The sequence below is a fragment of the Mesorhizobium sp. M0029 genome, from assembly GCF_040323735.1.
Lineage (GTDB): Bacteria > Pseudomonadota > Alphaproteobacteria > Rhizobiales > Rhizobiaceae > Mesorhizobium.
Window position 1 is genome coordinate 227759 of sequence record NZ_JAMYVF010000001.1, and the last position, 112620, is coordinate 340378.

Sequence of the window (112620 nt, forward strand, 5' to 3'; positions counted from 1 at the left end):
TATGCATATCGAGCAAAAGTGATCCGGTCTTGCGATACGACATGCATGAAAGAAATACTAAGCTCTTGTCTTTACGCAATTCCGGACGGAAAGCCGCGCACCCTTTCCTGGAATTGCTGTAGGCGGAACGCTTCAGGTGAAGCGGCCGCCGATCAACTGGCTCCACTGCTCGCCCGCAAGCCCGTTCAGAAAGACCTGCGCGTTCTTCATGGCATCGAGAAGCTCGGGATCGCGTGAATGCACGACGGTCGAGGCGACCGGTATGAAGGCTATGCGTCTTACAAGCATGGCGTCCAGAAGCGCGGGCTGGACGCGGCCGCGCAAGCCGGAGACACCGCGCCGGGCGGCATGCTCGACCAGGCAATCGATCACCGGCCCGGCCTGGCCGGGAAGAGCGAGGACCTGCAGCACGCGGCCGATCCCGTCCGGTCGCGCGTAATAGGCGAAAGCGCCGACATTGGCGCCGTTCGGCGATGCCACCGACACGTAGACAAGCTCTCCGAAATCCGGCTTTTGCGCCGCATCGCCCAGAATATGGTTGAGCTGACCTTCCGCCCACTGCGGACGTAGCGGAAATTGGGCGCAAAGCGGCTCCAGCAGCCCCGCAAAGCTGCCGCTGTCGATCTCGGAGGTCCGAAATGCCCCCCGGCTCGATGCGTTGGCGACGACGCCGGTCCAGCGTCGTTGACTGCCCTTCATTTTGCGAAGGTAGAGCCGGTCGACGATCCGGGCGAGCGGGTTGAACATCCAGGCAAGCTTCATGTGATTGGCAAAAAGGCTGAGCATGAAGGTCGCCGGCCGCATCACGCGAACCCAGTCAAGGCTGTATTGCGGCAGCACAACGCCGCGAAGCCGCGTCCACAGTTTCACGGACGTATCATTGGCGGTTTCGCTGAAGGAGATGTCCTGCGGACCATCGAGGAAGGCCTTCAACAGGCGGGCACCGGCCATCGGATCGGTCTCGTGATCCTCGACCATCAGCGAGCTGCAGATGGCAGCGTAGAGCTGCCGGCCGTTGAATTTCATTGGCAGCGCATGAACGCCGACGAACCCGGAAACCTGGCCGGCGTCATTGACATGGACAAGCGAACGGAGCCCGCTGCCCCAGTCGGGTGCGTCCAGATAAAACCGCCTCATGTAATCGACGAGGGAGGCCGGCGCTGGCCCCCGCTTCTTGCGCAGCATGCGTTGAAACATGCCCGCGACGGCCGCAAGGTCGGCCTGATCGAGGGCGCGGACGACGCTCACGCCGGGCTCCCGGTTGCGGGAACCCGGCCACCATGTTTGCGCGCCATGGCGACACGGGGCTGGCCGTCGGCCGTCACGGCAAAGGTTGGGGTTTCGTAGGATTTCGTTCTCGATAAAAGGGTTGCTATCTGCCGATCTTGACCTTCGCCGAACTCAAATAGCAGCCATCCGCCTGGCTTGAGGAAAGCTGCGGCATCCCGGACCAGCCTTTGGAGGATCGAAATACCGTAAGGGCCGCCGTCGAAAGCTTCCCGAGGTTCGTTCTCCAACAGATGCGCGCTTTCGCTATCGAGACGGGATGAGGAAATATAGGGCGGGTTGCACACAACCATGTCGGCAGCGCCGCGGAGGCCGTCACCCTCGATCGCGGCAAATAGGTCGCCTTGCCGGACCTTGATCCTGTCCTGCCGGGCGAGGCGCACAACATTGCGGCGGGCAAGCGAAACCGTGCTGTCGGTCAGGTCCGCCGCCCATGCCCGAGCCCGAGGACATCCGCTGACGATGCCCACGGCAAGATTGCCGCTGCCGCAGCACATGTCGATCAGGATCGTTTCGTGCGCCTGTTCGCCAAGAATGGCCGCGGCCGTCCGGCCAAGCAGTTCCGTTTCGGCTCGCGGCACCAGGACGTCAGGCGCGAGTTCCAGCTCAACCCGCATGAAGCGGTGCAATCGCGGCCAATTGCGATCGTTTGCACGGCCGGCAGGAAGGCTGTGATGCTGCGGCAAGGAAAATCCCTATCCTGAGGATAAAACGCGGGTCCCTGTTGTTACCAACTCCGGGTAAATTGATGTTAAAGATCATGATTGGATTGGGAGTAACCGGCCTATGTTGGCGGCGTCCTGTCCCATCAATGGCGAATTCCTGTGCCGCCGCAAGCCGATCCATGCGCTAATTCAGAGCAACGCCTCGTACCGGTCTCCGATCTTTTCAATTTCGAAATCCGCCGCCCTGCTTTTCAGGATCGCGGCGGTTGTCGGCTGGTCGAGCATTCTGGCCATCGCCACTGCCAGAGCCGCTGCATCGCCGACCGGCACCAGGGCGCCGAAGCGGCCGTCATCAAGTATTTCGCGCGGGCCGTGCGGCGCGTCCGTGGAGACCACCGGAATCCCCGCTGCCATGGCCTCGACCAGAACATTGCCGAAGCCCTCGCTGGTCGATGATAGGACGAACAAGTCAGCTACGGCGTAGCAGGCCGCCGGATCATTGACATAGCCCGCAAACAGAACGTCTGCGCCGATACCGGATTCTTTGGCATAGGCGCGCAACTCGTCGGCCAGCGGACCCTCGCCGAAGATGACAAGCCGGGCCCGGCGGCCGGCGCGCAGCACAGCGAAGGCCCGCAGCAACGTCCAATGATCCTTAACGGGCACCAGGCGTCCGGCGGTGATGATGATGGGGCCGTCGCCCATCGCCGCGAGCTCTGCCTGCCAGGCGTAGGAGCGTTGCTGGGATGCCGCAGCCGGCGGCAGCGGGTTGTTGATGACCACGACCTTGGATTTCGGGAAGCCTCGGGCCACAAGATCGCCGCCGACACCCTCAGAAACCGCGATGGCCCTGGTGGCGCGGGCCGCAACCAGGGCCGAAAGCCAGACCGCCATTTTCGCGCCAAGGCTGCCGGAAGGCAGTGAGGCGGCGGCGTGGAAACTCGGGAAGAACCGCGCCCTGCTTCGCGCGAGGGAAAGCGCCAGCGCCACGACCAGATTGGCGAATTCCGGGGCGCTGTAGATCGCGTCGGGAGAAAGGCGGCCAAGCAGGCCCGCGCTTCGCACGATGCCTTTCAATGTCGCCCACTTGCCATAACCCTCGCCGCGAATGGGGAGGCCGAAATCGACCAGATGCACGGCAGGCGAAAGCAGGGCGGCATTGGGCCCCTGCGCGTTCCAGGTAAAAAGCGTGACGTTGTGGCCGCGCGATGCCAGTTCGTTCGCCATCAGGACGAACACGCGCTCGGCGCCGCCGCCCCTGAGGCTGGCAATGTGAAAGACAATCCGCTTCGCCATTTCAGGCGCGGCTGGCAATGACGTCCGGGCGGTTCGGCGGAAGACGCATGTCGCGCACGATACCCAGGGTAATGGCGAGCAACATGCCAAGGATCATGCCGCCAATGGCCCCCAGGCCGATCATCACGACCGTGCGCGGGGGCCATGAACGGCCCTTTGGCGGCACTGCGGTGGAAATCACCTGCACATTGGTGCTGTCGATCTGTTCGCGCTCGGTTATCTGGCGTGCCCGCGACAGGAAGCTCTCATAGATAGCCGTCTTCGACGCGGCGTCACGTTCAAGTTCACGCAAGGCGACCTCGGAATCGCTATCCGAGAACACGTTGCCCTTCAAGTCATTCATCTTGGCATTGAGGGAGGCCGACGAGGTTTTGGCGGCATCGAGATTGACCTTCGCCAGGCGCAGGGTGCGCGCGTATTCGGCGCTGAGTTGCGCGCTGACCGTGTTGTACTCCGTCTTCAGCCTGACGATCGACGGATGACGGGGGCCAAAGGTCATCGACTGCGAATCGATCTGCTGGCGCAGGCCGTTGGCCGTTGCGCGCAGCGCCACAAGCGCCTCCGACGTGGCGGGACCGGAATTGGTGCCGTTTGCGCCGGCGGCAAGCAGGGCGTCGTAACTTGCCTGCGCGGCGATGACGCGCGATTGCGTCTCCACGATCTGGCCGTTGAGCTGGGTCATGGTTTGCGAGGAAACAAGCTGCCCATTGCTGGTGGCCAGATTGTGGCTGCGCCTATAGGCCTCGACCTTCTCTTCGGCCGCCTGCACATCGCTCTTGAGCTGGCCCAGCCGCCCGTCCAGCGCGGCCGCGGCACGGCTGGCGCCGGAAGCCTCGGCGCTGGCCAGCTCTTCCTGGAAAGTCTTGACGATATCCTGCGAAATCAGGATCGCCTTAGCGGGGGTTTCCGCCGATACCATCAAGGTCGTGACAAACGACTTTTCATCCGCGATGCTGCTAACCCGTTCCGCCAGGTTCTTCAGGGCGGTAAGCTTTGGGTCGGGTTTGGCGCCGTCCGTCCCTGTGCGGCTTCGGTCCGCGTCGAAGAACTCCGGGTCACTGGCCAGGTCAAGATCGTCTACAACACGTGAAAGCACGCTGCCCGAGGTCAAGATGCGCTCTTTGCTGCGCGCGCTGAGCAACTGTCCATCGACCTGGGCCGATTGCGGGTAAAGATCGTTCGGAACAACCTGAAGATTGGCGGGATTGATGAGGATGTCCGTGGTCACGGTGTAGCGCTGCTTGCTCAGCAGAGCGTAGGCACCGCCGATGATCCCGCCGGCTATTGCCAGCAGGCATACCAGAGCGAGGCCGGCGCGCAGCCAGACAAACAGACGCCCGAAATCGAGTTCGAGAAAGGTTCCGATCTTGTTGAGCGTCACCGTCGTGACGGGCTCGGCTACAGGCGGCGCCACGGGTGCAGGCGACACAGGGGCCGACGTTACAGGGGCCGACGTTACAGCGGGTGCCGCCGCATGTGCCATGATCGGCGCGGTTTGTTGCGGCTTTGGCCTGCTGGCGCGCCGCGCATTTTCGATCCGTTCATAGGGGCTAATGCCGGCGGCGGCCGCGGCTGGAGGAGGACCGGAAGCGGCGGACATCATGCTAACCCTTTAATATTCAATACGCACAGCCTGCTTTACGGAAACATCGTTAACATTTCATTTTCCAGGCGTGTCAGGCGCGTTCCGGAACAGCGATCTATCCACCCTTGGTCGGTATTCTGCCACGCCCGTCGGTAGCCTGGCAAAGCGTGCAGGCGTTTCAAATGGAAATACAAGAGGTCGTCGCGAGGGCACCCGCAAGGAGCGGGCTTGGCGTCATGTCGCTGTTGATGCTGGTTGGCCTTGAAGGGGCGTGCCGGTTTGGCGCCCATCCGGCTTTCGATAAGCGAGCAACAAGATGACGAGCAGCATGATATCCGGCGCCTTCGAAGAAAGGGCATTGTTTGACAATGCCGCGAGAATGGACGCGGCCGCTGCGATATGGGCGGCCCGAGGCGTATTGCGCAGGAGCTTGAAAAGGAACCGGAAGAAAGCAAACGCGAAGAGCAAGGCGATCGGCAGGCCAAACAAAAGCGTAAGAACGACCGGCGTGCTTTCGATGAAGGGGAGGTTGAGCTTTTCGTTGACGATCTTCAACAACTCGTTGGGATTCATGCCAAGCAGGATGTCCCTCCATTCAACGAACTTGAATACATCGTAGATCTTGACGCGCGCATCGTAATTTTGATCAAAGAGCGTATTGCTGAAGCGGTTCAGCAGCCCCGCCGAAAAGAGTATCGCAATCAGTATGGCGCCACCGGCCAGCGTCAGCATCAGCACCAGGAGTTTGGCCTGGCGTTGATGTCTGGGTGACAAGTCCGGCCAAGGCAGGAACACGAGCAGGAACAGGATCTCGCCGCAAGCGAGCAGCAGGGCGGTGCGCGCGCCCGAAGCGGCCGTGCCGATGAAGAGAATGAAGATGCAAAGCGCGCACACCCAGATACGCCACCGCGTCAATGCAACGAAACCTATGGCGGTGGTGCAAAGCGCGCCCAGCGCCAGCGGATGGGCCGACAGTCCGATCGGCCGAAAGTCCAGCTCAACGAGGGGATAGGGCAGGAATCGATGCTGGGTGACGGCCTCGATCGTTCCGATGATGGCGCTGAGGACAATCATGCCGACGATGACATTGCCAAGCGCCCTGCGCACATGGTCACCCAGGGCAAGCATGATCATCGCCGCGGCACAAGAGACCAGATAGGAATCGATTATGAAGCCGGCCGAGCCGGCACGGCCTATCACGAAGAGATAAGGCACCAGCCACAACAGCAGCAGCGAATATAACAATGTCGCCTTGAACAGCCTGACTTCATCGCCTTCGAGCCGAATTGGCCGGGTCGTGGCGATGACGACAAGCAGCAGAAAGATGGCATAGGTCCCGATATGCAGCTTTTCGGGAAACGACCCCCCCTCCGTCGAATAGGACATCACCATATTCATCAATTGCGGAGAGATGGTCGAGCGGAGCAGGAAAGCGAAGGCCGCGAGGAGAAAGAACAGGAGTGTGAGGGCGTCTTGGCGGCTGGCCTGCGCGGTCACGAACTGTTGCTCTGTGGGGGTGACACTCACGATTATCTGACCAGCGTTGCGGCTTGCGATTGAGATGGCAGGGGACGAACGCACCCCCGGGTACATTTTCCTGCAAGAACGTAAAGGAATATGGATAACCCGATCTTAACAGTGGCGATGCCCGGCATGGGCTATTTCATGAAGTCGGTTACCCACACTTAATTGGCCGGTCGTATTGATGGCGATGCTTTGCACGGCGCCCGACGCGCTGCCTGTGGACGGCACAATGGCAACAGGCGCCGGCAAAGCGCAGGAGATCAAGGTGAAGAAGTTCTATTCGATTCAGTATCTTCGCGCCTGCGCCGCCTTGCTGGTTCTGTTCGCACACGCCTTTTCCTATCAGATTGGCGTGGACAATCTGATTATTGTGACGGCGGGCCGCCTGGGCGTCGTTCTGTTCTTTGTCATCAGCGGTTTCATAATGGTCCATATTACGGGAGATGGTCCGTTTTCCGCTGCCACCTTCCTGAAACGCCGAGCAATCCGGATCATCCCCCTTTACTGGCTTTTCACCAGCCTCGCCGCGGTTCTGGCGGCGCTCGCGCCAAGTCTCTTCCAGAAGACCGTCTTTACGTGGCCCCACTATCTTCAGTCGCTCCTCTTCATTGTTCACGAAGCGCCTGGACGGGATAGCGCCAGTCCAATCCTCTCACTCGGCTGGACGCTCAATTACGAGGTATTTTTCTATATCGCTTTTGCGGTGTTCGCATTCCTGTCCGTGACCTCGCGCGTATTTGTGCTGACGGTCTTTTTCATTGCGATGTGGATAGCCGGGCTGTGGCTGGCTCCCACCAACCCTGTTATCCAGTTCTATCTCAACCCTTCTCCGGTGGCATTCGTCATCGGTATGTGGATAGGGCGGCGCTATTTGGACGGTGATTTCACTTCCGACATACGCCATGCTTGGATATTCGGCGTAATGACCGCTGCGGGCGGGGTGCTTTCATTCGTCGATGACGGTACGCCGCTCTTGGGTCAGATCAGCTTCGCGGGACAAGCAATGTGGGCGGCGGGCCTACTTCATCTCAGCCTCATTCTGGAGCCGAAACTCAAGCACTGGAGCCTTCTCGAGCAGTTGGGCGACGCTTCCTACGCGCTTTATCTGTCGCATATCTTCGTGATCGGCGCTGTGGCGTACCTGGCCAGACGCACCGTCGGATACGAGCATCCGACAACGGTATTGTTGGTGTCGGTGGTCAGCATCGTGGCAGCGTGCCTCGTCAGTCTGGTGATTTACCAGATGATCGAGAAGCCGATTCTTCAGACCCTGAACGGCAAAAGGAAGACGAGAAACACACCGCTTCCTCATATTGCCACGGAGAAAAAATAAGCAGGCCAAGCAACGGGACGGTCACGGCTTTCAGCGCTTCAGTCAGCCCGCGCTGTCCACGACCTCGACATTGCCGGCGCGGTTAAGCGTATGGATGCCCGTGCGTGCCCATGCCGGACCCGCGCCGATCGGCCGGGGCGAGGCGAAGCGGACATCGGACGCGTCGAGTCGCTCAAGCTGCATCAGCCCCAGACCACCGCCATAGGCCCTCGATCCGTTCTGCACCGGCAGCACCAGGGCATCGTCCTGGCGGATAAAGGCGCCGCCCGGCCGGGTGGCCGAATGATCGACGGCAATGGGATTGAGCGGATGGGCGACCCATGGCCCGCGCAGCGAGGGCGCGCAATAAACCGCCATCGTGTCCGACGCGCTGCCGTAGCCGAACCGCTCCGTTCCAACCAGCCAGAAGCGACCGTCGGATTCGAGCAGCGTCGCGTCGTTGAAATCCCTGTCCGTCATCAGCACCGTGTCGCGGACCCAGCGGTCGGGAAACTGCGCCGCGCGATAGAGCACAAGTTCGCGAGCCGAACCACTTTCGGGGATCATGAAAATCTCGCCATCGTGTGCGAACACCTGCGGATACGACAGGTGGTGCGCTTCCTCCAATACAACCCTTGGAACACCGAAAGTGCCATCGTCACCGAGCTCGGCGACGGAAATCACGCCGCGACTCGTCGCGTAGGGGAATTCCTCGACAAACAGATGATGGCGGCGGTCGGCCTCGAAGACGAACGGGTCGGCATAGAAGCGTTGGCCATCGTCCGGCAGGACTGTGAACGGTTTGCCGTCGAGTTGCCCGGTTTCGGCGATGCCTGGTCCGTCGATCACCCGATAGGCAACCTGCCAATAGAAGGGGCGTCGTCCCCGCCTGATTTTTTGCACGGCGCGATCGATCAAAGCCCTGCCAAAAAAGGGCACATAGTGTCGAACAAAACTGTCGTTCTTCAGGATCGGCACCGGGTTGTCGCTTACCGGCACAAGCTTGCCCGCAAAGAAGCGGGCGACGGTTTGCATGATCAGCGACATGGCGCCGGCGAGCAGGTCGTTGCAGCTTCGAGATAACCAGAGCCTGTCTGCCAGCATCGGTCTAGCCTGGGCCACGACAACGCCATCGAGGCGAGCGCCAAGTTCAGGCAATTGTCCGCTCGCCAACATTGCGGCAACGCCGGCTGGAAAGCTGTTGCGACCGCAAAATTCGAGCCTCAGGACTGGCGCGTCTTGCCCCGTTGCGCTGGCAGTGAGATCTATGACGAGGTCCGGAGGGCCGCGATCGATGGGCGGCAACGGCTCGGACCGGCCCGCCAGCGAGGGACCGAAACGCCGGCTCTCGATCGCCAAGACAGTGTCCAGCCCCCGAGCGGTTGGCGCCGGCGCCGGCGCGTGGCAACTCGAGACCACGTAACCTGCCGCACCCAACCGCATAAAAAGCTCATTTTCCCAGCGCCGGGATCCGACGGCGTGGCCGATGATTAAAATATTAGTCAACCCAAGTTATTCTCGTTAAAGCAAAAAATGGCTTGCTCTGGTATCTTTCCCCACAGTTCCTGGCAAGGGTTGCCCAAGGGGGGCTGCGGACTCTAGCGTTAATCATACGTTAATTTTTTTGAATACGAAGGCGGTTCAGGGCGCTATTGTTAGGCTGAAAGCACGTGTCAGCCGGGCGCCCACGCTTTCGGTGACCAGGGTCAACCATGAACGCCGTTTCACATCCGAGATTGCCCTCAAGGCGAAAACTGCTGATCGTGTTCGGCACGAGGCCGGAGGCGCTCAAATGTTTTCCGGTGGCGCGCGCCGCGCTCGCCCATCCAGGCTTTACCACGGAAATATGTGTGACGGGCCAGCATCGCGAGATGGTCGATCAGGTCATTGAATTGACGGGCCTGCCGGTGCACTACGATCTCAACATCATGCAGCCAGGTCAGACGTTGTTCGACGTGACCTCGCGCGTGCTCCTCGGAATGGCGGGGGTGCTGGAGAAGGCGAAGCCGGACATCGTCGTCGTCCAGGGCGACACAACCACCGCGATGACCGCGGCTCTAGCTGCCTTCTACAAGCACATTCCGGTTGCCCATATCGAGGCGGGATTGCGCAGCCACAACATCAACTCTCCCTTTCCGGAGGAACTGAACCGCAAGATTGCCGGCAACATCGCCACCTGGCATTTTGCGCCGACCACCGAGGCGCGCGACAATCTCATCGCCGAAGGAAAGGCTGCGAACACCATCTTCGTAACCGGCAATACCGTGATCGACACGCTGCTGCATTTCTCCAGCGAGATCGATGCCGACAAGTTGATGAACGCCAAGCTCGCCGCTCGTTTCCCCTTCATCGATCCGACCAAGAAAATGATACTCGTCACCGGTCATCGCCGTGAGAATTTCGAAGGCGGCATCCAGAGAATCTGCACCGCGCTGAAGGCATTGTCGGCGCGCAGGGATGTGCAGATCATCTACCCGGTCCATCCCAACCCGAATGTGCGCTCCGTGGTCGAGGCCGAAATCGGGACGGTGCCGAACATCCACCTGATCGACCCGCAGGACTATTTGCCGTTCCTGTACCTGCAGAAACAGAGCTACCTGGTGTTGACCGACAGCGGCGGCGTGCAGGAAGAGGCGCCTTCACTCGGCAAGCCGGTGCTGGTGATGCGGGAAAACACGGAGCGACCCGAAGGGATCGCCGCTGGTACTGCCCGGCTGGTCGGCACCGATATCGAAAAAATTCTGGCCAATGCCAATAGCCTGCTCGATGATGAGAGCGTCTATCGCGGCATGGCGGAGAGGCACAATCCATACGGCAATGGCCAAGCTGCGAGCCGGATCGTTGAGGAATTGCTGAATCATGGCTGAAATCAAAACCGTTTCCGTTATCGGCATGGGCTATATCGGCCTGCCGACCTGTGCCATTTTTGCCAGCCGCGGACTCGATGTCATCGGTGTCGATATCAACGAGGCGGTGGTCGCGAAGGTCAACCGCGGCGAAATCCACATCATCGAACCGGACCTGGATGGTTTGATCCAGAAAGTTGTCGCCAATGGCAAGCTCAAGGCATTCAGCACGCCTCAGCCGGCCGATGCCTATATTATCGCCGTTCCAACTCCGATCACCCCGGACCGCAAGCCGGATGTCAGCTACGTGCTTGCGGCAGCGCGAAGCATCGCTCCGGTGCTAAAACGGGACGACCTGGTGGTGCTGGAATCAACATCGCCGGTCGGTACGACGCGTGTCATGACAGCGCTGCTCGCGGAACTGCGACCCGATCTCAAATTTCCCGTTGCGCATGGCGAGGAAGCTGACGTCCTGGTCGCCTACTCTCCCGAGCGCGTGCTGCCGGGAAAGGTGCTGACCGAGCTGATCAACAATGATCGCTCGATCGGCGGACTGTCCCGAAAGTCTTCGGAGCGGACAGCGGCACTCTATTCAAGCTTCGTCGCCGGCGACCTGTTCATAACCCAGGCCGAAAGCGCGGAACTGGTTAAGCTGACTGAAAATGCGTTCCGCGATGTCAATATCGCCTTCGCCAATGAGCTTGCGGCGGTGTGCCAGGATCTGTCGCTCAACGTCTGGGAGGTAATCGATCTCGCCAACCGGCATCCTCGCGTGAACATCCTGCAGCCGAGCCCGGGCGTGGGCGGCCACTGCATTGCGATCGATCCGTATTTTATCATCGACGCCGCACCGAACAATACGCGGCTGATCAGTTCGGCACGGCGCATCAATTCCGAGCGACCCTTGTCGGTGGTCAGGGACATCGAGGCATTGCTCGACCCGACCCGCAAGCAGACGATCGCCTGTCTTGGCCTCAGCTTCAAACCCAATATCGACGATATGCGCGAGAGCCCGGCTGTCGAGGTTGTTAAGCTTCTGTCCAAGATTCCCAATATCAAGATCGTCGCTGCCGAGCCCAATGCGCGTCAGTTGCCACACGAGCTCGAGGGCAGCGGCGTCATGTTCACCGATGCACTTTCCGCTATTGACCAATCCGATATCGTCGTCCTGCTGGTCGACCATCGACAATTCAATCTGATCGATCCCGAAGCGCTCAAGGACAAGAAGCTCGTCGACACACGGGGCCTGTGGACCTGGCGCAAGGCGCGCAAGCCCGACGCCCGCATCGAAGGCAAGAAATCCGAAATGGAACGCTCGCAGTCTCTCGCTCGCACCGGAGAAGCGGCATGAACTCGCATGACCCGGCATGGGCGCAACACTCTCTATTGGCATCACGCCGCCGCGAGTTTCTCGGTGCGACCATCCATGCGCTGACCATGGCCGAGACGCTGGCCATCGCAGACGAGGCGATGGCGACGCGGCGACCGCTTCATCATGTTGTCGTGAACGTCGCCAAGCTTGTGAACATGCGCAAGAATGCCGAACTGCGCGAGGATGTCGTCGGGGCGGATATGGTCAATGTCGACGGCAAAGGCGTGCTTTGGGGCGCGCGGCTCTGCGGCGTCGAGTTGCCGGAGCGTGTGACCGGCGTCGACGTCATGATCAACCTGCTTGCGCTGTGCGCCAAGCGTGGCTATCGCCCCTACCTTTTGGGCGCTGAACAGCACATTCTCGACGCAGTTGAAAGCCGACTTGCCAGAGATCATCCGAGCCTGGCCATTGCCGGCCGGCGCAATGGGTATTTCAAGGCGGAGGAAGAGGCCGCGATCGTCGAGGCCATCAACGCTTCAGGTGCCGACTGCCTGTTTGTGGCGATGCCGACGCCGAGCAAGGAGCGCTTTCTCAAGCGCTATCGCGACGTACTCGCTCCGAGTTTCGTCATGGGCGTGGGCGGCAGCTTCGACGTCTATGGTGGAAAGGTCGCCCGGGCACCGAAACTGGTTCAGGCGGCCGGCCTGGAGTGGCTGTTCCGCGTGGCGCAGGAGCCGCGACGCTTGTGGCGCCGCTACTACGATACCAACACCGCCTATGCACTGCTGCTGTGGCGTGAGTTCTGGTCTCGCCGGGGACGCCGAAACGTCAATCCGTAAGCTCGCGACTTTCAGACAAGCATGCCTCATAGCGCGGGATTTATGCGATCCGGAGCCGTGCCCTTAGCTTGCCGATGAACTGCGTCACGGCCGCGGGGTGAAACAACCAGGTCAGTCCCAGGAAAGCCGCAGCGCCGGCGACGCCGCCCGCCGCGAGCGGAAAGATCGCCGGCATATAGCCCAGCGCAGTGCTGGCGAGGCTGGCGGCCAATCCGGTGCAGATAGAAATTATGATTGAGACAGCGATGTCGCGCCAGGGCACCGGCACCGGCGTGAGCCTCTCGGCGATGACGATGCAGGCTGCAAGACCTGCCAGCGATCCGCCCGCCAACGCCAACGCCGCGCCAACCTCCGCCATGGTGGGAATCAACAGAAAAGACAGTGAAATCGTTGCCACCGAGCCGAAGGAATTGGCGATGATCAGCAACCACGGCCGCTTATGTGCGTGCACCACGACGCCATAAACGAAGCTTGTGAGATTGGCACAAAGAACGCTGAAGGCGATGATCGGGAACAGCAGGCCGAAGCGACCATGATATTCCGCGGGCAGCAGGAGTCGCGTGATGTCGCCGCTGAGCGCGATAAGCATTGCTGCGACCGGCAGGCAAAGGCGTATCATCAAGGCCATGAGTTGCGACAACAACCGCCCGGACGCCTCGGATCCCTCTTCGTCGAAGCGGCTGACCACTTCTGGAAATGCGCCCATGTTGATTGCGTTGGCGACCATATCGATCGGCTGCCGAGCCAATGCGTAGGCGGCTGCGAAGACGGCCACCGCGCCGGCATCGTAGTAGAGCTTGAGGAAGACGCGTTCAGCGCTGTTGAGACCGAAACCGACCAGCGCCATGATGACCAGGGGCACGCCGAGGGCAAAAAACTCCTTGTGGGTGAAGCGCGGCGGGCCGCCAATAACGCGCCCGGATGCCACCACGCACGCCACGATGCCGGCAATCAGCACGGCGAGGCTCGAGCCGAGCGATACCGTCAGAAAAGAGCGTTGGAAGATAAGGATGGCGGCGATCGGCAAGGCGAGTTGCAGCAGGCCGCGCAGATATTCAAGCATCGAATAGAGGGAATGACGCTGCTGCATTTGCAGCACCGTCAACGCGAACCGGCTGATGGAGCCGGCAATCAGATAGCTGCAGACGGCGATTGCAAATTCGATCCAGCGCTCCGGCACGATCACCGCCGAGGCGATCACGGATATGATCAGGGCCAGCACCGTGGTGACAAGCAATACCTGTCCGGCAAGCATCAGGCTGCCACGGCTGACGTCGCCTTTTCCGCCAAGCCGCAGCAAGGCAATGCGCAGCCAGTTGGTAACGGCAACATCCGTCATTTCGCCCACGGTGACCACCAGGGTCAGCAGGCCATACTCGGTCTGGTCGATCAGCCGCGTCATGACGACCAGCAGGAGCAGAGCGGAAACCCGCGTCAGCAGAATAGCTGGGCCATAGATGAGCGTGGAACGGAGCAGCAAAGGGTTGTTCCCGGAAAATTTGCCGTCGATTAATCGTTGACCGACGGGAATTCCAGCATGATGACGGCAAAGGGTGAACGGATACAGTTTGAACCAAAAGATTTGTCGTAAACCTTTTTTGGAACGTTTGCTTTAGGGTCACCCGGCATCCGCAATCCAAATGGTGTCATGTTGCAGCGTCTCGCCCACAATAGAAAAATACATGTCTTGGTCGCAACGCCCTCGGGCGTTTCGGGACAAGGCGGCATCGACCGGATCATGGGGGCGCTGAAGCAGGAGTTCGAACGGCAAGAGATCGCCGACATCGATCTGCGCTTTCTTTCCAGCCGTGGCCCGGGACATGTCGGGCTTTCGATCTTCTACATGCTTGGTTTTTGCGCGCGGATGCTTGCGGCCCGCCTCGACAGACGCGCCGACGTCATTCACATCAATATATCGGTCTCCGGCAGCACCTATCGCAAGATGATGATCGCCGCCTGCGCCAGGCTGTTGTCGATACCATATGTCCTTCATCTGCATGGGGCGCAGTATCAGACATTCTGGAAAGATGATCATAGTTTCATGAGCCGCCGTATCAGGGCTCTGTTCGAGCATGCCGGCCGGGTGATTGTCCTGGGGGGGCTTTGGCGCGATTTCGTCGCCAGCCGGGCACCGGCGAACGGCGGCAATATTGTCATCGTTCCCAACGCCACGGCAGTTCCTTCCCTGGCGCATGTCGGCGGAGGCGATCACGTGCACATCCTGTTCCTCGGCCGCATCGGCGAGCGAAAGGGCGTGCCGCAGTTGGGCGAGGCGCTGGAGCGGATGAAACATCTCAGGGGTTGGCGTGCCACGATCGCCGGCGATGGTGAGGTCGAGCCGGCACGAGCGAGGTCGGTCGCTCTAGGGATTGCCGACCGTATTGCTTTTCCGGGCTGGGTGGGACCTGACGAGGTCGCATCACTGATCGCTTCGGCCGATATTCTGGTGCTCCCCTCGTTCGCCGAAAATCTGCCAATGTCGGTGATCGAAGGCATGGCGGCCGGCCTGGCTGTCGTGGCCACCCCGGTGGGCGCGGTCGAGGACATCATCACCCATGAACAATCCGGTCTGTTGGTGCCGCCCGGCGATGTGGCGGCGTTGACCGAGGCGTTAACTCGGCTGGTCGAGGATACGGCGCTGCGCGCGCGGCTTGGCGCCGCCGCCATGGCGGTGCACCGGGAAAGGCTTGAGCTTGCACCGTTTGTCGACGCGATCTGCGATGTCTGGAGATCGGTCGCGTCCGAGGCGCGATCGGTCAAGCGCTGACGCTGTCCTTCATTGTCGTCACTGCGGCGGGCCAAGCGCGAATTCGCGGTGGAATATCTCCAGGTTCAAAAGCGCCCATATCAGTTTTTCGTGGTCCGCGGCGCGCTCGGCGTGCTCCCTGACAATCTGGTCCAGCTTCTTGGCGCTCAAATAGCTACGGATGACCGAATGGGACGAACACAGATGGTCCCGTACATAATCGCTCATCGGCCCGCGGAACCATTCGGCGACGGGCACCTTGAAGCCGATCTTTGGGCGGTTGAGGACCTCGTCGGGAACCATGCCGGCCATGCAGTCGCGCAGGATCTGTTTGCTGTGCAGGAGGCCCAGCCTGTAACGATCGGGCAGTTGGCTGACGAAGGAAACCAGATCGCGATCAAGGAATGGCATTCGCCCCTCGATTGAACCGGCCATCATCACTCGGTCGCCCCGTTCCAAGAGGTTGTCGGGCAACCACGATGTCTGATCAAAAAACAACACACGGCGCAGATGAGATTCCGTCACACTCGAAGAGAACGGGAAATCGTTGCAGTCATGGCCGCAAGTGGCCAACCCACCGAGGAGCGAATCGCGTTCCCGCGCCGTCATGGCTCCAAACCAGGAGATCATCCGGGTGGCAAAGTCCCGTTCACCCGCGCTTCGGGCAAATGTATCGAACTTGGCCGATGGGCCGGGCAATGCGCGCATCAAAGGGGCGAGGAGATTGTTGTGAAGCGACGCTGGAACAAGTGACCGGTAGACACCCGCCAGAGACTCTGCGCGATGTTTGGGGTAGCCGCCGAGAATCTCGTCCGCACCTTCGCCCGTAAGCACCATCTTGACGTCCCGCGAGGCTCGAACCGACATCAGGTAAATTGGAATGTCCGTACTTTGTGAAACAGGTGCCCCCCGATGGCGGACCATCTTGGGCAGATGATTCATCAGGTCATCCGCCTGGATGACGATTTCGCAATGATCGGTCTTGAAATGATCGGCGACGCGCCGGGCGAATGGAAGCTCGCTGTAAGCCTGTTCGCTGAAACCGACCGAAAACGTACGAATGGGGTTGTCGCTGTGCCTGGTCATCAGGGCAACGATTGCCGACGAGTCGAGGCCCCCGGACAGAAAGGCGCCAAACGGCGCATCACTGCGCATCCTGATCTCGACAGAACGGTCGAGCAATTCCAGAAATCGCCGCTTGGCGGTTCCTGGATCGATATCCGCTGTCAGATCGGTCTGATCCGGGGGCGCATAGTAGCGCGTTTCCGTTACTTCCCCTTGCGACCACACAGCGTAGCTTCCCGGGTTGAGCTTGCGGATCTGTTTGAAAAGCGTCCGCGGTCCAGGCACGTAACGCCAGGTCAGATACTCGCGCACTCCATCCAGATCGAGCTGCTGGCCATCTGGCTGCGCAGACAACAACGCGCTGATCTCCGAGGCAAACGACAGCAAATTTCTGCCTTGCATGAGGTAAAGGGGTTTTTTTCCAAAGGGGTCGCGAGCGAGGATCAATTCGCGCCGTTGAGCGTCCCACAGCGCAAAAGCGAACATCCCGCTCAATCGGTCGAACATGGCCAGGCGCCACTGGTCATAAGCCCTGAGCAGCACTTCCGTGTCGGAGCGTGTGCGAAAACGGTGACCGAGACCGATCAACTCCTCACGCAGCTCGATGTAGTTGTATATTTCGCCGTTGAAAATAATCCGGAGCCGTCCGTCCTCGGTCTGCATCGGCTGATTTGAATCGGCGTTTAAGTCAATAATCGCCAGGCGGCGATGCACCAATGCCAACTGGTCCTCGCCTGTATTCAGGTCCAGGAGTTCGATGCCTTCGGCATCGGGACCACGATGCTGCAAGGCATTCGACATCCCGGCGGCCCGATCTTGTGGCTTCTCGACCCTGCGCCCAATCCAGCCGGCAATTCCGCACATTCTTTCCCTTGGCCCTCTTTCCCTTGTTTGCGTCTGATTGAGGACACCAATCTACAGCGAATATATTAAATAGCTGCTCGGTGGAGTGATTTTAAAACTGAGCCTGATTTGGTTCGATCAGGCCCTCTCGGCTGCAACTGGAGGCGACAGTCCTTGGGTTTCACGCGATTGATCGCCAGCAACCAGGCAGACCGCTCGAACCGATCCTGACCCGATGACGAGTCATGGCAGGCCCAGTGCCCGCAACATATCCCAGTCCGGGATCGCAGGCCCCTTGGGTTGGATAACACTCATTCCGTAAGGATTGGAGAATTCCCAGGCCGACCACGGCATCGCGAAGCGTTCCGCCTCTCTGCGCACTGCCATGAGATAGCGCAGGCGATCAGCATCGAAAGCTCCCATGCGGCCATCCGCAGACATCAAGATAACGCCGAATTCGCCCACGAACAGGCGTCGGCTCGCTATGCCATGGGCTTCAGCCCAGTCGACCGCCTGACGGAAACCCGCTTCGAGCTGGCTCTGCCCCCAATTCTGCTCAAAGTATCGGGCGATCGTTTCACGCGCCGAGGCCATGTTCATGACCTCTTCGATCTGGCTCAAGCCGGCGGCGTCCATCTGCGCCTTGAGGGTTTCGGCGACCACTTCGGGCGTGCTGGCGTCGGCAGGCCAGGGAAGGCCGGAGGAGAAAGCGTTCTTGTCATCGGCCCGCTGGTGCGTGAAGCTGTGCGGATCATACATGTGGAAGCTGTAATAGACGTTGAGGTCGTCGAAGTTGGGGTCCAGGTTGACCAGTCCGGCGATGCTCCCGCCGCAGGCGCCGGTCGCGACGATGGTGAGTTCGCTGCTGAGGGCGCGAATATCGCGAACCGTGCCTGCCATGATCCGCTGCCAGTCATCGCTGCCGCTTGAATCGCAAGGGTAGTAGGCGGGCTCGTTATAGGGCTCGAGGGCGACCTTGTCGGCGCCAATTTTGATCAGCATGGTAGCCACCGCCACTACCATTTTGCGATAGCGGGCAACACCCTCGCTGTCGGCCCCGCCATAGATCATTTCCATGCTGTAGGCCGGAACGTGGCTGACGCCATGCAGATCGAAAACCACCTTGAGCCCGCTTGAAACGACCCGCTGCACCGCAGCGGCAAGCATGTCCAGCGCCTGTTGTCGTTTGGCGCCCTCGCTGGCAAGCAGAGGGCCAGGGTCGACACTCAGCCGGACAAAGTCGAAGCCCATGGATCGAATGCGATCAAACTGGTCGCCGTCCGGCCAATCGGTGAGCGGCCTGCCGCCCGCAAGCCATTCCTTCTCGCTGCGATAGGGCGGCCATTTGTAGGAACCATCTTTCTCCACCGGCGACCAGTTGAGCCATTCATGGACGCCGACGCCGCGCTCAAGCGGGATCGGCGCCGCCTCGGCTGACATAGCCATGCCAAGCGCGCACGCTATGACGTAGACAACTTTTCTCATCGCAAAACTCCGCGTCATGGTCGAAGATATTAACCGCGGGAACGGAAAAGAGGATGCCGCCACACGCTTTTTCGACGGGATGGTGTATGAGGATCAAAATCTTGGCGGAGCGCGGATGAGGGTCGGGTGGTATTTCAACCGATTGCGCAGCATGGAGTTGGCCGAGATATTGCATCGGTTGGACGAGCAGCGCCGGAGGACCGTTTCGCGCCGCCGCGACGACGGCTGGCAGCGCTATGCGTCGCCGCAGTTGCACCCGGTGCTGCACGGATTGCGGAATGCTGTGCCGGCCGCTGCGACACCAGCCCAGCGGCAAGCTATTGAGGCGGCTGCGCAAAACACTCTTCGGGGCCAGTTTTCAGCACTTGGGCAGACCTGGCCACAGCGAGACCCCTATACTCTCTTTCCACCCGAGCTCTGGCGCCTTGATCCGGTGACCGGCCGGCTTTGGCCGGGCCCCGAGACCCATACTTTCGATATAGATTTTCGCCATGCCACCGACCGTGGCGATGTAAAATATGTTTGGGAAATGAACCGGCTGCAGCAACTGCCGCCACTGGCTGCCCATCTGCTTCTCACCGGCGATGATCAATCCCGTGCGGCCATCGAGGCGGCGATCGAGAGCTGGCATTTCGCCAACCCACCATTTCGGGGCGTTGGCTGGGCCTCGGGCATCGAGGTCGCGCTACGAGCCATCAGCCTGATTGTCACGCTCGACCTCGTCGGCGACCGGCTTGGCGCGGCGACACGAGAAAAAGTCGGTGAAATACTGGCGGCAAGCGCCTATTGGCTGCCGCGGTTTCCCTCCCGGTTTTCGTCCGCCAACAACCATCTCGTCGCGGAACTGGCTGGCGAATATCTGATCGGTCTGGCTTTCGGGGACGAGGTAGCTCGCGAGTCGCTCCTGGCCGAGGTGCTCAAACAGATCCTGGCCGATGGCGCCGGGGCCGAGCAGACCCCGACCTACGCCGCCTTCAGTGCCGAGCTTTTCCTGCTGTGCGCTGCGGCGGCGCGCCAGGCCGGACTGCCTTTTCCCCAGCCCGTCGAAGCGCGTTTGGCCGCTTTCGCCAATTTCGCAGGCTGGCTCCCGCCGAAAACCAACGGCTTCGGCGACAATGATGAAGGCCGCGTGATCACGCTGGGGGGCGAAACCGATTATGTCGGATCGGTCGCGGCCGCCATCCGTGGTTTTCTACGGATGCCGGGCAGCGCACCGGAGCCTGGCGATTTTCGTGCGCTTTTCTTCGGCGCGCCACCGCGGCCGGCGCCGGTGCCGAATGGATTGCATACATTCACGCAAGGCGGGCTCTCCGTCTGGCGCGGCGAGATGAATGGTCGCAACGTCCATCTGACATACGACCACGGCCCGCTGGGCTACCTTTCGATAGCGGCGCACGGTCATGCCGACGCGCTGTCGCTCACCCTGTGCATTGACGGCGATCCGGTGCTGGTCGACCCCGGCACATGGCTCTATGGTTCGGGGGGAGGCTGGCGCGACTGGTTCCGCTCGACGCCGGCGCACAACACGCTGAACCTAGAGGGTAAAAGCCAAAGCATCATCTCCGGGGCGTTCAACTGGTCGCACAAGGCGGTTGCGACATTGGTGGAGAGCGAGCCGGGGCCGCACTGGAGGCTGTGTGCCCGACATGACGGGTACAAAGGCCGCTTCGGCGTTGTGCATCAACGCGCCGTGACACGCGATGGCGACGGCATCCTCGTGACCGACCAACTGCTCGGCGGCAGCCGCGTCGCTGAGATCGTCTTCCAACTCGCCGCCGACCTCCACGCCAACAGGGATGGAAACATTGTCACGATATTGCGCGGCGCTGAACCTTTGATGACTATCCACTTTCCAGACGCAGCGATCCACATCCGTTCCGGCGGCGACACACCGGGCCAGGGCGGCTGGGTTTCGCCGCGTTTTGGTGCAAGGCAGCCAGCCGAACGCCTCGCATGGCGTGGCCAAGTAGGCGAAAAGGGAGTAGTCATCCGGCTCGCGCCAAGTCCGCCGCAGACCCGATAACGGGCAGGTTGCAGGCGCAGCGTTCGACATTAATTACGTTCAGATATTTAGCGGTTTTGACACCGTTGATCTGCTAATTTGGCCATGATTGTTCTGCCAGTCGCATCCCGATACACAGTTGCGGGCAGCATATGATGGGCCTGGCAATATGTGCTTCGCGACGAGCCGGATCACCATTTCACCACCTAGGAGCCACTGCATCGATGTTTTCGGAATTCGCCAGAGTGATCGTGGAAAAACTCTCACACATCGATCTGCTGACACTCGGTCTCTTGTTGCTCACGGCGCTGGGGAGCGCGGTGGTCGCCTACTGGCGAACGGTCGAACAGAAATCCTTCCGGGACTTTTTCGACTTCGCCTTTCCCGCGGAAGTCATCATGCACCCATCGGCGCGAGCGGACGCATTGTTCTGGATCACGAAAAGGCTGGTGATGCCCTTCCTGCTCATTCCCGCCGGTGTCACCTTCGTTGCCGCCACGGGATATGCAACAAACCAGGCAGTCGGCTGGCTCTTCAGCATCTCGCAACCGCTGATACCCGGCCCCGCCGGCCCAGTGACGATCATCCTCTTCACCGCAACCATGCTCGTTGCTTACGATATCTCCTACTACCTATATCACGTTGCCCAGCACCGTTTCCCGTTCCTGTGGGAATTGCACAAGGTGCATCATTCGGCCGAAGTGATGGTTGGGATCACCAAGGACCGGGTTCACCCCCTGGACGATCTGATGAACCGGATCTGGGACGGCGTCATACCGGGGATCAGTTTCGGCTTGTGGAGCCTGATTGCGCTTGATCCGGTCGAGATCGCCATATTTGGCATCAACGTCTATGTCATTCGCAACATTCTCATGATGGACTTTGTTCGCCACACGCATCTGAAGATTTCCTTCGGCCGGTTGAACGGCGTCATCTTGTGTCCGCATTGGCACCAGGTGCATCACAGTGTCGACCCTCGCCACTACGACAAGAATTTCGGGCTACTTTTTTCATTCTGGGATCGCATATTCGGAACGCAGTTCATCCCGGATCCGGACGAAGACCTCAAGTTTGGACTGATAGATCGCGACGTACGCGACTATCAGTCGCTTTTCGGACTTTACGTGCTGCCGCTCAAGAAAATGGCAAACCATATCATGCGACTTTTTCAAAAGCGCATCGATGTCGCGCGGCCGCAGGACCGTCTCCAACCATGAACAAAATGGCTTCGATTGACGCTGTTGGTGCGGAGCGACTGGAAATCGTCAGTTCGACGGATCGCCTGGCCGCCATCGAAGCCGAATGGGTAGACCTATGGCATCGTACCCATGCACTGATCTTTCAGAGCCATGCCTGGGTTTCGGCATGGTGGAGCACCATGCGTGACCGCGACCGGCGCTCGCTGCGGATCGGCCTGGTATGGAGCGATGACAGGCTGGTCGCTGTCATTCCCCTGGCGATCGGCAGACGAAAAGGACTTCGGCTCCTCGAATGGGCCGCCAATAGCTATACGGACTATGGTGATATTCTTGTCGCGCCGGAATGCTCCCTATCGGCCCTCCAGAACCTCTGGAACCGGATCTGTTCGGCAGGTGGCTTCGATCTTGCTTTTATCAATCGTCTGTCTCCGGATGCGGCAGCCCGCAGGATTTTTACACCGGCCTCTTCCAGCGGCGTCAAGCTTCGCGCCAATCACCGGGAGGAAGTCAGTTATCGCGTCGCTGGACAGTGGGCCAGCGGAGCAGCGTGGCTGGCGGACCAGCCGAAAAAGATGCGCCAGAACTATCGGCGCGGCATCAAGATACTGGAAGAAACAGGCGAAGTGAAATTCCGCCTCCTGTCGGCCGACGAGCCGCTGCAGCCATTGCTGGAGCGACTATCGGCGCTGAAGCGCAGATGGCTGGAAAAGCACACGCGTGAATCCGACCTTTTCGAAGAGGGCGAGCCGGTTCTTGCCGCTCTGGTCGACGCGCTGTCACGCGCCGGTGTGCTGCGCATTTTCGTACTTGAATGCAATGGTGCGATGGTCGCGGTTTCCATCAACATCGTCCAGCACAACGTCATGATGGCATTCGTTACCACCTACGACCCTGATTTTAGCCGAGCGTCGCCGGGTGCGGTCCTGATTACGGAGTATATACAGTGGTCGTTTGATCACGGCTTGGGATTGGTCGATTTCCTCTGTGGCGGAGAGGCCTTCAAACATAGGTTTGCAACACAGGCCGTTACCCTCCAATCCGTTCTTGGGGCACGCACTGTGCAGGGCGCGCTCGCTTCTCTCGCTGATCGTATCTGTCAGACGATCCGCGTACGCTCACGCGGATTGGCGTCGGCGAATCCAGAGCGCCCGCCCGATGAGACTGCTTAATTTAGCTGGATAACTCGGGCAGAAGCCGCCGAGCGACACGGGCGCGCCATTCGAAAATCCGCGTCGATTGCGCCTCGGAATCGAGACCGAATGGGTCCGCAGGTCGAGATTTCAGCCAATTCTCGCAATCAAGTCTCTCGAGGCGCAGTTTGTTGTCTGCGAAGCGTCGCAACACGTTCGTTGGTGTCACAATGGCAGCAGGCTAGGTCCTAAAATCATTGAAGATTTTTTCGGACAGGGCGCCTACCATAGGTCCGCGTCTTTGCTATGATTTCAATAGCTTAAGGTAGGCTGGTAGCGGGAGAGGGACTTGAACCCCCGACCCCAGGATTATGATTCCCGTGCTCTAACCAACTGAGCTACCCCGCCAGGGCGGCGAAAGGCCCGAAATCCGCCCTAAATCGCAAGGCGTTTCGAGGCGTTCGCCAAGGTCGCGCGGATATAAGGTTGGGAGGGCGAGCCTGTCAAGCATCGATGCGCGAGGGCGCCGGCATATTGTCGCCGGTAAAAGCTTTGCCGGGCTGGCATCTCCGGTAAGCCACCGGGGTTGAGTTCGACGGGGCACGCCGCTATGTCTCGGCCAAGAAATTAGAGTTTGAAGCTGATGAAGCCGCGCATTGCAGTCCTCGGTTGCGGATACTGGGGCAGCAACCACATCCGCACCCTCAAGGCGCTCGGCGCGCTGCATGCGGTTTCCGATGCCAATCGGGCGCGGGCCGAAGGCTTTGCCAGCGAGCAGGACTGCCTGGCGATCGAGCCCGACCAGCTGTTCGTGCGTGATGATATCGACGCCATCGTCATGGCGCTGCCGCCGCAATTCCATGCCGATCTTGCCGTGCGCGCCGCTGAGGCCGGCAAGGACGTGCTGGTGGAAAAACCGATTGCGTTGACCGTGCCCGACGCCGAGCGCGCCGTGCAGGCGGCCAGGGACAATGGCCGCGTGTTCATGGTCGGCCATGTCTTGCGCTTCCATCCCGCCTTCGAGACGCTGAAGGCGCTGATCGACAATGGCGAGCTCGGCGAGGTTCGCTACATCCACTCGCACCGGCTCGGCCTCGGCAAATTCCACACCGAGAACGACGCACTGTGGGATCTGGCGCCGCACGATCTGTCGATGATCCTGGCCATCACCGGCACCGAGCCGATCGAGGTCAGGGGCGAGGGAGCGGCACTCCTCGACAATCTCAGCGATTTCGCGCATCTGCACATGCGTTTTCCCAATGGCTTGCGCAGCCACCTCTTCACCTCGCGGCTCAACCCCTATCGCGAGCGGCGGCTGACCGTGGTTGGCACCAAGGCAATGGCGGTGTTCGACGATGTCGAGCCATGGGAGCGCAAGCTGGCCGTCTACCGCCACGCGGTGTGGCAGGACAGCGGCCAGTGGGCCTTCACCACCAACGAGCCGTCCTATGTCGCGGTCGGCCAGGGGATGCCGCTGACGCGCGAGCTCGAGCACTTCATCCAGTGTATCGAGACGCGGGCCGAGCCGCGCACCAGCGGCGAGGAAGCCATCAGGGTGCTGCGCATCCTGACGGCGGGTACAGTCACGCACACAAAGTCCTGAGACCGTTTCGAAACCCTGCTCTGAAGGCAGACGGAAACTAAAACTGTCTCCGAGAGGGTAGTGTTTACTCTGCGGGAATCTGCGCCGGCCTGGCTGCGAGCCGGCTGAGCATGGCTTCGGCCTCGGCGCCGCGCTCGGAGCGCTCGATGAAGCCGCCGCCGAAGACGCGGGCTTCGTTGCCGTCGTCGGAATAGAGCACGCAGGCCTGTCCCGGCGCGATGCCGGACTCGCCGTCGACCAGTTCGACAAAGGTGCTGCCGGCGCGGTGATGCAGCACGGCCGGGCGCGGCGGCCGCGTCGAGCGCACCTTGGCGAACAGCTCCATGCCGGCGACCGGAATGTCGGACAGCGCGCGATCGCCCAGCCAGTTCATGTTGCGCAGATAGATCTTGTGCGTCTCCAGCGCCTCCCGCGGGCCGACGATGACACGAGCCCGGTCGGCGTCGAGATGGACGACGTAAAGCGGCTCGCCCGAGGCGATGCCGATGCCGCGGCGCTGGCCGATCGTATAGCGCAGGATGCCGTCATGGCGACCGAGCACGCGGCCGTCGATATGGACGATGTCGCCTGGGTTGGCGGCAGATGGCTTCAGCTTGGCGATGATGTCGGAATATTTGCCCTGCGGCACGAAGCAGATGTCCTGACTGTCCTGCTTGGCGGCAACGGTCAGCCCCATTTCTTCGGCGATGGCCCGCACCGCAGGCTTTGACAACCCACCCAGCGGAAAGCGCAGATAGTCGATCTGCGCCTGCGTGGTGGCAAACAGGAAATAGCTCTGGTCGCGGTCGGCATCGACGGGCCGGAATAGCGCGCGGTGGGCGCCATTGGCCCCGGAGCGGATATAGTGGCCGGTGGCGAGCGCATCGGCGCCAAGGTCCTTGGCGGTGGCCAAAAGGTCGGCGAACTTCACCGTCTGATTGCAAGAGACGCACGGAATGGGCGTTTCGCCGGCGACATAGCTCTCGGCGAACGGGTCGATGACCGCCTTGCGGAAGCGCTCCTCATAGTCGAGCACGTAATGCGGAATGCCCAGTGTCTCGGAAACGCGGCGGGCATCGTCAATGTCCTGGCCGGCGCAGCACGACCCGGCCCGGTGCGTTGCGGCGCCATGGTCGTAGAGCTGCAGCGTGACGCCGACGACATCATAGCCTTCGCGCTTCAAAAGGCCGGCAACGACAGACGAATCCACACCGCCCGACATGGCGACGACGATGCGGGTGTTTTGCGGGCTGGCGGGAAGGTCGAGGCTGTTCATGGTTCTTTCGTTCTGCGCGGCGCTTCAATGGCAGTGGCGCGAATATAGGTCAACCACACCGGTGGCGCCAGCTTTGCGGCGGTGCCGATTTTGCGGGAGAATCGCGCGTCTGCCCGCAGTTGCCTCAAATGCCGATAAAAAGACTAACGCGGCGTTCATGATCCTTACCTACTCATTAGGGTTCGCTTAGGCAATTTTTAAAGCTGTGGCGGTAATGTGGTGGGGATTGGGTCTTTGAGTTTTTAGTAGAGAGTACGATGACCGATCTTGTTAGACCGCGAGTCAAATATGTTATCGGGCCTGACGGCAGCCCTCTTACGATTGCCGATCTTCCGCCGACGAATACACGTCGCTGGGTTATCCGGCGCAAGGCGGAAGTGGTTGCTGCGGTGCGCGGCGGGCTTTTGAGCCTCGACGAGGCATGCCAGCGCTACAAGCTGACCACCGAGGAATTCCTGTCCTGGCAAGCGTCGATCGACGAATACGGCCTTGCCGGGCTGCGCACGACGCGCATCCAGCAATACCGGCACTAGAGCCAGGACCACAACAGAAAAGGGCGCGGTAACCGCGCCCTTTTGCCTGTCGGTAATGCCTGCTTCAGACCGTCAGCACCACCTTGCCGATCGGCCTAGTGGCGAGAAAAGCGTGCGCGGCGCCCGCCTGTTCGAGCGGAAACGCCTTTGCCACATGGACCGCAAGCTTTCCCGCATCGACCAGTTTGCCAAGTTGGACGAGGCCTTCACGGTCGGGCACGACGGACATGCGCTCGACGCGGATCCCACGCGCAGCAGCCTTGGCTCGGGTGGTGTCGTGGACATTGAGCAGCGACACCAGGACCCCACCGTCCTTCAGGACTGTCAGCGATTGGTCGGCATGGTCGCCGCCCATCGGCTCCAGCATCAGGTCGACGTCGCTGACCTCGGCGGTGAAATCTCGCTTGGTGTAGTCGACCACTTCATCGGCGCCGAGCGAGCGGACGAAATCGAGTTTCTTCGGGCTGGCGGTGGCGATGACACAAGCGCCGTGCGCCTTGGCGATCTGCACCGCCAGATGCCCGACGCCGCCGGCCGCGGCATGGATCAACACGCGCTGGCCGCGCTTCAGGCCGCCATGGCGGACAAGGCCTTGCCAGGCGGTCAGGCCGGCCAGCGGCAGCGCGCTGGCATGATTGTGGTCGATGCCTTGGGGCTTCGGTGCGATTTCATCGGCCGGCGCCACAGCGAGTTCCGCATAGGCCGCGGCCTGCTTGGGAAAATGCGGCATGCCGAACACGGCGTCACCGACCTTGAGGCCGCCATCGACGCCTGGGCCCACCGCCTCGACCGTGCCTGAAATATCCCAGCCCAAACTGAAGGGCGGTTCGCCCAGCAAAGGATAGTAACCGGCGCGCACCGAGCCATCGACCGGATTGATGCCGGCGGCATGCACGCGCACGAGCACTTCGCCTGACTTGGGCGAGGGCGCGGGGCGATCGGCGATGACGAGGACGTCGGGCCCGCCGACGGAATTCTGGATAACGGCACGCATGGGAGGCTCCTGCTGGGGTTTTCTGATCCACTATCATTTCGATAGTAACATTCCCTTGTCCAGTATGTACCTTTTCCATATATAGGCACCTCATGGATAGTGATAATGATTGCGGCTCCGGCTATGACGCCTTCCAGCGGACGTGTCCTTCGCACGCCGTGCTCGAGATGCTGGCCAGCAAATGGATCTATCTGACGGTTTGTGCGCTGCGCCGTGGCCGGATGCGCAATGGGGAACTGGCGCGCAAGCTCGAAGGCATCACGCCCAAAATGCTGACGCAGACGCTGCGCGTCCTCGAGCGCGACGGTCTGGTGCGGCGCGAAATCTTTCCGGTGATCCCGCCGCGGGTCGAATATGAATTGACCGAACTTGGCCAGAACCTGGCGGGGCTGCTCACCCAGATACGCTCCTGGTCGGAAGAGCATGTGCCTGACATCAAGCAAGCGCGGGCGAGGGCGGCGGCGAACCAGGACGGGGATTTGACACGGGCCTGAAGCTGCGGCCGCCTTGCGGCCAAGTCAGCAGCGCTGGAGCCTTTTGGTCCGGAGCAAGAAGATCGGCGTCAGGCGGCGCCGGTCGGCTCAAACTCTGCCGTCAGCCGATCATGGCGCTGCGACCGCCGAGTTCCGCGTCGCGGATCTTGGTGTCGCGCGATTCCAGCATCTCGGCCTTGGAAAGCTCCGCTTCAGCTTCGCCGAGTAATGATTCGGCAGCGCTTCGCTGCTGGGCGAGGTCGCTTTGAGAGTTTCTGAGGTTATCACGGCGCAGACGCGCCGCCTTGGCGAAGGTCGGATAGGCAAAATGATTGATGTCGGTGATGCCGGCCTTCTTCTCCTCGGCGGTGATCTGAAGCTCCAGTTCAACGGCCATGCGCTCGAACTCGGCGATCATCATGTCGAGCTGCAGCAGCTGCCGCCGCTTCTCATTCACCTGAAATTGCTTCAGCCGAACGAGGTTTTCACGTGACTTCATGATTCGGTACTCCCGGAAACGCACACCTGCACATATCGTCCAATCCGCCCGCCAGGGCCTGGCGCCGCCCGTATCCACCGGCATTCCCCGAACTATGGGAAACAAATCCCTAAAGTTTTTTGCCGGCGGTAACCATTCGTTTACGCGCATTGTTAATCATAAGGGCGAGGACTTAAGGCCGGGTAAAAATTCCGGCTCCCGATACGGAAGCCGGCCAGCGAGTCCCTTGAGTCACTTAGTCCGACTTATTAATGTGTTGCATTAGCGATTTGGTTCTGTGATTCATCATTAGATTCAAGAGGGTGTAGAAAGGGGTTAAAAAATCTGGTACCGTCCTTGGTGCGGAATTAGGTTTTGTTAACCATTCGATGGCAGCCTCTGTTCAGGCAATCACTGCTCCGGTCCCGGATGGGTCGTGACATGGTCCGGCGGCAGAAAAGGGGAATGAAATGCGCGTTCTGCTGATAGAAGACGACAGTGCAACCGCTCAGAGCATCGAGCTGATGCTCAAATCTGAAAGTTTTAATGTTTACACGACCGACCTCGGCGAAGAAGGTGTCGATCTCGGTAAACTTTATGATTACGATATCATTCTTCTCGACCTCAACCTTCCCGATATGTCCGGCTACGAAGTCTTGCGGACACTTCGCCTGTCCAAGGTGAAGACGCCGATCCTGATCCTGTCCGGCATGGCCGGTATAGAGGACAAGGTGCGCGGCCTGGGCTTCGGCGCCGACGACTATATGACCAAGCCGTTCCACAAGGACGAACTGGTCGCCCGCATTCATGCCATCGTGCGCCGTTCCAAGGGCCATGCCCAGTCGGTCATCACCACCGGCGACCTGGTGGTCAATCTCGACGCCAAGACCGTCGAAGTCGGCGGCCAGCGCGTGCATCTGACCGGCAAGGAATACCAGATGCTGGAGTTGCTCTCGCTGCGCAAGGGCACCACGCTGACCAAGGAAATGTTCCTCAACCACCTTTATGGCGGCATGGACGAACCGGAACTGAAGATCATCGACGTTTTCATTTGCAAGCTGCGCAAGAAGCTCGACGCAGCATCCGGTGGCCAGAACTACATCGAGACGGTCTGGGGTCGCGGCTATGTGCTGCGCGAGCCGGAAGACATCCGCGTCAGCGCCTGAGCGAACATCATCCAATGAATCAATGCAAAAAACCCGGCTCAGGCCGGGTTTTTTGCTGTCCTTTTTTGGCCGAAAACGAGCCGAATCAGGCGGCAACCTTCAAGGTACGAAAACGTTCGAGCAGTTGCGGCCGGTTGAACGGCTTCAACAGATAACCCTGGGCGCCGGCGCGCTTTGCCTTCATGATCGAGGCAACATCGACCTCGACCAGCGAGATCAGAATCTGCGGTTTGATCGTGCTCTCCATGGCGCGAACCTGGCGAATGACGTCGACCGCTTGCATGTCCGGCAGGGCGCCGTCGACGACAATCACATCAGGCATCTCGGCAGCGCACATCTCAACAGCATCAAGTCCAGTTGCCGCTTCGATCACCACCATGTCGGAGCCGCCAAGAATCCGTTTTGCAACCTTTCTGATGACGCTCGAATCGTCGACAAACATGCAGCGCTTCATTTCCGGGTCCTCTTTGCCATGGGGCGAACCGGCGGCATCCGGGTATCGGGATGCACACTAGGCCGATCTGGTAAAGAAGCAGAAAAGCCGTTAGGTAAAGTTTTTACAAACATGTCGTCTGCAGCCCCATTCGGCAGGGGCATTGCCGGCAATGAAACTTTCCTGTTCTGAATTGCCGCAAATATCAGCGGGAAAAGATACTTGATTGTTCTTGATGCTCGGACGTCCTGCCGAACGGCTTCGCTCAAGCCGCGGACAGCACGATCTCTTCGGCGGTCGCATGAATCGAGATCGTCATGTTGGCCTCACGCGCCAGCAGCAGCGTGTAGTAGGGCTGGACGGTATGGGCGTCGATAGGCTCCTCGGGCTTGTTGCCGGAATGGAGCTCGAGGAATTTCGGCGGCACGCGCAGCATCGGGCCGCTTGCGGCAAGCGCAAAGCGCGGCTCGGTGTCGAGGTTTTCCAGCGTGACCACCAATCTGCCACCGCGCGGGATGGCGGCATTGGCGACGAGCAGCAAATTGAGCAGCAGCTTGACCTTGTTCTTGGGCAGCAGGGCGCGAACCCCGTTCCAGATCAATTCCGGCTTCTCGTTCTTCAGGAAGGCGATGGCGACGGACTCGGCATCGCCGGTGTCGATCATCATGCCCGCCGAACCGGCGGCACCGAAGGCGATGCGGGCGAATTGCAGGCGGGCCGAAGCGTTTCTGGCGCTCTGCCGGATCAGTTTCATGGCGTCTTCGTCGGCGCCGCCCTCGTCCAGGAGTTCAAGGCCGTTGTTGATGGCGCCGACCGGCGAAATGATGTCGTGGCAGACTCGGCTGCACAACAAGGCTGCGAGATCGGGTGCGGAGAGAGAGAAAAGCTCAGCCATCGGCGAAAAATCCCTGCTAAAATTCACATCCTGGTGGCCGCGCGGCCGACAGCCACGCTCACCACCCGAATCACGCTCTCTCCCCCAGGCATTCTGAATACACAGCGCCCGAGCGTGCAGCAACAATCCACAATTCTTGTGAGAAAAACGGCATCTTTGCACAGGGTGGGAGCCCGTGCAGACAGTCAGAAACAGCCTTCGAACCGCCATGTTCATGTGGGAGGTTAATGGTTGAAAAAGGATTACGGCATAGTTTGCCCGTAACAGTCATCCTTAACGGTCGCCTAAAGAGCCGGACGGGGTGCGAGGCGTCGGCGAAAGTGCTCCCTGACGGAGATTGGAAGCATGGTTTCCCGATTCTACGACCGGACGTTTGTCCGCGTCTTCTTCATGGCGATTGCCCTGATGGGCGCTCTCGCATTCTCAACCTCTGCGTCGCGGGCACAGGAATACACCGCTCAGGAGATCGTCGATTCCGGTCACAAGTTCTTCGGCGCGACGTCGGGCGGTCTCGCAACCGTCGTCGAGAAGATTTTTGCCTCCTACGGCCTGCCCAATGGCTATCTGCTCGGCGAAGAGGGATCCGGCGCGCTGATCGGGGGCCTGACCTATGGCGAAGGTACGCTCTACACCAAGAATGCCGGCGACCATAAGGTGTTCTGGCAAGGGCCTTCGCTCGGTTGGGATTTCGGCGGCGAGGGATCGCGGGTGATGATGCTCGTCTATAACCTCGACGACGTCAGCAATCTCTACAATCGGTTCGGCGGCGTTGCCGGTTCGGCCTATGTCGTGGCCGGCGTCGGCTTCAACGTGCTGCAGAACAACAGGGTGCTGCTGGTGCCGATCCGCACCGGCGTCGGCGCGCGGCTTGGCGTCAATCTCGGCTATCTGAAGCTGACGCAGAGGCCGACCTGGAATCCCTTCTGAGCGATTCCGACCACACTTCGACCCGATCAACAGATTCTGACCCGGTGCAGCTGCGGCAAACCCTTGCCGCAGCGCTGGATTTGCGTCATGCGAACATGGCAAAGTCCAGACTTGGCGGTTGCCGGATAGCGGCCCGCCCGTAACGGGTAGTCACCTTGGTTCAGTCGATCCTGTTCTTCGCCCTCGGCTTTCTGTGCGCAGGCTTTCTGGCGCTGCTGGTCGCGCCGGCCATCTGGCGGCGGGCGGTTGTGCTGACACGCAAGCGTGTCGAGGCGTCGGTGCCGCGAACGCTGGCCGAGATCCAGGCCGATAAGGACAGCTTGCGGGCCGAGTTCGCCATGACGACGCGCCGGCTCGAAATCAGCATCAAGACGCTGCGTGAGCAGGCGAATGAGCAACTCGTCGAAATCAATCGCTGCCGCGAGGCGCTGAAGGGCCTGGCGGTCGAGCGCAAGGACAAGAAGCAGGCGCTTTCGGAGCTCGGGGAAAAAAACGAATTGCTCCTGCATCGCGAGCAGCAGATACAACAGCTGTCTGACAGGCTTGCACAAACAGAGCGCACGATGGAAAAGCGCGCGCTCGAGCTGGAAAAGCTCGAGCATATGTACGACGACGCGTCCTTCTCCTCCAGCAATCGTCAGATCGAACTGGTGGCTCGCGAATCCGAGCTGGAAAAACTTGCCAACGACATTTCAGTGCTGCGCGGCCAGCGCAAGGAGGCCGACAGGCGCCATCAGGAAGTCGTCACCGAGGCCAAGGCCACGCGCGATGCCTTGAAGGCCGAAAAGAAAAGAACCGCCGACCTCGACAGAAAGCTCGAGCGCCTGCTCGCCACGCTTGCCGATCGCGAGGACAAGCTCGATCGCCGCGAAAAGGAACTGGCCCGGCTTCGCGAACGGGTGAAGGGCGAGGCTGCGGGAGGCGCCGCGGCTGCTGGCCTGGTTGGTGCGCAAGACAGTGCCCGCGCCAGGAACGAGGACATGGACAAGACGCTCGCCAAGCTCGAAGGCGACCGAGAGCGGCTCGAAGCCAGGCTGACGACGCTGGCCCGCGAAAACAAGCGGATGAAGGCGGAGCTTGGCGGTTCTGGATCCGCGAAGCCCGGGAATGGCCCCGGCAATGGCAATGATGCCGGTTCTGCCTTGCGCGAACAGATGAACAATCTGGCGGCTGAGGTCGTCCATTTGACGGCCAAGCTCGAAGGACCTGATTCACCGATCGCCAAGGCGCTGGCGGCGCCGCAGGAAACGCGGTCAGGAACCACCAGCCTGGCCGATCGCGTCCGGGCGTTGCAGAAGGCAGATTTGCCGAGCTGAGTTTCAAGCCCCGGCTTGGAATTGCCTGACTGCGCCTATCAGGGCGAAAAATGGTGCAGCGCAATGGCTGACGCGGCAGCAACATTCAGGCTGTCGAACCCTTCCGACATCGCGATCCGCACCGTCCGCAGGCGGGCAAGCAGGCTCTCCGGGAGGCCCTCGCCTTCGGTACCGAGATAGAGCGCCAGTCGTTTCGGTCGCGCGGCATCGCGAATGTCAGCCTCACCACGCGGCGACAAAGCGACCTGGCCGAAGCCCAACTCGCCGAGCTTCGCGATGAAAGCTTCAGTGTCGCCGAAGGACGCAAAGGGCACCTTCAACGCGGCGCCGACGGAGACGCGGATCGCCTTGCGATACAGTGGGTCGCAACAGGTGGCGTCGACGAAGACGGCATCGGCGCCGAAGGCGGCGGCATTGCGGAAGATCGATCCGATATTGTCATGGTTGGCGATGCCGATGAGAACGACGATCAACGCTTCGGCAGGCAAGGTGTCGAGCAAGGCCTCGGCGGGCTGTGGCGTGCCCTTGCTGCCGATCGCCAATATACCGCGATGCATGTGGAAGCCGGCGATCCTGTCCATGACGGCGCTTGCCGCAACGTAGACCGGCAGGTCGGCAGGGGCCTTGCGCAGGATGTCGTCGAGCCCGGCCAGCCGGTTTTCGAGGACCAGGACCGACTCCGCAGCAAAGCGTCCGGCTGACAGCAGGACGTCCAGCACCACCTTGCCTTCGGCAACGAACCGGCCATGGCGGCCGGTGAGATCGCGCTCGCGGATGTCGAGATAGGCGGCGACCCGCGGATCGCCCGCGTCGTCGATCTGGATCGGATCCATCAATACCTCGGCCGGCGAAAAATCGTCAGCGAGGTAAGGAGCGATCGGAGCCGCCAGTCAAGCCCTGCAGGTCAAGTCCCGGCGCGGCGCAGACGCGTTGCCATCTGGGACAAGTCGCCTATCCCGAAAATGCCGTCCAGCATGCGCAACAGTTCGCGCACCGCTTCGGACTTGCAGGAATAGTAGATCATCTGCCGGTCGCGGCGGGTCTCGACAAGATCGAGCGCCCTGAGCTTGGCCAGATGTTGCGACAAAGCGGACTGGCTGAGCATCACCTTTTCGGCGATGGCGCCGACCGACATTTCACCGTCGGCCAGATAGCTCATGATCAAGAGCCGCTTTTCGTTGCCCATAAGGGTCAGAAATGTCGCCGCCGATTCGGCATTGGCGATTAGTTTGGTCGAGACCATCGATGCCCCATGTTTTCCTGCTCATCCAAACGCTATGGGGGCAAATAGCGTTGGCTGCTATAATTCAGCTATGGATCACGCTGCTGATTCAGCGTCGCCTGAATCGTAGATCATTTCGCCCAAATCTCAAGACGTGCTTTTGATTCATGACGATTATCCTTGCGTAGCTGGCGCACGACCGGCTTTGGCCAGGTCGACCAGAACCGGCTGCAGGTCGCGCGCGGTCTTCAATGGCTGCGGAAAATAGACCCTGCAAACGGTGTCGCCCGATGCCAGGTCCATGCCATCGGCATCGAAGCCGGTCATGGTCCAACCATCACCTTCAACCCTGGCGAAATGATGGGCATAGACGGCGATGGCGTCGAGATGGTCGGCATTCATGTGGTCGAGAGCGGATTGTTCGCTGGCGGCCAGCTCGTCGACGATCGGCCCCTCGGTGATGAGATCGGCACGGTCGAGCAGGTAGGCCTTGCCGAAGCCGCCATTCAGGCTGGCGCGCTCCGGCTCGAGGCGAAAGATCGAGAAATCGCCGAGCTCGGCATAGAGCTTTGCCTTGGGATTGCGGTTGAGATAGCGCCGCTCGGCGCGGGCATGCGCGCTCGACCCGCGTTCCAGCGGCTGCGCCCGGCAGACCAGCGTTATCCTGGGATGCGCCAGCGGATCGCCCTTGCCGGGTTCGCCGACAAGCAGCGAGCAGCGCGGCTCGGCAAGGATGGCGCCGGTATGGGCTGACAGCGCCGAGACAAGGATCAGAGGCGTGCCATCGATGTCGGTGGCGACTCCGACCCTGGAGGCCAGCGGTGCGCCGGTGGACGGCTCGATCACCGCGAGGGCGCCGAAACGGGCGCTGCGAATCAGCGTTGCGGCCAGCCTGATCGCCTCGGCGTCCGTCGCGCGAATGACGTCCTTCTTCGGCTGGTCCAAAATGCTCACCAGGTAAGTTGATTTTCTAAATCCAGTTACTGGCCAATCATGCCGGCTTTGACAAGCGCTTTGATCTCGGCTGTCGAAAAGCCGAAGCGCGCCAGCACAGTCTGGGGCAGCTGATCGTCATCTTCAGACATGCCGGCAAGCGCCGGCTGCGAGGCCGAGAAGCGTGGCGCGGGCGCGGGGCGCTCGAGCGCACCGGCCTTCACAAATGCGTGACGCGCCCGGTTGTGCGGATGATCCCTGGCTTCGGCCAGCGACAGAACCGGCGCCACGCAGGCATCGCTTGCGGCAAACAGCGCGTCCCAGTCGTCGCGTGTCTTCTGCCGGAACCGGTCGGCAATGGCCGCGCGCATGTCCGGCCACAACGCCTTGTCGTATTGGCCGCGGACAAAATCCTCGCCGAGCGGCAGCAGCCTTGCGAATGCGGCGAAGAAGCGCGGCTCAAGGCAACCGACCGCAACGTGGCGTGCATCCGCCGTCTCATAGGTGTCGTAGAAGGGCGCACCGGAATCGAGCAGGTTGGCGCCGCGCCGGTCGCTCCACAGACCTGCCGACATGAAGGCGTGTATGGGGGCCGCCAGCATCGAAGCGCCCTCGACCATCGCTGCGTCGATCACCTGGCCTTTGCCGGAGCGCGAGCGCTCGAACAGCGCTGCAAGCACCCCGGCGATCAGCATCATGGCGCCGCCGCCATTGTCGGCGATCAGATTCAGCGGCGGCACCGGCCGGCCTTCCTCCCGGCCGATGGCATGCAACACACCGGAATAGGCGAGGTAGGTGATGTCGTGGCCGGCGCGACCTGCGAGCGGCCCGTCCTGGCCGAAGCCGGTCATGCGGCCGTAAATCAGCGCCGGATTGCGCGCCAATGCAGCATCCGGGCCGAGACCAAGCCGCTCCATCACACCGGGGCGAAAGCCTTCGACAAACAGATCGGCCTTTTCGGCAAGGCGCAGCAGCAGTTCCGTTCCTTTGGCCTGCTTGAGGTCGACGCGCAGGATGGAGCGGCCGTGACGGTCGAGATTGTACGCATCGGAGAGGGGCAGCAGGGGTTGGTCCGAACCGGTGCGCTCGATGCGCAGCACCTCGGCGCCCATCTCCGACAGCATCAGCCCGGCCAGAGGCACCGGGCCGAGCCCAGCCATCTCGATGACTTTCAGGCCGGCCAGCGGACCGGTCTTCACTGCGCCGGCCGCCATGGCCGTCTATTTCGGCGCCATGCGGATTGCCCCATCGAGGCGGATGGTTTCGCCGTTCAGCATCTGGTTTTCGACGATATGCAGGGCGAGCGCGGCATATTCGGACGGCTTGCCGAGGCGGGACGGGAAGGGCACGGCCGCGCCGAGCGAATCCTGCACCTCCTGCGGCATGCCGGCCATCATTGGCGTCTTGAAGATGCCGGGCGCGATGGTGCAGACGCGAATGCCGGAGCGCGCCAGGTCGCGGGCAACCGGCAGCGTCATGCCGACGACGCCGCCCTTGGATGCGGCATAGGCGGCCTGGCCGATCTGGCCATCATAAGCGGCCACCGACGCGGTGTTGACGATGACGCCGCGCTCGCCGCCCTGCAGCGGTTCGAGTTTGGCGGCACGGTCGGCGACGAGGCGGATCATGTTGAAGGTGCCGATCAAATTGATCTCGATCACCTTGCGATACTGGTCGAGCGGATGTGGACCATCCTTGCCGATCGTCTTCACGCCGATGGCAATGCCCGCGCAATTGACCAGGATGCGCGCTGGCCCAAGTCTCTTTTCCACCTCGGCGACCGCGGCCGCACCGCTGTCGGCGCTGCTCACATCGCACTGGATAGCGGCGCCGCCAATGTCGCCCGCCACCTTCGATGCCCGGTCGATGCCGATATCGAAAATGGCGACGCGCGCGCCCTTGTCGCCCAGCGCGCGGGCGGTTGCCTCGCCGAGGCCGGAGCCGCCGCCGGTTACGATCGCAATCTGGCCGTTCGGGTTCATGCTGCATGCTCCGTGCTGTTCCGGGTCATGCTACGGAGGTCGCTGCCATGGTGCAACCTGACCAATGGGGATCCATCGCGACCGGTGCCGCGACCGATCCTGGAGCTCAGGCCATCACTGGTGCCTGCTCCGCGATCCTGGCAAGGCTGGCATGGCCGACCTCGCCGGAGAGCCGCGCCACGGCACCGGGCACGATCTCGTGCGACAGCAGCCGGTCGAGGTCGACCGGGCGCGGCATGGAGATCTGGCCGCGGGGGATCTTTCTGAAGCCGAGCGGGCCGTAATAAGGCTCGTCGCCGACAAGGATCACCGCCGGCGCGCCGGCCTTGGCGGCCGCCTCCAGCGCGATCGCCACGAGCCGGCGGCCGATACCGAGATTCTTGAAGGCGGGCCGCACGGCGAGCGGCCCGAGCATCAGCGCGCGTCCGGCGCCGGCGGCGATGCGGGTCATGCGCACCGAAGCAACGACGATGTCGCCATTCATGGCGACAAAGGATAGCGAGCGCTCGTGGCCGCCGGTCTCGCGAATCTTGTAGGCGGCCAGCACGAAACGGCCGGGGCCAAAGGCTTCGTCGTTGATGGCTTCGATTTCGGGATCATGCGCCGGAGTTTCCGGCAGGTATTTCACGTCGGCAAGGCTCATGGTCTTCGCGGTCCGATAAAGAGGAAAGGTTGCTGCAAGCGGCAGCGTTCGCCAGTCAGCGCTTTCTAAGCGCGGGCGCCCTTTCGTCGTCGGTCAAACCGGATCAAGCCAAGATCGAACATGCGGAGTGTCCGCTAGCATCAATTTCCGGCGGCTGCAATCGGCTGTTTTCATCCGGCGTTTCATACGAGTGACGCTCTGTTCAGCAGATGACGGCTTCGGCATTGCCGCCTTGCGACTACATTGGCCAAGGCAAGCAAGGAGATTTCGTATGGGATTGCTGGTCGAAGGCAAATGGCAGGACCGTCCGGCCAATGTCGATAGCAGCGGCAGGTTCATCCGCGCCGAGACGCAGTGGCGTGACTGGATCACGCGCGACGGCGCCGGCGCAAGGTCGTACGCGCGGCTTCAAGGCCGAGCCCGGACGCTACCATCTTTATGTCTCGCTCGCCTGTCCGTGGGCGCACCGCACGCTGATCTTTCGCGCGCTGAAGAAGCTAGAAGACATCATCCCGGTTTCAGTCGTGCATCATTTCCTCGGTGCTGAGGGCTGGACGTTTTTGGCCGAGGATGGCGCCACCGGCGACACGCTCTACGGCCTCGACTTCCTGCACCAAATCTACACCAAGGCCGATCCAGCCTATTCGGGCCGGGTTTCGGTGCCGGTGCTGTGGGACAAGAAGGAAGAGACCATCGTCTCCAACGAATCCGCCGAAATCATCCGCATGCTCAATTCGGCCTTCGACGAGTGGGGCGATGCCGCTCTCGATTCCTATCCGCCAGGCCTGCGCGGCGAGATCGACAAGGTCAATGCGCTGGTCTTTCCCGCCGTCAACAACGGCGTCTACCGCGCCGGCTTTGCCCACGCAAGCGGCCTATGAAGAGGCGTTCGGCGAGCTGTTCGCGGCGCTCGACACGCTGGAGGGCCGACTGTCAAAACAGCGCTATCTCACTGGCGAGCGTGTCACCGAGGCCGATTGGCGGCTGTTCACCACGCTGGTGCGTTTCGACCCGGTCTATGTCGGCCATTTCAAATGCAATCTGCGCCGCATCGCCGACTATCCGAACCTTTCGAACTATCTGCGCGACCTCTACCAGGTGCCCGGTATCGCCGGCACGGTGAACCTGCACCACATCAAAATGCACTATTACGGCAGCCACGAGAGCATCAACCCGACGCGCATCGTGCCGGTCGGGCCTGGGCTCGACTATGGCGCGCCGCACGACCGGGCGCGGTTCAGGCAGGCGGCGTGAGCATCGGATTGACAGCCTACCAGTACGGCGATACCGGCTCGCCTTCAAAAACCTCGGCAAGCCGCCGCAGCGTCGCCGGCGTCGTGCCATGCGGCAAGCGGTCGAGCGGAAAGAAGCCTGCTTCGGCGATCTCGTGGTCCGGCAGTTTCGGCGCGATCTGGTTGAAGGTTTCGATGAGATAGAGGCCGACATGGTCGCGGCGGCTGGAGCGGCAGTTGAAATGCATCGACTTCAGCACCGGCTGGGCGGTGAGCGCGATATTGCCTTCCTCGGCCAGTTCCCGCGCCAGCGCTTCACCAAGCGTTTCGCCGACCTCGACGCCGCCGCCCGGCAATTGCCAGCCGGGAACATAGGTGTGGCGGATGAGGAAGACGGTGTTCGAGGCGCGATCGTGGATCAGGCCGCGCACGCCCAGCGTCATCGGCCGCCGCAGCAGGAAATAGAGATGGAACAGCCTTGCTCTGAGGCCTGCCCAGCCGGTCTGGCGAAACGACTGCTCCGGGTCCGATATGGCCATGACTAGCGAAACCGTGGATGGGCAGGAAACAGTGAGTGGAAAGCGGGGAGCGCGTCGCCTATGAAGGAAGGATGTTCAGGCTCGCGCATATTTCCGATGTCCATCTAGGGCCGCTTCCCGGTGTAACCTATCGCGAACTCGCGTCCAAGCGCGTCGTCGGCTACGTCAACTGGCAGCGCAACCGCCGCCGCCATATGCACGATGCCGTCATCGAGACCATCGTCGCCGACATGAAGGCGAGCACACCCGACCACCTCACCGTTACCGGCGATCTGGTCAATCTGGCGCTCGACGGCGAGATCGAGATGGCCAAGCACTGGCTTGAGACGCTGGGTTCGCCGGAGGATGTCTCGGTGGTGCCGGGCAACCACGACGCCTATGTGCCGGGCGCCTTCGACAAGGTCTGCCGCTCCTGGGCGGCGTGGATGAGCGGCGACGGCGTGACTGCGCCGATCGACCGCAACGCTTTTCCCTATCTGCGCGTACGCGGCAATGTCGCGCTGATCGGCGTTTCGACGGCGCGCGCCACGGCGCCGTTCATGGCCAACGGCTTCTTCCTCGAAGGTCAGGCGCAAAGGCTGGCGACAGTGCTCGACGCAACGAACAAACGCGGCCTGTTGCGGGTGATCATGATCCATCATCCGCCGGTGCGCGGCGCCGTCGCCCAGCAAAAGCGCCTGTTCGGCATCTCCCGCTTCCACAAGACCGTTCATAGGCATGGCGCCGAACTCGTGCTGCACGGCCATTCGCATCTGCCGTCGCTGTTCTTCATCGGCGGGCGCGGCGCCAGGATTCCTGTCGTCGGCGTCGCCGCCGCCGGGCAGTCGCCAGGCAGCAAGAACCCGGCGGCACAGTACAATCTGCTCGATATTGACGGGGAAAAGGGCAACTGGCTGATTCGCCTGACGCGGCGCGGCCTGACCGGGCCGGCCTTGCCGCCATCGGACCTGCAGGTCATTGAACTCGGCGCGCAGACACCGAGGCCTCCAGATCGTTGATCAGAAGCTGATCTTCATCGCCATCAGGCGATCCCAAAACAGCGCGGCCGCCACCGCTAGGCCAACAAGCGCGCCGGCGGCGACCAAGCCGAGACCGGAAAGGAACGTCGACCAGCCCTTGCGGGGCACGGCTGCTTGCAAGGGCGGCTCAGCTTCCGGCACGGCGGCGCGTTTCAGGTCGGCGACGGCCGGCTCGACACCGCCCTCCATCATGCGCTGGCGCTCGACGATACGCTCCGCCACATAGCGCGTGACCTGATCGGCGACCGGTTTCATATCGGTCGATTCGGCGAGCACGACGCGGCCGATGCGGGTATCCCTGAGAAAGCGGTAGGTGCGGCGGTCGCGCCCCATGGCGACATGGCTGACGACGTCGATCCACAGGCGGGGCTGCAGGCCGGAGGAGACGACGAAGTCGAAATTGTCCATGTCGGCGGGCACGTCGGCAAAGACCGGGGCGAGCTCGGCGGCGAGCAGATCAAGCCGCATCCGGTGCGCCTCGCGCATGTCGACCACGACATCGTCGCGATCGGCGAAGGCATTTTTCACATCGCGAACGGCGTCGGAAAGTTTGCGGGAGGTGTCGATGGGGGTGATGTTTTCGCCAGTGTCCTTCATCGGCGTCGCCTCGCTGATATGGTTAATTGCGAGTTAACACAGGCGGCGGCAAAATGCACTGGCGAGATGCGGGGCGCAAGTAAGTTAGCTCGCCGCGGCCTCGAATGTCGGACGCAGGCGCCTGCCGCGGCGTGCCATGTTTCGGCGCACGGCCTGGGCGACCACATCAGGCACTTCCTCGACCAGCATATGGCCGGCATCGAGCACGTGATGAATATGAAAATGCGCCGGCAGACAATCAGCCTGGGTAAAGGGCAGCACCGGATCGTCCGTTCCCCAAACCACCATCACCGGCATGTCGAGGGTGTCCAGCTGTTCGCGGGGAATGACCCCCTGCCGCTCGTTCCTGGTCATGACGGCCGATATCTCAATCAGCTTGCGCAACTGGCCGGGGCGACGGCGTAGGTCCGCCAGGACGCCAACGATGCGTTCGGGCGGCGGGCTTCGCGGTCCCGACATGGCGGCAAGGCAGGCGCGGATTTCCCGTCTGTCGGCGGCCGCGGCGTAGCGGCGCAACAGCGGTCCGTTGATCTCTGACCCAGCACCGCCCGGCGCCAGAAGCGTCAGCGAGCCTATCCTGTCAGGCTCGGCAAGCGCCATCAGGGAGGCGACCGCACCGCCCATCGAATGACCGGCGACATGCACCCTTGCTATCCCGCGTGCGGCGATATCCGCGAGAACCGCTCGCGCCGCTGTTTTGGCCGGGCCGCTGCCAGGGAATTCGAGAGACAGTCCGTGTCCCGGAAGATCGTAGGCCAAAGTCCTGATATCGGGCCCTAGCGACGCGGTCACCTCGCGCCAGATATCATGGCAACCACCGAAGCCATGCAGCAGGACGACCGTCTTCGGCCCGGCGCCCCGCTCGGCAACATAGAGGGATGAGACCATGAAAATGTGCGATTATTGCAAGACTGGAGAGGAAATTCGAATCGAGGCTGGATTGCTCCCAGTCCAGACCGATGGCCAGTAAAGTTTTCGCGATCCGGAAAGACTAGCTGGCGTTGCCGAGGCCCGCGGCGCGCAGCGCCTCAACCAGCCGGTCGGTCAGATCGGCGGGATATTTGCGCTCGGCGAAGGCCGCGCGCGGATCGGCGGCGAATTTCGGGAATTTGGTGGTCAGCTCATCCAGAAGCTTGGCTGCCAGCTGTTCGCGGCCGGCAGCCTTGGCGCCGATCAGCCGCGCCGCCAGGTAATGCGATTTCATCGCCGTCGTGCGCAGCGACTCGCTGGCTATCGCGGCCTTGTTCATGTCGCCCAGCATGAACTGTCCGGCGAAAAGCCCAAAATCCCACCATGTCGGATGGCCGCTGAACGTCTCGACGGCATGGGTCAGGATCGGTGTTCCCTCGGCATATTTGCCGGCAAAGATCAGGCCATAGCCGTAAGCGGCAGCCATGCCGAGGTCGTAGGGGTTGAGCTCATAGGCCTTGCGCATCCAGCGGATCGATTCCTCGGTGTTGCCGAGGCGCGAGTTGAGGTAGCCATAGGCGCGGTGCGCATAAGGGCTGGTCGGTCCCATCTGGATGGCGCGATGGGCGAAAGACATTGCCTGATCGACCGTCGCGTCAGGCGGATAGGCGTAATGATCGGTGGCGGCCTCAAGGGTCAGGGAGGCCAGTTCCGAATAGACCAAGGACGATTTCGCACCCTGGCCGGCGAGCTTGTCCAGGCAGCGATAGGCAGCCTCGTGCGTCCTGGTGCTCTGGTCGAGATAGTATCTGTCGTTGAGGATCAGGCAGCTCGTCAGCCCGGTCTGAATGCCGTTCTGTTCGATGTAGCTGTAGAGCGGGCCGGAGGCGGGAATGGTCGAGCTGAGGATGGCGGCGATACGATCCTCGACGGTGCCAGGTGCGCTGTCGGCGACCGTCAGACTGCGGGACAAAAGCACGCGGCCGGTCGCCACGCTCTGCAGTTCGAGCGTCACGTCACCTGCCATTGGTCCCGGCAGGACATCGAAAACGAAGCTGGTCGGGTCGGTGCTCGGATCGCGCTTGCTGTCGGCGTCGCGGCCGATGAAGTCGATCGTGTCGAAACCGGCAAGGCCGGCGCGCAGCGAAGCGGCGACGCGGCCGGCCTCGGGTCCGGTGGCCTTCACCGCGATGAAGACGAGGGGCAGGACCTCCATCGACGGCGATGCGATGCTGCTCGTTACGCCCGCGGTCTCGACCACCGCGGTAGGATCGCTGCTGGCAAGCAATGCGCCGCTGCCCTGGCGCAGGATGAGCACGCCCAGCATGAGAATGACCAGCGTCATGGCGACCCAGAAGAACTGGAGATGGCGCGCCAGCGAAGGCCCAGGTTCTGTAACCCCCGAAGCTGTCGCGGCAGCGGGAACGGCGTCAAGAGCCGCCTGGTCGGGCGATCCGGGCAAGGCGGCTACCGCCGCCGCAAGCGGCTCCTGCCCAACCGGCAGGCGTATGGCGTTGAGCTCATAGGACGGCACGTAGCCGCCGCGCGGAATGGCAATGCGAACCGGTTCGGCTATGCCTTCATTGGCGAAATAATGCTGGAGAAGTTCGCGCAGCCGGCCTGCCTGCACCCGGACAACGGCGTCGGTCGACGAATCGAAATCGCCGTCCTTGCCGAAGACGTCCATGGCGATGGAGAAACCCTTGAGCCTGTCGGCTTCGCCGGCCTGCTCGCGCTCAACAAGATAGCGCAGCAACTTGCGCGCGCGCTCGGAACGTCCGAACGTTTCGCTGGCGAGCAGTCGCTCCAGTGTCTCGCGCACTGCGGGGGCGGCAGGCGTGGCATGCTGCAAGTGTCGATCCTCTCGAAGTCGGCACAGGTTGAGGCGCAATCATATAGAGCCTGCACTTCCATACAAGCATGCTTATGTTATGCGATCGCGTAACACACCGGATAGTTGCCGGTGGTTGACACAAAAGACCGGAATTTCCCTCGGCAAATGGGGGATTTCCGGGCGCCGCGGACATTCGGCGCCCGGGAAAATATCAGCCGGCCTTGCGGCCGATTATCCGGTTGACGGCCGAAACAACGGCTTCCAGCGAGGCGGCGACGATGTTGGTGTTGATGCCGGCGCCGAACAGCTTGCCGCCGGGATATTCCATCTCGACATAGGAAATCGCCGAGGCGTTCGAGCCGCGCTGGAGCGAATGTTCGGAATAATCAAGCACCGACATGTCGACGCCAACATGACGCGACAGCGCATCGACGAAGCCGTCGATCGGGCCGGTGCCGGAGCCGGCGATGGTCGTCTCCTTGCCGTTGTCGAGGATCACCGCCTCGACCACGCGCCGGCCCTTTTTCTCGGTGTCGGGATAGGTGTGATGGTCGAGGAACTTCAGTCGTGCGCCGGGCTGGTCGACATAGGTTTCGATAAAGCGGTCATGGATGCGTTTTGCCGGCACTTCCTTGCCTTCGGCGTCGGTGATCGCCTGGATCTCCTGGCTGAACTCGATCTGCAGGTTGCGCGGCAGATTGAGGCCGTAGTCGGCCTGCAGCACATAGGCGATGCCGCCTTTGCCTGACTGCGAGTTGATGCGGATGATCGCCTCGTAGCTGCGCCCGACATCGGCCGGATCGATCGGCAGATAGGGCACTTCCCAGACCGGCGTGTTGGCCTTCTTCAAGGCCTTCATGCCCTTGTTGATGGCGTCCTGGTGCGAGCCGGAAAAGGCGGTGTAGACGAGTTCGCCGACATAGGGATGGCGCTCGGAGATCTTCAGCTGGTTGGAATATTCGTAGACGTCCTTCATCCGGTTGATGTCGGAGCAATCCAGATGGGGATCGACCCCTTGCGTGTACATGTTGAGCGCCAGCGTCACGATGTCGACATTGCCGGTGCGCTCGCCATTGCCGAACAGCGTGCCTTCGACGCGGTCCGCACCCGCCATCAGGCCGAGCTCGGTGGTGGCGATGCCGGTGCCGCGATCGTTGTGGGGGTGCAGCGAGATCAGCAGGTTCTCGCGGTCGTCCAGGTTGCGGCACATCCATTCGATCCGGTCGGCATAGATGTTGGGCGTCGACATCTCGACCGTCGACGGCAGGTTGATGATCAGCCTGTTGTCGGCTGTCGGCTTCACGATCTCGGTGACGGCGTTGCATATCTCCAGCGCGACTTCGAGCTCGGTGCCGGTAAAGCTTTCGGGCGAATATTCGAAGCGATAACCGCCGCCGGCTTTGGCCGCCATGTCGGTGATCATCTTGGCCGCGTCGGTGGCGATGCGCTTGATACCGCCGACATCCTTCTCGAAGACGACGCGACGCTGCAACTCGCTGGTCGAATTGTAGAAATGCACGATCGGGTTGGTGGCGCCCTTCAGAGATTCGAAGGTGCGGGTGATGAGTTCGGGACGGCACTGCACCAGCACCTGTAGCGAAACATCGGCCGGCACATTGCCTTCCTCGATGCACCAGCGGGCGAAATCGAAATCGGTCTGCGAGGCCGAGGGGAAACCGATCTCGATCTCCTTGAAACCCATGTCGAGCAGCAGGGCGAACATGCGCGCCTTGCGCTCATGACCCATTGGATCGATCAGCGCCTGGTTGCCGTCGCGCAAATCGACCGAGCACCAGACCGGTGCCTTGTCGATGACCTTGTTGGGCCAGGTGCGGTCGGTGAGACCGACCGTCGGATACGGCTGGTATTTTCGGGCCGCGCCCGGCATGTGGCCGGCCGCGCCTTTTACGCTTTCGGCTTCGCCGGCGCGGATGTCTTCTCGTGCGTTCATCGTCTTGTTCTCCCGGCGGCTCCCGGATCGGTCTTCGGACGGATTCCAGGGCGAGCAGCGCCTTATCAGATTTTCGTTCGCTTGATGTGAATTGCCAATTTCTGAACTGGCCAAGGAGCGTGCGCGTAAGCGGCGGTTCGACCGCCGGGCGCTCCTTCAGCGAACCCGGCGATCGCCGATAAGGCCGAGAAGAAGCAGGGTCGATGCCAGCGCGCGCACGGTCTCGCCGGCAAAGCCGGTCGGACGGGAAGCGACGGAGGAGACGCGTGTGTTCATGGCGGGTTTCATACAGGAGCCGCCATGTACAGGCAAGTGGGCTGCCATTCCACCACTCGCGAGCACTCTTCCCCATGCGCGGCAAATGCGCCAGACTTGCGTGTAGCCGGGGCCGCAATGCTTCGCCGTCTGAGGGGTCATCCGTGAATTTCGTTTTCTTCTCGCCGCATTTTCCCGCCAACGGCGCCGATTTCTGCGACCGGCTGAAGAAGGCCGGCGCCACGGTGCTGGGCATTGGCGATGCGCCTTATGAGGCGCTGGACGGCAAGCTGAAGGTGGCCCTGTCGGAATATTACCGCATCGCCGACATGGAGGACTACGATCCGGTGTTCCGGGCGATGGGTCATTTCATCCACAAATGGGGCCGCATCGAGCGCTTCGAGTCCCTCAACGAGCATTGGCTGGAGCTGGAAGCCAACATCCGCACCGACTTCAACATCTACGGAACCAAGCTCGATTTCGTGAAGAATTTGAAGCGCAAGAGCCGCATGCGTGCATTCTTTCGCAAGAGCGGCGTCGACACCATCGCCCAGCGCAAATGCTCCGACCGGGCCGGTGCCATGACCTTCATCCGCCGCGTCGGCTATCCCGTGGTGGTGAAGCCCGATTCCGGTTCCGGCGCCTCGAACACCTTCAAGATCTCCAACGCCAGGGAACTTGACCAGTTCTTCAGAGACAAGCCCGAGGACGTGACCTTCGTCATGGAGCAGTTCATCGAGGGGCTGGTGGTGACCTTCGATGGGCTGGTCAACCGTGACGGCGAGGTGGTGCTGGCGGCCAGCCACCGCTACGACCAGAGCATCATGGAAGTGGTCAACAAGGACCGCCACATGAGCTACACCTGCTTTCCCAAGGTCCGACCGGCGATCGAAGAGGCCGGCCGCAAAATCCTCAAGGCGTTCGACGTGCGCGAGCGCTTCTTCCACATCGAGCTGTTCGAAACCAAGGACGACCGCGTCATCGCGCTTGAGGTCAACATGCGGCCGCCCGGCGCCTGGATGACCGATGCGATCAACTACACGTTCGACATCGACGTCTACGCGGCCTGGGCCGACATGGTGGTGAAGGATGCCGCCGGTGGTCCTTATGAGGGCAAGTATTTCACCGCTTATGCCAGCCGCAAGCGGCGCCTCGACTATTTGCACAGCCATGAGGACGTGATAGCCGCGCATCGCGACAAGATCGTCCATCATCAGCCAATTGAAGAGGTTTTCAGCCGCGCCATGGGAAATTACGCCTACCAGATGCGCTCGAAAGAGGAAGCAGCACTGCGCGCGGCCGTCGCCTACATCCACGCGGAAAAGGCTTGAACGCGATGGACATCTCCTATCACAAGGGTTTCTCCGGCAATCTCGGCCGCGACATGGAATACAAGCGCTACGGCCATGCCGGCCGGCCGGTGGTGGTGTTCCCGACGTCGCAGGGGCGGTTCTACCAGTTCGAGGATTCCGGGGGGGTTGGAGCGCTGGCCGAATTCATCGATACCGGCCGCATCCAGCTGTTCGCGGTCGACGGCATCGATTCGGAATCGTTCTTCAACAAGCATGCCGGCGCCGCGCACCGCATCGGTCGCCATGAGGCTTATTTCCGATATGTGCGCGAGGAGGCGCTGCCGGAGTTTCTGGCGACCGCTGAGCAAGCCAATGGCGGGCGCAAATTAAAGCCGCTGTTCACCGGCTGTTCGATGGGCGGTTATCATTCCACGAATTTCGTCTTTCGCTTTCCCGAACTCGCCAGCGGCGTCATCGCGCTGTCGGGCGTCTATTCGGCGGGCGACTTCTTCGGCAAGGCGCTGGAAGGCGATATCTTCTACAATTCGCCGCTCGACTATCTGCCCGGCATCGTAGACCCAAAACTGCTTGCCCGGCTGAAGGCGCTGAGGATGATCTTCTGCTGCGGGCAGGGCGCCTGGGAAGAGCGGATGCTGGTCGAGACCCGCAGGCTGGAACAGATCCTGCGCGACAAATCCATTCCCGCCTGGGTCGACTATTGGGGCGGCGATGTCAGTCATGACTGGCCATGGTGGCACAAACAGCTGGTCTATTTCTTCGGCCGCTGGCTGGATGATGATCTGATGCACCGGCTCGATTGATGACCACACCCGAACCTATCCGCCGCTTTATCGAGGCCACCAATGCGGGTGATAGCGAAGCCGTTCTCCACACGTTCACAGCCGACGCGTCCCTGACCGACTGGGGGCGGTCCTTCCAAGGCCGCCAGCAGATCGCGCGCTGGAACCAGTCGGATAATATCGGCGTGAAGTCCAATCTTCGCATTGTCCGCATCGCCGAGGTCGAGGGCAGCTACCGCGTCCGCATTGCCGTGAAAGGCAATGGCTTCAACGGTGAGGGTGACATGACCTTCGTGCTCGACGGCCACCGCATAGCGAGCCTCGTCATCTCCTGACGCGGCTCAGCTACCCTTCCTGGCAAACCGGCAGAGCAATGGTCTCGTGTTCCACCGCCGATCCACGGCGCAAGCCGAGAAAGACGACAAGGGCGGTGACGATGGTGATTGCCGCCAGCACGATCAGCAGCCTGTCGAACGCGATCTCATAGGCCTGGACCAGGACCGTGGCTCCGGCACCCGGCAAGCGGGCTGCCGCTTCGCCGATGTTGCCGGTCACCAGCAGCTGCGCGGCGGCGGTTGCATCCAGGGAAGACGCCGTTCCCTGAGCCGCCAGTTGGGCTGCCGTGAAACCCGACAGGACTGCCATGACGATCGCCAGCGCCACGCCTTCGCAAGCGACGCGGGTGGTGTTGAAGATGCCGACCGCCATGCCGGCACGCTCTTTCGGCACGACGCCGACGGCAAGTCCGTCCATCAGCCCCCAGGGCAAGGCGATGCCGACGCCGATGAGGATCAGCGGCGCCACCAGCGCTGCGACGACAGGCGGTGTCAGGCTCAGCCAGACAAGGCCGCCGGCGGCCACAAGCAGGCCGACACCGCAGATCGTTGCCGGAGCGATCCAGCGCGCTACCTGGCCGGCGAGCAGTGGCAGGATCAACAGCGGTCCCGACAGGCAGATCATCAACTGCCCCGCCTTGATCTCGCTCATCCCCTCGATGCCGATGAAGCGGATAGGCAACAGCACCAGCAGGACGACGAAGCCATAGGCGGGAGCGGCCGCCAGGAACTGGACGCCGACGAAGCGGGGAAAGCGGAACAGCGAGAGATCGAGCATCGGCCGGCGCACGCGCCGCTCGACGACGACGAAAGCGGCAAAGCAAAGGGCGGCCGCCACGAGAAGCGCGATCACCAGGGGATCGGTCCAGCCGCTCTGCGGCGCTTGCAGCATGCCGTAGGTCAGCGATGCCAGCGCGATCGTAAAGGTGCCGGCTCCCGCCCAGTCGAGGCCGGTCGCATCCGGATCGCGCGATTCCCTGATGGTGCGCAGGCCGAGCAAAGCGGCTGCAATCGCGAGCACTGCCACCAAGACGAAGATCGATCGCCAGCCGAAAGCATCTATGAGCAGGCCCGACGCTATCGGTCCAAAAGCGAGGCCGATGCCGAAACTGGTGCCGAGGAAGGAGAAGGCGCGCAGCCGCAATGGCCCATCGAATTCCTGGGCAAGAGCGGAGGCGCCGCCGGCAAAGGCGGCGGCACTGCCGAGCCCTTGCGCAGCCCTGAGCACATCGAACCAGACGATATCAGGGGCAAACATCGATCCCAGCGATGCCAGCACATAGGTGGCGAGGCCAACAAGGAAGAGCCGCTTGCGGCCATGATTGTCGGCCAGCGCGCCTGATGCCATCAAGGTGGCGGCGAAGGTCAGCATGAAGGCGTTGGTCACCCAGTTGAGCGCGATCGGGCTGCCGCCGAGGTCGGCCGCAATGCGGGAAAGCGCGACGGCCGGGCCGGTGAAGGTCAAGGGCATTGTCATGGCGGCAAGGCATACCGACAACAGGACAAGCCATGGCGCGACCGCGCCGTTTGTGGTCTTCGAGGTCATGGATTTCCTATCTGAACCAGGATCCGCCGGCCTGCCGCAAACTTGCTGCGCCGGTCGTAATGCGAAGATAGGCCCGCGACACTTCGAGAAAAATAGTGTTAAATCTCCAGATATATCGGACTGAAACGCTCGAATGGAGAGATCCGATGGAACGCCTCAATGGGCTCCTGGCCTTTGCCCGCACGGCTGAGTTCGGCAGCTTCATCGCTGCGGGCCGCACGCTCGGCATCTCGGCATCGGCCGTCGGCAAGAGCGTCGCCAGGCTCGAGCAGGATCTCGGCGTAAGGTTGCTTCAGCGCAGCACGCGCCGCATCGGCCTGACCGAAGAGGGCAAGCTGTTCAACGAGCGGGTGCGGCGCATCCTCGACGACATCGACGATGCCGAGGCGATGCTGTCGCGGAGCCGCGAAACACCGCATGGGCGGCTGCGCGTTTCGACGCCGATCGTGACCTATCACCTGCTGTTCCCGGTGCTGTCGGAGTTCATGGCGCGCTATCCCGAAATCGAACTCGACATTGACTTCAATGACCGCATCGTCGACCTCATCGACGAAGGCGTCGACATCGCGATCCGGAGCGGCGACCTGCCGGATTCGCGCCTGGTGGCGCGGCCGCTTGCACCCTTCCGGCTGCTGTTGTGTGCGGCACCCTCCTATATCGAGCAGCACGGCAACCCGAGCGGTCCGGACGATCTCGTGAACCATTACGGCATCCGCTTCCGCTTTCCCAACAGCGGCAAGCTGCAAGGCTGGCCGTTCATCGGCGGCAGCGCCGAGCCGCAGGTCCGCTCGATGCTGACCTGCAACAACACGGAGGCGCTGAAGGGCGCCACGATGGCCGGGCTCGGCATCAGCTCGATGCCCGATTTCCTGGTCCGCGAGGCGCTGCGTGACGGCCTGCTGCGCACGGTGCTGGACGACCATGTCGACGGCCGCGGCCAGTTCCGGTTGCTGTGGCCGTCCAATCGTCATTTGTCGCCGAAGGTTCGCGCCTTCGTCGATTTCCTTCCCGACCGGCTTGCCGCGACGCTGGGCGGCTCTTGAATTAGTCCTTCGCGGCCGACGGCGATAACGAAGACAGTGAGGAATAGCTCTGCTTCTCAGTAGGTGGCGCGGCCGCCGGACAGGTCGAAGGTCGCGCCGGTGGTGAAGGAATTTTCGTCCGATAGCATGAAGGCGATCATCGCAGCCGCCTCTTCGACTTCGACGAACCGGCCTCGCGGCACCTTGCCCAGCATGTAGGCGACCTGGGCCTCAGTGAGTTGTTCGAGGATGCGGGTGCGGGCGGGCGATGGGGTCAGCGCGTTGACGGCGATGTCGTGGCCGGCCAGTTCCTTACCGAGCGATTTTGTCAGCGCGAGCACGCCGGCCTTGGCGGCGGAATAGGCGGCGGCATTCGGATTGCCTTCCTTGCCTGCGACCGAGGCGATGTTGACGATGCGGCCGTAGCTGCGCGCGATCATGCCGGGCACCAGGCGCTTGCAGCAGTAGAAGACGCCGTTGAGGTCGATGTCGATTATCTGGCGCCAGGCGGCAGGATCATAATCCGCCACCGTCGCTGCCGGTCCGGCGATGCCGGCATTGTTTACCAGCAGATCGACCGGACCAAGCGAGCGCTCGGTTTCGGTCGCGGCGCTGTCGACGGCCTCCATCAGCGATTGATCGCACAGCAAACCCTCGACCCGGCCGAGCGGGGCGAGTTCGGAAACGGCCTTCGCCATGGCGGTCTCGTCCACATCCCAGATGGCGACGCTGGCGCCCGATGACAGCAGTCGCCGGGCGACAGCAAGGCCGATGCCTTGCGCGCCGCCGGTCACCACGGCGACCCGGCCTGAGAGATCGACGGCATTCACACGACGTTTCATGGGCACTTTTCCTCTTCCCTGGATATTTGAATCTCAGTCCCTGACGGCTCTCGCCACCAGCCGCGCTATGCTCGGCCCGGCGATGAGCACGACCAGGAAGCGGGTCGACTGCAAGGCCATGACGAAGGATATGTCGACGTTCTGCGCGGCGGCGGCAATGATGGCGACGCTGTCCATGCCGCCGGGGCTGGTCGCGAGATAGGCGGTCAGCGGATCGATACCAAGGACGTGGCTGATCAGCCAGGCTAGCCCGCCGCAAAAGGCGATCAGCACGACGATAGAGCCGACGATCTGCGGCAGCGCCCGTGTCGCATGACGCAGGATCGCCCGGGTAAAATTCAGCCCTATCGACCAAGCCGACCATCGCATAGGAGAGCGCCAGCAGCCATGGCGGCAATTGCATCGCCACGCCGAAGCCGAGATGGACGATGGTGCCGATGATGAAGGTGCCGAGGAAGAAGGGTGACGGCAGCCGGCACAACCGGCCGAGCAGGCCGCCGACCAGCGCCACGCCGAGCGTGGCGGCAAAGGCTGCCGGTTCGATCGGCGGGAACCAGACGATGGCTGGTACCTCGATGCCCGAAGTGTCGACCCACATCTTGGCGACGAGTGCTGCCGTCATCGAGACGAAGATGACGCGCAGATACTGCATGAAGGCGACGAGGCGCTGATCGGCGCCGAAGGCACCGGCCATCAGCACCATGGCAGTGGCAGCACCCGGCGACGAGCCCCAGACCGCGGTGGTGCCGGGCAGGATGCGCCAGCGGCTGATCAACCAGCCAAGCAGGCTGGACGCCGCAAGGGTCGCCAGCACCACGACAAGGACCAGCGGCCATTCCTTGTAGAACACCGAAAAAATGTCGGTGGAGATCGACGCCGCGACCAGACAGCCGACCAAGGCCTGGGCGGCGGCGAACAGCGGCCGCGGCACGCGCACCGTGGCGCCATTGGTGCCGGCAAGGATCGCCGCCAGCATCGGGCCGATCAGCAGCGCCGCCGGCAGTGCGGCGTATTCCAGCGCGCCGGCGAACAGCAGCGAGACGATCAGCAGCACCAGCCATTGTCGGACCGGACGCATGCCCGCCATGCGTTCGACGGCCGGTTGGTCTGGCGAAGAGTCCATGTTTGGGTCTTAGACCTGGAAGAGAAAAATGCGAACGCTGTCTCGGAAGAAATTCACGACCCCGACCCCGCGTTGGGATGTCACTCGTTTTTGGTGGCGGGCAGGCCGAAACCGCCGGCCGGATGGGTCTCGACCTGGAATTCGAAGCCGGCGATGATCGGCCGGGCCTTGGCGATCGCTGCCTGGACCTCCGGCAGCTGCAGCGAAGCCTTGTGGCTTGCGGCGTCGGTCCACACTTCGGTCACCCAGATCGCGTCGGCATCGGCCGGGTCGCGGGCGATGACATAACTCAGGCAACCCGGCATGGCGCCGGTCGAGGCGAGCAGCACATCCATGATCGCGTCCCGCTGGCCGCGCGCCGCCCGCATCTTTCCGATCAATCCGTACATTGCCTCTCCCCTTTCTTCCAACCTCAGCAAACGTGCGCACGACATGCATGGTTGCGAGACGCAGTATGCAATTGCCGGCTCACGGCATCAACTGGCCACCGTTCACCTCGATGACCTGACCGGTGATGTAGCCGCTCAAAAGATCGGAGGACAAGAACAGATAGGCGCCGACGCAGTCTTCGGCCGTGCCGGCACGCCCTTGAGGAATGGTGGCGACCATGCCCTTCATCTGCTCGTCGGTGGAATAGCGCTCATGGAAGGGTGTCGCGATGGTGCCCGGCGCCACCGCATTGACGCGGATGCCGAAGCCGATCAGTTCCTTGGCCATGCCGCGCGTCACATTGGAGACAAAGGCCTTGGCCGAACCGTACAGCCCGGCGCCGCCGCCAGCGCCATTGCGCGCCGCGATCGACGAGGTGTTGACGATGAAGCCGCCCTGCTTCTTCAGCCATGGCATCGCCTTGCGCGAGGCCGTCAGCACCGAGCGGGCGTTGAGGTCCATCACCGCGTCGTAGTGCGCCTCGGTCTGCTCCGCATAGGGCACGCGGCCGAGCATGCCGCCGGCATTGTTGACCAGCCCGTCGAGCCGGCCGAATTTTTCGGCGCTCTCCTCGACTACCCGCTCGACATCGGCTGCCTGTGAGAAGTCGCCCTGTGTCAGGAACACCTCACCGCCGCTGTCGCGGATGGTTTTGGCCAGCGTTTCTGCGGCCTTCCGGCTCGAATTGTAGTGCAGCGCGACCCGGCATTTCTGGGCGGCGTAGGCCAGTGCAAGGGCGGCACCGATGCCGGTCGAAGCGCCGGTGACCAGCACCGCCTTGCCGGCAAGATCGGGGATGACGAGGGTGGTCGCGGTCATGAGCACTTTCCTTCGGGCTGTTTGGCCACCCTTCGTAGGCTCTCATGGCCTTCACGTTCAAGCCCGTGGCGGCTCAGGGCCGGAGATAGGCGTAGCCCTGGCGCTGCAGTTCGGCGAGCTTGACGACGCCGCCCTTGTCGGCGGCGTGGAAGCCCTCGAGCAGGTCGGCAAGCGTGATCTCCATGCCTTGCATGGTGTTGCCGCAGGCATGCGGCTCAAGGCCCTGCTGGACGAGGCCGGCAAAGCGTCCCGAGATCGCCGCCGATATGCCTTTCGACTTGAAGCCGGCAAGGGCCGGACCATGCACGACCAGCACGATGTCGACATTGCCGCCGGTGCCTTCATAGTGGTTGTTGATGTTGCCGAGCACGAAGTTGACCTTATCGAGGTCGCTGAGGTGATAGGCGACCTTCGGTCTGTCTTCAGCGGCGGCCGCCCGGCTCAGCCCGAACAGGCCGGCGGCGCCGGCAAGGCTGGCCCGGAACATGTCGCGTCGACGCATGGCATCCTCTCGGCTTGCGCTCACCGCAAATTGCGTGGCTGCGGCCATGATACTAGCATAAATTGACGTTACGTCCTGTCGATGCGAGGAGGGGTCACATGGCGTTCAGGAAGTGGAAGGTTGTTGCCAGCGCTGGATTTGGCTGCGTGCTGCTCGGCGCGCTTGCAAGTTCGGCCCTTGCCGGCGATGCGCTTAAATTACCCGAACTCAGCCCGAATGGCGCTGATGCGTGTTTCGGCCGCGTCTATGATGCGGCGCACCTCAAGGCGCATCCAAAGCAGAAGGTGGCGCGGATCTTCTTCCTCTATGGCCATGATCCGGTGAGCCATCCGAACGAAGAGCCGATGGCAAACGCCGACACCTCCTACAACGGTTTTCTCACCACCACGGTGCGCGGCGCCAAGGCGCCGCAATGGGCCGGCGGCTGGTGCAATCACGAGTCCGAGGACGGCAAGTCAGGTCCGATCCGCTGCGGCATGGACTGCGACCGCACCATGGCGTCGCTGAAGCTCGATGACAAAGGCCGCCTGATCCTCACCGACGTCTCGTCCGATCTCTATCTCGACGCCGGATCGGAAGACGAACTGGGCGAAGCCGAATATGACCGGCAGGCTCTGGGCTCGGCGGACGATAATTTCCGCCTCGAGCCGATGCCGGCCGCAACCTGCCAGGCTGAATTCGCCAAGATCGATCCGATCGATCCGGCGCTGGGTGCGCCGTTGCGCGAGCGGCTGAAGCCGGACCAGCCTTTCTGCTTCGGACGCAATTACGATGCCGCGCATCTCTCCTCGCATCCCGACCAGATGACGCAGTCGATCCGGGTCTTCCGCGGGCCGGTCGAACTCGCCTCCTTTGCCTCAGGCGATGTCGCCAACTGGCCCGACGGCTCCGATGTCGCCGTTTCGGTGACCACCAGGAAGAACGGGACGAAGGTCACGCAGACCTATTCCTGCCAGGGTGAAGCGGATCAATGGCGCTGCGCGGCCAGTTCGAAGATGAGCAACTTTTCCTGCGATATCGCGCAAAAGGAAATCTTCCTCAAGCGCGGCGCCAACGGCACCCTGATGCTGGCCAACCCCAATAGCAGCCTGGCGATTGTCGATCTGTGCTCGGCGGATGGCAAGACCAAGTCCGATGACAAGGTCTACCGGTTGGAGGCTATGCCGCAGTCGGCCTGCACTCGTTGAGTTCGATCTTGTCTATGACGCTACCATGGTATATATCTTTGCTATATCTCATTTGAGGATAGCACATGGACAAGGCAAAGGTGTTCTGGTCAGGCCGGTCACAAGCTGTGCGCTTGCCTAAGGAGTTTCGGTTCGAGGCAGACGAGGTTTCGATCCGTCGTCATGGGCGAACTGTCATCTTGGAGCCGCTTGCGCAGGATTGGGCATGGCTCGACCAGGTCATCGCACCGGTTGACGACGATTTCGTCCAGGGAGCGCTGGAGCGTCAGGATGGTCAGGATCGACCTGCTTTGGATGACCTCTTTAAGTGACCTACCTGCTCGACACCAATGCCGTCATAGCGATCATCTCGGGCGACGAGGGTCTGCTGGCTTTGCTTAAACGGCATGCACCACAAGACTTTGCTCTCTCGGCGGTCGTTTTGCATGAGCTGTACTACGGCGCTGAAAAGAGCCAGCGAAAGGTCCAAAATCTGGCGCGCATCGAAGCTTTGCAGTTCCCGGTACTTGAATTCGACCGAGACGACGCGAGACATGCCGGTGAGATTCGTGCTGGGCTTGCGGCACTGGGAACCCCGATTGGTCCCTACGATGCGCTGATTGGCGGGCAGGCACGTGCTCGGGACCTCGCGCTGATAACCCGCAATATCCGCGAATTCGAGCGGATCAAAGATCTCACTATCGAAACGTGGTAACTCGCCTCACGCGAACGGCACCGCCGTCGTGCCTTTCGGCAGCTTCGCCTCGTCGTCCGGTTCGACATGGATGGTGACGCGCACCGAGGGGATTTCGGCCTTCAGCGCGTCCTCGATGCGGTCGCAAATGACGTGGCTGGCGCCGACCGTCATGTCGGCGTCGACGACCAGGTGGAACTCGATGAAGGTGGCGCGGCCGGCGATGCGGGTCTTGAGGTCATGAACCTCCAGCGCGCCCTTGCAATTGGCCGAGATGATGTCGCGAATGTGCATGTGTTCGGTCGTGTCCACTGCGCGGTCCATCAGCCCGTTCATCGACGAGCCGATGACGTGCCAGCCCTGCCACAGGATGTTGAGCGCGACGATGACGGCAAGCGCCGGATCAAGGATCTGCCAACCGGTCAGGATAGCGCCGACGAGGCCGCCGAAGACGCCGACCGAGGTCACGACGTCGGTCATGATGTGCCGGCCGTCGGCGACCAGCGCCGGTGATTTTGCGCTGCGCCCGGCGCGGATCAGCGTCCAGGCCCAGAAGGCGTTGATGACGGTGGCGACGCCGTTGATCGCCAAGCCCTCCCAGGGTTGTTCGAGCGGGGTCGGCGTCTGCCAGGAGCGCCAGACCTCGTTGAGGATCAAAAGCGCGGCGAGCACGATCAGCACGCCTTCCAGCACCGCCGAAAAATACTCGGCCTTGTGGTGGCCGAACGGATGGTCCTGGTCGGCCGGCTTGTAGCTGACCAGGACCGCCCAATAGGCGGCGGCCGAGGCTATGACGTTGACGATCGACTCCAGCGCATCCGAATAGAGCGCAACGGAGCCGGTGACGTACCATGCGGCAACCTTGAGCGCGAGCACCACGCAGGCGATGACAATCGACCAGAAGGCAAGGCTGGCGATCCTTTGCCTGGCCGCTGCCTTCGCTGCGATCGCCGCCGTGTTGTCCGTTGCCGCCATCGTTTCTAAGCGGCCTTTTCCTTGGCCTTGCGCGGCAGATGCGCAACGATGTTTTCGATGATGCGCATGCCGGCATTGTGGCCGAGCGTCATGATCGATTCCGGATGGAACTGGACGGCGGCGATCGGCTCCTTGCGGTGTTCGAAGGCCATGATGATGCCATCCTCGGTCTCGGCGGTGACGATGAAATCGTCGGGCAGCCGCACCGGATCGGCGAAGATCGAGTGGTAGCGGCCGACGGTCACTTCCTTGGGCAGGCCGGAGAAGATGATTCCAGGCTTGGAGACGCGGATGCGCGACGGCTTGCCGTGCATCGGCACGTGCAACTGCCTGAGTTCGCCGCCATAGGCCTCCGCCAGCGCCTGCAGGCCAAGGCAGACACCGAAGATCGGCAGGTCGCGGGCGCGGGCGTTCTTGATGGTCGCGGCGCAGTCGAAATCCTTCGGCGTGCCCGGTCCGGGCGACAGCACGACGAGATCGGGCTTCAGCCGTTCGAAGACTTCTTCCGGCACCGGCGAACGCACGGTCGAGACATTGGCACCGGTCTGGCGGAAATAGTTGGCCAGTGTGTGGACAAAGGAGTCCTCGTGGTCGACGAGCAGGATGTTGACGCCGTCGCCGACGCGCGCGGTGGTGCGTTCGGCGCCTGCGGCATTGCCCAATTTGGCGTCGCGAATGGCGGAGAGCATGGCGGATGCCTTCAGTTCGGTTTCGGCTTCTTCTTCCTCGGGGATGCTGTCGAAGAGCAATGTGGCGCCGGCTCGCACCTCGGCAATGCCGTCCTTGATGCGGATGGTGCGGAGCGTCAGGCCGGTGTTCATGTCGCCGTTGAAATTGACCATGCCGATGGCGCCGCCATACCAGGCACGCGGGCTCTTTTCGTTCTGCTCGATGAAGCGCATCGCCCACAGTTTCGGCGCGCCGGTGACGGTGACCGCCCAGGCATGCGACAGGAAGGCGTCGAAGGCATCCATGCCTTCGCGCAGGCGCCCTTCGATGTGATCGACGGTGTGGATCAGGCGCGAATACATTTCGATCTGGCGGCGGCCGATGACGCGCACCGAGCCCGGATCGCAGACCCTGGACTTGTCGTTGCGGTCGACGTCCGAGCACATTGTCAGCTCGGATTCATCCTTCTTGGAGTTGAGCAGCTTCAGGATCTGCTCGCTATCGGAAATGGCGTCGTCGCCGCGCTTGATGGTGCCGGATATCGGGCAGGTCTCGACGCGGCGGCCATTGACGCGCACGAACATTTCGGGCGAGGCGCCGATCAGATACTCGTTTTCGCCGAGATTGATGAAGAAGGAATAGGGCGACGGGTTGATCGACTTCAGCTTGCGCGAGATTTCGGAAGGCTGCGTCTCGCAGCGTTCGTAGAACATCTGCCCGGGCACGACCTCGAACAGGTCGCCGCGCTTGAAACTGTCCATCGCCTTGCGCACCAGATTGGCATATTCGCCCGGCTCATGGTCGCCGCGCGGCGGGATGCGGTCGGCGGTCTTGAACGGTTCGGCAATTTCGTCGCGCGGCAGCCCCTCGGTTGAAAAACCGTCGCCGGAATAGTCGTAGCGGTCGGTCCAGGCCTTGGTCGAATAATGGTCGACGACCAGGATCTCGTCAGGCAGGAAGAGCACGAGATCGCGCTGGCTCTGTTTGCGCTCAAGCTTGTAGTCGACTGGATCGAACTGGAAGGCGAGGTCGTAACCGAAGGCGCCGTAAAGGCCGAGATTGGCGTCTTCATCGGTCTTGAACAGAGCGGTGATGGCGCGCAGCACAGTAAACACAGAGGGGACGCGGCTGCGCTCTTCCTCTGTGAAGACGCGGCCGGGCTTGGCGACATCGAGGCGGATCAGCTTTTTCGAGGTTTCAGCAATCGTCACCTCGGCAACGCCGGCCAGCGTCTTGCCGATCACCGGCAGCAGCACTTCGCCACGGCCATTCAGCGCCTCGATGCGCATGGCGCGGCCACGCGCGGAAATCACCAGCGGCGGATCGATGATGGCCGTATCCCAGCGTGTGTAGCGGCCCGGATATTCGTAATTCGAGGAAAACACCGCACCACGGCGCGAGTTCAAGCCATCGACATAGGCATCGATCGCACCGGCGTAAGGCTTGTCGTGGCGTTCGCGGGTGATGGTGACACCACCTGCGGTCACGAAGCTTTCCGCGCCGTTTTCCAGAGCCTTCATCGTCATTGCCGTCTCCATATGGCTTGTTGGGGCAACGGACCCGGGAATGGCTTTGAAAAAACAAATGGCCGCCCGGACATTCCGTTGCGGCCACCCTCTATTTTCACGCGCACGCGTTCGAACAGGCCGCTGTCAGCGAGCCCACCACCAAATGGTCTTGATCGAGCGCATGTTCATGGGCGAAATCCATAGCGGCGAAAAGCCGGATGCGCAACAGGTTTGAAAGGCCTGTTTGTGGCCGCCGCTTCCGCAGCCCATGGCACATCGCCAAGGCTTGGGGTCCTGCCTAGACTGTTCGTCCAACATCGGAAAGACGGGAAGACAGCAATGACCGAGCAGATCGAGCGCGCACGCAGGTTCCATGCGCTCCACGTCAGGGGCAACCCGATCGTTCTCTACAATACCTGGGATCCGGGCTCGGCCAAGATCGTCGAGAGGGCGGGCGCCAAGGCGATCGCCACCGGCAGCTGGCCGGTCGCGGCTGCTTTTGGTTATGCCGATGGCGAGAAAATCCCGCTGGAGCTGGCGCTGGACAACATCAGGCGCATCGTCGCGGCAGTCGACCTGCCGGTGACCATGGACCTCGAAGGCGGCTACGGCGTCGAGCCGGAGACTGTCGCCCAGACGGTGACACGTGCCCTGCAGGCCGGCGCCATCGGTTTCAATTTCGAGGACCAGATCGTCGGCGGCGCCGGCCTGCACGACATCGCCATACAGGTGAAGCGGATCGAGGCGGCAGCGGCGGCGGTGAAGGCTTCCGGCATTCCCGCCTACATCAACGCCCGTACCGACATTTTCCTCAAGGCCAAGCCGGATGTGCATGACAGCGTGCTGCTCGACCAGGCCATCGAGCGGGCGCACGCTTATGAAAAGGCAGGAGCGAGCGGCTTCTTTGCGCCGGGGCTCGGCGACGAGGCTCTGATCGAGGCGCTGTGCAAGGCCACCGTGCTGCCGGTCAACATCATCGCGCTGGCGCATGTGCCGCCGCGCCAGCGCCTGGCCGAGCTTGGTGTCGCCCGTGTCAGCCACGGCCCGGTGCCGTACCGGCAAATGGCCGAATGGCTGGAGGCCAAGGCGCGGCTGGCGATTTCGGGTTAGCTCAGTCCTCCAGCGTGCCTGACCTCGCGTCGGCGCTCTTCTTGTTGCCGACCAGCTTCAAGAGATCCTCGCCGGCGCGGATGATGCGGCGTGAGCGGCGGGTCAGGATGACGCCGTCCTGCGGCGCCAGCACTTCGGTGCGGCCGCCGGCCTCGCCCGGTGTGTGGACGATGGTGGCGAGGCGCGCGCCCTCGGCGACGCGGTCGCCGGGCTTGACGTCGTAGAGGATGGCGCCGGCCCGGGGCGCCGGCATCATGTCGATGTTCTCCAGCGGCGCGACGAGGCCCTTGAACGCGCCGGGTGCGGGAAGGGCGGTATCGGCGATGACGCCGCGCGCCGCCAGCAGCCGGTAGAGGCCTTCGGCATCGGAACTTGCCAGCGCGCCGTCGACATCCAGCATGCCACGGTATTCTACCGTGGTGGCAACGCGGCGGTCGAGCTTCGCCACGTTGGCGGGGACGTTCTGGTAGGGCATGATCGTGGCGCCCTCGAAGGTGCCGTCGGTGTCCTCGCTCCACAACACCACGGCGTCGATACCCATGGCGGCGGCGCAATCGGCCATCGCCGGCCACAGGCTGGCGTGGACGTAGAGATAGGCAAGGCCCTCGTCGTCGCAATGCAGGTCGAGCACGATGTCGTGGCCGAGCGACAGCTGCACCAGACGGGTCTTCAATCGCTGGTCGGGGGTGCCAAGCGTGGTGTCGGGCAAAAGCTTGGCGTCCGGTGCTGCGAGCAACGGAAAGCCGCGGTTGAAATTGTTGCGGGTGCCGAGATGAAAGCGGCCCTGGTGCTCGCCGAAATGATATTGGGCGCGGCCGATCGGATTGGCCCAGGGCACGACCGTGATGCTGCCCTTGATGCGGCCTTCGGCTTCGGCCTTGTTCAGCGCCGGCATCAGCGCGTCGATGGCGACGACACCAGGCAGTTCACCGGCGTGGAGTGCTGCCTGGAGATAGGCCGAAGGTGCTGCCTTGTCGGCGCCGGCGAAGCGGAACACCGGGAATTCGTAGGAAACGCCTTCGGTATCGCCGGCGATGCGTTCGATCGATTTCTGCATGGGATGCCTCCAGGATAAGAGGCAGAACACATGCACTTTTGCCGAAGGGCTGTCGATTGGTCCAGTTCGCGCCGCCATGGGCGCAATGGAATTATTCGGCGGCGGCCGGAACCGTCGTTATCGGCGCCGATCCTTCGAGCGCCTGCGAGACAACGGCTACGCTGACCGCCAGCAGGGCCAGCACCGCGCCGACCAGCGGCAAATGAGCATAGGAAACGCCGGCCGACAGAGCCACGCCGCCGATCCAGGCGCCGCTGGCATTGCCGATATTGAATGCGCCCTGGTTGAGCGTGGCGGCGAGGTTCGGCCCTTCCGAAGCCGCTTCGACGACGCGGATCTGCAGCGGCGGCACGACGACGAAGATCAGCAGTCCCCACAAGAAGACGATGCCGATGGCGACGCTGGCGATCGCGCCGTACTGCATGAAGCCGACAAACAGAACTGCCATCAAAAGCAGCGTGCCGATGACCGTCGGCATCAATTTCCAGTCGGCCAGCCGGCCGCCGATGATGTTGCCTATGGTCATGCCGGCGCCGAACAGCAGCAGGACCCAGGTGACCGCGGAGGTCGACAGGCCGGAGACATCGGTAAGGTAGGGCTTGATGTAGGTGAAGACGGCAAACAGGCTGGCCGAGGCCAGCGAGGCGATCAGCATGGCGAGCCAGACCTGCAGCTTGCCCAGCACGCGCAGTTCGCTGCGCAGGCCGCCGCCGCTCGGTTCGACGACATTGGATGGCACCAGCCAGGCGATGGCGGCAACAGAGATCAGGCCGATGCCGACGACGGCAAAGAAGGTGGAGCGCCAGCCGAAGGCTTCGCCAAGCGCGGTGCCGGCAGGAACGCCGAGAATGTTGGAGAGCGTCAATCCCGCGAACATCATCGCCATGGCGCTGGCGCGCTTGTTGCGCGGCACCAGGCTGGCGGCAACGACGGAACCAATGCCGAAAAAGGCGCCATGACCAAACGCGGTGAAGACGCGCGCGGCCATCAGAAGCCAGTAATTGGGCGCAATGGCGCAGAGCAGATTGCCGACGACGAACATCGCCGTCAGCGCGACCAGGACCGGCTTGCGCGGCAAATGCGCGGTGGCCATGGCGACGATGGGTGCGCCGAAGACGACGCCCAGCGCATAGCCGGTGACCAGCAGGCCGGCCGAGGGGATCGACACGCCGAGATCGGCCGCAACCTCCGGCAACAGGCCCATGATGACGAATTCGGTAGTGCCGATGCAGAAGGACGCAATGGCAAGCGCAAGGATCGGCAAAGGCATGGAAAATCCAGACTGAATCGGTTCAATTCAGACTGAACGAGAAGCCTTGCCGCGCGCAATGCACATTGCTGCAACGCACCAATGCAGAAAGCGCTGAGCTTGACGCGGGGCTATGTCAGGCGAGCGGCTTCAGCTCCTGGGCGATGGTTGGCAACAGCTCCGAGACGTTGGGGTGGATATGTACGGCGCGCGCCAGCGTATCGACCGACGCCTTGGCGTACATCAGGTCGAGCACGCAGTGCACTGCCTCGTCGCCGCCGGCGCCGAGCACGGAGCAGCCGAGGATTTGCCTGGTGTCGGCATCGACCAGGATCTTCATGAAACCTTGCGTCTCGCCCTTTTCGATGGCGCGGCCGACGCGGGTCATTGGCCGCTGGCCGACCAGCGCCTTGCGCCCGGATTTCTTCACCGCCGCCTCGGTCATGCCGCAGCGGCCGAGCGGCGGATCGATGTAGAGCGCATAGGCCTCGATGCGGTCGCTGACCTTGCGCGGATCGTCGTCGAGCAGATTGGCGGCGACGATCTCATAGTCGTTGTAGGAGGTGTGGGTGAAGGCGCCCTTGCCGTTGCAGTCGCCCATCGCCCAGATGCCGGGCACGCTGGTGCGCAACTGGTCGTCGACGGTGACGAAGCCGCGCAGATCGACCGCGATGCCAGCCTTGTCGAGACCGAGATCGTCGGTGTTGGGGGTGCGGCCGAGTGCCAGAAGCACATGCGAGCCGACTGCCGGCGGCTTGCCGGATGAGAAGGTCACGGCGATGTCCTTGCCCTGTTTGGCAAAGCGGATGTCGTCGGCGCCGACATGGACTTCTATGGCTTCGTTTTGGAAGATCGACAGGATGGCCGCCGACACGTCCTCGTCCTCGCGGCCGGTCAGGCGCGAACTCTTCTCGATGACGGTGACTTCAGAGCCGAAGCGGCGAAACATCTGCGCGAATTCAAGAGAGATGTAGCTGCCGCCGACGACGATGAGATGGCGAGGCAAAACGTCGAGGTCCATCATCGAGGAGTTGGTGAGGTAGTCGACGTCGTTGACGCCGGGCAGGTCGGGCACCGAGGCGCGGCCGCCGGTGTTGAGGAAGATCTTTTCGGCGGTCAGAAGGTCGCCGCCGACACGCACGGTGTTGGCGGATTCGAAGCGGGCATGGCCGCGATAAAGCGTGCAGCCCTTCATGCCGGCGATCCACGTCTCCAGATTGCTGCGGGAGTCGTTTGTGACCTTGTCCTTGCGCGCCTTGATCCTCTTGTAGTCCACGCCGACAGGGCCTGAGAACGTCACGCCGTAGTCCGCGGCACGCCGCGCCAGATGCGCGGCATAGGCGCTGGCGACCATGGTCTTGGTCGGCATGCAGCCGGTGTTGACGCAGGTGCCGCCGACCAGCTTGCGCTCGATCAACGCAACGCTCATGCCGGCTGACGTCAGCCGGCCGGCGAGAGGAGGGCCGGCCTGTCCGGCGCCGATGATGATGGCGTCGTATGTCTTGGCGTCTGAGGCTTGGGCAGTCATACCACCGCCGCCACGATCAGCAGGCCGCCGATGATCGCCACCGCGTCCTCGATGAGGGCGGCAGGCAAATCCCTGCCGAAGGCGGCGGCCAACCGGCCGCGCGCTTCGGCGCCGCCATAGGTGCCGATGACGGCGCCGATGGCGCCGGCAATCAGGCCGCCAATGGTGGAACCGGCGGTGGCGCCGATCACCGCGCCGCTGAAGGCGCCAAGCAGGATGCGGGCGCCGAATTGCTGCGGCACCTTGCGGCTCGGCGTCGAGGGCAGCTGGTCGGTGACCAGTTCGACGATGGCGAGGATGGTGAAGATACCGACGGCGGCCCAATGGCCCATGAAACTTGCCCAGGTGCCGGCCACCGGCAGCCAGCCGAGATACGCGCCCCAGGCGATCGCGGCCGGCGCGGTCATGGCGCGAAGACCGGCAATGACGCCGATCAGAAGTGCAAGCAAATAGAGCATGTAGATCCCCTCGAAAGCAGGCCCGGGACTGGCCCACGAGGGCAAGCTAGCATAGGTCCTGCGTTTGACGAGAGTAGGCGATGGTGCTTCTTCCATCAGTGAGCATTGTACTTTGGTAAACAGTCGAACACGACGAAGGGACGGAGTCGCTGTGATGGCCGGAAGCGAACGCACAAGGATGATTGCAGGCGAATGGTACACCTGCATCGACGACGAACTGGAGGCGCTCCGCGTGATCGCGCGAGATGCGGTGTTCGAGCACAATGCGCTGCCGCCCCAGCAACGCGGCAATATCGGCCCGACGCTGTTGGCGCTGCTCGGCAGCGCGGGCGAGGGCGGCCGCATCGAGGCGCCGTTCCACTGCGCCTACGGTTTCAACATCCATCTCGGCGACGGCGCCTTCCTCAATGCCGGCTGCACCATCCTCGACACCGCGCCGGTGCGTATCGGCAGGCGGACGCTTCTCGGCCCCAATGTGCAGATCTACTGCGCCGAGCACCACAAGGAGGCCGCGGGCCGTCAGGCGGGACTGGAGATTGCCCGGCCGGTCACCATTGGCAATGACGCCTGGATCGGCGGCAGCGCCATCATCCTCGGCGGCATCAGCATCGGCGATGATCGCCATAGTCGGCGCCGGCGCGGTGGTGACGCGCGACGTGCCTGACAACACCACAGTGGTCGGCAATCCGGCGCGGGCGGTCAAGCGGGGCTGAACTCGTCGTGGGCGGTCAGTATGAAGCCGTGCGTGCCATGCGCTCGTCCGGACCGGCTCGCCGCGAGAATTCACGCCGGTATTGGGCCGGTGACGTCTTGAGCCGTGCGGCGAAATGCTGGCGCAGCGAGGTGGCGCTGCCGAAGCCGGCTTCGAAGGCCACCATGTCCATCGATTTTTCCGTCGCCTCCAGCAGCTGTTGCGCCAGTTCGATGCGTTGGCCGGCCAACCATTCGCCAAAGCTGGTGCCGATCGATTTCTGGAAACGGCGGGTGAAAGTGCGCCGGGTCAGGCCCGCGGCCTCCGCGACGCGGTCGAGGTTGTGCGTTTGTCCGAGCGTTGCCCGCACCGTGTCGAGCGCCAGGGTGAAGCGGTCGGTGGCCGGGGTTTTCGCCAGCGGGCGCTCGATGAACTGCGCTTGCCCACCCTGCCGGTGCGGCGACAGCACGATGTGCCTTGCCAGCCGCAGCGCTACCTCTGCGCCATAGCGCGCGCGCACAATGTGCAGGCAGCAGTCGAGCCCGGCGGCGACGCCGGCCGAGGTGACGATGTCGCCGTCGTCGACATAGAGCACGTCGGCGTCGACTTCGATGTCCGGGTACAATGCCTGCAACCGGTCGGTGGAGGCCCAGTGTGTCGTCGCCCGCCGGCCCGCAAGCAGCCCGGCGGCGGCAATGGCGAAGGTGCCGAGACAGAGGCCGACGATCACCGCACCGCGCCGGTGCGCGTGGGTGAGCGCTGCCAGGAGCGGCGGCGGAAGTGGGGCCTCGAGATCCTTCCAGCTCGGAATGATGACAATGTCGGCATCGTCGAATGCGGAAAGGCCATACGGCACCGCGATGGTCAGCCCGGCATCGGTGTGGATCGCTCCATCGTCGAGCGCGCAGACGCGAAAGTCGAAACGCGGCAGGCCAAGCTTGGTGCGGTCGGTGCCGAACACCACGCACGGCACGGAGAGGTGGAACGGGCTGATGCCGTCAAAGGCGAGAACGGCAATGATCGGGTCGACCATGCGTGTTTCCAGCAAGCGAAAAGCGGATTGTCCCAATTCTTTCGAATGATGTCAATCGGGCCACTTTTGGCAGTCGGGGGATTCGCCTATTTTCGACCTGTCCCATTCAAGCCCGAAGGAGAACACCATGTCCGCCAATATCACGCCGCGCCGCGCACTCATCGTCATTGATGTCCAGAATGATTATGATGGCGGCAACCTCGCCATCCAGTGTCCGCCGTTCCGCGACAGCGTCGTCAATGTCGCGCGCGCTATGGATGCCGCCGCTGCGGCCGGCGTGAAGGTGGTGGTCGTCAAGCAGATGGCGCCCGAGACCTCGCCAGTCTTCGCCAAGGGCAGCCATGGCGGCGAACTGCATCCCGAGATCGCCCGGCGAAGCCGCGACCACTATGTCGAGAAGTCACTGCCTAGCGCCTTTGCCGGCACCGACCTCGAGGCGTGGCTGCGCGCCAATACTATCGATACGATAACGGTGATCGGCTACATGACGCATAATTGCGACCTGTCGACCATCATCCACGCCGCGCATGTCGGCTTTGCGGTCGAGTTCCTGTCCGACGCCACCGGTTCGCTGCCTTACGCCAACAGCGCCGGCTACGCCTCGGCCGAGGAGATCCACCGCGTGGTGTCCATCATCCTGCAGTCGCGCTTTGCGGCCGTGCTCAAGACCGCCGAATGGATCGATTGCCTGAAGACCGGTGCTTTGCCCGAACGCGACACGCCCTATGCGTCAAACCAGCGCGCGCTGGCGCGCAACGCTGCATAGGCAAATCTGTCCCCGAAAAGCAAAAGGGCGGCCAGTGGCCGCCCTTCTTGGATCTTGCAACGATCTCGAAATTTTCAAAACAGGCCTTCGATCTGGCCGGCCTCGTTGAGGAAGATTTTTTCCGAGGACGGCGCCTTGGGCAGGCCGGGCATGGTCATGACCTCGCCGCAGATGACGACGACGAAGCCGGCGCCCGCCGAAAGCCTGACCTCGCGCACCGGCACGGTGTGCCCGGTCGGCGCGCCGCGCAGGTTCGGGTCGGTCGAGAAGGAATATTGGGTCTTGGCCATGCAGACCGGCAGGTGCCCGTAGCCGGCCTGCTCCCAGGCATGCAGCTGGTCGCGCACCGACTTGTCGGCGATCGCCTCGTCGCCGCGATAGATGCGCTGGACGATGGTGTTGATCTTCTCGAACAGCGGCATTGCGTCGGGATAGAGCGGCGCGAACTGCGAGGCGCCGGATTCGGCGATCTCGACGACCTTGCGCGCCAACTCCTCAATGCCGGCAGAGCCATTGGCCCAATGCTTGCACAGGATCGCCTCGGCGCCGAGCGAGGCGACGAAATCCTTCATCGCCTGGATTTCCACCTCGGTATCGGTGGTGAAATGATTGATCGCCACGATCGCAGGCACGCCGAACTGTTTCACATTCTCGATGTGGCGGCCCAGATTGAGGCAGCCCTTCTTGACTGCCTCGATGTTTTCCTTGCCGAGGTCTTCCTTCTTGACGCCGCCATTCATCTTCATGGCGCGCACGGTGGCGACGATGACGGCAGCCGCCGGCTTCAAACCCGCCTTGCGGCACTTGATGTCGAAGAATTTTTCGGCTCCGAGGTCGGCGCCGAAGCCGGCTTCGGTGACGACGTAGTCGGCGAGCTTCAGCGCCGTGGTGGTGGCGACCACCGAGTTGCAGCCATGCGCGATGTTGGCGAACGGGCCGCCATGCACGAAGGCAGGGTTGTTCTCCAGCGTCTGCACCAGGTTTGGCTGCATGGCGTCCTTCAGCAGCACCGCCATGGCGCCGTCGGCCTTGAGGTCGCGGGCATAGACCGGCGTCTTGTCGCGGCGGTAGGCGACGATGATGTCGCCGAGGCGCTTTTCCAGATCCTTGAGGTCGGTGGACAGGCACAGGATAGCCATCACTTCAGAGGCGACGGTGATGTCGAAGCCTGCCTCGCGCGGATAACCGTTGGCGACGCCGCCGAGCGAGCAGATGATTTCGCGCAGCGCCCGGTCGTTCATGTCCATGACGCGGCGCCAGGCGACGCGGCGGGTGTCGATGCCGAGCTCATTGCCCCAGTAGATGTGGTTGTCGATCAGCGCCGACAGAAGATTGTGCGCCGTGGTGATGGCGTGGAAGTCGCCGGTGAAGTGGAGGTTCATGTCCTCCATCGGCACGACCTGCGCGTAGCCGCCGCCGGCGGCACCGCCCTTGACCCCGAAATTCGGGCCGAGCGAAGCCTCGCGGATGCAGACGATCGCCTTCTTGCCGATGCGGTTGAGGCCATCACCGAGGCCGACGGTGGTGGTCGTCTTGCCTTCGCCGGCCGGCGTCGGGTTGATGGCGGTGACGAGGATCAGCTTGCCGTCCTTGTTGCCCTTCACCGATTTGATGAATTCGGCCGAAATCTTCGCCTTGTCGTGGCCGTAGGGCAAAAGGTGCTCGGTCGGGATGCCGATCTTCTGGCCGATCTCCTGGATCTGCTTTTTCTTGGCGCCGCGCGCGATCTCGATATCGGACTTCACTTCGGCCATGACGGCTTTCCTTCGGATTGGACGGTGGAGGGGACGGGTTTGATCTCACTCGCAGGCATGTTGAACCCGGGCGCGGGCATGTTCTAACCCTGTCGCTCCCGCGGCGTCAACTTGCATGCAACTATGTTTCCTATGAAGAAAGTGTCTCTGCGGCCGGCCGACCTGTCGCCGGTTCTTCCTGGCTCCGTTGCCGCGCCGTATAGAAGCCAGAGGACGCGACGTTCCGCCGTCTCAAAACAGCCGCCCAATGCACGGAATGCGACAGAGGCGACGGCGCACGCCGTTGGCGTGCTAGTGTGTTTATACGGGTCTATTTAGAGGGGAGGGCGTCGTGTATTTTAGGACAATTCTCACTGTTGTTGCGGCTGTCTTGGTTTACCTTCTCGTCGTGCCCGATGTCTCGCTAGCGGCGACTGAGAAGAAAAAATTGGAACGCAACCAAGCTTATTCAGAAAATATCGCAATCATTTTCCTGCCGGGTATCTTCGGATCAAAACTGACCTGCACCGCAGCCGGAGAATATAAAGATACGGTGATCTGGGGTGACGGTCACTATGGCGGAGACGGCCTGTCTATTGAAGACTGCCCCACTGCAAAGCCGGAACTTCTCGAGCGTGCCGAAATCAATGATATGAGCGGAGTCTGGAAAAGGCTTTTCGGACGGGTCGCTGGCAGTATCTCGGATCTCAATGTGTATTCCGATTTCAAAGAAAATCTCAGCTTTTCAACTGACGCAGCAGTTCTCTCTTTTCCTTACGATTGGCGCCTCTCGAATGCATCTAGCGCGAATGATTTCGATAACTTTATTTGCGGCGAATTTTACAAGAAGAAATATAGCAAATACATTTTTATTGCCCATAGCATGGGCGGCATAGTTCTAGATACCTGGATAAAAACATCGTTTTCGAAGAACAAGTTATGCAATGATGGCAGCAAAATGCCAATCGATGCCAATCAGGTCAGCTATTTTATCTTCGGTGGCACACCGTTCCTGGGTGCGCCAGAGGTTGTTACCTCCATGTTCTCTGGCGACAATAGCATGACCAGAGACCGGTATTTTCGCATGCTGTTCGGCGACGCTCTGATAGAGGATGCTATTACATTCGACAGTGTTTATGAGTTGATACCGTTCACCAATATTATGAAATCGGACTGCAAGGCGTACCAGACGGACAAAATCATAGAGAAGGTCAGTGTCACCGGTGATCGATCGATCATGAATTTGAGTTTGGTGAACACTTGGAAAGAGATGGCTATCCCGCGCCGATTTCCGGAGAAATTGAAAGCAACCGAGTATGAATACATTGCAAAAAAAATAGAATCTGCTTCTAGCGTCGTTTGCGGTCGCCTCTCAGAAGATGTCGGTGAGGCCATCCGGGCTAAGTATCGCTATGTCGTTGGAAAGCTTCGCAAAGACAACGCATTCGAGAACACCACGGCAGTTTCCGGGTCGGCCACTCTGAATCAATCAAAAGTCGAGTTTGAAACGACCCTTGGCCAGGGTGACGGCACAGTCCCGGAATGGTCAGCGATGAATGGTATCGGTACATCGGAGATGAACCAACCCTCGGAAAAAACGCACGATCATATCTATGACGATATCTCAATTATGAGTTACTTACAGAATTCGGTGTCTTCTGCTGCAAACGTTCTTGGTTTGATCCATGAGATTGGTAGTACTCAAATGGATAAAGTAAAATTTGATAAATACCTAGATGAATCATCAAAGTACGCGGCATTTATCGACAACGACAGCTATGATGAATTGGCAAAGTCACTATCCGCTGCTGCTCAGCGTTCCGGTATCGATGCGACCGATATCTATCGTTACTCGCGTGCGAATTCTTTGTCTGATGCACAACGCGCGCTTGGCTTCTCTGTTGCGGCATATTCGGTAGGGCTCAATGACAAGTCGAAGGCTTTTTCCTGGATCAACAGTGCAGAACTGAACTTCAAGATGAACAATCCAGGTCGTTCATGGTTTCTGTCACAGAAGGGTCTTTCCGACCCGGCATCCCAGACGCTCACTGATGACCAACTGCAAGCTCGGCTCAATTCCATCTTAGGAAAATCGCGTCTTTATCTGGGAGACTACGGCGGATTTGACGATCTTGATAACGCTGCCAACGCCGGCTGGGCGAAGGCTGGCGAGCACAGGGCGGCGATCGCCAAACGCGTGGGTGTCGATCTATACCTCGACGCAGGGAGCATGCGGACTATGGCTCCGCGTACGTAGCTGATCTACTGAGTCAGGACGTTGCTGATCTCGACCATGTTGGAGCGCACGCGAAGCACGTAGAAACCCATCGTCGTCAGGTGCGTCGGCATGATCCAGCCATCCTCGCGGCCATTGGCGATGATGAAGGGCTGGATGCGCAGCGCCGAGACGAATTGCGCATCCATCGTGTCCCACAGATTGCCGAGATGCTTTTCCTTGATGACGTCCTCGAAGTCGGCCTGGGCGCCTTTCATCAGGCCGTAATAGGCATAGAGCTGGCCATAGGCGAACCAGAAGCGGTCATCGGCGCGGAAGTCGAACCAGCCATTGTTGTGGTTTTCGGCGCGCTCCTTGAGGATCGCGGAGGTGGAACCGATGTCGGAGGAGATGCGGTCGATATACTGCTTCAGATTGTCGGCGCGGGCATCGAACGTCGCCTGGCAGCTGCCGAGGCGGGCGTTGAAGGAGCGCAGCTTGGTGACGGCATCGCGATAATAGCTCGGCGTCGGCGTCTTGGGGCCGAACGGGTTGATGCCGAAATACCAGGTCTCCTCGTCGAACTGCAGATTGCCGCGCGCATCCTGCAGGTCGCCGTCGATCTGCGATGTGGTGCGAACACGCCCGAGATTGTCGGCAAGCTCGGTGGCGGTGCGCCGCACCGCCTGGTTGATGCCGCGCTGGAACGAGGCCTTGTTGTCCATGAACGGCGTGTTGTCCCAGTCGATGCCGAACAGGCCGAGTTTGTAGAGGATCATCGACGAGATCCAGGCATTCTGGTTGACGTTGAAGTCCGTCAGGTCGGCCGCCACCTGGGCGATGCCCGAATTGCCGCAGGTCTTGGCGGTGTCGGTGCCGGCGCCGGCGGCGACCTGTTCGCCGGCGGAAATGTTGCGGTTCTCGAAGGTGTATTTGTCGACGTAGTTGGGATCGAACTTGTTCCACCACTGGGTGGCGTAGAAGAAATTGGCGTAGAGGCCGATCAACACCAGAAGCGCGAGGCCGACCACAGCCTTCAGGATCCAGCCGCGCTGCGTATACCAGCGCCCAGCCCAGAGGAACGGCCACAGGATCGCGCCGATGACGAGGCCGATGCCGCGGCCTATCCATTGGAAGATGCGGGTGAAGAAATTCACGATCGGATCAAGCATGGCTCTCGTTCACCCCTCAGTCAGTCAGGCCGTAAAGGCGCGTGCGAAACGCCACTTTGTCTTTCAAATATGTGGTTTTCAGAACGTCCACAACATGCGACCGCCAGGCGTCGCTGTAGCCGTCATAGTCCTTGTAGAAGCCCGGCTTGTTGAAGACGTAACGCGAGACGAAGTCCTGCGGCACGAAATCCGAGATCAGCTGGTTGGTCAGCCAGGCGTCGGGATGGTCGGGCTTGCCACGCACAACCAGGAAGCGCCGTTGCGGAAACACATCCTCGATCTTGAGATGGCCGAGCTGGGCGATCTCACGCTTGGCGGCGTTGAGAAAGGGGAAATTGCCGTCCTTGGTGATCAGATCGGCATGGCCATGGATCCAGGTCTGCAGCCAGACCTTGTCGACCTCGGTCAAATTGCGGTTCGGCTCTGTGTCGCGGATGATAGAGCGCACCACCATCTCGGCGCGATGCTCGAGATAGCCCGAGCTTTCGACCCATGACGCGCGGGGCAGTTCGATGCGGCCGGTGCTGGCCAGGAACTTGAACACCTTGTCGGCATCGTTGATCGAGAGATAGCTGACCTGCCAGGGCCGCGAACGGCGAAAGCCGGGGGCGGCCGGGTCGCCGATGACGGTGGTCATATCAGGATCGACGAAGACGTAGACGCCGCCGAAATGGCTGGTCCAGTAGGCGTTGTGGCGGAAGATCACCTGGTCGGGCACCAGCGCATTCTCACGGATATCGCCGCAGACCTTCGCCAGCTCCACCATACGGCTCAGCATGGTGTTGTCGCGCCAGGCATCGGGCTCCTGCTTCAGCCGGTCGACCAGCTTGCCGAGTTCGGCGGCCTTGCCCAGCACGTCCTCGGCCGAAAGCACCCTGAACTCGACCTGGCTGATCGACAGCAGATCCTCGATGTCGTTGACCAGGGGAACGGAATCCTCGATCTCGCCGTAGATGACATCCTTGATGGTCAGCGCATCGATGGCGCGCTGGTTCTTGGACATGAACTCGAACATAAGCTGCGAGGTGTTGGAAAAGGCGGTGTGCACCACCGGCAGATCGATCTGCGACGGCGTCAGGATGATGAAGCGGCGGTTGACCTCGTTGGGATCGAGATAGCCGTAGTCGCCGCATTCCTCGGCCACTTCGGGCGAGAAGCCGGTGCGGTCGATCTGGAAGCTCTTCAGCTTGGTCGGTTTGAGGCCGAAGGCGACAAGCGCCTTGTTGTAACGCTGGATGAGGTGCGACTCGTCGACCGTCAGCAGACGGCCGTAAATCAGCTCATTGTCGCGCAGGAGGTCGGGTTTTTTGGCGTGGCTCATGCAGAACGTTCCGAGCGGCGTTGCCTGTTGTGGCGAAGCGCCAACGCTGACGCCTCCCTCTCCTCGTTCTTCACGGGGAGAGGGTAAGGGTGAGGGGCAGCGCTAGCATTCAAGGACATGTCTCCCCATGGCCTTTGGCGGCAGTAAATCGAAGATCATTGGTCCGGATGTGCCGATCGAGGCGCTGTTCGATAGCTGCCAGTATGGTCGTAGCGATCTCTGGTCCACGCATGCGCCGCCCCTCACCCTTGCCCTCGCCCCGTGAAGGACGGGGAGAGGGGGGCGTCAGCGTTGGCGCCAAGCCTTTCAGCACCCGCGGGCAGCGAAGGAAGCTCACGCATTCCACAGCCCCTTCTTCTTCATCTCCTCCATCTCGCGCCCCGCCCGTTCGCGCAGGCGTGCGTCGCGCAGCAGCTTCTCCACCGCGGCGTCGTCGGATTTGTCGGAATAGCGGAACTCCGAGTCGGCGTAGCGGTTGATCTCCTGCATGACCATGTCCATCGAGAACGGCCCACGCAGTTCCTCGATCATGGCTTTCTTCTCGTCGTAGCCCTTGTGCATGAAGGCTTCCGGCTTCTCGAACCAGTCGTCGGGCAGCTCGATGTCCATGGCGCGCATCTTGATGGCGTCGGTGACGTTCTTGATGGCTCGGCCGGTGAAGCGCGGCTCGGCATCCTTGATCAGGTGCAGATAGGTGCCGATGTCGGCCATCGATTTCGGCGCGCCATTCTCCTTCATGTAGCGCTCATAGACCTTCATCAGCCCGTCTTCCTGAGGCTTCTCGTGCTCCTCATAGGCTTCGGTCACCGCGCGCTGGATCTCCTGCGCGGCGTAGAGCTTGTGGTCGCCGAGTGGGATCTTGTGGTTCTTGCCGGCAAGCAGCACGAAGATGTCGATATAGTCGTCGCGGCTCTGCGGGCCGTCGACCAGCCAGCGGGCGCTGGCGCGCTGGCGCAGCGCATCGTCGACATTTTCGGGATAGTTGGAAAACATGCCGAACGAGCAATTGCCGCGCACCACCGTGCCGGTGCCGGCAAAGGCGTCCATCAAGACGCCGGTGATTTCCTGTTGGCCGGCCGAGGCGCGGTCGTCGGAGCGGCGGGCCGCCACCTGGTCGATGTCGTCGACGGTGCCGAAACCGATGACGCGTGGGTTCAAGACATTGTTGATGAACTGGCGGCAATTCTGGCCGGATTTGCCCTGGTAGGACGAGATCTGGTCGACGCCGAAATTCTCATAGGCGAAGGGATAGCCGGCAACCTGGCAATAATTGTTGACGAGGCCGGCGATCATCTGGATCAGCGTCGTCTTGCCTGTGCCCGGCGCGCCATCGCCGATGAAGGTGAAGAGGAAGCCGCCGAGCTCGACGAACGGGTTCAGCTCGCGCTCGAAATCATAGGCCATCAGCATCTTGGCGAGCTTGACCGACTGGTATTTGGCGATGTGGTTGCCGACGACCTCTTCGGGCTTCTTGAAGGTCATCACCAGCGGTTTCGAACGCTTGCCGGGCGCGACGTCGAAGCCGTCGAGGGTGAAATCGTCGGCGTCGATGCGGATATGGGCGTTCTCGAACGGACCGATGCCGTCGAAGCGGCCTTTGCGGGCCAGCAGCCCATCAATGGCGACCCGTGCAAAAGCTCGCGCGCGCGTCGTCAGGTCGCCATCGTCCTTGGAGCCTGCAATCGCCTTGTCCAACCCGGCGACGATCGACTTCACCGCGTCCTGCGGCGTGTCGAACAGGAAGTCCGGTTCGGGGATATCGTTGGGCGCCTCGCCGTCGCTGTCGATCAGCTGGAACAGGTAAGAGGCGAGGCTGAAGGCTGAAACGTAAGCCGAGGCTGACAGAAGCTTCTTGAAGGTCGCCGCCTCATCGCCCTCAAGAGGCGCGCGGGTGTTCTTGGCCTGGAGGCTTTCGAGGTCGGAGCCCTCGGCGAAGACGTCGGAGATGGCGAGCGCAATCGCCAGGCCGCGGCGGGCGCGGAACAACAGCGTGTGCTGCGGGATGCTCATCAGCTGGTCGTCGGGATGGATTGCGGCGACGGTCTTGACCAGCTCGACCTCGCGTGTGCGCCGCACCGAGCCGACCGAGACGGTGGAGACGAAGCGGCGGTTGGTGCCGGCCAGCGCTGTGCCGGATTCGCGCGAGGGGTCTTCCAATACGACGACGCGGGTGATGAAGCTTTGCGCGGTTGCGCGGTGCTTTTCGATAGCCGCTTCCGGGATGGTGGTCAGGCCCGTGTCCATGGTCAGCTCCTCATAGGAATACTTTTGCTGGCCGACGAATCGCGCGCCTGGCGAGCGGCGTCGAGATACATATCCAACGTCTGGTCCAGCCTGTCGAAAAGCAACTTGTCAAAGGCGGCATGGCCGCCGCCGCGTTGATCGATCTCAAGGGCGGCAATGTAGGCCGGACGATCCTCGGGACGAATCGCTACCGGCGGATAGCCGGCCCGCGCCAGAATGAGGTTCATCAACAGACGTGCCGTACGACCATTCCCGTCGTTGAAAGGATGAATGCCGACGAACCGTCTATGCGCTTCGAAGGCGGTCTTCGGCGTGTTGCGTGCCACGCCCAGCCAATGGGAAAAAGCTTCCATGAGGGCCGGGACTTCCGTCGGCGTCGGAAAATTGTGAACACCGGCATCGGTATTCACATAGCGGGCGGTATCGGCATAGCTGCCTGCAATCTCGGGCCTGGAATTCGCGACAACCAGGTGGTGGAGGTTACGGATATCGGCCTCGATTATCGGCATGTCGCGTTGCGAGGCGATTTCCAGCACCCAATTCAGTGCTCGCGCATGATCGACTGCCTCCAGATGGTCCTTAAGGGGCTTGCCGCTGATTGTGATGCCCTTCTCGAGCACCAGGGCTGTTTCGCCGGCAGTCAGCGTGTTGCCTTCGATCGCATTGGACGTGTAGGTGATGTCGATGCGCTGGCTGTGCTCCAGACCTTCCAGCGCGCCGGCCCGGACAGTCTTCCTCAGAGCATCAAGCTGTTTCTTCTTTGCGAAGACCGCTGGCATCATCGGCCACGCCTCGGCTCAGCTTGGCGATTGGCGTCCCAAGCGAGACTCTTACACATCTGAAATCACCTGCCCATTTGACAGGATGTGAACCTTGTAGCCGGAAAAGATCTTTTGAGCTTCGCCGGCAGCGTAGAGTGCTTGATAGGCTTCGTGCGGGATCAGGGCGTGGTTCTCGTAGCTCGACACACCCTGGCGCGCGGCTTCGAGATCGTCGGTGTTGATAAAAAATTCCTGCGTCGTCTTCTCGCTCGAAAACAGCCCCTTGCGGCCGGGCTTCTCGCCCTTGGAGTAGACCTCTTGGATGGTCCAGGTGAGCAGCCAGGCATTTTCCGGCTTGCGCACCTTGGCCAGCACTTCGGTCACCGTCGAATTGTTGTCGGTAATGCCTGCGGAATAAAAGGGGCCGAGCACGACGCGGCGCAGCTGCTTAGGGTGCAGCGGCTCGAAATCTTTGTCGAGATTGACGGCAATCGTTGCCGGCGACAGCGTGTAGGCGGAATTCTTCTCGGTGAAATCGTCGAAGCGATGGGCGAGTTCGGGGTTGAGCAGACCGTCTACCGGCAGCGGGATGTCGACCCGTTCATTGAGCTTGCCGTTGCTGTCAACGAGCTGCCGGATCATGCTTTCGGACGAATCCTCCACCGTCACCATGTAGACCAGCGGCAGGTTGGCGCTGCCGTCGAAGCTCGCCCAGTGCACGAGGTAATAGGGGCGCCCGGTCTTTGGATTGACCGAGACCTTGGCCGTCTGCGCCAGCGAGAACGGGCCAAAAGTCTGTTCGCTCTTGACGTCCTCGAGATAGAGCCGCTCGGCCATCGACTTCTGCAGCGCTTCGGGGAATTCCTTGTGGCGCAGGATGAAGTAGGCCATTTCCTCGCGCAATTCGCCGGCCAGCGGAATGTTGGCCAGCCGCGCCTCGGCCTGGCGGCGGTCATTTTCCAGTTCCAGCAGGTTCTGGAAGACGGGATAGCCGCTGTCGGCGCGCGAAATGCGGAACGTGTCCATGAAGCCGAGCCGGTTGCGCCAGCAGGAAAACGATTTGTCCAGCCGGGCAATGTATTCGGCGACGATCTTGGCAACGATGCCGTGCCGGTAAAGCGGCGAGCGGTCGTCGCGCATGAACACTTCAAGGCCGCTGAGTGCCGCCGTGATGGCGGAAAAATAGCGCGCCGCCGCTTCGTTTTCGGGTGTCATGCCGGTGTGCCCGCGTGCAGCCGCTCCTTACGACTGCACGTAGTTGGCCGAATTGTGCTTCTTCATCACGTCGTCGAAACGGCGGGCGAAGGCGTCGTCGGCGAGCTTCTTGCGGCGCTGGATGTCGGAGCTGGCGACCATGTTCTTCTCGTGCATTTCGAGAAGATCGCCGATGTGCTTTTGCGAGGCGGCGCCAATGCCGGCCATGGTCTCTTCGGCGGTGTTGTCGACCTGGCTGCCCAGCGTGTTGATCTTGTGGGCGACATCCTGCTGGGCGGCGGTCTTCAAGGAATCTTCCAGCGCCTTGTAGAGCACGATGCGCTGCTCGGTATCGATGGTCAGCTTGTTGATAAGCGTCGACTGCGCTGCGATCTGATTGTTGAGCGAATCGACGAAGGTCTGGAACATCGAGGTGTAGCGTTCCAGCGTCTGGCTCTCGGCCAGAAGCTCCTGCTCCTTGGCTTGCTTTTCATTGTATTCGGTCGCCAGTTTCGAGCGCTCGCCCTCAAGCTGCGTGCGCTCCTTCTGACTGGTAGAAGCGGCGATCTTGTTTTCGATGTCGAGCAGCAGCGGATTGACCTCCTCGATGCGCTTCTGCACCGCCTCGAGGTTGGTCATGGTGACCTTGCGGCGCTCGATCACCTGCGACAGGCTGTTTTCCGAGGTCCTGTAGCGCTGGTCGAGGACCTCTTTCTGCGCTTTCAGGATGCCGACGATGGTGTCGGACTTGACCAGAAGCTCCTGCAGATTGCCGGCCAGCGACATGTTGCGGACGCGGTCGGTGCGCATGCGCTGCTTGCGTTGCGCCGAGAAGACGCCGACGAAGCTTTCCCAGCCGGTGTAGTTCTTCATGCTCTCGAATTCGGTGCCGAAGACGTTGGTGGCGTCTTCCAGCCCGATGATCAGGTCGGCAATGTTGCCTTCCATCACCTTCTGCTGCTTCAGCACGTCCTCGATGCGGGCATTCTCGATGTCGAAATTGGCGTCGCCGATCTTCTTGTCGGCGGTTGCCAGCGTATCAAGCACCGTGCCGGACTGCTCGATCTTGGAGCGCATGTCCTGCACGACCTGCCTGGTCTTGGCAATTTCGGCATCGAAATTCTGCAATGTCGCCATAGGGGCCTCCCGCTTCGGCTTCCGGTCGCTGGCTGCGAACAGCGGCGAATATATGTGGGGTATCAGGGGATTGAAAGACGCAAGACAAGACCCGCCCCGAAAACAAAAAAATGCATGGTCGTCTTGAAAGGCAATGAAGGCGGGGTCATGGCGTGATTAACCAGCCGGCCAAGTATTGTTCAATTGTCATTGAACTTTGACGGCTGCGAAGAAGTCGATCTCGGACAGTGTGGGTGTGCTGAATTCGACAGAAGGCTCAATGAGTTGCAAGCGCGAGACAGCTGGCGGAAGCCGTCGCCATCACGCTACCCATCGCGACGTTTAAGGCTTCGGATCGGCCTTCAGATAGGCGATGACGTTGGCGATGTCCTCGTCGTTGCTCAGGCCGGAGAAGCCCATCCTGTTGCCGGGTACTTTCAGCTTGGGAGCGCCAAGATAGGCTTTGAGGTTGGCTTCGTCCCAGACCAGGCCGGCCGCGCCGGCGTCCTTCATGGCCTGCGAATAGTTGAAATTCTGGGCGGTGCCGGCGGTGCGGCCGACGATACCGAGGAGATGCGGGCCGACCTTGTCGCGGTCGCTTGCCGCCTCGTGACAGGCCATGCAGCGGTAGAATACTTTCTTGCCAAGTGCTGCATCGCCGTCGGCCTGCGCGGCGAGGATACCGGCCAAGTAAATGACAAGGGCTGATGAAATGGCTCGAAGCATGGCGGGTCCCGGCTGGCTCTTGTTGAGGGCAAAATAGGCAGCAGGCCTTAACAAACGCAGTATGGCGGCTGGATAGCGGACCGGGCTCAATCCGTGCGCGGGATCGCCGCAACCGCCTGCTTGACTTGCTTTTCAATCGCCGCCGACGAATGGTTATCGCGCACGAAAGCGCGGCCGATCTCCGCCATCTCGGCGGCCGCTTGCGGGCGTGTCGCGAGATCGATGATTTTCGATGCCAACTTGCCGGCATCGTCGCTGGACAGGAAATGCCTGCCCGCCTGCAGCCCAAGACCTTCGACGGCCTTTTCGGTGGCGGCGACGACCAAGCCCGCCGCCATCGCCTCCAGCACCTTGATGCGGGTTCCGCCGCCGAAGTGCAGCGGGATCGGCGCATAGCCGGCGCGGCCAAGCAATTCCGGCAGATGCGGCGGGTTCTCGATCAACCGCAGACCATGCCTGGTGCATAGACCGCGCACGACATCGCGCGGGTTTCTGCCGGCGACGGTGATCGACCAGGGCCGGCCGGAAGCGGCGAGGCGCGGCGTCATCGCGCGGCCGATCTGCTTGACGGCGTCGATGTTGGGGAAATAGCCGAGATGCCCGATGAAGCACAGGCTGAGCTCACTGAAGCGCTCGGCAGCAATTGGCAGGGAAAGCACGCTCTCGTCTGGAATGGGGTTGGCGACGAACCTGACGTCGTTGACGGGGCCGAGAGCGGACAGAAGCGCTTCGTCGGCCCGCGAACAAACCCAGACCTGGTCGGCCAGGGCAGCCGCACACCTGTCGGCTTCGCGTGCCTCTGCCTTCCTTCGCCTGTTTTGGCGCCAGTCTCGAATTTGCTGCCACAGCGTCAGGCCGGCGATCCGGTCGGACACCGTCCGGGAATCGATGTTGTGCTGGTCAAGGACGGTGCGCGCGCGATGCTTCGGCGCCAGCGTCAGCAGCTGCGAAAGCACGATCTCCTCGATCACCACGAGATCGGGCGCGAATTCCCTCCAGATGGCGTCGGCTTCGGCCAGCTCGTCGTCCGGCATCATATGCACGGTCGGGTGCGGGCTGCGCCTGCCCCAAGGCGCCCTGCCGCGCGCTGCCTCGATGATCCGGTGACGGATGTTCGGCGGTGTGGAGGGTGCCGGGGCGCCAGTCAGGCTTACCGTCAGGACCTCGCCCATCGATGCCAGGGCGCGTGCATTGGCGGCGTTCCGGATCTCTCCGCCGGAGACCGGGGGGAACGGGCAATCAACTGTGAACTGCAGAATTTTCATGTTATCCCGGCCGTTCAGCCTCTGGTGAAGCCAATGAAATCGTCGGGCGCGGCGCGGCCCATTTCCTCTTCCCAGTGGCGGCGGCAGAGCGAGATATAGACGTCCTTGCCGATCGCCACCTGTTCGCCTTGTCTGGCCACCTTGCCGTCAGCGCCGAGACGCACGACCATCGTCGCCTTGCGGCCGCAGCGGCAGATGGTGCGCACTTCGCGCAGATCGTCTGCGATGGCCAGAAGCGCTCGCGAACCGGAAAACAGATTGCCCTGGAAATCGGTGCGCAGGCCGTAGCACATCACCGGGATGTTCAGCCGGTCGGCGATACGGGCGAGCTGCCAGACCTGCTCTTCCTCGAGAAATTGCGCCTCGTCGACAAAGATGCAATGCACCGTCGTATGTTCGTGATGCTCGGCGACGCGAGCGTAGAGATCGTCGCCGTCGCGGAACATCTCGGCCTCGGTCTCCAGGCCGATGCGCGACGAGATCAGCCCGGTGTCGCCCTTTCTGTAGTGGCCGGCGACGAACAGCATCGTCGTCATACCGCGTTCGCGATAATTGTAGGACGCCTGCAGCAGCATTGTCGTTTTGCCGGCATTCATCGTCGCATAGTGGAAGTAGAGCTTGGCCATGCCGTCCTTTTAAGCCGAGTTGGCGCGGCGCGGGGAGAGGGCACCGCTGCATTTAATGGGAAAAGCCCTCTGCAATCGAAAAAGCGGCGGGCGTGTCGCTGTTTGGCCAGTCCGCGCCGTTGATCGTGATTGTCTTAGCGCTTGAAACCACACCAGAATGGTGTTTGGCTGACGAAACAAGGCGGGCAGAGAAACCGTAACTACGCTTCGCCAAAGAATCACAATGGGAGACTGCCAATGTCGCGTATGAACACCTTCGTCGCCGGCCTCGGCCTGGCGACTTTTCTGTCCACGAGCGCTGCACTTGCCGGCGATCCGGAGAGCTGCAAGGCGGTGCGCCTTTCCGATGTCGGCTGGACCGACATCCAGGCAACCACCGGCGTCGCTTCGGTGCTGCTCACCGCGCTCGGCTACGAGCCGCAGACGATCCAGCTATCGGTACCGGTGACCATGGCGTCGCTGAAAAACAAGGATCTCGACGTCTTCCTCGGCAACTGGATGCCGTCGATGACCAACGACATCAAGGACTACACCGCCGATGGTTCGGTCGAGACGATCGGCACCAACCTGACCGGCGCCGGCTACGGCATCGTCGTACCGACCTATGTCGCGGAGGCCGGCGTCAAGTCGCTGACCGACATCGGCAAGTTCAAGGACAAGTTCAACGGCAAGATTTACGGCATCGAGGCGGGCAATGACGGCAACCGCATCATCCTCGACATGATCAAGAACCCGAAGGACAATCTCGAAGGCTTCGAGCTGGTCGAGTCCTCGGAAGCCGGCATGCTGACGCAGGCCGAGCAGTCGATCAAGAACAATGAGTGGATCGCGTTCCTCGGCTGGACGCCGCATCCGGTGATGGGCGCCATGAAGCTCACCTATCTCGACGGCATGGGCGACAGCGGCTTCGGCGCCGCCACCGTCTACACCAATGTGCGCAAGGGCTACACCACCGAATGCCCGAATGCCGGCAAGTTCATCGCCAACCTGAAGTTCAACCTGGACATGGAAGGCGAGATGATGGACGCGATCCTGAAGGGCGGCGACGCCAACACGGTCGCAGCCGACTGGCTGAAGAAGCACCCTGACGCGGTTGCGCCGTGGATTGCCGGCGTCACGACCTTCGATGGCGGTGATGCGGCAGCGGCGGTCAAGACCGCGCTCGGAAGCTGAGCCGACTGAATTCGGCAAAGCCGAACCAGGAAGGGCAGCCAATCTAGAAAAGGCTGCCCTTTTTCATATCCTGTGAGAAGATGACCTAACGACAGCGGAGGCCGGAAGCAGGCGGTCTCTCGCATGAGAGGGGCGATATGGATCCGATTTCGAAATTCATGGTTGATCACAAGATACCGATCGGCGCCTGGGGAAAGGCGTTCTTCGGTTTCCTCACCGACAATTTCGACACCGTGTTCAGAGCCTTCTCGAATGGCCTCAATTTCCTGCTCGACGGGCTGGTTGGCATCCTTTTGATGGTGCCGCCGGTGCTGCTGGCGCTGATCATCGCCATCATCGCCTGGCTGCTGCAGCGCTCGCGCCCGCTGGCCATAGGCGTCTTTCTCGGCCTGATCTTCATCATCAACCAGAACCTCTGGAAGCAGACGGTGCAGACGCTGGTGCTGGTCGTGGCGGCCGCCGCCATGGCGATGGCCATCGGCGTGCCGCTCGGCATCTGGGCCGCGCACAAGCCGAAGGTCTACCGCATCATGCTGCCGGTGCTCGACTTGATGCAGACGCTGCCGACCTTCGTCTACCTGATCCCGGTCCTGACCCTGTTCGGTCTCGGCAACGCGCCCGGCCTCATCGTCACCATCATCTTCGTCATCCCGACTGCGGTGCGGCTCACCCATCTCGGCGTCGTCTCGGTGCCGAAGTCGATCATCGAGGCCGGCGAGGCGTTCGGCGCGACCAAGCAGCAGCTGCTGTGGAAGGTCGAGCTGCCCTCGGCCTTGCCGACCATCATGGCCGGGCTGACGCAATCGATCATGCTGTCGCTGTCGATGGTGGTGTTTGCAGCACTGATCGGCGCGGGCGGCCTCGGCACTGAAATCAACCGCGCGCTCGGCTCGCGCCGCATCGATCTCGGGCTCGAGGCGGGTCTGGCGATTGTCGTACTCGCCATCGTGCTCGACCGGATGACGCGTATCGGCGTTGGAGGCAAGAAATGACCGTCGCTGTCGATTTCAAAAATGTCGATATCGTCTTCGGCTCCGACCAGGCGGGTTCGCTGGCTCTGATCGACGGCGGCGCCACGCGCGCCGAAATCCTCGAAAAGACCGGCAATGTGCTGGGTTGCGCCGGCGCCAGCCTGACCGTCCATGAGGGCGAAATCTCGGTGCTGATGGGCCTGTCCGGCTCGGGCAAGTCGACGCTGTTGCGGGCAGTCAACCGGCTCAACGTGGTGTCGCGCGGCCAGGTGCTGGTCAAGGACGGCGACAATATCGTCGATGTCGTGACCTGCGATCAGGCGACGCTGCGGCGGCTGCGGCAGAAGCAGGTGGCGATGGTGTTCCAGCAGTTCGGCCTGCTGCCTTGGCGTACGGTGGAGGAGAATGTCGGCCTCGGCCTCGAACTCGCCGGCGTGCCGGAGCAAGAGCGCAAGGAGCGCGTGCAACGCCAGCTGAAACTGGTCAATCTCGACCAGTGGTCGAAGAAATACGCGCATGAGCTGTCCGGCGGCATGCAGCAGCGCGTCGGCCTGGCCCGTGCCTTCGCCACCGAGGCGCCGATCCTGCTGATGGACGAGCCGTTCTCGGCGCTCGATCCGCTGATCCGCACCAAGCTGCAGGACGAATTGCTGCAGCTGCAGGCGGAGCTGAAGAAGACCATCATCTTCGTCAGCCATGATCTGGAAGAGGCGCTGAAGATCGGCACCCACATCACCATCATGGAGGGCGGTCGCATCGTGCAGACCGGGGCGCCGGAAGACATCGTGCTCAAGCCCGCCAATGACTATGTCCGCGACTTCATCGCCAATGTGAATCCGTTGTCGGTGCTGACCGCCTGGAACGTCATGCGCGACAGCCGCGACCTCGAGCACGGCGATAATGGCTGGGTGTGGCTCGACCGGCGCAAGACGACGCGCTTCAAGATCGACGAGCACGGGCTGGTGGCGGCGGCGGAACGCGACGGCAAACCGGCGGTATGGGTTTCATGCGCCGATGTCGAGGCGCAGCCGGAGGAGACGGCGCAAGTGTTCTGGGCCAATCCCGGGACCTCGCTGAAGACGGTGATGCTGGCCATGCACCGCTCGCAGACGGCACCCGTGGCGCTGTTCGACGACCAGTCGCGCTTTGTCGGGGCGATCGGCATACGCGACGTGCTGAGCGCGGTGTTGCGGCGCTAGATCATGATGAGATTTGGTTGAAATCTCATCATGATCTAACCCTTTGTTGGAGCATGATCTTTTCCAAAAACCGGTACCCACTTTTTGGGATCATGCTCTAAGCCAGCCCGATGCGCGTGGCGCCGAGCTTGAACAGGGCTGTGGCATCCCGGTCGAAGCGGAAGGTGTGGATGAAGTCGTCCGCACGGTAGTCCGGAAGCGTCTTGCGGATGGCGGCGGCGAAGTTTTTCGCCTCGTCCAGCCGCCCAGCCAACGCCAGGCAGTGAGCGGCGATCGACAGGATGATGACATGGGCGTTGGGGCGGGCAGCCGCTTTCAGCGCCCATTCGGCTGCCTCGTCGAACTGGCCGAGGCGGACATGCGCCATGGCGCGTGCGCCCAGCATGCCGAACAGCATCGGGTCGAACGGCGACAGATGGCGCGAATGATCCGACGATCCGATCGCCGCGTGCGGGTCGCCCGACTGAGAATGCACGAAGGACAGCGCATAGTGGCCAAGCGCGAAGTTCGGGCTGAGGTCGACGGCTCTTTGCAGTTCGAGCACGGACGCGTCACCCTCGGCGCGCAGCCACAGCGCCCGGCCCATCGCCCAGTGCGCGGCGGGATTATGATCGTCGACCAAAAGGCTCTGGCCGGCCGCCTCAAAGGCAAGCACGCTGTCCTGGTCGCGGTCGCCCCAGCGCTGGAAGGCGCTCTGCCAGTGGGTGAAGGAGAGGCCGGCATAGGCGCGGGTGAAGGTCGGATCCTGCCTGACAGCAATGTCGAAGAAATGCCGTGCGAGGTCGTTCTCGCTGCGGGTGAAGCGATACATGTGCCAGAGGCCGCGATGGTAGGCCTCCCAGGCGTTAAGTGAATTGGGCGCTTTCAGCATGGCGCGGTTGCGCTCGACGGTCTCGATCTCGGATGAGACCGAGGCCACGATGCTGTTGCCGATATCGTCAAGCACGGCGAAAAGATCGTCGGGCTTGCGCTCGAAGGTCTCGGCCCAGACGATCCTGGCTGTGCGGACCTCGACGAGCTCGACGGTGACGATCAGGCGGCCGGTCAAGCTGCGCACCTTGCCGGTGGCGACATAGTCGACATTCAGCCTTCGGCCGGCATCTTCCGGCGCGATGTTCTTTTCCGCCAGCGCAAAGACCGAGCCCCGGGCGATGACAAAGAAGTCCCTGAGCTTGGCGAGGCGGGTGATGATGTCGTGGGTCAAGCCATCGGCCAGCCCGCCACGAACGCCGCTAGCGGCGTCTTCGGCAAATGGCATCACGGCCAGCGAAGCCTTGTGCGGCGTCGCGGCTTCTGAACCGGCAAGCATGATTGACGCCTGGTTCGGCCCGGGCGGAGCTGCCGGTTGTGCCGGCAAAATCGCGCAGGGCCGTTCGCTGCGGATGGACAGCCACGCATTGCGCACCGGGCCGAAATCCAGTTCTTCCGACTGGAACAACTCCGCCGCAGCGGCAAGATGATCTTCGCAGGCGCCGAACTGGCCGCGCCGCGCCAGCCTCACCAGGAGTGCGACATGGGCGCTGCTGTCGAACGGGGTCAATTCCAGCCATTTTTCGAGATGAGCGGAGACGTCTTCGGAATCGGCCGGGAGCGTCTTGACCAGACATTCCAGTATAGCCGCGTGGCAGGAACCGAAACGGCGGCGCTACGCGGTCAGCCAGCTGTTGAAGAGAGGGCAGCGGTCGATCTCCAGCCCTTCGAGGAAGTCGCCGACGAACAGGCCGGAGAGCAACTGCAGTCGCGTCGGCTCGAGCGTTTCGATGCCTGCGGCAGTTGCCGCGCCAACATCCAGCACGTCGACCGAGATACCGTCGAGATCAAGCGCGATCGTATCATCCACGGTTACGATCCGGCCGCGGCCCGGTTCGTCGAGCGCGGCCCGCAGCTTGCTCAGGCACCAGCGAAGCTCACCCCTGGGGTCATTTGGAACGTCCCACAGCAACTCGCAGAGCTTGCCACGTCCGACCGGATGGGGCGCCAGCGCCAGATAGGCCAGCAGCGCGCGCAGCTTGCGCGATGCCGGCAAGGGCACCGGAGCGGCGTCGCGCACAATCGCCAGCGGGCCGAAAAGCCGCAGAGACAGGCCTTTCCGGGTGCTTGCCTGGCTCGATTCCATGCCTGTTTCCACGCCTTTTCCCACGCTTGCCCACCGGACCTTATTTTATCACCGAACGCGACAAAGTGCACACCCGGCTCGCAGATTGTGTGCCTAATGTGGTGCTTTCCACATTGTGGCACTTCAAAGACCTGTAGTGCGGCAAGGTGTCGAAACCTCGTCGCCCAAACCGCCGGTGTGTAACCGGCCCGTGAGCAAGAACCAGGAGTTTACCCATGTTGCATCAGCAGAAAATCAGAACCACGGCAGGCCGCGGCCGCCTGTTCGACAGCATTCTCGATACGGTCGGCGACACGCCGGTCATCCGCGTCAATAATCTCGGCCCGGCGCATGCGACCATCTACGTCAAGGCCGAGTTCTTCAATCCGGCTGCGTCGGTGAAGGACCGGCTGGCGCTCAACATCATCGAGGAAGGTGAACGCACCGGCGCGCTCAAGCCGGGACAGACCATCGTCGAGGCGACCAGCGGCAACACGGGCATCGGTCTTGCCATGGTCTGTGCGCAGAAGGGCTACAAGCTGGTGGTGACGATGGCCGACAGTTTCTCGGTCGAGCGCCGCAAGCTGATGCGGATGCTGGGCGCCAAGGTGGTGCTGACGCCACGCGCCGAGAAAGGCTTCGGCATGTACAAGAAGGCGGTGGAACTGGCCGAAGCCAATGGCTGGTTCCTGGCCCGCCAGTTCGAGACCAAGGCCAACGCCGACATCCATGAAGCAACCACGGGACGCGAGATCGCCAACGATTTCGCCGGCTCGCGGCTCGACTATTTCGTCACCGGCTACGGCACCGGCGGCACCGTCGCCGGCGTGGCGCGGGTGCTGCGCCGCGAGCGGCCTGAGACTCGGATCGTGCTCACCGAACCGGTTAATGCGCAGCTTGTCGGCAGCGGCAAGCCGCAGATGCGTGGCGCCGGCGGAGCGCCGGCCGCCAGCCATCCGGCTTTCGAACCGCACCCGATCCAGGGTTGGACGCCGGATTTCATTCCCAGCGTCCTGCAGGAGGCCATCGATGGCAACTTGTATGACGAGGTGATGCCGATCGCCGGGCCGGAGGGCATGAAATGGGCCAAGGCGCTGGCGCAGCAGGAAGGCATCTTCACCGGCATCTCCGGCGGTTCGGCTTTTGCCGTGGCGCGCCAGATCGCCGGCACAGCGCCGGCCGGATCGGTGATCCTGTGCATGCTTCCCGATACCGGTGAACGCTACATGACCACGCCTTTGTTCGACGGCATCGAGGCCGAGATGAATGCGGAAGAGCTTGCTCTCTCGCGCTCGACGCCCGGTTGCCAGTTCCCGGCATGATGACGCGGGAGCAAATTGCATGGACGCGATGCCTGGACACTCGGCTACCAGTACCGAGGAAACGCTTGACCCCTCGGACTGGGCCGATGTGCAAAGCCTGTCGCATCGGATCGTTGACGATGCCGTCGCTTACCTGCGCGATGTCAGGCAACGGCCGGTGTGGCAGGAGATGCCTGGAGATGTGAGGCATTTCTTCACCGCCTCGCTGCCGCGATCGCCGACCCCGCTTGCCGACATCTATGGCGATGTCGTGGACAAGGTGATGCCCTATCCGATGGGCAACATCCATCCGCGCTTCTGGTCCTGGTATATGGGGTCGAGCAATTTTACCGGCGCGATCGGCGATTTCCTGGCGGCAATCCAGGGCTCCAATCTCGGCGGCGGCAATCATGCCGCCGCCCTGATGGACGGCCAGGTGGTCGACTGGTGCAAGCAGATGACCGGCATGCCGGCTTCGGCCAGCGGCACGCTGGTCAGCGGCGGTTCGATGGCCAACATCATCGGGCTGACCGTGGCGCGCAACACCAAGGCCGGCATCGACGTGCGCGAGCACGGCGTTGCCGCCATCGAAAAGCCGTTGCGTTTCTATGGCTCGGACCAGGTCCATTCCTGTCACCGCAAGGGGATGGAAGCGCTCGGCCTCGGCAACAAGGCGCTGCGGCGCATTGCCAGCGACGCCGGACTTCGCATCGACATCGAAGCTTTGCGGGCGGCGATATCGGAAGATCGCGCGGCCGGGTTCAAGCCGGCCTGCATCATCGGCAATGCCGGCACTGTCAACACCGGCGCCATCGACGATCTGCAGGCGCTGGCCAAGCTGGCGCATGAGGAGGATCTCTGGTTCCATGTCGACGGCTGCATCGGCGCGCTGATCGCGATCGCGCCTGAGAATGCACATCGCGTCGCCGGCATCGAATGGGCCGATTCCATCGCGCTCGATCCGCACAAATGGCTGCATGCTCCGTTCGAGGCAGGCTGCGCGCTGGTCAGGGATGCCTCGGCGCATCGCAAGACCTTCGCGGTGATGCCGGAATATCTGGAATCGACACCGCGCGGCCTCGCCTCCGGCCAATGGCTGCACGATTACGGCCTGCAGACGTCACGCGGCTTCAAGGCACTCAAAGTGTGGATGGCGTTGCGAGAACACGGCGTCGAAAAATTCGGCCGCCTGATCGACCAGAACATTGCGCAGGGGCAGTATCTCTCAGGGCTGATCGCGGCCGAACCAGCGCTCGAACTGACGGCGCCGACCAGCATCAACATCGTCTGCTTCCGCTATCGCGCGGATGGTCTCGATGGCGAGCGCGCGAAAGCGCTCAACACCGAGATCATGCTGAGGCTGCAGGAAGACGGAACCGCCGCCATTTCCGATACCACGGTGCAAGGCCGGCATTGCCTCAGGGTGGCGATCAACAACCACCGGACCCGGCGCGAGGATCTCGACCTTCTCGTCGCCGAAACGGTTCGCCTGGGTAACGAGATCGCTTCTGCCTGACCGGCCATGGGGTAGTTCTCAGCCGCTGGCGGCCTCCTTTAAATCGCCCTCCGTAGCGGGAAACGTCACGCCGGGAAGGTAAAATGTGATCGGCCGGATTTCGTAGACTGCCGAGGGATTCACGCGGCGCAAGTCGCGCGCAGCCGCAATCGCCGCCTCCTGCGTGGCGCAGTCGAGGACATAAAGACCCAGCAATTGTTCCTTGGTCTCGGCAAACGGCCCGTCGATGACGATGCCGTCGCCCGGACCACGCAGCGTCACGGCCTCGGCGGTGGCGGCCAGTCTTGCCGCCGGCCCAAGCTTGCCTTCGCGGGTCAGCCTGGCATTGACCTCGAGCAGGTCGTGCATCAGCGCCGCATCCTGCTGCGGCGTCAGGGACTGGATGGTCTGTTCGACGTGATAGGCCAGGATGGCGTAAAACATGCGGCGATCTCCTCCTGTTCGAGCGGCCGCACTATTGCAAGGTTGGGTTGGCTGATCCAGCCCGGAAGCCCATCGAGACGCTAGTCTGCTGCCTTATGCCGCCAGCGGCAGGCTGAGCTCCGTCAGTAGGCCGCCGCGGGGATGGTTGGACAGGTTGACATCGCCGCCGGCGGCACGCGCAATGTTGCGGGCAATGGTCAGGCCGAGGCCGAGGCCGCCGGTCTGGCGGTTGCGCGATTGCTCCAGCCGCACGAAGGAACCGAACACCTGATCGAGCTGCGCCTGCGGTATGCCCGGCCCCTCGTCGCGGATAACCAGTGTGACCGTGCCGTCCGACTGCCGCAGGCTGACATGGGCTTTCTTGCCGTAGGTCACGGCATTCTGGACCAGATTGTTGACGCAGCGCTTGAGCGCCACCGGCCGCGCCATGCAGATCATGCCGCGGGGCCTTGCACCGTCATGGTCGAACGAGACGTCCTCGAAACTGTCCGCGATCGATTCAACCAGCGACCAGAAATCGATCCGCTCGCTCTTCTCCTCGGTGACTTCGAAGGTGGCGAAGTCGATGACGGAGCTGGCGATGCTCTCGATGTCGGCGAGGTCGTGGGCCAGCGCCTCGCGCGCCGTCGATCTGCGCAGCAGTTCGAGGCGCAGCCGCATGCGGGTCAGCGGCGTGCGCAGATCGTGGGCGAGGGCGGCGGCCAAATGTTCGCGATCCTCGACATAGTCGCGCAGCCGGACCTGCATGGCGTTGACGGCCTTGGCAGCGGCGCGGATTTCGCGGCTGCCGGTCTCGGCGATCGGGGGGCTCTTCAGGTCCGTGCCGATCCGGTTGACCGCCGTTTCCATCATCCGGTAGGGCGCCGTCAGCCGGCGCAGCGACCAGATCGACATGATCACCACCAAGGCCGCGATCAGCGAATAGAGCGGCAGGCTGTCGAAGCTCAATATCGGTCCGACCGGCGTGTTGGGCTCGGTGAAATTCAGCCATTGGCCGTCGGCGAAGCGGACAGAGGCCGTCAGCTTGTCGCTCTGGGCGAAGCTGGCCGCCAGCGATAACAGGTCACGCTCCACCGCGCCGACATCCTTGGTCACGGCCACACCGCCAGGCGCGTTGGCTGCCTCGGTTGCCGGATCGCGCCGGACGCGGGCGTCGGTGATGCCGAATTTCGACAGCCGCCCGACCAGAATGTCCTCGAGCTCGGCCAGTTCGTCGTCGCCGGCGATCGACGAGGTGACCGCGGGCGTGTCCGAAACGGTGAGCGCATAGGTGGCGTTGAACAGACCGGAGGCCGTTAGCTTGCGCTGCTCCGGCGTGTCGTCATGCATCAGCTGCACCAGCGAATAGGCGCGGTCGTTAAGCCGGTAGAGATCGACCTCGTCATTGGCGACGGCGCGATCGCGCGAGACGATATAGAGCGTAGCGACCTGGCTGATCAGCAGGCCGGCAATGACGATGAGCAAAACCCAGACCGGCAGGGTTTGCGGCAGGAACCGTCTCATTCGGAGGTGGTCTCGGGCAGGAACTGGTAGCCGCCGCTGCGCACGGTCAGGATCAGTTTCGGCGTCTTGGGGTCGTCTTCCATCTTGCGCCTGAGACGGCTGACCAGGATGTCGATGCTGCGGTCGAAGGAATAGTCGCTATCGCCGCCGGAAAGCTCGATGAGCTGGTCACGGGTGAGCACTCGCTGCGCGCTTTTAACGAAGGTCTGCAACAGGTTGAACTCCGCCATCGTCAGCTCGACCCTGACGTCGCCCGGCGCCATCAGCCGGCGGCGCGAGCAGTCCATCGTCCAGCCGGCGAAATGATAGATCTGCTTGGTGGTGGCGCGCTTCGGCTCAGCAGCACCATTGCGCCTCAAAACGGCGCGGATGCGGGCCAGCAGCTCGCGCGGATCGAAGGGTTTGGGCACATAATCGTCGGCGCCCATTTCCAGGCCGACGACGCGGTCGGTGGTCTCGGTCACCGCCGTCAGCATGATGATCGGCGTCGAGTAGCTGGCGCGCAGGTCGCGGCAGAGCTCCAGCCCGCTCTTTCCCGGCAGCATCACATCAAGCACGATCAGGTCTACCTGCGTGCGGCGCAGTATGTCTTCCATCTCGACGCCGTCGGCGGCAACCGTGGTGCGCAGGCCCCGCTTCTGGAAGAATTCCTGAAGCAGGTCGCGAATGCCCTTGTCGTCGTCGACGATCAGTATGTGCGCATCGGATTTCACGGCGATCCTGTCATTGCTGGCGGCCGGTCGGCGGCTGCCTTCTGAGTCTGCTTCTGTGGCGTCACCCACACGATAGAATTCTGGCCACATGTTGGCCAGCGGCGATGATCGCCCGCAAAGCCGATTTGCCAGAAACAGTCCAGAAACAAAATTCTATAGTCCGGAAAAACTCCCGAAAAGAATCAAGGGCATAAAGGGTGCCGTGGCGGTCAGGACATCGGCTGCGACGCGAAGTCTCCGGAGTAACGGACATTACCGATGCACAGGTTCACGATCAGCTTGATGGGTGCGCTGCTCAGCATTCCGCTCGTCACAGCCGCGATCGGAGCCACAACCGCAAAGGTGACGCCGATCACAAGGAGCGAGCGCTGCATCGATCTCAATCGCCAGGTAGACGAAGCCCTCGAAACCCATGCCGCGGCAACGCAGGTCACCGCGGCGAAAGCACTGCAAAGAAAGGGAAACCGGTTCTGCGCCAACAAGAAACAGGCACAGGGTATCCGGATGCTCGCGAACGCTTTGAAGCTGCTTGGAGTGACACCGATCGACCCGGTTCAGTGACACTCGAAACTCGACCCGCACAAAGAAGGAAATGAAGCCATGAAAAAGTCCATCCTCTCCGCCACCGGTCTCGCCGTCGCTCTCGCTTTCGCAATGCCGGCTCTGGGCAATGCCGCTGCCACCACGACCGCTGCTCCGGCTGCTTCCACGACCACCGCTCCGGCGACCACGACCGCCAAGCCCCCGGTGAAGAAGGTCGTCGCCAAGAAGCCCGTCAAGAAGCACAAGAAGGCGAAGAAGGTCGTCAAGACGGACGCCCCGAAGGCCTGATCCAGACAGCCAACAGGCTTGTCTGTAACAAGGCCGCTCCAGCACCCCCCCGGCTGGAGCGGCCTTGTCGTGTGAGTGCATGATTACCCGTTGATGGGTGCCGGCCACCCAGGACTTTAACCCGTTTGCAATGCCGGTCCGGTAGGATAGCCCTCATGAAGAAGCGGCTTTCATCCATTCTGCGCTCGATGGCCATCGGCGGCCTTGTCGCCTCGGCAATGGTCAGGGTGCTGGTCCAGTTTACCGCCAGCCCGGTGCCCGATCCGGTGAGCGGGCGCACGGAGCCGTCGCTGTTTGCACCGGCAATCTCCAGCAGCTGGCAATACATCACACCATGGCAAAGCCTGCTGCTTACCGTGATCACCGGCGCGGCGCTGGCCTGCTTCTTCGGCTGGCTCGCGGTCGCCTGGGTCGAATACAAGGCGGCCGGATCAAGGCCGGATGCGGCATCCAGCGCACGGCAATTCCAGGCTCGTCGCGTCGCCAATCGCCAGGGCCGTTGAACCGCAGCATACACTTCCTAAATTTGTGAACGGCAGCACTTCCGGGAAGCCGGTTTGGCGCGCCGATCAAAATGGACGACGGCTTTCCCCCATGACAAAGTGAGAGCGACCCCTCGCGCGATACCGGTTCCCGATGCCTGAAATCAGTTCCAAACCCCGCACCAAGACCAAGCCGCGGACCGAGCGGCCGAAGCTCTACAAGGTCATCCTCATCAATGACGATTTTACGCCGCGCGAATTCGTGGTGACGGTGCTGAAGGGCGAGTTCAAGCTCAGCGAAGACCAGGCTAACCGGGTGATGATCACCGCGCACCGGCTCGGCGTTTGCGTCGTTGCCGTCTTCACCAGGGATGTCGCCGAGACCAAGGCGACACGGGCCATCGACGCGGCCAAGGCCAAGGGGTACCCGCTGCTGTTTACGACGGAGCCGGAGGAGTAGGTTGAGCGTCTTTCTCCCCGTATAGTGACGGGGAGAAGGGATCCTTACCGTCCCTCTCTGTACCACATCGCGCCCATGGCCAGCAGCAGCAGGAAAAGGCCGAGGAAGCCGCCGAACAGGGGTACGCGCGAGACGGCTTTGAGCACGCTGTCGTCGGTGCTGCGCAGGCCGATCCAGTCTGCGCCCGAGGCCGCACCGGAGGCGCGGACCGGGACGATGGAGGGCAGGGCGACGCTGCCGGTGAGCTGGCCAAGGGTGGAGGCCGCCAGCCGGCGCACGCTGCCGCCGGTGGCCTCAGTCGGAGCCTTCAAGCGGTCCTCGGTAGAGACGACGTCGGAGAATTCCGGCGCGTTGACCGGGCCGACATGGGCGAGTGCGGTCAGGTCACCATTGCCGATCTGGTAGAGGCCGATCTCCTTGGTCTCGATGCTGCCCAGGAAAACGCCGGGTTCGGACTTCTCCAGCTTGACGATCAGCGCCTTGCCCGAAGGGGTGATCACCTGCGCCGGGCCGGGATCGTCGCTCATCGTCTGGCGGCGGATTTCCAGCATCATGCCGCGGCCGTCGGCGGTCAGCCGCTCTTCCTCGAGTTCAGGTTCCTTCATCAGCCAGTGGGCGATGCGGCGGTAAAGCTGGACATGCGGCCCGCCACCCTCGAAGCCGCGCGCCCATAGCCAGCCCTGATCGGACAGAAGCATGCCGACGCGGCCTTCGCCCTTATGGTCGAGCAGAAGCAGCGGGCGGTTGTCGGCGCCCTTCATCACTACTTCGCCTTCGGGGTTCTGCACGCCGATGGTGCGGAACCAGCGGCTCCAGCGCGGCGGCTCGGTCGCCGAGCCGTCGAGGCCGCGCGTCACCGGATGGCGCTGGCCGAGATCGGTGAGGCGCGGATAGAAGGCCTTGTCGATGACTTCGCCGGTCGGCATTGCCGGCAGCGACGACATTAGCGGGGTGCGGGCAATCGAGGCGTCGCCGGCATATTCTGGCCCGGCGGCGATCAGCAGCGCGCCGCCCTTTTCGACGTATTCGGAGATGTAGTCGTAATAGAGGATCGGCAGCACGTCGCGGTGCTGGTAGCGGTCGAATATGATGAGATCGAAATCCTTGATCTTCTCGACGAACAACTCGCGGGTCGGGAAGGCGATCAGCGACAGTTCGTTGATCGGCGTGCCGTCCTGCTTTTCCGGCGGCCGCAGAATGGTGAAATGGACGAGATCGACCGAGGCGTCGGATTTCAGCAGATTGCGCCAGGTGCGCTCGCCGGCATGCGGTTCGCCGGAAACCAAAAGCACGCGCAAGTTCTCGCGGATGCCGTCGATCAGCGCGATGGCGCGGTTGTTGGCGTCGGTCAGTTCGCCCGGCTCGCGGTCAATGGAGAGTTCGACGATGTTGCGGCCGGCGCCGGGGATGGTCACCTGCAGCGGCATCGCCTGGCCGATGGTCGCCTCTTCGACCGCGACCTGCTCGCCATTGACCGAGACGCGGACATCGACCGGGCCGGTTTCGCCGTCGGTGGCGATGACGCGGTAGGTCATGTCGAGCGGCTTGCCGACGAGGCCGAAGCGCGGCGCGTTCTCGAAGCGGATGCGGCGGTCCTTCTCGTGCTCGTTGCCGGTGATCAGCGCGTGCAGCGGCGCATTGAAGTCGGGGGCGGCCGGTGCGTCATGCACCTCGCCATCGGTGATCATGATGGCGCCACCGATGCGCGAGGGCGGCACGTCGCGGAAGCCGCCTTCAAGCGCTGCAAAAAGCTTGGTATCGGTGCGCTCGTCGGCGGCTTCCGACTTGCCGGCCTCGACGACGCGGACGTCGAACTGCTTGAAGCGGCCAAGGCGCTGCTGCAAACCGGCAAGCGCTTCGTCGGTCTGTTTGGTCCGGTCGCCGATATCCTGGCTCTGGCTGCGGTCGACGATGACGGCAACGACGCTCTTCAGCGCCTCGCGCTCCTCATCGAGGAAGACCGGATTGAGGAGTGCTGCGCCCAGCGCAATCAGCGCCGCGAAGCGGAAGATCGCGCCGCGCTGGCGAAACCACAAGCCGACAGCCGCCAGCACCAGCAGCGGTGCGAGCACCAAAGCCAGCAAGGGCCAGGACAGCAGCGGTTCGAAGGAAATCGACCAGTTCATCGTTTACCCTCCCCCTTGTGGGGAGGGTCGATCCGCGTAGCGGAGCGGGGTGGGGGTAGGCGACAGAGCGCTGGCGCTGCACCCCCACCCCGGCTCACTGTCTTCACTTCGCTGCGGCAGCGAGCCGACCCTCCCCAAAAGGGGGAGGGTGAGGCTGCGCTGCCGGCGCCAGACAGGATCGAGACGAAATTAGCCAATACCGCCATCCTACTGCCCCAGCCGTTCGAGCAGGATCGGCACGTGCACCTGGTCGGATTTGTAGTTGCCGGTCAGCATGTACATCATGATGTTGACGCCGGCGCGCAGCGCATAGATGCGCTGCATCGGATCCGACGGCACGGTCGGCAAAAGCGGGTCACCATTCTCGTCGACGGCCCAGGCGCCGGCAAAATCATTGGCGGTGATCAGGATCGGCGAGACGCCGTCGCCGACGCGCACCGGCCGATTCTCGGCATTGCTGGCCTCGAGCGAGGCTTCCACCCAGAGCGGGCTGCCGGAGAAACGGCCGGGAAATTCGGGCAGGATGAAGAAGGATTTGGTCAGCACATGGTCGGCGGGCACCGGCTCCAGCGGCGGCACGTTGAGATTGCCGAGAATGTCGCGCAACCGTTCCGTCGCCGGGCTCGCCGAATCCGCACCGATGCCGTTGGCGAACTGGTCGCGCGTGTCGAACAGCACCGTGCCGCCCTGCTGCATATAGGCGTCGATGCGGGCGATCGCGGCTTGGCTCGGCATCGGCGCGGAAGGAGCGATCGGCCAGTAGATCAGCGGATAGAAGGAAAGCTCGTCCTTCGAGATATCGACGCCCGCCGGCGCGCCCGGCTCGAGCGCGGTCTTCTCGATCAGGAAGCGGGTCAGGCCTTCGAGCCCGGCGCGGCTGATCGAATCGTCACCGGGCACACCGGTCAGCACATAGGCGATGCGGGTCTTGGCAATATCCTCGATAGCCGCGGCATCGCCGGGCTTGGCATCGTCGGCGCGGGCGAGGTCGGCATGGCCAAACAGCATGCCGAGGCCAAGCAGCAGCGCAGCCGTCGTTGCCGCAGCCGAGCGGGCGCGGCGCGGCCGGCGCGAGATCAGCCCGCCCATCCAGAACACCGCCAGCGTGTCGAGCAGCATAAGCACAAGTGCCGCTGTGACCAGCGATCCCTTGAGGTCGCGCGATTCATCGAAAGCGTACTGGATATTGGTCACCGGCACTGTGAATTGCGGGCGCACCAGCGGCGCGAAGGCGGTGGCCGGGTCGAGCAGATTGTGGGCGAAAACGCCGGTTTCCGAGCCATAGAGGCCGGGCGGGTTCTCGAACGTCACCGGCAGCGAGCCGGCGCCGGGGACCAGCGGTCGTGCGTCCGGCGTCGGCGGCACCAAAGTGCCGTCGGCGGCTATCATGCGATAAGGCGCCAGCGACGTAGCAGCGGCTTCAGCGTTGGCGACCGCCGCACCCTGGTTGCGCGACAGCTGCACAATGCGCCGCAGCATCTCGACGAAGCTGCCGGAGATCGGCAGCGTCGACCATGTCGCTTCCGGGGTGATGTGGAACAGAACCAGCGTGCCCTTGCCCTTCTTCAACCCGGTCACCAGCGGGGTGCCATCGGCAAGGGTTGCCCAGGTGCGTTCGACGATGTCCGGCGTCGGTTCGGCCAACACCTGCCGGCTCACCGTGACCTCGGCCGGCGGTGCGAGGTCGGCGAACGGGCCGTTCTTCGGGAATTCGGTCACCGCTTGCGGCGTCGTCCATGACAGCGCGCCGCCAAGCGAGCGCTCGCCGGTGCGCAGCCTGACCGGCAACAGATCATCGTCATTGCCGGCGGCGGCCAGCCGCGAACCGGCAAAGCGCACCAGCGTGCCGCCATTGTCGACCCAGTCGACCAGCCGCTGATGGACCTGCGGGGGAATGGTACCGATATCGGCCATGACGATCATCGCCGGCTTCTGGTCGAGAAGCTGCGGGATGGCGTCGGCGAGATCGACGCTCGACGGTTCGACCAGATCGGCGAAAGGCTGCAGCGCGCGCCTGATGTAATAGAGCGGCGACAGGAGCGGCTGCGCCTGGTCGGCCTCGGCCTGCGATAAAAGTCCGACGCGGCGGCGCTTGGAGCTTTCGTCGAGCACGCGCACCGCACCTGCCTGGCGTTCGCCGTCGAGCGCGATCGAGGCGAAGTCGTTGCGCAGTTCGAACGGCACCGCCATCGTGCCGGTGGCGGTAGTCTCACCCGGCGCGAAGGTCAGCGTCGCGTCGGCGATGCGGCGGCCCTTATCGTCGAAGGCGCCGGCGGTGACTTGTGCCGGGGCCGGATCGCCGGGCGCGCGGATGGCGGTCAGGGCGAAGCCGTCGACCTGATTTTCGGCGCCAGTGAGCCCAGTCAGCGCCAGCCGGCCGGAATCGGCCCAGACGACACGGGCGGCGTTTTTCGACAGCAGTGTGTTGAAGGCGGCCTCGTCGCCCTTTGCCGCAAGGCCGTCGGCGAGAACGGCAACGCTGGCGCCGGGCAAGGTTTCCAGCACGCCGGCGACGCGGGCATAGACAGCGGGTCGGTCGGTCGGGATCGGCCTCGGCTTGGCGGCGCGCAGCCGGTCGAGAGCAGCCGCCGCATCGAAGGGGCCGATCTCGGCGTTCGGCTTTTCGGCGGTGAAGGCGATGACGACCGGTACGCCGTTCGAACCGGCATCGGCGATCAGCCGCTGGGCGGTGGCGACGCGCTTGCCCCAGTCGGCGGCACTCGCCCAGTCATTGTCGATGACGAGCGCCAGGGCGGCGCCCTCGGCCGGCAATTTTTCGCGCGGATTGAAAACGGGTTCGGCTAATGCCGCGACGACAAGGGCTGCCATCAACAGCCGCAGCAGCGTCAGCCACCACGGGCTCTGCTGCGGCGTTTCCTCGCGCTTCAGCACGCGAGCGAGGATCTTCAGCGGCGGAAACATTTCGGACTGCGGCTTGGGCGGTGTGAGCCTGAGCAGCCACCAGATCACCGGCAGCGCCAGCAGGCCCCACAACACCATGGGAGCGCCAAAGGAGAGCGGCAGCCAGCTCATGCGCCGGCCCTTCCCACGAATGCGCCATCGGCGGTCATCGCCATGTGGATGCGCACCAGCGCCTCGGAAGCGAGGCGGTCGGTGTGATTGACGGTATAGCTCCAGCCGAGGCGCTTGCACCAGCTGGCCAGCTCCTGGCGGCGGGCGGTGTAGAGCAGGCGATATTCGTCGCCGAGCATTTCGGCGCGGCCGGCGGTCAGCTTGTCGCCGGTCTCGGGATCGGTGAATTCGGTGCGGCCGGCATAGGGAAAGGTCTCCTCCGCCGGATCGGCAACCTCGATCAGATGCGCACGCACGCCATGCCGCGCCAGCACATCGAGCCATTCCATGGTCTCCTCGACCGGGTCGAGGAAATCGCTGACGACGACGATGTCGCAGAAGCGGCGGATGGCGGACAGGTCAGGCTTTGCCGGCGGGTCGGCGGCGTGCATCAATTGCGCCGCGATGCGCTCGGCGCCGTTGCGGGCGGTGAACGGATCGGTCAGGCCGGGCCAGGCGATGCGCTCGCCGCTGCGAGATAGCAATTCGGCCATGGCCAGTGCCAGCACCAGCGCGCGCGATTCCTTGGAAACGCTGGCGCCAGTCGATTTGTAGAGCATGGAGGGCGATGGGTCGGCCCAAAGCCACACCGTGTGGGCTGCTTCCCATTCGCGGTCGCGCACATAGGTGTGGTCGTCCCGGGCCGAACGGCGCCAGTCGATGCGCGAGGAATCGCCTTCGACATAGGGGCGGAACTGCCAGAAATTCTCGCCGATGCCGCGCTTGCGGCGGCCATGCCAGCCGGCAATTACCGTATTGACGATACGGCGTGCCTCGACCAGCAGGTCCGGCACCAGCGAAGCCCGCAACCGTCCCCTGGCGAGCGCGTCGCGCGTCGCTGCCGGTGCCTGGACTTCGCCGATACGCGCCATCAGATTCCTTTGGCCAGTTTCGCTACCACGTCGCGCACGGTCGTGCCCTCGGCGCGGGCGGCAAAGGTCAGCGCCATGCGGTGCTGCAGCACCGGTTCGGCCAGCGCGCGGATGTCGTCCACCGACGGCGCCAGCCGCCCGTCATAAAGCGCGCGCGCACGGGCGCACAGCGTCAGCGCCTGGCTGGCGCGCGGGCCGGGACCCCAGGCGACATGCTTGTCGGTCTCGGCATTGTCCTGGCCGGGACGCGCCGAACGCACCAGTTTGAGGATGGCGTCGACGACGCTTTCGGGCACCGGCATACGGCGGATCAGCGTCTGGATTTCCCTCAGCCGCGCCGGCTGCAGCACGTTTTGCGCCTTGGCGTCCTCGATGCCGGTGGTCTCCAGCAGAATGCGCCGCTCGGCCTCGATTTCGGGATAAAGGATGTCGACCTGCATCAGGAAGCGGTCGAGCTGCGCTTCGGGCAGGGGATAGGTGCCTTCCTGCTCCAGCGGGTTTTGCGTCGCCAGTACATGGAAGGGTGCGGGCAGGTCGTGGCGAATGCCGGCGATGGTGACGTGATATTCCTGCATTGCCTGCAGCAGCGCCGACTGGGTGCGCGGCGAGGCGCGGTTGATCTCGTCGGCCATCAGCAATTGCGCGAAGATCGGGCCGGAGATGAAGCGGAAGGAGCGCTTTCCCGCCTCGTCCTGCTCCATCACTTCGGAGCCGAGAATGTCGGACGGCATCAGGTCGGGCGTGAACTGGATGCGGCGCGAATCGAGGCCGAGCACGACACCGAGCGTTTCGACCAGCTTGGTCTTGGCAAGGCCGGGCACGCCGACCAGCAGCGCATGGCCGCCGGCAAGCAGCGCCACCAGCGTGCGCTCGACCACCACTTCTTGGCCGAAAATGACACGGCCGACGCCGTCGCGCACCCTGGAAATATCGGCCAGCGCCGTCTCGGCCTGGGCGATCATGTCCTTTTCGCTGATTGGGCTTTCCTTGACCATTACGCTCATGCCGCATCGATCCTTGTGCTGGAAGTACCGGCTTGCACTGTAGTGCCTTAGAATGCCGCGATTCGGCTTCGCCTGGCGCCTACGAATGAATTTAAATCACAGACTTAGGCTGACAAGCGGAACAACAGTGACTATTTCGTGACCATGACGGAACGCTCCGAACATCGCGAGCACAGCCTTGCTGCCGCAACCGAGGCGCGCGGTCTCGAAGCGTTGATCTCGCGTGCGGCTCGCGCCGGCAAGGGCGCGGCGCCGGTGGAGCGCTGGAATCCCGACTTTTGCGGCGATCTAGACATGGAGATCAAACAAGACGGAACGTGGTTCTATCTCGGCACGCCGATCGGCCGCATGCCGCTGGTGCAGCTGTTTTCCAGCGTGCTGCGCAAGGACGAGGATGGCAGGACCTATCTGGTGACGCCGGTCGAACGGGTCGGCATCCGCGTCGTGGACGCGCCTTTCATCGCGGTTGAAATGGATGTTTCCGGCGCCGGCGCCGAGCAGACCATCACTTTCCGCACCAATGTCGGCGATGTCGTCGAGGCCGGACCTGGCCATCCGCTGCGCTTCGTCGACGAGAACGAGACCGGCGGGCTAAAACCCTATGTGCTGGTGCGCGGGCGGCTGGAAGCGCTGGTGGCGCGGCCGGTGATGTACGAACTGGTCGAGCATGGCGAGGAGATCGATATCGGCGGCAAGACGATGTTTGCCGTGCGCTCGAAAGGCGAAATCTATCCGATCATGCCGGCGGAAAAACTGAAGCGGCTGAGCGCATGATGGATCAGGTGAGGCCGCCGCCGTTTTCCACAGCGGATTTTCGCGCGCGGGTCGCGGCGCAAGCTGAAGCCCATGCCGGCGACGATTATGGCGATCATCGCTTCAACCCCGGCCATCCACGGTTGACGCAGCTCAAAGCGCTGCGCGACGCCGCGGTGCTGATCCCGGTCGTCGATCATGGACGCGATGCGACCGTGCTTTTGACCAAGCGGGCGGAAAAACTGCGCAGCCATTCCGGGCAGGTGGCTTTTCCTGGCGGCACCATTGATCCCACCGATGCGACCCCGGAAGCAGCGGCCTTGCGCGAGACCTTCGAGGAGATCGGCCTCGGCCATGACCGCATCGAGATCATCGGCCGCATGCCCGATTATGTCGCCGGCAGCGGCTATCGCATCGCGCCGGTGCTGGCGATCGTCGAGCCCGGTTTTACGCTGTCGCTCAATTCCGACGAGGTCGACGCCGCCTTCGAAGTGCCGCTTTCGTTCCTGATGGATCCGGCCAACCACACCAGGGACAGCCGCATGTGGAACGACCTGGAATGGTTCTTCTACGATATGCCCTATGGCGGCCAGCGCATCTGGGGCGTCACCGCCGGCATCATCCGCACGCTCTATGAAAGGCTCTATGCTTGAGTGATCCGATATCGCTGGCGGGCAGAGCCGACTGGCTGGGTGAAAAGCATCTGCAGCGGCTGCTTGCCGTGCTGGCGCAGGGCGGCGAGGAAGCCCGCATCGCGGGCGGCGCGGTGCGCAATGCGCTGATTGGGCAGCCGGTCGCCGATATCGACGTTGCTACCACTTGCCTGCCCGAGGAAACCGTTCGCCGCGCCGAGGCGGCGGGCTTCAAGGCGGTGCCGACCGGCATCGAGCACGGCACGATCACGGTGATTGCCGGCGGCGCGCCCTATGAGGTCACCACGCTGCGCGCCGACATCGAGACCGATGGCCGCCGCGCCAAAGTGTCGTTCGGCCGCGACTGGAAGGCCGACGCCGAACGGCGCGATTTCACCATCAACGCGCTCTATGCGGAGGCTGACGGGACGGTCGTGGACCTGGTCGGCGGCGTCGGCGATATCGAGGCACGAAGGCTGCGCTTCATTGGCGATGCCGAGCAGCGGATCCGCGAAGACTATCTGCGCATCCTGCGTTTCTTCCGCTTTTTCGCCTGGTATGGCGAGGGTCGGCCCGATGCCGAGGGATTGAAGGCCTGCGCCCGGCTCAAGGACGGTCTCGCCCATCTCTCGGCCGAACGCATCTGGTCCGAGCTGAAGAAGTTGTTATCGGCCCCAGATCCGTCGCGCGCCTTGCTGTGGATGCGCCAGGCCGGCGTGCTCACCAGCGCCCTGCCGGAAAGCGAGAAATGGGGCATCGATGCCATTCATGGGCTGACCAAGACAGAGAAGGATCTGGGCTGGGCGCCGGAGCCGCTGCTCAGGCTGGAGGCGATCGTGCCGGCCGATGCGGCGCGGATGAAGACACTGGCCGAGCGGCTGAAACTTTCGACCACTGAGGCGGAGCGCCTGCGCCACTGGGCGCTGACGGCTGCCGTCGAGCCCAAGACAAGCGAAGCGGAACTTGCCAAGAAACTCTATTCCGGCGAGCGCCAGGGTTTTCTCGATCGCCTGCGGCTGTCGCTGGCGTCGGCGCGAGCGCGGGCTCTCGAGGACAATGACGCGCTGGTTCAGGCCGGCGGGTTTTCGCGCCTGCTCGCTTTTGCGCTGAAATGGGAAAAACCGGTGTTCCCAGTCAAGGGCGGCGATCTGACGGCGCTTGGCGCGTCGCCGGGGCCAATACTCGGTGCGATCCTGAAAAACCTGGAAAAGGAATGGATCTGGTCCGGCTTTGCGCTCGATCGCGACGCGCTGCTGGAGCGCGCCGCGGAAGCCTTGAAGGCCAGATAGGACTGCTCAGGCCGCGTCGCGAACTTTCTCGATGCGCGAGCGGATCGCCTCGATCATCGTCTCGCGAATGACCGTTTCGCCATGTGTCTCGCGCATATGGTCGACGGCGCGGCGCATGACCTCGGCTTCCTCACCGGCACGGGTGTGCCACTCACAGCCGGGAACCAGCGAGCCGCAATGGAATTCCTTCATGGGATTTTCTCCTTTTCCTCCTTGGAGCCTGTGCCTCTCATGGGCACACGAAGCTCCGCCATCTCTGTTCCGCGCCCTGTCACAGCAGTCGGTTTCGGGGGCGCGCACGGGGGAGCTAGCATAACACGGTTCCACGAGTTTGGTTGCCGTGGGGGCGAAAAAGGCGGAGCAGCGCTGCTCCGCCCCCTCTTGCCAGGCTAAGCCAAGGCGAGAACGTTCGGTCTTGTCCCGATCACTTCTCGATCTTGACGGACTCGGCAACCTTGTTCTTGCCGCTCATGTCCCAGGAAACGCGGACCTTTTCGCCTGCCTTCAGGCCAGGATCCTTGAAGGTCTTGGGCAGCGTAAAGGTCGATCCATCGTCCAGAACGAGGCTCATGGCCGTGCCATCATAGGTCTTGACCGTGCCCGTGGTGTGCTTGACCGCGGCAAAGGCAATCGAGCCGGAAGCGAGAAGGGCAGCGGCGGCTGCCGAAACAATGAGCTTTCGCATGTAATACTCCTGGAAATGCGGGCATCCGTTTGGAAAATGCTCCGCCTTGTTCAGGGCCGTCCGGTAGCGTCGTGTCGCGGTTCGGGACTGAACCGCCGGCGCTTCCCGGCCCGAAACGACAAATAGTCGTTTTATTTCAATCGCCTATTAGACGAAAAAGATAATGGCGATGCCACATTGGCTGCCCAGATTCGGCGAATGGGACGTCAATGCGGCTCACGTTTCGCTCACCGATTTTTTACGGCCACCTGACCTCCGGCGGCAGGCTGGACAGGATCGAAGCGACATTGCCGCCGGTCTTCAGGCCGAAGATGGTGCCGCGATCGTGAAGAAGGTTGAATTCGACGTAGCGGCCGCGGCGAATGAGCTGCTCGTCGCGGTCGTCGTCGGTCCAGTTCTCGTTGAAATGGGCGCGAACCAGGTGTCCGTAGACGACAAGGAAAGAACGCCCGACATCCTGGACGAAGTTCAAATCGGCATTCCAGCCGCCTTTCTCCTCCCCCGAATGCAGCCAGTCGAAAAAGATGCCGCCGACGCCGCGCGGCTCGTGGCGGTGCGGCAGATAGAAATACTCGTCGCACCAGGCCTTGAATTTGGGGTGGTCGGCGATCGCAGCGTTCTTCTCGCAGGCGAACTGCATGGCTCGATGGAAGGCGACCGTGTCGGGGTGATCTTCCGTGCGGTTGCGGTCGAGCACCGGCGTCAGATCGGCGCCGCCGCCAAACCAGTGGCGCGACGTCACGACCATGCGGGTGTTCATGTGCACGGCCGGCACGTTGGGGTTCCAGGGATGCGCGATCAACGAAATGCCTGATGCCCAGAAGCTCGGGTCTTCCTCGGCGCCGGGCATCTGCTTCCTGAATTCGGGCGAGAATTCGCCATAGACGGTCGAAGTATGGACGCCGACCTTCTCGAAGACGCGGCCGCGCATCATCGACATGGCGCCGCCGCCGCCCTTGCCATGGTCTCGTTCCCACGGCGTCTTTTCGAAGCGGCCGGGCGACCATTCGGCCAGCGGACCGGTCAAGTCCTGCTCGATCTGCTCGAAGGTGGTGCAGATGCGCTCCCGCAGCGTCTCGAACCAGAGCCTGGCCTTCATTTTCTTCTGTTCGATGTCGGCTGGCAGGCCTGCCGGTATTTCTGGTCGTTCCAAAATGCTGTCTCCGGTCGCAGCCGACAAAGGACCTAGTGGAGTGAATTTGAGATTTGCACACAGCGTGGCGCAGGGCACGACGCAAATGTCAAATTCGAAAACTCCACCAGAAACATGAACTTGCTAGTGGTCCTTGTGATTCCAACGTTCGCAACGGCGACTGGGGATTAGGAAGGCGAATGTTGGAATCGGAGCACTAGCCTTTTCCGGGCGCGATCCCTAATCTCTTAGGGGCAAGGGTCAAGTGTCATCTGGTTCGGCCCAGGAGTTCTTTCATGCGCACGCCGGCAAGACCGCCGCTGCATGGCCTGAAGAAAAGGCTCGATCGTTCACGCGCCGAGCGCGAGCGCATGCCGCGTGACGGGTTTTTGCGGGAGACCTTTGTCTTGCCGCGCCCCGATGCGCGGCTCAAAGCCAAGGAATGGTTCGAACGCTTTCCCAAGCAGGCCTACTGGACCGAGATCGAAAGCTGGTTCGAACGGCCAGGCGACGTCATCGAATTCACGATACGGCGGCTGCCTGCGGCGGATTAGAATTCCGCAAGCAGTCGCCTTGCGCCCGGCCCTTGCGCACTCAAGCGATCTTCCCTGTTTCGCAGCGGGCATTTGTCGATCGACATGCAGCCGCAGCCGATGCAGTCGGTCAGGCCGTCGCGCAGCTTCTTTAGCTGAGTGATCTTGCGATCGAGGTCGTCGCGCCAGCCGGTCGACAACAGGTTCCAGTCCTCGCGCGTCGGGGTACGGCCTTCTGGCAGCGATTCAAGTGCGGCGCCGATCTCGGCCAGCGAGATGCCGACCTCCTGGGCGATCCGGATGATCGCCACCCGCCGCAGCACGTCGCGGCCATAGCGCCGCTGGTTGCCCGACGTGCGGTGGCTGCGGATCAGCCCGCGCGCCTCGTAGAAATGCAGCGCCGACACCGCCACGCCGCTGCGCATCGCCACCTGGCCGACCGTCAATTCCTTTACCGGAGCCATCTCGATTTTCCGCTTGACCTCAACTTAAGTTGAGCTTGTAGCCAGGAAACGTCGATAGGGCAATTGAGGAGAAGGCGATGTGCGCCTGGGTGAGAATGATGCAAGACGCAACGGCCGTTGGCGATGACGACAACGCGCTGAAGGGTCTAGCCGAGCTGCCGGATGGCTTCACCGGCGACCATGGCGACCGACAGCGCGACGTTGATGCTGCGCGTGCCCGGCTGCATCGGGATCGTCAGCCGCGCATCCGCCGCCTGATGGACAGGATCCGGCACGCCGGCGGATTCGCGGCCGAACAGCAGGATGTCGCCTTGGGCGAAGCTGAAGCCCGCATAGGGGGTCGCGGCTTTGGTGGTGAGCAGCACCAGCCGGCAGGCTTCGCCCTTGCGCCAATCCTCGAAGGCGTTCCAGTCGACATGGCGGGTCAGGGCAGCCATTTCGAGGTAGTCCATCCCGGCACGCTTGAGCGCTTTGTCGGAGAGCGGAAACCCGGCTGGTTCGATGATGTCGACGCCAAGGCCGAGGCAGGCGGCGAAGCGCAGGATAGTTCCGGTGTTGCCGGCGATGTCAGGCTGGTAGAGGGCGATGCGGAGACGGTGGTTCATTTCCGCGTCTTTCTAATAAGTGGCAGATCGGCCACAGCGGGTGGCTGGTTTTGGAAATTGCTGGACCTGCGGGTGGCCATTTTCTGCGAAGTCGATTATACCGCACGCATTGTCAACCCGAACCGATGGAGGGGTATTTCATGATGACCATGCACATCCAGCGCCCCTCCCGTGGGCTTACCTGCCTTCCGGCGGTTTCGGTACGACGATTTACCTGATTTCTTAGATCTGATCGCACCGATTCCCGCCGAACCCAATTTCGGCTCTCGAAGGAATCCTGCGATGTTTTTCAACCGGTTAAAGGGGCCAAGCGCCCCAGCTGAGCATGTCGCGACCGAGGCCTATCCTCGTGTCCCGACGGATGCAATCCGTGCCTCCGGCCGAATGCCGGCGCACGACATTGCTTCGCCTTTTTATGTCTATTTTCACACGGAGGACGGACCGATGTTCGATCCCTATAAGATACCTGGTTCAAGAAGCCTGCACGAACGCAAGACGGCGACCTGGGCGTTGCTGGTCGGCGAGACCTATTCGTCGGCGGTTCACGCGCAGACGCGCCGGCGTCCGCATCGCGGCATGTTGCCGGATGTCGATTTCTCGCGTGCGGTTCCCGACCACAGCCGGCCGTCGCTGGTGCGCCGGATCATCCGGCTGATCCGGCCGGGCGCGAAAAACCGGGCTGGCGGCGGCGTGCCGTCAGTTCAGTCGAACGCTTCTGTCGGTGAAAAGCCCGCAAGTCCCTATATTGCGCGAAGCAGGACCGATGGCCCGGGTGATTCCGGGCCGTCAGTCCCCGCCGACGTACGGTCTGGGGACGCGGAGCGCCCCGGGGATTTTTCCCGCGCCGCATGAGCGGACAACAGTTTTGTGAGCATCCCTATGTTTAGCTGGTTTGAAAGAAGGCTCGATCCGTTCCCCGCAGCGGAACCGGTCGAGCCGCCGAAGACGCTGGTTGCCTTCTGCGTGCATTATACGCGCGGCGCCTGGCCATACATCATCGTCGATGCGGTGCTGGTGACGGCGATTGCCATCGCGGAAGTGTGGATGTTCGGCTTCATGGGCCACATCGTCGACTGGCTGTCCGGGCAGAACCGCGAAACCTTCCTGCAGACCGAGAGCTGGAAGCTCGCCGGCATGGCCTTCGTCGTGCTGTTCGCGCTGCCGGGTACGGTATGGCTGCATTCTTTGCTCAACCAGCAGACGCTGATGGGCAACTACCCCATGCGCATCCGATGGCAGGTGCATCGTTATCTCTTGAAGCAGTCGATGAGCTTCTACCAGGACGAGTTTGCCGGCCGCATCGCCACCAAGCTGATGCAGACGGCACTCGCCGTGCGGGAATGCGTCATCAAGGTGATCGAGGTGCTCAATTACGTCATCGTCTATTTCCTCGGCATGCTGTTCATCGTCGGCTCGGCCGACTTGCGGCTGGCGGCACCTCTCGGCGTCTGGCTGCTCGGCTATATCGGGTTGTTGCGCTATATCATCCCGAAGCTGGGCAAGGTCGGCGAGGCGCAGGCCAATGCGCGATCGACTATGACCGGCCGCGTCGTCGACAGCTACACCAACATCCAGACGGTCAAGTTGTTTTCCCATGCACGGCGCGAAGCAACGTTCGCGAGAGAAGGCATGGCAGGCTTCCTTGACACGGTCTACCGGTCGATGCGGCTGGTGACGGTGCTTTACGGCCTGCTCTATATCCTCAACGCGCTGCTCCTGTTTTCGGTGACTGCGCTGGCGCTGTGGCTGTGGCTCGGCCAGGCGGTGACGATCGGCGCCGTCGCCGTGGTCATCGGCCTCGTGCTCCGTATGTGGGGCATGTCGCAGTGGATCATGTGGGAAATGTCGAGCCTGTTCGAGAACATCGGCACGGTGCAAGACGGCATCGCCTCGATCTCGCTGCCGCGCCTGGTCGAAGACCGGCCGGGGGCGAAGGACATTGCCGTCACCAAGGGCGAGATCCGCTTCGACGACATTCGTTTCCACTATGGCAAGCAGAAGGGCGTCATCGAGAACCTGTCGCTGACGGTGAAGCCCGGCGAGAAAGTCGGCATTGTCGGGCGCTCGGGTGCGGGCAAGTCGACGCTGGTCAATCTCCTGTTGCGGTTCTACGACCTCGAGAACGGCCGGATCCTGATCGACGGCCAGGAGATCGCTTCGGTGACGCAGGATTCGCTGCGCGCGAAGATCGGCATGGTGACGCAGGACACTTCGCTGCTGCATCGTTCGGTGCGCGACAACATCCTTTACGGGCGGCCCGATGCGACGGAGGAAATGCTTGTCGAGGCAGCCGGGCGGGCCGAGGCGCTGGAGTTTATCGGCAGGCTTTCGGATCACACCGGACGTAAAGGGCTCGATGCTCATGTCGGCGACCGCGGCGTCAAATTGTCCGGCGGCCAGCGGCAACGCATCGCCATTGCTCGCGTTATGTTGAAGGACGCACCGATACTTATCCTTGACGAAGCGACGTCGGCGCTGGATTCCGAAGCCGAGGCCGCCATCCAGGAGAATCTCTACAAGCTCATGCAAGGCAAGACCGTCATCGCCATTGCGCACCGGCTGTCGACCATCGCGGCGATGGACAGGCTCGTCGTCCTCGACAAGGGCCGTGTCATCGAGGAAGGGTCGCACGAGGAACTCGTTGCCAGCGGCGGGCTCTACGCGCAGCTCTGGCAGCGCCAGTCGGGCGGGTTCCTGCTCGACGACGGTCCGGTCGATGCCGCCAATGACGCCGTTGCCAACGACATCGGCGTGAAGGGTGAGGCCGCAGAGTGATGACGTCAGCATGATGACAGCCGTCTATCGCTGGTTCGAGGACTGGGTCTATCCGTTCAGGGAGCCGGCGGACCTTCGGCCACCGCCAAGCGTCGGCGGCTTCCTCTGGCACTATGTCGGCCAGGCGAAGTTCGCCTTCTTCGCCATGCTGGTCATCGGCGGCATCGCGCCGCTGATCGAGGCCGGGCTTTTCTACTTCGTCGGGCGGCTGGTCGATATTCTCGACCAGCTTCCTGGCGAGCGCAGCTGGCACGCGCTGTGGACCGCCGCCGGGCCTGAGCTTGTCTTCATGATCGCAGTGGTGCTGGTCATCCGCACCGTCGTCGTCGGCCTGTCGGCGCTGGTCAACGAACAGACGATCACGCCGGGCTTCTACAATCTGGTGCGCTGGCAGGCACACCGGCATGTGTCGCGGCAGTCCTACACTTTCTTCCAGAACGATTTCGCCGGCCGTATCGCGACAAAAGTCTGGCAGGCGGGGCAGGCGACCGGCGACCTAATGGAGAGCTTCATCGAGGTCATCTGGTTCATGCTCATCTATACGGTGACGACCTTGGCGCTGGTCGCCGGGCTGGATCTGCGCCTGGCCGTGCTGGTGGTGATCTGGATCCTCGCTTTCGCCTGGCTGGCCAAGCTCTATCTGCCCTCGATCCGCAGGCATGCCGAGGCCACGGCCGAAGCGGGCTCGATGATCAATGGGCGCATCATCGATTCCTATTCCAACGTGCAGACGCTGAAGCTGTTCTCGGCCGACGGCGACGACCGCTACATCAAGAACGGCTTCGACATCTATCTCGATGCACTACGGCCCTTCACCCGCCGGCTGACCGGCGTGCGAATGGCGCTGACGACGCTGTCGGGCATCATGATCACCGCGATTGGCTGCTTTGCCGTCTATCTCTGGGTCGAAGGGTCGATCACTGTCGGCGCCGTCGCCTTCACGCTGTCCCTGGTGCTACGGCTCAACATGCTGCTCGGGCGCGTGATGATGCAGCTCAACGGCATTTTGCGAAACCTCGGCGTGCTGGAAAACTCCAAGGCGCTGATCTCGCAGCCGCTTGGCCTTGTCGATGCGCCCGATGCGAAGGAGCTTGTCGTCGCCGGCGGCCGCATCGAGGTGAAGAATGTCGAGTTCCACTACGGCAAGGGGTTTGGCGTGCTGAACGGCATCGATCTCGTCGTCAAGCCTGGCGAGAAGGTCGGGCTGGTCGGGCCGTCCGGTGCGGGCAAGACGACGCTCGCCAACCTCATCCTGCGCCTCTACGACCTCGAGAGTGGGAAAGTCCTGATCGACGGGCAAGACGTCGCCGAGGTGACGCAGAACTCGCTGCGCGCCAATATCGGCGTGGTCAGCCAGGACACGGCGCTGTTCCACCGCTCGCTGCGCGACAACATCAAGCTCGGCATGCCGGACGCGACCGACGCCGAGGTGATCGCGGCGGCGAAGAAGGCGGAGGCGCACGAGTTCATATTGGGCCTGCGCGACAACCGGGACCGTACCGGCTACGAGGCTTTTGTCGGCGAGCGCGGCGTGAAACTGTCGGGCGGCCAGCGCCAGCGCGTCGCGATCGCCCGCGTCTTCCTCAAGGATGCGCCGATCCTGATCCTCGACGAGGCGACCTCGGCGCTCGATTCCGATATCGAGGCGGCGATCCAGGAGAATCTCGCCAGCCTGATGGAGAACAAGACTGTCATCGCC

General features: G+C 62.3%; 101 protein-coding genes, 1 tRNA gene and 4 pseudogenes (1 of these 106 running past the window's edge). 44 read left to right on the top strand and 62 right to left on the bottom strand.

Annotated features, from left to right (window positions below):
- Positions 1-132 precede the first annotated feature (132 nt).
- From NKJ76_RS01095 to NKJ76_RS01115, 5 genes are all read right to left on the bottom strand, one after another.
- Positions 133-1248: a hypothetical protein gene (locus NKJ76_RS01095; protein WP_023696870.1), complete on the bottom strand. Its 1116-nt coding sequence runs from the start codon at positions 1246-1248 to the stop codon at positions 133-135.
- Complete coding sequence (locus tag NKJ76_RS01100; RefSeq protein WP_502902262.1) at positions 1245-1973, bottom strand: N5-glutamine methyltransferase family protein; 729 nt, start codon at positions 1971-1973, stop codon at positions 1245-1247. Before NKJ76_RS01100 ends, NKJ76_RS01095 begins: the two co-directional genes overlap by 4 nt.
- A 168-nt stretch (positions 1974-2141) precedes the next feature.
- Positions 2142-3248: a glycosyltransferase gene (locus NKJ76_RS01105; protein ID WP_352536591.1), complete on the bottom strand. Its 1107-nt coding sequence runs from the start codon at positions 3246-3248 to the stop codon at positions 2142-2144.
- Position 3249: 1 nt separating this feature from the next.
- A complete protein-coding gene (locus NKJ76_RS01110) occupies positions 3250-4848 on the bottom strand; it encodes a GumC family protein (protein ID WP_031243977.1) in 1599 nt (532 codons plus the stop codon).
- 219 nt (positions 4849-5067) lie between these two features.
- A complete protein-coding gene (locus tag NKJ76_RS01115) occupies positions 5068-6330 on the bottom strand; it encodes a VpsF family polysaccharide biosynthesis protein (protein WP_023671794.1) in 1263 nt (420 codons plus the stop codon).
- A 256-nt stretch (positions 6331-6586) separates the two neighbouring features.
- Between NKJ76_RS01115 and NKJ76_RS01120 the strand changes: the two genes are divergently transcribed.
- The gene (locus tag NKJ76_RS01120) at positions 6587-7690 is read left to right on the top strand and encodes an acyltransferase family protein (protein ID WP_352536592.1); all 1104 of its coding nucleotides are present in this window, start codon (positions 6587-6589) and stop codon (positions 7688-7690) included.
- 42 nt (positions 7691-7732) lie between these two features.
- Here the strand turns inward: NKJ76_RS01120 and NKJ76_RS01125 are convergent, their stop codons facing one another.
- Entirely contained in the window at positions 7733-8773 is a 1041-nt protein-coding gene (locus NKJ76_RS01125) for a glucosamine inositolphosphorylceramide transferase family protein (protein ID WP_245260175.1), read from the bottom strand.
- Between the two features lie 608 nt (positions 8774-9381).
- Between NKJ76_RS01125 and wecB the strand changes: the two genes are divergently transcribed.
- Genes wecB through NKJ76_RS01140 form a run of 3 tightly spaced genes read left to right on the top strand, consistent with a single transcriptional unit; the run spans position 9382 to position 12666 of the window.
- Positions 9382-10536, top strand: a complete 1155-nt coding sequence (gene wecB / locus NKJ76_RS01130) for a non-hydrolyzing UDP-N-acetylglucosamine 2-epimerase (RefSeq protein WP_352536593.1) — start codon at positions 9382-9384, stop codon at positions 10534-10536.
- On the top strand, positions 10529-11866 hold the full coding sequence (gene wecC / locus NKJ76_RS01135) for a UDP-N-acetyl-D-mannosamine dehydrogenase (RefSeq protein WP_023686301.1): 1338 nt from the start codon (positions 10529-10531) through the stop codon (positions 11864-11866). The genes wecB and wecC overlap by 8 nt, the downstream gene beginning before the upstream one ends.
- Complete coding sequence (locus NKJ76_RS01140; protein WP_023725122.1) at positions 11863-12666, top strand: WecB/TagA/CpsF family glycosyltransferase; 804 nt, start codon at positions 11863-11865, stop codon at positions 12664-12666. The genes wecC and NKJ76_RS01140 overlap by 4 nt, the downstream gene beginning before the upstream one ends.
- Before the next feature lie 40 nt (positions 12667-12706).
- Here NKJ76_RS01140 and NKJ76_RS01145 read toward each other — a convergent pair whose 3' ends face one another.
- A complete protein-coding gene (locus NKJ76_RS01145; protein WP_352536594.1) occupies positions 12707-14146 on the bottom strand; it encodes a lipopolysaccharide biosynthesis protein in 1440 nt (479 codons plus the stop codon).
- Positions 14147-14314: 168 nt separating this feature from the next.
- Here NKJ76_RS01145 and NKJ76_RS01150 point away from each other — a divergent pair, with 168 nt between their 5' ends.
- Positions 14315-15433, top strand: coding sequence for a glycosyltransferase family 4 protein (locus NKJ76_RS01150; protein WP_023671802.1), 1119 nt, complete (start codon positions 14315-14317; stop codon positions 15431-15433).
- An 18-nt stretch (positions 15434-15451) separates the two neighbouring features.
- Here the strand turns inward: NKJ76_RS01150 and asnB are convergent, their stop codons facing one another.
- Complete coding sequence (gene asnB, locus NKJ76_RS01155; protein ID WP_352536595.1) at positions 15452-17341, bottom strand: asparagine synthase (glutamine-hydrolyzing); 1890 nt, start codon at positions 17339-17341, stop codon at positions 15452-15454.
- 222 nt (positions 17342-17563) lie between these two features.
- Complete coding sequence (locus NKJ76_RS01160) at positions 17564-18805, bottom strand: glycoside hydrolase family 5 protein (RefSeq protein WP_352536596.1); 1242 nt, start codon at positions 18803-18805, stop codon at positions 17564-17566.
- Between the two features lie 16 nt (positions 18806-18821).
- Between NKJ76_RS01160 and NKJ76_RS01165 the strand changes: the two genes are divergently transcribed.
- From NKJ76_RS01165 to NKJ76_RS01175, 3 genes are all read left to right on the top strand, one after another.
- The gene (locus NKJ76_RS01165) at positions 18822-20828 is read left to right on the top strand and encodes a heparinase II/III family protein (protein ID WP_023747193.1); all 2007 of its coding nucleotides are present in this window, start codon (positions 18822-18824) and stop codon (positions 20826-20828) included.
- A 203-nt stretch (positions 20829-21031) separates the two neighbouring features.
- Positions 21032-22024 carry a sterol desaturase family protein gene (locus NKJ76_RS01170; RefSeq protein WP_023747194.1) on the top strand — a complete coding sequence of 331 codons (993 nt, stop codon included), beginning with the start codon at positions 21032-21034 and terminating at the stop codon, positions 22022-22024.
- On the top strand, positions 22021-23175 hold the full coding sequence (locus NKJ76_RS01175) for a GNAT family N-acetyltransferase (RefSeq protein WP_352536597.1): 1155 nt from the start codon (positions 22021-22023) through the stop codon (positions 23173-23175). The genes NKJ76_RS01170 and NKJ76_RS01175 overlap by 4 nt, the downstream gene beginning before the upstream one ends.
- Positions 23176-23467: 292 nt before the next feature.
- Here NKJ76_RS01175 and NKJ76_RS01180 read toward each other — a convergent pair.
- Positions 23468-23544, bottom strand: a tRNA-Met gene (locus NKJ76_RS01180).
- 235 nt (positions 23545-23779) lie between these two features.
- On the opposite strand from NKJ76_RS01180, the gene NKJ76_RS01185 reads away from it, so the two are divergent.
- Positions 23780-24739: a Gfo/Idh/MocA family protein gene (locus tag NKJ76_RS01185; RefSeq protein WP_023669941.1), complete on the top strand. Its 960-nt coding sequence runs from the start codon at positions 23780-23782 to the stop codon at positions 24737-24739.
- A gap of 64 nt (positions 24740-24803) precedes the next feature.
- Here NKJ76_RS01185 and mnmA read toward each other — a convergent pair whose 3' ends face one another.
- The gene (gene mnmA, locus NKJ76_RS01190) at positions 24804-25994 is read right to left on the bottom strand and encodes a tRNA 2-thiouridine(34) synthase MnmA (protein ID WP_352536598.1); all 1191 of its coding nucleotides are present in this window, start codon (positions 25992-25994) and stop codon (positions 24804-24806) included.
- A gap of 257 nt (positions 25995-26251) precedes the next feature.
- Here mnmA and sciP point away from each other — a divergent pair, with 257 nt between their 5' ends.
- A complete protein-coding gene (gene sciP, locus NKJ76_RS01195; RefSeq protein WP_013529904.1) occupies positions 26252-26527 on the top strand; it encodes a CtrA inhibitor SciP in 276 nt (91 codons plus the stop codon).
- 64 nt (positions 26528-26591) lie between these two features.
- Here sciP and NKJ76_RS01200 read toward each other — a convergent pair whose 3' ends face one another.
- Positions 26592-27521, bottom strand: a complete 930-nt coding sequence (locus NKJ76_RS01200; RefSeq protein WP_352536599.1) for an NADP-dependent oxidoreductase — start codon at positions 27519-27521, stop codon at positions 26592-26594.
- Positions 27522-27613: 92 nt separating this feature from the next.
- On the opposite strand from NKJ76_RS01200, the gene NKJ76_RS01205 reads away from it, so the two are divergent.
- Positions 27614-28015, top strand: coding sequence for a winged helix-turn-helix transcriptional regulator (locus NKJ76_RS01205; protein WP_023705955.1), 402 nt, complete (start codon positions 27614-27616; stop codon positions 28013-28015).
- Positions 28016-28115: 100 nt separating this feature from the next.
- On the opposite strand, the gene NKJ76_RS01210 is transcribed toward NKJ76_RS01205, so the two are convergent.
- Positions 28116-28493: a flagellar export protein FliJ gene (locus NKJ76_RS01210; RefSeq protein ID WP_023669945.1), complete on the bottom strand. Its 378-nt coding sequence runs from the start codon at positions 28491-28493 to the stop codon at positions 28116-28118.
- Positions 28494-28942: 449 nt separating this feature from the next.
- Here NKJ76_RS01210 and ctrA point away from each other — a divergent pair, with 449 nt between their 5' ends.
- Positions 28943-29638, top strand: coding sequence for a response regulator transcription factor CtrA (gene ctrA / locus NKJ76_RS01215; RefSeq protein WP_006203583.1), 696 nt, complete (start codon positions 28943-28945; stop codon positions 29636-29638).
- A gap of 85 nt (positions 29639-29723) precedes the next feature.
- Here the strand turns inward: ctrA and NKJ76_RS01220 are convergent, their stop codons facing one another.
- Both NKJ76_RS01220 and chpT read right to left on the bottom strand, forming a co-directional pair.
- Positions 29724-30092, bottom strand: a complete 369-nt coding sequence (locus NKJ76_RS01220; protein ID WP_023669946.1) for a response regulator transcription factor — start codon at positions 30090-30092, stop codon at positions 29724-29726.
- Positions 30093-30336: 244 nt separating this feature from the next.
- A complete protein-coding gene (gene chpT, locus NKJ76_RS01225) occupies positions 30337-30966 on the bottom strand; it encodes a histidine phosphotransferase ChpT (protein ID WP_023669947.1) in 630 nt (209 codons plus the stop codon).
- A gap of 390 nt (positions 30967-31356) precedes the next feature.
- On the opposite strand from chpT, the gene NKJ76_RS01230 reads away from it, so the two are divergent.
- Positions 31357-31893, top strand: a complete 537-nt coding sequence (locus tag NKJ76_RS01230) for a DUF1134 domain-containing protein (protein WP_245259859.1) — start codon at positions 31357-31359, stop codon at positions 31891-31893.
- Positions 31894-32048: 155 nt separating this feature from the next.
- Positions 32049-33209, top strand: a complete 1161-nt coding sequence (locus tag NKJ76_RS01235; RefSeq protein WP_352536600.1) for a coiled-coil domain-containing protein — start codon at positions 32049-32051, stop codon at positions 33207-33209.
- 38 nt (positions 33210-33247) lie between these two features.
- On the opposite strand, the gene NKJ76_RS01240 is transcribed toward NKJ76_RS01235, so the two are convergent.
- The 6 genes from NKJ76_RS01240 to NKJ76_RS01265 all read right to left on the bottom strand — a co-directional run bounded on the left by NKJ76_RS01240 (position 33248) and on the right by NKJ76_RS01265 (position 37989).
- Positions 33248-34042 (bottom strand): TrmH family RNA methyltransferase, encoded by a 795-nt coding sequence (locus tag NKJ76_RS01240; protein ID WP_352536601.1) that lies wholly within the window; start codon positions 34040-34042, stop codon positions 33248-33250.
- Between the two features lie 71 nt (positions 34043-34113).
- The gene (locus tag NKJ76_RS01245) at positions 34114-34452 is read right to left on the bottom strand and encodes an ArsR/SmtB family transcription factor (RefSeq protein ID WP_023669951.1); all 339 of its coding nucleotides are present in this window, start codon (positions 34450-34452) and stop codon (positions 34114-34116) included.
- Positions 34453-34605: 153 nt separating this feature from the next.
- The gene (locus NKJ76_RS01250; protein WP_352536760.1) at positions 34606-35376 is read right to left on the bottom strand and encodes a HugZ family pyridoxamine 5'-phosphate oxidase; all 771 of its coding nucleotides are present in this window, start codon (positions 35374-35376) and stop codon (positions 34606-34608) included.
- Positions 35377-35411: 35 nt separating this feature from the next.
- On the bottom strand, positions 35412-36578 hold the full coding sequence (locus NKJ76_RS01255) for a CaiB/BaiF CoA transferase family protein (protein WP_352536602.1): 1167 nt from the start codon (positions 36576-36578) through the stop codon (positions 35412-35414).
- 6 nt (positions 36579-36584) lie between these two features.
- On the bottom strand, positions 36585-37346 hold the full coding sequence (locus NKJ76_RS01260) for a 3-hydroxyacyl-CoA dehydrogenase (RefSeq protein ID WP_352536603.1): 762 nt from the start codon (positions 37344-37346) through the stop codon (positions 36585-36587).
- Between the two features lie 106 nt (positions 37347-37452).
- Positions 37453-37989, bottom strand: coding sequence for a GNAT family N-acetyltransferase (locus NKJ76_RS01265; RefSeq protein WP_023683633.1), 537 nt, complete (start codon positions 37987-37989; stop codon positions 37453-37455).
- 271 nt (positions 37990-38260) lie between these two features.
- Between NKJ76_RS01265 and NKJ76_RS01270 the strand changes: the two are divergent.
- A pseudogene (locus NKJ76_RS01270) lies at positions 38261-39243 on the top strand (glutathione S-transferase family protein).
- 16 nt (positions 39244-39259) lie between these two features.
- On the opposite strand, the gene NKJ76_RS01275 reads toward NKJ76_RS01270, so the two are convergent.
- The gene (locus tag NKJ76_RS01275; protein WP_352536604.1) at positions 39260-39760 is read right to left on the bottom strand and encodes an NUDIX domain-containing protein; all 501 of its coding nucleotides are present in this window, start codon (positions 39758-39760) and stop codon (positions 39260-39262) included.
- Between the two features lie 71 nt (positions 39761-39831).
- Here NKJ76_RS01275 and NKJ76_RS01280 point away from each other — a divergent pair, with 71 nt between their 5' ends.
- Positions 39832-40758: a metallophosphoesterase family protein gene (locus tag NKJ76_RS01280; RefSeq protein ID WP_352536761.1), complete on the top strand. Its 927-nt coding sequence runs from the start codon at positions 39832-39834 to the stop codon at positions 40756-40758.
- Here NKJ76_RS01280 and NKJ76_RS01285 read toward each other — a convergent pair whose 3' ends face one another.
- The 4 genes from NKJ76_RS01285 to leuA form a co-directional block, all read right to left on the bottom strand.
- Positions 40759-41376 carry a hypothetical protein gene (locus tag NKJ76_RS01285; RefSeq protein WP_352536605.1) on the bottom strand — a complete coding sequence of 206 codons (618 nt, stop codon included), beginning with the start codon at positions 41374-41376 and terminating at the stop codon, positions 40759-40761.
- Positions 41377-41460: 84 nt separating this feature from the next.
- The gene (locus NKJ76_RS01290) at positions 41461-42264 is read right to left on the bottom strand and encodes an alpha/beta fold hydrolase (protein ID WP_023711105.1); all 804 of its coding nucleotides are present in this window, start codon (positions 42262-42264) and stop codon (positions 41461-41463) included.
- A gap of 103 nt (positions 42265-42367) precedes the next feature.
- Positions 42368-44137: a tetratricopeptide repeat protein gene (locus NKJ76_RS01295; RefSeq protein ID WP_352536606.1), complete on the bottom strand. Its 1770-nt coding sequence runs from the start codon at positions 44135-44137 to the stop codon at positions 42368-42370.
- 193 nt (positions 44138-44330) lie between these two features.
- Positions 44331-46070: a 2-isopropylmalate synthase gene (gene leuA, locus NKJ76_RS01300; protein WP_352536607.1), complete on the bottom strand. Its 1740-nt coding sequence runs from the start codon at positions 46068-46070 to the stop codon at positions 44331-44333.
- Positions 46071-46489: 419 nt separating this feature from the next.
- Between leuA and NKJ76_RS01305 the strand changes: the two genes are divergently transcribed.
- The 3 genes from NKJ76_RS01305 to NKJ76_RS01315 are packed head-to-tail and all read left to right on the top strand — an operon-like array spanning position 46490 to position 48752.
- The gene (locus NKJ76_RS01305; RefSeq protein ID WP_023691631.1) at positions 46490-47656 is read left to right on the top strand and encodes an ATP-grasp domain-containing protein; all 1167 of its coding nucleotides are present in this window, start codon (positions 46490-46492) and stop codon (positions 47654-47656) included.
- A 5-nt stretch (positions 47657-47661) separates the two neighbouring features.
- Positions 47662-48438 (top strand): esterase family protein, encoded by a 777-nt coding sequence (locus NKJ76_RS01310; RefSeq protein WP_352499774.1) that lies wholly within the window; start codon positions 47662-47664, stop codon positions 48436-48438.
- On the top strand, positions 48438-48752 hold the full coding sequence (locus NKJ76_RS01315; RefSeq protein WP_031192978.1) for a nuclear transport factor 2 family protein: 315 nt from the start codon (positions 48438-48440) through the stop codon (positions 48750-48752). Before NKJ76_RS01310 ends, NKJ76_RS01315 begins: the two co-directional genes overlap by 1 nt.
- 10 nt (positions 48753-48762) lie before the next feature.
- On the opposite strand, the gene NKJ76_RS01320 is transcribed toward NKJ76_RS01315, so the two are convergent.
- Positions 48763-50298 (bottom strand): MFS transporter, encoded by a 1536-nt coding sequence (locus NKJ76_RS01320; RefSeq protein ID WP_023691628.1) that lies wholly within the window; start codon positions 50296-50298, stop codon positions 48763-48765.
- A gap of 146 nt (positions 50299-50444) precedes the next feature.
- On the opposite strand from NKJ76_RS01320, the gene NKJ76_RS01325 reads away from it, so the two are divergent.
- Positions 50445-51341, top strand: a complete 897-nt coding sequence (locus tag NKJ76_RS01325) for a LysR family transcriptional regulator (RefSeq protein WP_023733384.1) — start codon at positions 50445-50447, stop codon at positions 51339-51341.
- Positions 51342-51397: 56 nt separating this feature from the next.
- Here NKJ76_RS01325 and NKJ76_RS01330 read toward each other — a convergent pair whose 3' ends face one another.
- The 5 genes and pseudogenes from NKJ76_RS01330 to NKJ76_RS01350 form a co-directional block, all read right to left on the bottom strand.
- Positions 51398-52150: an SDR family NAD(P)-dependent oxidoreductase gene (locus tag NKJ76_RS01330; RefSeq protein ID WP_023669968.1), complete on the bottom strand. Its 753-nt coding sequence runs from the start codon at positions 52148-52150 to the stop codon at positions 51398-51400.
- Between the two features lie 45 nt (positions 52151-52195).
- A pseudogene (locus NKJ76_RS01335) lies at positions 52196-53285 on the bottom strand (AbrB family transcriptional regulator).
- An 80-nt stretch (positions 53286-53365) separates the two neighbouring features.
- Positions 53366-53674, bottom strand: a complete 309-nt coding sequence (locus tag NKJ76_RS01340) for a putative quinol monooxygenase (RefSeq protein ID WP_023669970.1) — start codon at positions 53672-53674, stop codon at positions 53366-53368.
- A 79-nt stretch (positions 53675-53753) separates the two neighbouring features.
- Positions 53754-54533 carry an SDR family NAD(P)-dependent oxidoreductase gene (locus NKJ76_RS01345; protein WP_023669971.1) on the bottom strand — a complete coding sequence of 260 codons (780 nt, stop codon included), beginning with the start codon at positions 54531-54533 and terminating at the stop codon, positions 53754-53756.
- 73 nt (positions 54534-54606) lie between these two features.
- The gene (locus NKJ76_RS01350; RefSeq protein ID WP_023669972.1) at positions 54607-55035 is read right to left on the bottom strand and encodes a DsrE family protein; all 429 of its coding nucleotides are present in this window, start codon (positions 55033-55035) and stop codon (positions 54607-54609) included.
- A gap of 98 nt (positions 55036-55133) precedes the next feature.
- Between NKJ76_RS01350 and NKJ76_RS01355 the strand changes: the two genes are divergently transcribed.
- The 3 genes from NKJ76_RS01355 (at position 55134) to NKJ76_RS01365 (ending at position 56916) form a co-directional block, all read left to right on the top strand.
- Positions 55134-56222, top strand: coding sequence for a hypothetical protein (locus tag NKJ76_RS01355; RefSeq protein ID WP_023669973.1), 1089 nt, complete (start codon positions 55134-55136; stop codon positions 56220-56222).
- Positions 56223-56287: 65 nt separating this feature from the next.
- On the top strand, positions 56288-56533 hold the full coding sequence (locus NKJ76_RS01360) for an antitoxin (protein ID WP_023669974.1): 246 nt from the start codon (positions 56288-56290) through the stop codon (positions 56531-56533).
- A complete protein-coding gene (locus NKJ76_RS01365) occupies positions 56530-56916 on the top strand; it encodes a type II toxin-antitoxin system VapC family toxin (RefSeq protein WP_023669975.1) in 387 nt (128 codons plus the stop codon). The genes NKJ76_RS01360 and NKJ76_RS01365 overlap by 4 nt, the downstream gene beginning before the upstream one ends.
- 6 nt (positions 56917-56922) lie before the next feature.
- Here the strand turns inward: NKJ76_RS01365 and NKJ76_RS01370 are convergent, their stop codons facing one another.
- Both NKJ76_RS01370 and NKJ76_RS01375 read right to left on the bottom strand, forming a co-directional pair.
- The gene (locus NKJ76_RS01370; protein ID WP_023669976.1) at positions 56923-57870 is read right to left on the bottom strand and encodes a cation diffusion facilitator family transporter; all 948 of its coding nucleotides are present in this window, start codon (positions 57868-57870) and stop codon (positions 56923-56925) included.
- A 5-nt stretch (positions 57871-57875) separates the two neighbouring features.
- Positions 57876-60065 (bottom strand): anthranilate synthase, encoded by a 2190-nt coding sequence (locus tag NKJ76_RS01375; protein WP_023669977.1) that lies wholly within the window; start codon positions 60063-60065, stop codon positions 57876-57878.
- A gap of 321 nt (positions 60066-60386) precedes the next feature.
- Between NKJ76_RS01375 and NKJ76_RS01380 the strand changes: the two genes are divergently transcribed.
- Complete coding sequence (locus tag NKJ76_RS01380) at positions 60387-61157, top strand: isocitrate lyase/PEP mutase family protein (protein ID WP_352536608.1); 771 nt, start codon at positions 60387-60389, stop codon at positions 61155-61157.
- 1 nt (position 61158) lies between these two features.
- Here NKJ76_RS01380 and NKJ76_RS01385 read toward each other — a convergent pair whose 3' ends face one another.
- The 4 genes from NKJ76_RS01385 to NKJ76_RS01400 all read right to left on the bottom strand — a co-directional run bounded on the left by NKJ76_RS01385 (position 61159) and on the right by NKJ76_RS01400 (position 65449).
- Positions 61159-62214 carry a succinylglutamate desuccinylase/aspartoacylase family protein gene (locus NKJ76_RS01385; RefSeq protein WP_023804790.1) on the bottom strand — a complete coding sequence of 352 codons (1056 nt, stop codon included), beginning with the start codon at positions 62212-62214 and terminating at the stop codon, positions 61159-61161.
- A gap of 91 nt (positions 62215-62305) precedes the next feature.
- The gene (locus NKJ76_RS01390; RefSeq protein ID WP_352536609.1) at positions 62306-63484 is read right to left on the bottom strand and encodes an MFS transporter; all 1179 of its coding nucleotides are present in this window, start codon (positions 63482-63484) and stop codon (positions 62306-62308) included.
- A 115-nt stretch (positions 63485-63599) separates the two neighbouring features.
- Positions 63600-64991 (bottom strand): FAD-containing oxidoreductase, encoded by a 1392-nt coding sequence (locus NKJ76_RS01395; protein WP_352536610.1) that lies wholly within the window; start codon positions 64989-64991, stop codon positions 63600-63602.
- A complete protein-coding gene (locus NKJ76_RS01400; RefSeq protein ID WP_352536611.1) occupies positions 64988-65449 on the bottom strand; it encodes a DUF4126 domain-containing protein in 462 nt (153 codons plus the stop codon). Before NKJ76_RS01400 ends, NKJ76_RS01395 begins: the two co-directional genes overlap by 4 nt.
- 154 nt (positions 65450-65603) lie before the next feature.
- Here NKJ76_RS01400 and NKJ76_RS01405 point away from each other — a divergent pair.
- Positions 65604-66162: pseudogene (locus NKJ76_RS01405) on the top strand (sugar O-acetyltransferase).
- 15 nt (positions 66163-66177) lie between these two features.
- Here the strand turns inward: NKJ76_RS01405 and NKJ76_RS01410 are convergent.
- Positions 66178-67173 carry a GlxA family transcriptional regulator gene (locus tag NKJ76_RS01410; RefSeq protein WP_352536612.1) on the bottom strand — a complete coding sequence of 332 codons (996 nt, stop codon included), beginning with the start codon at positions 67171-67173 and terminating at the stop codon, positions 66178-66180.
- A gap of 127 nt (positions 67174-67300) precedes the next feature.
- On the opposite strand from NKJ76_RS01410, the gene NKJ76_RS01415 reads away from it, so the two are divergent.
- Positions 67301-67939, top strand: a complete 639-nt coding sequence (locus NKJ76_RS01415; RefSeq protein ID WP_023751265.1) for a cysteine hydrolase family protein — start codon at positions 67301-67303, stop codon at positions 67937-67939.
- Between the two features lie 74 nt (positions 67940-68013).
- Here NKJ76_RS01415 and NKJ76_RS01420 read toward each other — a convergent pair whose 3' ends face one another.
- Positions 68014-69693, bottom strand: a complete 1680-nt coding sequence (locus NKJ76_RS01420; RefSeq protein WP_352536613.1) for a formate--tetrahydrofolate ligase — start codon at positions 69691-69693, stop codon at positions 68014-68016.
- A 331-nt stretch (positions 69694-70024) separates the two neighbouring features.
- Between NKJ76_RS01420 and NKJ76_RS01425 the strand changes: the two genes are divergently transcribed.
- Positions 70025-71929 carry a lipase/acyltransferase domain-containing protein gene (locus tag NKJ76_RS01425; protein WP_352536614.1) on the top strand — a complete coding sequence of 635 codons (1905 nt, stop codon included), beginning with the start codon at positions 70025-70027 and terminating at the stop codon, positions 71927-71929.
- A gap of 5 nt (positions 71930-71934) precedes the next feature.
- Here NKJ76_RS01425 and NKJ76_RS01430 read toward each other — a convergent pair whose 3' ends face one another.
- Together NKJ76_RS01430 and NKJ76_RS01435 are read right to left on the bottom strand one after the other, a co-directional pair.
- Positions 71935-73059, bottom strand: a complete 1125-nt coding sequence (locus tag NKJ76_RS01430) for a DUF2333 family protein (protein ID WP_352459834.1) — start codon at positions 73057-73059, stop codon at positions 71935-71937.
- A 16-nt stretch (positions 73060-73075) separates the two neighbouring features.
- Positions 73076-74380, bottom strand: coding sequence for a DUF6638 family protein (locus NKJ76_RS01435; protein ID WP_352536615.1), 1305 nt, complete (start codon positions 74378-74380; stop codon positions 73076-73078).
- Positions 74381-74507: 127 nt separating this feature from the next.
- On the opposite strand from NKJ76_RS01435, the gene NKJ76_RS01440 reads away from it, so the two are divergent.
- Positions 74508-74645 carry a hypothetical protein gene (locus NKJ76_RS01440; protein WP_352536616.1) on the top strand — a complete coding sequence of 46 codons (138 nt, stop codon included), beginning with the start codon at positions 74508-74510 and terminating at the stop codon, positions 74643-74645.
- 68 nt (positions 74646-74713) lie between these two features.
- On the opposite strand, the gene NKJ76_RS01445 is transcribed toward NKJ76_RS01440, so the two are convergent.
- The 7 genes from NKJ76_RS01445 to NKJ76_RS01475 all read right to left on the bottom strand — a co-directional run bounded on the left by NKJ76_RS01445 (position 74714) and on the right by NKJ76_RS01475 (position 82312).
- The gene (locus tag NKJ76_RS01445; RefSeq protein ID WP_352536617.1) at positions 74714-76624 is read right to left on the bottom strand and encodes an ATP-binding protein; all 1911 of its coding nucleotides are present in this window, start codon (positions 76622-76624) and stop codon (positions 74714-74716) included.
- Positions 76625-76626: 2 nt separating this feature from the next.
- Positions 76627-77406: a Fic family protein gene (locus tag NKJ76_RS01450; protein ID WP_352459836.1), complete on the bottom strand. Its 780-nt coding sequence runs from the start codon at positions 77404-77406 to the stop codon at positions 76627-76629.
- Positions 77407-77454: 48 nt separating this feature from the next.
- The gene (locus NKJ76_RS01455; RefSeq protein WP_352536618.1) at positions 77455-78600 is read right to left on the bottom strand and encodes a hypothetical protein; all 1146 of its coding nucleotides are present in this window, start codon (positions 78598-78600) and stop codon (positions 77455-77457) included.
- Positions 78601-78627: 27 nt separating this feature from the next.
- Positions 78628-79716 (bottom strand): coiled-coil domain-containing protein, encoded by a 1089-nt coding sequence (locus NKJ76_RS01460; protein ID WP_352536619.1) that lies wholly within the window; start codon positions 79714-79716, stop codon positions 78628-78630.
- A 321-nt stretch (positions 79717-80037) separates the two neighbouring features.
- On the bottom strand, positions 80038-80421 hold the full coding sequence (locus NKJ76_RS01465) for a c-type cytochrome (protein ID WP_023748145.1): 384 nt from the start codon (positions 80419-80421) through the stop codon (positions 80038-80040).
- An 86-nt stretch (positions 80422-80507) separates the two neighbouring features.
- Positions 80508-81686, bottom strand: a complete 1179-nt coding sequence (locus NKJ76_RS01470) for a glycosyltransferase (protein ID WP_023748146.1) — start codon at positions 81684-81686, stop codon at positions 80508-80510.
- Positions 81687-81700: 14 nt separating this feature from the next.
- On the bottom strand, positions 81701-82312 hold the full coding sequence (locus NKJ76_RS01475; RefSeq protein WP_023683669.1) for a thymidine kinase: 612 nt from the start codon (positions 82310-82312) through the stop codon (positions 81701-81703).
- A gap of 237 nt (positions 82313-82549) precedes the next feature.
- Between NKJ76_RS01475 and NKJ76_RS01480 the strand changes: the two genes are divergently transcribed.
- The 3 genes from NKJ76_RS01480 (at position 82550) to choV (ending at position 85655) form a co-directional block, all read left to right on the top strand.
- The gene (locus tag NKJ76_RS01480) at positions 82550-83485 is read left to right on the top strand and encodes a choline ABC transporter substrate-binding protein (RefSeq protein WP_023686157.1); all 936 of its coding nucleotides are present in this window, start codon (positions 82550-82552) and stop codon (positions 83483-83485) included.
- 137 nt (positions 83486-83622) lie between these two features.
- Positions 83623-84477: a choline ABC transporter permease subunit gene (gene choW / locus NKJ76_RS01485; protein ID WP_023669995.1), complete on the top strand. Its 855-nt coding sequence runs from the start codon at positions 83623-83625 to the stop codon at positions 84475-84477.
- A complete protein-coding gene (gene choV / locus NKJ76_RS01490; RefSeq protein ID WP_023669996.1) occupies positions 84474-85655 on the top strand; it encodes a choline ABC transporter ATP-binding protein in 1182 nt (393 codons plus the stop codon). Before choW ends, choV begins: the two co-directional genes overlap by 4 nt.
- A gap of 97 nt (positions 85656-85752) precedes the next feature.
- Here choV and NKJ76_RS01495 read toward each other — a convergent pair.
- A pseudogene (locus NKJ76_RS01495) lies at positions 85753-87771 on the bottom strand (transcriptional regulator).
- Positions 87772-87986: 215 nt separating this feature from the next.
- On the opposite strand from NKJ76_RS01495, the gene NKJ76_RS01500 reads away from it, so the two are divergent.
- Both NKJ76_RS01500 and NKJ76_RS01505 read left to right on the top strand, forming a co-directional pair.
- Positions 87987-89072 carry a PLP-dependent cysteine synthase family protein gene (locus NKJ76_RS01500; RefSeq protein WP_352536620.1) on the top strand — a complete coding sequence of 362 codons (1086 nt, stop codon included), beginning with the start codon at positions 87987-87989 and terminating at the stop codon, positions 89070-89072.
- Between the two features lie 19 nt (positions 89073-89091).
- Positions 89092-90567 (top strand): pyridoxal phosphate-dependent decarboxylase family protein, encoded by a 1476-nt coding sequence (locus NKJ76_RS01505; RefSeq protein ID WP_352536621.1) that lies wholly within the window; start codon positions 89092-89094, stop codon positions 90565-90567.
- A gap of 18 nt (positions 90568-90585) precedes the next feature.
- Here NKJ76_RS01505 and NKJ76_RS01510 read toward each other — a convergent pair whose 3' ends face one another.
- The 3 genes from NKJ76_RS01510 to NKJ76_RS01520 all read right to left on the bottom strand — a co-directional run bounded on the left by NKJ76_RS01510 (position 90586) and on the right by NKJ76_RS01520 (position 93206).
- Positions 90586-90990: a YciI family protein gene (locus tag NKJ76_RS01510; protein WP_023711129.1), complete on the bottom strand. Its 405-nt coding sequence runs from the start codon at positions 90988-90990 to the stop codon at positions 90586-90588.
- Between the two features lie 93 nt (positions 90991-91083).
- Positions 91084-92493, bottom strand: coding sequence for an ATP-binding protein (locus NKJ76_RS01515; RefSeq protein ID WP_027049894.1), 1410 nt, complete (start codon positions 92491-92493; stop codon positions 91084-91086).
- Positions 92490-93206, bottom strand: coding sequence for a response regulator (locus tag NKJ76_RS01520; RefSeq protein ID WP_023670002.1), 717 nt, complete (start codon positions 93204-93206; stop codon positions 92490-92492). Before NKJ76_RS01520 ends, NKJ76_RS01515 begins: the two co-directional genes overlap by 4 nt.
- A gap of 258 nt (positions 93207-93464) precedes the next feature.
- Between NKJ76_RS01520 and NKJ76_RS01525 the strand changes: the two genes are divergently transcribed.
- From NKJ76_RS01525 to clpS, 4 genes are all read left to right on the top strand, one after another.
- Positions 93465-93767 (top strand): hypothetical protein, encoded by a 303-nt coding sequence (locus tag NKJ76_RS01525; protein WP_023705925.1) that lies wholly within the window; start codon positions 93465-93467, stop codon positions 93765-93767.
- A 39-nt stretch (positions 93768-93806) separates the two neighbouring features.
- Positions 93807-94037, top strand: coding sequence for a hypothetical protein (locus NKJ76_RS01530; protein WP_023670004.1), 231 nt, complete (start codon positions 93807-93809; stop codon positions 94035-94037).
- A gap of 155 nt (positions 94038-94192) precedes the next feature.
- Entirely contained in the window at positions 94193-94540 is a 348-nt protein-coding gene (locus NKJ76_RS01535; RefSeq protein WP_023728268.1) for a hypothetical protein, read from the top strand.
- A gap of 133 nt (positions 94541-94673) precedes the next feature.
- Positions 94674-94979, top strand: a complete 306-nt coding sequence (gene clpS, locus NKJ76_RS01540; RefSeq protein WP_023728267.1) for an ATP-dependent Clp protease adapter ClpS — start codon at positions 94674-94676, stop codon at positions 94977-94979.
- Between the two features lie 44 nt (positions 94980-95023).
- Here the strand turns inward: clpS and NKJ76_RS01545 are convergent, their stop codons facing one another.
- The 4 genes from NKJ76_RS01545 to NKJ76_RS01560 all read right to left on the bottom strand — a co-directional run bounded on the left by NKJ76_RS01545 (position 95024) and on the right by NKJ76_RS01560 (position 102053).
- Positions 95024-97105, bottom strand: coding sequence for a hypothetical protein (locus tag NKJ76_RS01545; protein WP_352536622.1), 2082 nt, complete (start codon positions 97103-97105; stop codon positions 95024-95026).
- A gap of 207 nt (positions 97106-97312) precedes the next feature.
- Positions 97313-100138 carry a DUF4159 domain-containing protein gene (locus NKJ76_RS01550; RefSeq protein WP_352534315.1) on the bottom strand — a complete coding sequence of 942 codons (2826 nt, stop codon included), beginning with the start codon at positions 100136-100138 and terminating at the stop codon, positions 97313-97315.
- Positions 100135-101049, bottom strand: coding sequence for a DUF58 domain-containing protein (locus NKJ76_RS01555; RefSeq protein ID WP_023701554.1), 915 nt, complete (start codon positions 101047-101049; stop codon positions 100135-100137). Before NKJ76_RS01555 ends, NKJ76_RS01550 begins: the two co-directional genes overlap by 4 nt.
- Positions 101049-102053: an AAA family ATPase gene (locus NKJ76_RS01560; protein WP_352536623.1), complete on the bottom strand. Its 1005-nt coding sequence runs from the start codon at positions 102051-102053 to the stop codon at positions 101049-101051. The genes NKJ76_RS01555 and NKJ76_RS01560 overlap by 1 nt, the downstream gene beginning before the upstream one ends.
- Positions 102054-102197: 144 nt before the next feature.
- Here NKJ76_RS01560 and NKJ76_RS01565 point away from each other — a divergent pair, with 144 nt between their 5' ends.
- The 3 genes from NKJ76_RS01565 to NKJ76_RS01575 are packed head-to-tail and all read left to right on the top strand — an operon-like array spanning position 102198 to position 104727.
- A complete protein-coding gene (locus tag NKJ76_RS01565; protein WP_023670010.1) occupies positions 102198-102827 on the top strand; it encodes a DUF1285 domain-containing protein in 630 nt (209 codons plus the stop codon).
- On the top strand, positions 102827-103459 hold the full coding sequence (locus tag NKJ76_RS01570; RefSeq protein WP_023683684.1) for a CoA pyrophosphatase: 633 nt from the start codon (positions 102827-102829) through the stop codon (positions 103457-103459). The genes NKJ76_RS01565 and NKJ76_RS01570 overlap by 1 nt, the downstream gene beginning before the upstream one ends.
- Positions 103456-104727, top strand: coding sequence for a CCA tRNA nucleotidyltransferase (locus tag NKJ76_RS01575; RefSeq protein WP_352536624.1), 1272 nt, complete (start codon positions 103456-103458; stop codon positions 104725-104727). Before NKJ76_RS01570 ends, NKJ76_RS01575 begins: the two co-directional genes overlap by 4 nt.
- A 6-nt stretch (positions 104728-104733) precedes the next feature.
- Here NKJ76_RS01575 and NKJ76_RS01580 read toward each other — a convergent pair whose 3' ends face one another.
- The 3 genes from NKJ76_RS01580 to hemF all read right to left on the bottom strand — a co-directional run bounded on the left by NKJ76_RS01580 (position 104734) and on the right by hemF (position 106565).
- Complete coding sequence (locus tag NKJ76_RS01580; protein WP_023670013.1) at positions 104734-104919, bottom strand: DUF1059 domain-containing protein; 186 nt, start codon at positions 104917-104919, stop codon at positions 104734-104736.
- Between the two features lie 232 nt (positions 104920-105151).
- The gene (locus NKJ76_RS01585; protein WP_023686144.1) at positions 105152-105412 is read right to left on the bottom strand and encodes a DUF1344 domain-containing protein; all 261 of its coding nucleotides are present in this window, start codon (positions 105410-105412) and stop codon (positions 105152-105154) included.
- A 238-nt stretch (positions 105413-105650) separates the two neighbouring features.
- On the bottom strand, positions 105651-106565 hold the full coding sequence (gene hemF / locus NKJ76_RS01590; protein WP_023670015.1) for an oxygen-dependent coproporphyrinogen oxidase: 915 nt from the start codon (positions 106563-106565) through the stop codon (positions 105651-105653).
- A 275-nt stretch (positions 106566-106840) separates the two neighbouring features.
- Here hemF and NKJ76_RS01595 point away from each other — a divergent pair, with 275 nt between their 5' ends.
- Positions 106841-107098 carry a hypothetical protein gene (locus tag NKJ76_RS01595; RefSeq protein WP_023683688.1) on the top strand — a complete coding sequence of 86 codons (258 nt, stop codon included), beginning with the start codon at positions 106841-106843 and terminating at the stop codon, positions 107096-107098.
- Here NKJ76_RS01595 and soxR read toward each other — a convergent pair.
- Both soxR and NKJ76_RS01605 read right to left on the bottom strand, forming a co-directional pair.
- The gene (gene soxR, locus NKJ76_RS01600) at positions 107095-107541 is read right to left on the bottom strand and encodes a redox-sensitive transcriptional activator SoxR (RefSeq protein ID WP_352536625.1); all 447 of its coding nucleotides are present in this window, start codon (positions 107539-107541) and stop codon (positions 107095-107097) included. The two genes, NKJ76_RS01595 and soxR, sit on opposite strands and share 4 nt — an antisense overlap.
- A gap of 146 nt (positions 107542-107687) precedes the next feature.
- On the bottom strand, positions 107688-108146 hold the full coding sequence (locus NKJ76_RS01605; protein ID WP_023814986.1) for a tRNA (cytidine(34)-2'-O)-methyltransferase: 459 nt from the start codon (positions 108144-108146) through the stop codon (positions 107688-107690).
- Positions 108147-108317: 171 nt separating this feature from the next.
- On the opposite strand from NKJ76_RS01605, the gene NKJ76_RS01610 reads away from it, so the two are divergent.
- The 3 genes in view from NKJ76_RS01610 to NKJ76_RS01620 are tightly spaced (at most 27 nt apart) and all read left to right on the top strand, a layout consistent with a single transcriptional unit that may run on beyond the window.
- Complete coding sequence (locus NKJ76_RS01610) at positions 108318-108998, top strand: hypothetical protein (protein ID WP_352536626.1); 681 nt, start codon at positions 108318-108320, stop codon at positions 108996-108998.
- Between the two features lie 27 nt (positions 108999-109025).
- Complete coding sequence (locus NKJ76_RS01615) at positions 109026-110921, top strand: ABC transporter ATP-binding protein (protein WP_352536627.1); 1896 nt, start codon at positions 109026-109028, stop codon at positions 110919-110921.
- A 10-nt stretch (positions 110922-110931) separates the two neighbouring features.
- Positions 110932-112620, top strand: the 5' portion of a protein-coding gene (locus tag NKJ76_RS01620; protein WP_352536628.1) for an ABC transporter ATP-binding protein. The gene runs 195 nt beyond the window's last position; only the first 1689 of its 1884 coding nucleotides appear in the window; it begins with the start codon at positions 110932-110934; its stop codon lies off the right edge, out of view.

Bases quoted from the DNA above. Each gene is read 5' to 3' on its own strand.
- NKJ76_RS01105 (WP_352536591.1), bottom strand. From the start codon at position 3,248: ATGGCGAAGCGGATTGTCTTTCACATTGCCAGCCTCAGGGGCGGCGGC.
- NKJ76_RS01110 (WP_031243977.1), bottom strand. From the start codon at position 4,848: ATGTCCGCCGCTTCCGGTCCTCCTCCAGCCGCGGCCGCCGCCGGCATT.
- NKJ76_RS01120 (WP_352536592.1), top strand. From the start codon at position 6,587: ATGGCAACAGGCGCCGGCAAAGCGCAGGAGATCAAGGTGAAGAAGTTC.
- NKJ76_RS01125 (WP_245260175.1), bottom strand. From the start codon at position 8,773: ATGCTGGCAGACAGGCTCTGGTTATCTCGAAGCTGCAACGACCTGCTC.
- wecB (WP_352536593.1), top strand. From the start codon at position 9,382: ATGAACGCCGTTTCACATCCGAGATTGCCCTCAAGGCGAAAACTGCTG.
- wecC (WP_023686301.1), top strand. From the start codon at position 10,529: ATGGCTGAAATCAAAACCGTTTCCGTTATCGGCATGGGCTATATCGGC.
- NKJ76_RS01140 (WP_023725122.1), top strand. From the start codon at position 11,863: ATGAACTCGCATGACCCGGCATGGGCGCAACACTCTCTATTGGCATCA.
- NKJ76_RS01150 (WP_023671802.1), top strand. From the start codon at position 14,315: ATGTTGCAGCGTCTCGCCCACAATAGAAAAATACATGTCTTGGTCGCA.
- asnB (WP_352536595.1), bottom strand. From the start codon at position 17,341: ATGTGCGGAATTGCCGGCTGGATTGGGCGCAGGGTCGAGAAGCCACAA.
- NKJ76_RS01160 (WP_352536596.1), bottom strand. From the start codon at position 18,805: ATGAGAAAAGTTGTCTACGTCATAGCGTGCGCGCTTGGCATGGCTATG.
- NKJ76_RS01165 (WP_023747193.1), top strand. From the start codon at position 18,822: ATGGTCGAAGATATTAACCGCGGGAACGGAAAAGAGGATGCCGCCACA.
- NKJ76_RS01170 (WP_023747194.1), top strand. From the start codon at position 21,032: ATGTTTTCGGAATTCGCCAGAGTGATCGTGGAAAAACTCTCACACATC.
- NKJ76_RS01175 (WP_352536597.1), top strand. From the start codon at position 22,021: ATGAACAAAATGGCTTCGATTGACGCTGTTGGTGCGGAGCGACTGGAA.
- NKJ76_RS01185 (WP_023669941.1), top strand. From the start codon at position 23,780: ATGAAGCCGCGCATTGCAGTCCTCGGTTGCGGATACTGGGGCAGCAAC.
- mnmA (WP_352536598.1), bottom strand. From the start codon at position 25,994: ATGAACAGCCTCGACCTTCCCGCCAGCCCGCAAAACACCCGCATCGTC.
- sciP (WP_013529904.1), top strand. From the start codon at position 26,252: ATGACCGATCTTGTTAGACCGCGAGTCAAATATGTTATCGGGCCTGAC.
- NKJ76_RS01200 (WP_352536599.1), bottom strand. From the start codon at position 27,521: ATGCGTGCCGTTATCCAGAATTCCGTCGGCGGGCCCGACGTCCTCGTC.
- NKJ76_RS01205 (WP_023705955.1), top strand. From the start codon at position 27,614: ATGGATAGTGATAATGATTGCGGCTCCGGCTATGACGCCTTCCAGCGG.
- NKJ76_RS01210 (WP_023669945.1), bottom strand. From the start codon at position 28,493: ATGAAGTCACGTGAAAACCTCGTTCGGCTGAAGCAATTTCAGGTGAAT.
- ctrA (WP_006203583.1), top strand. From the start codon at position 28,943: ATGCGCGTTCTGCTGATAGAAGACGACAGTGCAACCGCTCAGAGCATC.
- NKJ76_RS01220 (WP_023669946.1), bottom strand. From the start codon at position 30,092: ATGAAGCGCTGCATGTTTGTCGACGATTCGAGCGTCATCAGAAAGGTT.
- chpT (WP_023669947.1), bottom strand. From the start codon at position 30,966: ATGGCTGAGCTTTTCTCTCTCTCCGCACCCGATCTCGCAGCCTTGTTG.
- NKJ76_RS01230 (WP_245259859.1), top strand. From the start codon at position 31,357: ATGGCGATTGCCCTGATGGGCGCTCTCGCATTCTCAACCTCTGCGTCG.
- NKJ76_RS01240 (WP_352536601.1), bottom strand. From the start codon at position 34,042: ATGGATCCGATCCAGATCGACGACGCGGGCGATCCGCGGGTCGCCGCC.
- NKJ76_RS01245 (WP_023669951.1), bottom strand. From the start codon at position 34,452: ATGGTCTCGACCAAACTAATCGCCAATGCCGAATCGGCGGCGACATTT.
- NKJ76_RS01255 (WP_352536602.1), bottom strand. From the start codon at position 36,578: ATGGCGGCCGGCGCAGTGAAGACCGGTCCGCTGGCCGGCCTGAAAGTC.
- NKJ76_RS01260 (WP_352536603.1), bottom strand. From the start codon at position 37,346: ATGAACCCGAACGGCCAGATTGCGATCGTAACCGGCGGCGGCTCCGGC.
- NKJ76_RS01265 (WP_023683633.1), bottom strand. From the start codon at position 37,989: ATGAGCCTTGCCGACGTGAAATACCTGCCGGAAACTCCGGCGCATGAT.
- NKJ76_RS01275 (WP_352536604.1), bottom strand. From the start codon at position 39,760: ATGGCCATATCGGACCCGGAGCAGTCGTTTCGCCAGACCGGCTGGGCA.
- NKJ76_RS01280 (WP_352536761.1), top strand. From the start codon at position 39,832: ATGTTCAGGCTCGCGCATATTTCCGATGTCCATCTAGGGCCGCTTCCC.
- NKJ76_RS01285 (WP_352536605.1), bottom strand. From the start codon at position 41,376: ATGAAGGACACTGGCGAAAACATCACCCCCATCGACACCTCCCGCAAA.
- NKJ76_RS01290 (WP_023711105.1), bottom strand. From the start codon at position 42,264: ATGGTCTCATCCCTCTATGTTGCCGAGCGGGGCGCCGGGCCGAAGACG.
- leuA (WP_352536607.1), bottom strand. From the start codon at position 46,070: ATGAACGCACGAGAAGACATCCGCGCCGGCGAAGCCGAAAGCGTAAAA.
- NKJ76_RS01310 (WP_352499774.1), top strand. From the start codon at position 47,662: ATGGACATCTCCTATCACAAGGGTTTCTCCGGCAATCTCGGCCGCGAC.
- NKJ76_RS01315 (WP_031192978.1), top strand. From the start codon at position 48,438: ATGACCACACCCGAACCTATCCGCCGCTTTATCGAGGCCACCAATGCG.
- NKJ76_RS01320 (WP_023691628.1), bottom strand. From the start codon at position 50,298: ATGACCTCGAAGACCACAAACGGCGCGGTCGCGCCATGGCTTGTCCTG.
- NKJ76_RS01325 (WP_023733384.1), top strand. From the start codon at position 50,445: ATGGAACGCCTCAATGGGCTCCTGGCCTTTGCCCGCACGGCTGAGTTC.
- NKJ76_RS01340 (WP_023669970.1), bottom strand. From the start codon at position 53,674: ATGTACGGATTGATCGGAAAGATGCGGGCGGCGCGCGGCCAGCGGGAC.
- NKJ76_RS01345 (WP_023669971.1), bottom strand. From the start codon at position 54,533: ATGACCGCGACCACCCTCGTCATCCCCGATCTTGCCGGCAAGGCGGTG.
- NKJ76_RS01350 (WP_023669972.1), bottom strand. From the start codon at position 55,035: ATGCGTCGACGCGACATGTTCCGGGCCAGCCTTGCCGGCGCCGCCGGC.
- NKJ76_RS01355 (WP_023669973.1), top strand. From the start codon at position 55,134: ATGGCGTTCAGGAAGTGGAAGGTTGTTGCCAGCGCTGGATTTGGCTGC.
- NKJ76_RS01360 (WP_023669974.1), top strand. From the start codon at position 56,288: ATGGACAAGGCAAAGGTGTTCTGGTCAGGCCGGTCACAAGCTGTGCGC.
- NKJ76_RS01370 (WP_023669976.1), bottom strand. From the start codon at position 57,870: ATGGCGGCAACGGACAACACGGCGGCGATCGCAGCGAAGGCAGCGGCC.
- NKJ76_RS01375 (WP_023669977.1), bottom strand. From the start codon at position 60,065: ATGACGATGAAGGCTCTGGAAAACGGCGCGGAAAGCTTCGTGACCGCA.
- NKJ76_RS01380 (WP_352536608.1), top strand. From the start codon at position 60,387: ATGACCGAGCAGATCGAGCGCGCACGCAGGTTCCATGCGCTCCACGTC.
- NKJ76_RS01385 (WP_023804790.1), bottom strand. From the start codon at position 62,214: ATGCAGAAATCGATCGAACGCATCGCCGGCGATACCGAAGGCGTTTCC.
- NKJ76_RS01390 (WP_352536609.1), bottom strand. From the start codon at position 63,484: ATGCCTTTGCCGATCCTTGCGCTTGCCATTGCGTCCTTCTGCATCGGC.
- NKJ76_RS01395 (WP_352536610.1), bottom strand. From the start codon at position 64,991: ATGACTGCCCAAGCCTCAGACGCCAAGACATACGACGCCATCATCATC.
- NKJ76_RS01400 (WP_352536611.1), bottom strand. From the start codon at position 65,449: ATGCTCTATTTGCTTGCACTTCTGATCGGCGTCATTGCCGGTCTTCGC.
- NKJ76_RS01410 (WP_352536612.1), bottom strand. From the start codon at position 67,173: ATGGTCGACCCGATCATTGCCGTTCTCGCCTTTGACGGCATCAGCCCG.
- NKJ76_RS01415 (WP_023751265.1), top strand. From the start codon at position 67,301: ATGTCCGCCAATATCACGCCGCGCCGCGCACTCATCGTCATTGATGTC.
- NKJ76_RS01420 (WP_352536613.1), bottom strand. From the start codon at position 69,693: ATGGCCGAAGTGAAGTCCGATATCGAGATCGCGCGCGGCGCCAAGAAA.
- NKJ76_RS01430 (WP_352459834.1), bottom strand. From the start codon at position 73,059: ATGCTTGATCCGATCGTGAATTTCTTCACCCGCATCTTCCAATGGATA.
- NKJ76_RS01435 (WP_352536615.1), bottom strand. From the start codon at position 74,380: ATGAGCCACGCCAAAAAACCCGACCTCCTGCGCGACAATGAGCTGATT.
- NKJ76_RS01440 (WP_352536616.1), top strand. From the start codon at position 74,508: ATGGCCTTTGGCGGCAGTAAATCGAAGATCATTGGTCCGGATGTGCCG.
- NKJ76_RS01445 (WP_352536617.1), bottom strand. From the start codon at position 76,624: ATGGACACGGGCCTGACCACCATCCCGGAAGCGGCTATCGAAAAGCAC.
- NKJ76_RS01450 (WP_352459836.1), bottom strand. From the start codon at position 77,406: ATGATGCCAGCGGTCTTCGCAAAGAAGAAACAGCTTGATGCTCTGAGG.
- NKJ76_RS01455 (WP_352536618.1), bottom strand. From the start codon at position 78,600: ATGACACCCGAAAACGAAGCGGCGGCGCGCTATTTTTCCGCCATCACG.
- NKJ76_RS01460 (WP_352536619.1), bottom strand. From the start codon at position 79,716: ATGGCGACATTGCAGAATTTCGATGCCGAAATTGCCAAGACCAGGCAG.
- NKJ76_RS01465 (WP_023748145.1), bottom strand. From the start codon at position 80,421: ATGCTTCGAGCCATTTCATCAGCCCTTGTCATTTACTTGGCCGGTATC.
- NKJ76_RS01470 (WP_023748146.1), bottom strand. From the start codon at position 81,686: ATGAAAATTCTGCAGTTCACAGTTGATTGCCCGTTCCCCCCGGTCTCC.
- NKJ76_RS01475 (WP_023683669.1), bottom strand. From the start codon at position 82,312: ATGGCCAAGCTCTACTTCCACTATGCGACGATGAATGCCGGCAAAACG.
- NKJ76_RS01480 (WP_023686157.1), top strand. From the start codon at position 82,550: ATGTCGCGTATGAACACCTTCGTCGCCGGCCTCGGCCTGGCGACTTTT.
- choW (WP_023669995.1), top strand. From the start codon at position 83,623: ATGGATCCGATTTCGAAATTCATGGTTGATCACAAGATACCGATCGGC.
- choV (WP_023669996.1), top strand. From the start codon at position 84,474: ATGACCGTCGCTGTCGATTTCAAAAATGTCGATATCGTCTTCGGCTCC.
- NKJ76_RS01500 (WP_352536620.1), top strand. From the start codon at position 87,987: ATGTTGCATCAGCAGAAAATCAGAACCACGGCAGGCCGCGGCCGCCTG.
- NKJ76_RS01505 (WP_352536621.1), top strand. From the start codon at position 89,092: ATGGACGCGATGCCTGGACACTCGGCTACCAGTACCGAGGAAACGCTT.
- NKJ76_RS01510 (WP_023711129.1), bottom strand. From the start codon at position 90,990: ATGTTTTACGCCATCCTGGCCTATCACGTCGAACAGACCATCCAGTCC.
- NKJ76_RS01515 (WP_027049894.1), bottom strand. From the start codon at position 92,493: ATGAGACGGTTCCTGCCGCAAACCCTGCCGGTCTGGGTTTTGCTCATC.
- NKJ76_RS01525 (WP_023705925.1), top strand. From the start codon at position 93,465: ATGCACAGGTTCACGATCAGCTTGATGGGTGCGCTGCTCAGCATTCCG.
- NKJ76_RS01530 (WP_023670004.1), top strand. From the start codon at position 93,807: ATGAAAAAGTCCATCCTCTCCGCCACCGGTCTCGCCGTCGCTCTCGCT.
- NKJ76_RS01535 (WP_023728268.1), top strand. From the start codon at position 94,193: ATGAAGAAGCGGCTTTCATCCATTCTGCGCTCGATGGCCATCGGCGGC.
- clpS (WP_023728267.1), top strand. From the start codon at position 94,674: ATGCCTGAAATCAGTTCCAAACCCCGCACCAAGACCAAGCCGCGGACC.
- NKJ76_RS01545 (WP_352536622.1), bottom strand. From the start codon at position 97,105: ATGAACTGGTCGATTTCCTTCGAACCGCTGCTGTCCTGGCCCTTGCTG.
- NKJ76_RS01550 (WP_352534315.1), bottom strand. From the start codon at position 100,138: ATGAGCTGGCTGCCGCTCTCCTTTGGCGCTCCCATGGTGTTGTGGGGC.
- NKJ76_RS01555 (WP_023701554.1), bottom strand. From the start codon at position 101,049: ATGGCGCGTATCGGCGAAGTCCAGGCACCGGCAGCGACGCGCGACGCG.
- NKJ76_RS01560 (WP_352536623.1), bottom strand. From the start codon at position 102,053: ATGAGCGTAATGGTCAAGGAAAGCCCAATCAGCGAAAAGGACATGATC.
- NKJ76_RS01565 (WP_023670010.1), top strand. From the start codon at position 102,198: ATGACGGAACGCTCCGAACATCGCGAGCACAGCCTTGCTGCCGCAACC.
- NKJ76_RS01570 (WP_023683684.1), top strand. From the start codon at position 102,827: ATGGATCAGGTGAGGCCGCCGCCGTTTTCCACAGCGGATTTTCGCGCG.
- NKJ76_RS01580 (WP_023670013.1), bottom strand. From the start codon at position 104,919: ATGAAGGAATTCCATTGCGGCTCGCTGGTTCCCGGCTGTGAGTGGCAC.
- NKJ76_RS01585 (WP_023686144.1), bottom strand. From the start codon at position 105,412: ATGCGAAAGCTCATTGTTTCGGCAGCCGCCGCTGCCCTTCTCGCTTCC.
- NKJ76_RS01595 (WP_023683688.1), top strand. From the start codon at position 106,841: ATGCGCACGCCGGCAAGACCGCCGCTGCATGGCCTGAAGAAAAGGCTC.
- soxR (WP_352536625.1), bottom strand. From the start codon at position 107,541: ATGGCTCCGGTAAAGGAATTGACGGTCGGCCAGGTGGCGATGCGCAGC.
- NKJ76_RS01605 (WP_023814986.1), bottom strand. From the start codon at position 108,146: ATGAACCACCGTCTCCGCATCGCCCTCTACCAGCCTGACATCGCCGGC.
- NKJ76_RS01615 (WP_352536627.1), top strand. From the start codon at position 109,026: ATGTTTAGCTGGTTTGAAAGAAGGCTCGATCCGTTCCCCGCAGCGGAA.